This window comes from Lysobacter sp. Soil_C_59, from assembly GCF_057656415.1.
Map to the genome: position 1 here is coordinate 1 of NZ_JBDGKK010000010.1, position 115,343 is coordinate 115,343.

Sequence of the window (115,343 nt, forward strand, 5' to 3'; positions counted from 1 at the left end):
GGACATGGATGTCCCGCGCCCCGACTAAAGCCAGGATGGCGTCTGGAGGGGCGGAGCAATCCCCGGCCCGGCGGACGACGCCGTTACGCAGACGCAAGCCCGATGCTCTACAGGTTCTTTGGTGGCAGCGCGCGACAGTGGCAACCGCAGCGCAGCATCAGGCACTCTCGGCACATCGCCCTCGCACAGGCAACGTCCTTGGACCAGCAGGCAGCGGCACGCCCCACCACCACGCTGCGTGCGGTCAGCCGCTGGCAGATCGTCGGGCTTTCGATCAACGACGTGATCGGCAGCGGGATCTACCTGCTGCCCGCCGCCGCGGCGGCGCTGCTGGGGCCGGCGAGTCTGTGGGCCGTGCTGCTGGCCGGCTTCGCGGTCAGCCTGCTGGTGCTGTGCTATGCCCAGGCCGCGAGCTATTTCGACGGTCCGGGCGGCGGCTATCTCTATGCACGCGAAGCGTTCGGATCCTTCATCGGATTCGAAGTCGGCTGGATGCTGCTGCTCACGCGCCTGGCCACGGCCGCCGCGCTCAGCAACGGTCTGGCCGCAGCGGTCACCCACTACTGGCCCGCGGCCGCATCGGGGCTGCCGCGGATCGCGATCGTCACCGGTTCGCTTGGCCTGCTGGTGCTGATCAACGTGATTGGCGTGCGCGCGGCAGCCCGCACCGGCGTGGTCCTGGCGATCGGTAAGCTGCTGCCGCTGCTGCTGTTCGTCGCGATCGGCGCATTCCATGTCGACGCCGCACTGGCTTCGCCGGCCAACGCTCCCATCTCGACCAGGACCCTGGCCGAAGCGGCACTGCTGTTGCTGTTCGCCTACGCCGGTTTCGAAAACCTGCCGGCCGCCGCCGGCGAGTACCGCAATCCGCGACGCGATGTGCCATTCGCCCTGCTGACCATGATCGCCACCGTCACCCTGGTCTACGCCAGCGTGCAATGGGTGGCACTGGGCACGCTGCCCGGTCTTGCCAGCTCATCGACGCCGCTGGCGCAGGCGGCTGCCGGCTTCAGTGGTGAAACGCTGGCGCTGCTCATGACCGTCGGCGCGAGCATCTCCATCCTCGGCACCACCAGCAACACGGTGATGATGGCGCCGCGCTACCTGCTGGCGCTTGCCAGCGACGGCTACGGCCCGCGCTCGCTGGCCGCGATCCATCCGCGCCTGCACACGCCCGCGATCGCGGTAGTGGTGATCGGCCTGATCTCGCTCGCGCTGGCACTGTCGGGCTCGTTCGTGCAGCTGGCGCTGCTGTCGGTGGTGTCGCGGCTGTGCACCTATATCGGCACGGCCTGCTCGGTGCTGGTGCTGCGCAAACGCCACGGCCACCACGAAGGCGCCCTGCAACTGCCAGGCGGGCCGCTGATTCCGCTTGCTGCGATCGTCCTCAGTCTTGGCCTTCTTGTCAGTGCGAGCATTGCCAACCTGGTGGCTGCCGCGGTTGCGCTGCTGGTCGGCGCGGTGGTCTACAAGTTCCGCAGAGTGCCGGACAACGGATCTGGCGCCTGAGGCGACGGCATCTCCATCAACTGCAACTGCAGGTCGTAAAGGATCTCGGCGTCACCGGGCAGCCACTGCTCGTCTTCGTTGCCACGGTAGTGACGGTGGAACGCGCGCACGGCCGCCGCCGGGTCGCGCAGGTCGTAACCGATCAGGCGCAAGGCCACCCAAGGATCGAAGCCGGCCGGGACCGGGGCCAGCGGTGCTCGTGGCCACAGGCCATAGCCGGCCTCGGCCAGGCGCTGCCACGGAAACAGGACGCTGGGATCGCGCTTTCGCGTTGGCGCGATGTCGCTGTGGCCGATGATGAGATGGCGCGGAATATCCAGGCGCGCAGTGATGTTGCCCAGCAATTGCAGCAGCGTGTCGATCTGGGCGGTACTGAACGGCGCGATGCCGTCGTTGTCCAGCTCGATGCCGATCGAACTGGAGTTGAGGTCGGCCACGCCGCCCCAGCGCGATGCACCGGCATGCCAGGCGCGCGCGGACTCGGACACCAACTGGTACAGGCGACCGTCATTGCCGATCAGGTAGTGGGCGCTGACGCGACCGGTTGAGTTGCGTGTCTGCAGGGTCAGCAGTGCCGCCTCGGCCGATTCCATCTCGGTCTGGTGGATGATGATCATCTGCGCGCTGCGGACGTCGTGGTTGGGTGATGGATGCCACTCGGGCTGCTGCGGGACGCGCACGGCCGGCGGCGCGCTCGCACATGCGGCGATCGTCAGCGCAATGGCAATGGCCGCGGTGAATGACTTCATCAGGAACTCCAGCTCAGCTCAGTTCGACTGCTTGATTTCCACGACGTGATCATCGGCGTCGGGCTCGAGGAAGCGCAAGAGGGCCTGTGCTTCGGTCGCGATCTCGTCACGCGTGCCGGCATCGAAGCGCTCGAACATCCACACCTCGATGCTGGCGCGACCCTTGTCGCAGGCATGTGACCAGCCGGCGCGGATGAAGCCGTCGACCAGCACCGCGCGCGGGCGCCGGCCATTCGCCGTCTGGGTGAAGTGCTGGCTGTGCTGCGGCTCGATGATGCGGGCCCGGTCGTCATGGGACAGGAAGACGTTGTCGTACTCGGGCAGGAAGCGCACCGGCGCCGGCGTCTCCGCGCGCGGCCTGGCGGCATCGGGCAGATCGAACAGCTCACGACCGACCTCGTCGCGAAACACGCGCAGCTGTGGCCGCAGTGACTCGAGCACCGGCTTGATGCCACGCAGCGCCGACCAGCTGCGCAGGTCGGCTGAGCTGGCCGGGCCGATCGCGGCGATGCCGTCCAACAGCAGATCGGCCATGCCGGCAGTCGTCAGTGGCCGTTGCAGCCATTGTTCGACCGGCGCGAAGCGCGGCGGCCGCGAGTAGCCCCAGCGGTCGTCGCTGGGCACGATCGCCAACGGCACGCGCGTGCGCACCCAATGGCCGAGCCCGGTCTTGTCCGCCTCGGGAAAGTGCGCCAGCAAGGCGGCCCCGAGTTCCTGCGCGCTCATCGCCCGTTCGGCCATCAGCGCGCGTGCGAGTGGCTCGACCCGATCGGGATCGAAGCCGCCGCTGATCGACCGCCAGTGCGCGGTCTCCAGTTCGCGATCGATCACCTGTTGCAGCAACGGTCGGAACGCCAGGAAGTCGGCGCTGGCGACGGTGTGGATGGTCGAGCGCAGATAGCTTCCGCGCACGATCTCCCGGCGCCGCGCGGCCGCGTGCAGCTTGTCGCTGGTGAAACCGGTCAGGCGCGACCACAGCGCCACATGCGGATCGCGCGGCTCCTGCGACTGCAGTCCGCCGACGCGATGGAGCATGTCGGGGATGGCGAGGCGCTGGCGTTTGAGCAATCCCTGCCTCGCCAGCAGGGCACGATTGAGTGCGCGGTTACTCAGGGGCTGTATCGCCATCTGGTCGGTTCCATTGCCGGTGGCGGTGACGGGCCGGGGGATTGTTTCACAGGTGCCTTTCACGCCATCGGCACGTCCGTTCGACCACGGCCTGGTCGTGTCGCGGACGTGAATGCCCGTCGCTATCCTCCCGCGCTCGGAATACAGGGGCACAGGGAAGACGGAATGGATATCCTGATTGCCGCGCTGCACGACGCGGCCGCATCCGGGATGGTGATTGCGATGCTGCTGACAGGGGCAGTGACATCCCTGCTCGTGCTGATCGCGCCCCGCGGCGCGCGGTGGTTCGCGCTCGCCGCGACGACGCTGCTGGCGGTGGCCCACCTGTTCTTCGGCCATCGACTGGTGGGTGCACCGCTGGTGCCATACGGCGAGCTCGGCGACACCCATGAACGATGCACCGGTCATGCCGTCCGCGAGCCGCACGATGCTGTTCGCAATGGCAGGGGCTCAACGCGGCAAGTCGAGACCGCACGTTGAAGTGGACAGGCAGCATCGCCGCGGGCAGCGGCGATGCGCCGTCTGCAGGCGCTTGGCCAGCCTCTCGCCTCTCAGCCAATCCAGCGTCGGGCCGCGGCCTTGCCCGCGTACGACAGCAGGAACAGCGCGATGACGAGGATCAGCGCCGGCATGGCCAGGCTCATCGGTCCCATCAGGCTCCATGCCGGGGTCAGCGCGAACGAGCCGGCAATCTGCACCACCAGGGCAGCCAGCGACAGCTGGAACAGGACCACCGCCCAGCGCCGCTTCATCAGCAGACCGACCGCGCCGAACGCGCCTGCGAACACGGCCACGCCATAGGCGGCGTTGAGCCACGAAGGTGCTGCCTCGATGATCTGGCGCTGCTCGGCGGGCATCGCCGCCAGCTGCGCGGGAGTAGCGGTCATCTGCAGGTAGAACATGCACACGCCGATGAGGTTCCATACCAGCGCCAGCGTGGCGATGATCCAGAAACTGGTGGGACGCGACGACGCGACAACGGTGGTCATGCTTGTCTCTCCTCCCCAAGGGCGGATGCCCGGCGGCAAGACTACCCGGCCCCGGGGCGGCGTGTTGCCGCACTGCGACATGACCGCCCGGCTGCCCGGACGGTGCCGACGCTCAGCTCTTGCGGATGGCGTGGCCGCCGAACTCGTTGCGCATGGCCGCCAGCAACTTGTCGGCGAAGGAGTCGTCCTCGCGCGAGCGCAACCGCTCCAGCAGCGACAGCGTGATCACCGGTGCCGACACGTCCAGGTCGATGGCCTCGGCCACGGTCCAGCGCCCCTCGCCCGAGTCGGCGACGTAGGGCGCGATGCCGTCCAGCTTCGGGTTGCGCTCGAGCGCGCCGGCGCTGAGGTCGAGCAGCCACGAGCGGACCACGCTGCCATGGCGCCAGATCTGCGCCACCTGGCCCAGGTCGAGGCCGAAATCGCTCTTGCGCTGCATGATCGCGAAGCCTTCGGCATAGGCCTGCATCATTCCGTACTCGATGCCGTTGTGGACCATCTTGGCGAAGTGGCCGGCGCCGCTCGGGCCTACCCTGCCCCAGCCTGTATCTGGCGTCGGTGCCAGCGCGCTGAAGATCGGCCGCAAGTGTTCGACCGCCGCTTCGTCGCCGCCGATCATCAGGCTGTAGCCCTCGGCCAGGCCCCATACGCCACCGCTGGTGCCGCAGTCGATCCAGGCGATGCCATGTTCGGCCAGCCGCTGCGCGCGCCGCATCGAATCCTTGTAGTTGGAATTGCCGCCATCGATGATCGTGTCGCCAGCGCTGAGCTGCGGCAGCAGCTCATCGATGCTGCGATCGACCGGCTCGCCGGCGGGCACCATCAGCCACAGCGCGCGCGGCGACGGCAGCGCGGCGACAAGTTCCGCCTGCGACGCCACCGCTTCGATGCCGCGCGTGGCGGCCTGCTCGCGCGCAGGCGCGCCAGGATCGAAGCCGACGACGCGGTGGCCATTGCGCACCAGCCGTTCGGCCATGTTCGCGCCCATACGGCCCAATCCAATCATGCCAAGTTCCATGCAGCCTCCTCGCTTGTGGGGTCGCGCGGGCGACGCGACAGCATCGCGCAGGCCGCCGTGCAGGGGAAGCGTGCTGGTTCAGCTATCGCCGAACCCTCCGGGATCGAGCCCCTCGATCACCCAGGTCAGGTGCCGGCGCAGCGGCCGAAGCGCGACTGCATCGCCGGACCGCCAATGACCGCGGCGGCACTGGGTACGTAGCCTTCCAGTGGCACATACATGCCCTTGGCGTCCTCGAACACATACAGCGAGAAGTCGTCGCCGATGAACTCGACCTTGTAGCCCTCGGGGACAGCCGACGTCGGCGCGCCGCCAAAGCTCGTATAGGAGTCCATGCGCGCCGGCGTGCTCACGCTCTTGCCGCTGGCGCTGATCTGCAGGCCGTCGGCGGCGATTCGCACCTGTGGTGCGCCAGCGTTGCCGCAATCGGGCGAATAGGTGCCGCCGTACAGCTTCAGCGAGTCCGGACGCAGGTCCTGCGCGATCGCCGTCAGTGGCATGGTCGGCATTGCCGCGGTCGCCAGGACCATGGCGAGGCACATTCCGTGAGTGCGCATGGTTCCGCTCCGGTTCCTTGTCTCCGGAACAACGCGCCCCACCCCGCGTGCAGGCCAGAAGGACATGCCTGAAAGTAAGGTTGCCTACTGCAGCCGCGTTGGCGCTTCCAGGCCAGTCGACGGACGCGGCGGCGCGTCCTCCTCGTCACGGCTGCGACGCTCGTGCTCGAGTGCGGCCAGGTACTCCTCCAGCGTCTGCTCGTGCACGGCGGCTTCACGCGCGGCCGCGGTCAGCAGCGGCGGTGAGGCATGCAGTTCCAGCTCCTTGCCGGCCTGGGCCTGCACGGCGACCACATGCCGCAGCATCGCCAGCGCCATGGCCGCGCTGTCGCTGCTTGCAACCACCTGCCCGGCCAGCACCAGCAGCCACTGGTTGTCGCGCCAGCCGACGCCACCGACGGCATTGCCATCGCTGTCCAGCAGTTGGGCGTGGGGTTGCAACGACGCGCCAAGGCGGCGGATGGGGCGCTTGGGTTCGTTCTTCCTGCGCACCGCGCGCTTGACCTTGGAATTGCGTGACATGGAGTTCCTTGCTTTGGCCAGATGGCTGGTCAGCCAGGTGGCGGATGAGGCGGCCTGCATCAACATTCTAGGCCCAAGGGCGTGGATGCCGCGATGCGGCGCCGAGCCGAAACGACACGGCCCTGCCCGCCCCATTGTGCCCCTGCGGGCCCTGTGGTATCCGACTGCAACCCAACCGGTGGAACGACCATGGCGCGCATGATCCGGGCAGTCCTGTCGCTGTGCCTGCTCGCCCTTGCCTCTTGCGCCAGCCTGCCCGAGCGCCCGGTCCTGCCCGACGCCTTCGCTCCTGCGCCCGCCAGCCAGGGCGAACTCGCCGCGCGCGCCGGCCCCGCGGAGACGCGGCACCCCGGCCAGTCCGGCTTCCGCCTGCTCAGCAACGGCACCGAGGCGTATGCCCTGCGCATGTACAGCGCCCAGGTCGCCACCCGCAGCCTCGATATCCAGACCTACATCTGGCACGCGGACCTGACCGGGAAGATGCTCGCCCAGCGGGCTCTGGCCGCGGCCGACCGCGGCGTGCACGTGCGCATCCTCGTCGACGACATGGACGCGCGCGCCAAGAACGCCGGCTTCGCCGGACTCGACGCGCACGAGAACATCGAGGTCCGGATCTTCAATCCTTTCGTCAGCCGCAGCGGCACCGCCAACCGCATCGGCGAGATGGGCACGAGCTTCAACCGGCTCAACCATCGCATGCACAACAAGAGCTGGATCGCCGACAACCGCGTCGCCGTGGTCGGCGGGCGCAACCTCGGCGACGAGTACTTCAACGCCAGCGCCGAGAGCAACTTCGTCGACCTCGACCTGGCCATGGTCGGCCCGGTGGTGCGCCAGGTCAGCGGCAGTTTCGACCGCTACTGGAACGCGCCCAGCAACTACCCGATCGCCACCATCAGCCCCGATGCGGTGACCCCGGAGGCGCTGTCGAAACTGCGCGGCAACCTGCAGGGCACGCCGGCCGAACTGGCCGCCAGCCCCTATGCCAGGGTGCTGCGCGAGGACCCGGACGTGCAGCGCGTGCTCGTCGGTGGCACGCGCATGCACTGGACCGCGGAATGGACGTTCGCCAGCGACGACCCGATGAAGCTCACTCTCAAGGGCAGTGAAAGCGCGATGGATCGCTCGGCCGTCCTGGCCACGCTGACCCCGGCTATCCGTGCCGCGCAGCGCGAACTGCACCTGATCTCGCCGTACTTCGTGCCCGGCCCGGTCGCCACGCAGTCGCTGGTCACCTCGGCCATCGCCGGCACCGACGTGCGCGTGCTGACCAACTCGCTGGCTGCCACCGACGTCGCCGCCGTGCATGGCGGCTACTCGCGCTATCGCGAGGACCTGGTCGACGGTGGGGTGAAGGTGTGGGAACTCAAGCCGACCAGCGACGCCGCCTCGCGCTTCAGCCTGCGTGGCTCGTCCGGATCGAGCCTGCACACCAAGGCGGTGATCATGGACGGCCGCCAGGTGTTCGTGGGTTCCTACAACCTAGACCCGCGCTCGACCTCGATCAACACCGAGCAGGGCGTGCTGGTGACGCATCCGGCGCTGGCGCAGGAACTGGAACGCATCTTCGAGGAGCAGCTGCAGGGCAGCCGCGCATGGCGGGTCGAGCGCGTCGACGGCAAGTTGCAGTGGAGCGACGGCACGCAGACCTTCACGCGCGACCCGGAGGCCTCTGGCTTCCGCCGATTCCAGGCCTGGCTGATGAAGGTGCTGCCGCTGGAGTCGCAGCTCTAGCCGGCAGCGTCGACTTCGTCCACCGCGTAGTGGACGACCTCCTGCTCGAACTCGAGCAGGAAGCGGTCGTCTTCCGGGTAGTACTTCGCCCTGGTCACCTCGCTGCCGGCGAAGGCTTCGATCGCCGCCAGCGACTGCCAATGGGTCAGGATCAGGAAGTGCGCGAGCCTGCCGTCGATACGATGCATCAGGCTCACCGACAGGTTGCCCGGCGTGCCGCGGTAGTCGGGCACGGCACGCTCGCGGAGGAACGCCAGGTACTCATCGGCGTCCTCGCGCAGCGTGATGCCGTGCCACAGCCGCGCGATCATGTCAGCGCGGCAGCATCAGTTCGTTGAGCACAACGGCCAGCGCGCCCAGGCGTGAGGTGCTCCGGCGGGACGCGCCGCGACCCTGCTGGTGCTGGCTGCCGTCGCGCGGAGCGGACAGGCTGTTCTGCGAGGCCTGTGCTTCGTCGCCGTCCTGGGCCAGCGACAGTGCCAGTTCCGGGTTCTGGATGTACCCGTGCTGGAACAGCAAACCGGTGTAGATGTTCATGGCCAAGTCCTTGTTGCCTTGAGTGGAAGACAACGTTAGACCCGGGCGATTCGGCAAAAAAGCGATTGTTTGGCAAGTCTGTCTTGAATCTGGCTCAAGTCCAAGAAGAGGCGGCGCCCAGCTGCGCAGGCGCGCGTAAACCGTCCGCAGTACAGGCCGCGCGGACCAGACGTCTGGATTGCTTCGGCGCGGCAGACAGCCGCGCGTCGGTCATCCTTCGAGCGTGAAGCCGATCTTGATGGTGACCTGCCAGTGCGCGACCTTGCCGTCCTCGACATGACCGCGGGTTTCCAGCACCTGGAACCAGCCGATGTTCCGCACCGTGCCCGAGGCACGCTCGATCGCCTTGCGGATGGCGTCGTCGCAGCTGGTCTTCGACGAGCCGGTCAGCTCGAGGGACTTGTAGACGTGCTCACTCATGGCCTGGGTCTCCGTGGGGGAAGGACAACGCCGGGGAAGCAAAACGCCGAGCAGTGGAACCGCGATCCCCGCGCCGGTCAGACCACGGCGCGGGAGTCGCTGATCATAGCGCTGCCTGTCCTTGTCCCCGTTGATGCGCCTTCACAGCAGCGGCGCCATCACCTTCAGCTCGTCCAGCCGGTAGCCCTTCGCCATGGCACGCGTCTTGATCTGTTCCAGCAGCGCACGGTCCATTCCCGGCGTCCGCGACAGGACCCACAGGTGGTCGCGATCCGGGCCGCCGACCACCGCCCAGCGGTACTGCGGATCCAGGTCGATCACCCAGTAGTCGGCCCACACCATCGGCACCCAGGCCAGCCACTCCGGTGCGAAGCGCACCTCCAGTTGCCCCGGCTTTCCGCTGACCGGCCGCGCCACGCCCTCGGAGACATCGCGCTTGCCATCGCTGGTGCGGCAGGCATTGCGCACGCCGACGGTGCCGTCGGGTCGGGGCGTGTAGGTGGCGGTGATGTCGCCGACGCACTGGCGCTGCCAGAACATCGGCAGGTGCGCGATCTCGTGCCACTGGCCGCTGTAGCGTTGCAGGTCCAGCGCGGGCACCGGTGCGTTGGCCGTGGTGCTGGCGCGCGCCTGTGCCTGCACGGCGGGCGCGGTCAACGAAGCAATCGAAAGACTCGCTGCAAGAATCAGGCGCTGCATGGCCTCTCCTCGTGGTCAGGGAGGTGCAGGTTCCCGAGCGTGGTGTGGGCGAGGCGTGAGAATCGCGCGCAACGCGCGCGCAGCGTTCAGCTTTGCCAAGACGCCGCGACGGTCATAGCCACTGCAGCAGGAACCACGCCTCGACCGAAGTGTGCGGTGCCAGCAGCATCGGCTCGAGGTTGAAGGCATCCGGCGGCCCGCTCTGCGGTTCGACGCAGGTGGCGTGCGCAGCTGCGTCGTAGACCACCCAGTGCAGGCAGTCGGAGGTCATGCGGACGCGCGCCTCGCCGCGCTCCAGGAGCACCGGCAGATCGTTGATGAAGCAGTCGTCCCACGGCCCCGGCGTAGGCGCGATCAGCGGCCGCACAGCAATGCCGTCGGCGTCGCGCGGGTAGATCATGCGCGGCTCGAACTGCATGCGGTCGGGCTTGCGGAACCACGGATGCCAGCCGATCGTCGCCGGCATCGCAAGCTCGCCCGCGGTCACCGACAAGGTCAGCCTGATATGACGGTCGCCGACTTCGATGCGCTGGCGCGAGCTCCCGCCGAACGGCCAATGCTCGTCCTGCGGCAACACCAGCAAAAGCTCGGCGTGACCGGCGTCGTGCGAGTGCAGGTGCCACGGCATCGTGAAACCGACGCCATGGATCGCGTGCTCGCCCAGGTTCCGCGGCAGCTGGTATCGACGACTTTCGCTGGAAAAGCGACCGTTCCGCACTCGCCCGGCCCACGGCACCATCGGGTAGCAGCCCCATGCGATGGCGGCGCTGGTGCCTTCGCCGTGGCCAACCAGTTGCTCGACGCCATCGAGCCGGATCTGCGCGATGCGTCCGCCCGCTTCAGGCGCGATGTCGACCGCGAGCGCACCCGTACCGATCGTGGTGACCGGCCCCGTCGCCAGCGGAGCCATCGCGTCGGTGCGCGGATCACTCACCATACGGGTGGATGGTCCTGATCTTGCCGTGGTCGTCGTAATGGAGCTCGGTGACCTTGATCGAACGCAGGTGCGTCACGCCGCCCGACAGGATGGAGTCGTGATAGAACAGGTACGTGCGGCCCTGGAACGCGCAGATGGAATGGTGCGTCGTCCAGCCCACCACCGGCGTCAGGATCGTGCCTTGGTAGGTGAACGGACCGTACGGGCTGTCGCCCACCGCGTAGCACAGGAAGTGGGTGTCGCCGGTCGAGTATGAGAAGTAGTAGCGGCCCTGGTGCTTGTGCACCCACGACGCCTCGAAGAATCGCCGGTCGTGGTCTTCGGCGCGCAGCGGCTGGCCGGTCTCGTCGAGGATCAGCACCTCGCGCGGCACTTCGGCGAACTGCTTCATGTCGGCGCTCATGCGCGCGACGCGCGCGCCCAGCGCCGGCTCGCCATCGGCAGGCTCCACGTGCGACGCGCTATAGGCATTGTCGCGGTACTTCTGCAGTTGCCCGCCCCAGATGCCGCCGAAGTACATGTAGTGCTCGCCGTCGTCGTCGGCGAACACCGCCGGATCGATCGAGTAACTGCCTTCTATCGCCTCGGGCTCGGGCACGAACGGGCCTTCCGGCCGCGCGCCCGTCGCCACGCCGATCTGGAAGATGCCGTCGGCGCGCTTGGCCGGGAAGTACAGGTAGTACTTGCCGTCCTTGCTGGCCGCATCGGGGGCCCACATCTGCCGCTGTGCCCACGGCACGTCCTTGACGTGCAGCGCCACGCCGCAGTCGACGGCCTGGCCGGTCGGCGAGTCCATGCGCAGGACGTGGTAGTCCTCCATGCCGAAATGACCGCCGTCGTCGTCGAACGGCAGCCCGGCATCGATGTCGTGCGACGGATAGATGTAGAGCTTGCCGTCGAACACGTGCGCCGACGGATCGGCGGTGTAGATGTGGGTGACCAGAGGCTGCGAGATGGCCTTGGCAGCCAGCGCTTTCAGCTCGTCGGTGTCGATGTCGTCAGCCATGGCGATTGCCTTCGTGGTGGGGCGTGTGCGATCAGGTGGCGCTGCCGGCCTGCAGCCTGCGCGCACCCAGTTCCTGCTCGATGCGCGACTCCATCGACTTGTTGATCTGGTACAGGAACAGCAGCGCCACGCACAGCAGCAGCGGAATCGAGCAGTAGATGCTGACCGCCAGGCGGATGCCGTCGATGGTCTGCGCCGACTGGACCGGCTCGCCGGCCACGTAGCCGTAGTAGGCGAGCAGCCCGGCGACCAGCGCGCCGCCGACGCTCAGGCCGATCTTCAGGCCGCACAGCATCGCCGAGAAGATGATCGCGGTGGCGCGGCGGTAGTTGCGCCACTCCGAGTAGTCGGCGACGTCGGCGATCATCGCCCACAGCAGCGGAATGGTGATGCCGTAGAAGAAGCCGTGCAGGACCAGCGAGACGAACACCAGTCCCACGGCCGTCGGCGGGTAGAAGAAGAACGCCAGCAGGAACAGCGTGGAGACGAACAGCGCGCCACCGAACACGTCCCGCTTGCCGAAACGGTCGGCAAGGCGCTTGGAGAAACCGATGCCGATGATCATCGAGATGATGCCGGCGGCATTGAACATGCTGTACGCCGAAGTCGGCGCGTCCTTGGGCCACTGGAACTCGGTCAGGCCGATGCCGGTGAGCACGGCGTTCAGTCCGCCGATCAGGCGGTTGAAGCCGACGTCCTCGAGGAAGCGCCCCAGCGCGCCCGGATCCAGGTAGTACTGGAAGTAGTAGATGTACGAGCCACCCTTCAGCGCCAGGGTAACGAACACCAGGATGGTCAGCGCCAGCATCACGACCCACGGACGGTTGCGTGCCAGGTCGGCCAGGTCCTGCTTGATGCTCGACTTGTGCTCCGGCGCGGCGACGATGCGCTCGCGCGTGGTGAAGAAGGTGATCAGGAAGAAGACGGTACCGACCACGGCGAACAGCATCATGGTGTTGTGGAAACCGCGCACCTTGTCGCCGCTTCCCAGGATCAGCACCAGCGGCAGCAGCAGCACCTGGATCACGAACTGCGCCAGCATCACTGCCACGAAGCGGTACGACGACAGGCTGTTGCGCTGCGCCATGGAACCCGTGAGCACGCCACTGAGCGCGGAGTACGGCAGGTTGTTGGCGGCGTAGATCATCACCAGCAGGATGTAGGTCGCCAGCGCGTAGACCACCTTGCCCTGCTCGCCCAGGTCGGGCGTGCTGAAGGCCAGCAGCGAGAACACACCGAACGGGATCGCGGTCCACAGGATCCACGGGCGGAACTTGCCCCAGCGCGTGTTGGTGCGGTCGGCGGCGAAGCCGATGATCGGGGTGAACACGAACGCACCGAGCATGCCGCCGATGAAGATGATGGTTGCCGCCGTACCGGCCGGGATCCGGTAGACGTCGGTGTAGAAAAAGGCCAGGAAGGCGACCAGGGTCTGGAAGATCAGGTTCGCGGCGAGGTCGCCAAGGCTGTAGCCGACCTTTTCCCTGACGGAAAGAATTTCTGATGTGCCGTTCATTGACCACTGCTTGATGAGGTGGGAAAGCGTCCTGTACCGCGTCCCGGCACAGGCCCCGTATGGCGGCCCCAGTATGGCGCGGCCCGCACGCTGCCGAAGCACCGGGCGGGCCACGCGATGGTTCAACCACCGGTCAAACCAGTTCTTGCATCTGAATCAGAACGTTCCGCGAACACCCAGCAGCACGGTGTAACCCGGCTCGTAGTACTCGTAGGCAGCGTTGTCGTAGGCGAACGTGGTGCGCAGCGGTTCGCTGGTGATGTTGATCACGTTGAGGGTGATCTGCGGCTGCGAACGGATGTTGGCCAGGGTGTAGCTGGCCGACAGGTCGAGCTGGCCACGCGAATCGGTCAGCAGGCGGGCGGTCGGAATGCCGTTCTGGTTGGCGCCGGAGGAGATGATGTCGTCGGTCCAGGTGTAGGACAGGCGGACCTGGGCGACGTCATTTTCCCAATAAGCCGTTGCGTTCCACAGGTTCGGCGCGACACCGACCGCCACCGCCGGGACACCGGAGCCTTCCGAGCTCTGGTCGACCTTGGTGTAGTTGGCGGTGAAGCCCAGGCCTTCGACCCAGCGGTCGAGCGGCTGCACCCAGATCGCTTCGTAACCGGCGATCTTCAGCGTGCCGTCGGCATTGACCTGCTGCTGCACCTGCACCGTGGCGGCGGTCGGGCCACCACGCTGGTTCAGTGCGGCCTGCTGCGTCGGGTTCAGGTCTTCGTACGGAATGCCCAGCTCCGCGAACGGAATCGTGCGCGTACCCAGGACGGTGAAGCCCTCGATGTCCTTGCGGAAGTAGGTCAGGCCGACGAAGCCTTCGGCGCCGGTGTACCACTCGCCACCGATGTCGAAGTTGGTCGACAGGTACGGCTGCAGGTCCGGATTGCCCTGCGTGGCCTGCTGCGCCGACGGATCGCTGAAGTTGGTGTTCGGCAGCATGTCGCTCGGGTTCGGGCGGGTCAGCGTGCGCGAACCGGACATGCGCAGGACGACACTGTCGGTCGCATCCCAGGCAAGGTTCATCGACGGCAGCATTTCGTCGTAGCTGGACTGCAGCGTGCGCCACACGCGCGTCGTGCCGGTCTGGACCGGACCGCTGGTCACCTGGTCGGTGCTGACGTAGCGGACGCCGGCGTTGATGCGCAGCGGGCGGTTCCAGACTTCGGCTTCGCCGTTGGCTTCGACGTACGCGCCGAGGTTCTCCTCATCGATCTGGCCCGTGGTCGCGGCGGTGTTGGCCGAACCGGACTCCGGTGCGTTGTCACGCAGGGCGTAGTAGTTGGTGTCGTTCTTGAAGCGGTCGAAATCGACGGTGACGAAGCCGAACGGACCCGGGCGCAGGTACGAAGCCAGCTCCGGCTGCGGCACGCCCGCCAGCGGTCCGCCGATACAGGCCGGGCGCGGGTTGGGCACGCTGCCATCCGGGTTCAGGCCGCGGCACGCCGCGTCTTCCCAGGCAGCGCTGTTGTCGAAGCCCTGGATCCGGCGCGATGCCTCGTCGTAGGCGATGCCGACGCGGATGTTGCTCTTGTCCTCGCCGAACTGCAGGTCGGCACGGCCGCCCTTGGTTTCGACGACGCGCTTTTCGTTGTTGATGTTGACGCGGCCGCCGCTCCAGGTCCAACCGGCGTTGGGATCATTGAGATCCAGCGGCGTGGTCCAGGTCGGGATGTCGCCGCCGTTGTTGCTGTACTCGACCGTCGTGAACGGCGTGTTGACCAGCACCGTCGGCGATTCGCGGAACAGCCAGCTGCGGCTCATGTTGGCCTGGAAGTCGAGCTTCAGGTCATCGGCGAACCAGAACGTGCCGCCCGGGTTGATGTTCCAGAACTTCACGTCCTCGATGTACGGACGTGCTTCCAGGAAGAACTGGGCGTTGGTGAACGTGGCGCTGGTGACGACGTTGTTGCCGTCGACCTGCATGTTCAACGGAATGATGTTGCCGTTGCGACCGATCAGGTTGATGTCGATGCGGTCGTTGGTGCGGTGCGCCTCGGTGTACATCGTGTCGAGGTAGAAGTGCGCCGTGTCGGTCGGACGCCATTCCAGCGAGCCGACGAAGGCGTCGCGGTCGCGATCGCCGGACATGTGCACCGGGCGGCCGAGGCGCGGGATCAGCGCTTCGCTGATCTGGTCGATCGACAGGCCCGGGTTGTTGGCGAGCAGGAAATTGCGGTCGATCACCGTGCCCGGGGTCAGGCCGGCTCCGGCCGTGGTCGGAACGGTATCGGGGATGCGCCAGTTGCCGCCGCCGCCGGCGTTGCACGCTGCCGGCTGGTTGGTCGCGGGAGTACCGGCGGGCGGGGTCAGGCCGCACTGGGTGTAGGTCAGGCCAGGGTTGGTCCAGCCGACGCTCTCGAAACCTTCGACGCCGATCTTGCCCTGCACCGTCGACAGGCCGACCAGTGCACCGAAGGTGTTGTCGTCGTTGGTCCAGCTGCCGATCAGCGAACCGCGCGGGCTGTACTTCTCGCTGGTCTCGTTGTAATCGGCCTGCAGCTGGTAGGTCAGGTGCGTGCCGGGGCGGTCGAACGGCCGGACGCTGCGCATGTCGACCACGCCGGAAACGCCGCCTTCGAGCTGGCTCGCCAGCGGCGTCTTGCTGACCGACAGCTGGTTGAAGAACTCGGTCGGGAACAGGTTGAGGTCGACTTCGCGGTTCTGGTTCTGCGCGTTCAGGCCGATCGAGGCCGTGGCGATCGAGGAACCGTTGAGCGTGGTCTTGGTGAAGCTGCTGCCCAGGCCGCGGATGGCGATGTTGAGGCCTTCGCCATTGACGTCACGGGTGAGCTGCACGCCGGGAATGCGGTTGAGCGACTCGGCGATGTTGAGGTCCGGGAACTTGCCCATGTCCTCGGCGAACACCGTGTCGGTGACGTTGACGGCGTCGCGTTTTGCCTGGGTCGAATACTCCAGGCTCTTGCGGAAACCGGTGGCAACGACGCGGTCGAGATCGACGGCTTCCTGCGAGCCCGCCGGCGTCTGCGCCGGTGCGGCAGAGGTGTCTGCCTGCGCAACCTGGGTGGGTTGCGCCTGCTGCGTGGTTGCCTGTTCTTGAGCCTGTGCCAGCGCCGAACTGCTGGCCATGCCGAGCAGGGCAATGCCCAAGGCGCGCGACAAGGCCGTTCTTGCGATATGGATTTGCACCGTACTCCCCTCCCGTTTCTGGTGTCTGCGCCGGCGCGCGTTCGTTTTCGCTGCGCAGGCGAGGCTTAGGTTTTTGTTGGCTACATCAGCGGCGACGCTACAAATCCGTCTGAGGCGATCCGGGTCGGATGGTAGCGCTACCATTTTTGCCCCGCACGCTGCATAGCAACATGAGCGTTTTCAGCCCATGGGGCTGGGCAATTGGCTGACGCCCGATTGCGCAAGACGCAGAACCTATAGCGTTTTTCAGTTTGTGACCGCCGTCGAAGAGCAGTAGCCCGAGGCCCGATTCGTGTGCTAATGCTAGCGCTAACACTCGTCTGGACTGCGTCGGAAAACGCAGGGAAAACCGCGATGACACGATTCGCCAAACCCGCGCATGGCGCGTTGCACTGCAGCAATTTTCCTCGCGCCCGTCGCGCTGCGGCGACACTGGCGCAGGTCCGGACGGGGGTCGCATGAGCGAGGCAACCACGAGCGCAGGCTCCGCCGCGGCGCCGGTGGCGAAGGTCGGCATGTATCGCTGGCGCATCTGCGCGATGCTGCTGCTGGCCACGACCATCAACTACATCGACCGCCAGGTGCTCGGCGTGCTGGCGCCGTTCCTGCAGACCGAGATCGGCTGGAACGAGATCGAATACGGCTACATCGTCACCGCCTTCCAGGCTGCCTATGCGATCGGCCTGCTCTGCGCCGGCGCGATCATCGACCGCCTCGGCACCCGCGTGGGCTACGCGATCGCGATCAGCATCTGGAGCCTGGCGGCGATGAGCCACTCGCTCGCCGCCAGCGTGATTGGCTTTGCTGCCGCGCGCTTCGTGCTCGGCTTCGGCGAGGCCGGCAACTTCCCGGCCGCGATCAAGACCGTGGCCGAATGGTTCCCACGCAAGGAGCGGGCGCTGGCGACGGGCATCTTCAATTCCGGCTCCAACATCGGTGCGATCGTGGCGCCGATGATGGTGCCGGTGGTGGCCGCCACCTGGGGCTGGCAGGCGGCGTTCCTGGTCACCGGCGCGCTAAGCGCGACCTGGCTGGTGGCGTGGCTGGTGATCTATCGCACGCCGGAAGACCAGCCCAGGCTCAGTGCCGGCGAACTGGCCTACATCCGCAGCGATCCGCCGGAGCCTTCCGTGCGTGTCCCGTGGGCGCGCATCCTGCGCCATCGCCAGGCTTGGGCGTTTGTCGCCGCCAAGTTCATCACCGACCCGATCTGGTGGTTCTTCCTGTTCTGGCTGCCGAAGTTCCTGCACGCCGAGTACGGGCTGACCCTGCTCGGCCTGGGCCTGCCCCTGATCGTGATCTTCGTGCTCGCCGACGTCGGCAGCATCTTCGGCGGCTGGCTTGCCGGTCGCTTCATCCGCATGGGCTGGAGCGTCAATCGCGCGCGCAAGACCGCGATGGGCATCTGCGGCCTGGCCGTGGTGCCGATCGTGTTCGCCGCGAATGCCGACAACCTGTGGCTCGCGGTCGGCCTGATCGGCCTGGCAACGGCTGGCCACCAGGGCTGGTCGGCGAATGTGTTCACGCTGACATCCGACATGTTCCCGCGCCGCGCGGTCGCGTCGGTGGTCGGCATCGGCGGTTTCGCCGGCGCGGTCGGCGGCATGATGATCGCCACCTTCACCGGCTTCCTGCTGCAGACCACCGGCAGCTACGTTCCGGTGTTCCTGATGGCCGGATCGGCCTACCTGATCGCGCTGCTGGTGGTGCACCTGCTGGCGCCGCGCCTGGAGCCGGCACAACTGGACGGAGCAGGCGCATGAACGTCTTCAAGGGGGAAGGAAGGATGAAAGCACTCATGTTGGCCCTGCTCGCTGCCATGCCGCTGACACTGCAGGCGCAGGGCGCGCCACTCGCCGCCGGGCAGGCGAAGTTCCTGGGCAGCGTCCACAGCCCGACACAGCTGCGCGATTTTGCCGGCTACTGGAACAAGGTCACGCCGGAGAATGCCGGCAAGTGGGGTTCGGTCGAAGCCGTGCGCGACCAGATGGACTGGTCGGGCCTGGACGCGGCGTACCAGTTCGCGAAGAGCCACGGTTTCCCGTTCCACATGCACGTGATGGTCTGGGGCAACCAGCAGCCGGAATGGATGGAGAAGTTGCCGCCCGCGGAGCAGCGCGAGGAGATCGAGGAGTGGTTCGCCGCCGTCGCACAGCGCTATCCGGACCTGGACTACGTCGAGGTGGTCAACGAACCACTCAATGACCCGCCCAACAAGGACGACGAGGGCGGCGGCAACTACATCAATGCCCTCGGCGGCAGTGGCGCCACGGGCTGGGACTGGATCGTCGAGTCGTACCGCCTCGCGCGGAAAACCTTCCCGCGCTCGAAGTTGCTGATCAACGACTACAACATCACCAACAAGGACGAGAACACCCGCCGCTATCTCGAGATCATCGAGCTGCTGCGCAAGGACAACCTGGTCGATGGAATTGGCGTGCAAGGTCATGCCTTCGCGACCAAGCCCGACACGCCGATGTCGGTGCACCGCGCCAACCTCGATCGCCTCGCCGCGACCGGCCTGCCGATCTACGTCACCGAGCTCGACATCGATGGCGCGACCGACGCGCAGCAGCTCAAGGACTACCAGCGGATCTTCCCGGTGTTCTGGGAACATCCGGGGGTCAAGGGCATCACCCTGTGGGGCTTCCGTCCGGGCATGTGGCGTACCAAGGAGAAGGCCTACCTGGTGCGCAGGGACGGCAGCGAGCGACCGGCGCTGTCGTGGCTGCGTGGCTATGTTCGCGGCGTGACCGGGCCTGCCTCCTCCACGACCGCAACCGCGAAGTGATTGCAACGAAGAGTATCTGCACCATGAGCACCCCCAAAGCACTCGACCTGCACCCGGACCGCCTGTTCCCCGCCGAATCCGGCGCCCGCGCGATCGCGCGCCGCCTGTACGGCAAGGTCGCGCAACTGCCGATCATCAGCCCGCACGGCCACACCGATCCGTCGTGGTTCGCCGGCAACGAAGCCTTCGCCAACGCCACCGAGCTGCTGCTGATCCCGGACCATTACGTGTTCCGCATGCTCTACAGCCAGGGCATCGAGCTGGACGCGCTGGGAATTCCGCGTCGCGACGGTTCGCGTTCGTCCGTCGATCCGCGCTCGGCATGGCGTCTGTTTGCGTCCAACTTCCACCTGTTCCGCGGCACGCCGTCGTCGATGTGGCTCAACCACGTCTTCCACGAGGTCTTCGGCATGCGCGAGCGCCTGGATGCCGGCAACGCCGACCGCTACTACGACCACATCACTGCCGCGCTGCAGCAGCCGGAGTTCCGGCCGCGCGCGTTGTTCGACCGCTTCCGCATCGAGCTGCTGGCGACCACCGAATCACCGCTCGACCCGTTGCAGCACCACGCAGTAATCCGCGCCAGTGGCTGGCCGGGTCGCGTGGTCACGGCTTACCGGCCGGACCCGGTGGTCGATCCGGAGCATGAGGAATTCGCAGCATCGCTGGAGCGCTTCGGCGAGCTGACCGGCGAGAACGTCTACACCTGGGACGGCTACCTGCGTGCGCACCGCCAGCGCCGTGCCGCGTTCGCGGCGATGGGGGCGACTTCGACCGACCACGGCCACCCGACCGCCGCCACCGCCGACCTGCCTGCCGACGAAGCGCGCCGCCTGTTCGAGAAGGTGTCGCGCGGCGGTGCGAGCGCGGCCGAAGCCGAGCTGTTCCGCGCCCAGGTGCTGACCGAGATGGCGGCGATGAGCCTGGACGACGGCCTGGTGATGCAGATCCACCCGGGTTGCTTCCGCAACCACAATGCGCGCCTGTTCGAGCGCTTCGGCCGCGACAAGGGCGCGGACATGCCGATGCGCACCGACTACGTCAACGCGCTAAAGCCGCTGCTCGACCGCTTCGGCAACGAGCCGCGCCTGCGCGTGATCGTGTTCACCCTCGACGAGAGCACTTACGCGCGCGAACTGGCGCCGTTGGCGGGCCACTATCCGGCGCTGTTCCTCGGCCCGGCGTGGTGGTTCCATGACGCGCCCGAAGGCATGTGGCGTTTCCGCGAGCAGACCCTGAGCAGTGGCGGCTTCTACAACACGGTCGGCTTCAACGACGACACGCGTGCGTTCCTGTCGATTCCGGCACGCCACGACGTCGCCCGCCGCGTTGATTGCGCGTTCCTGGCCAAGCTGGTCAGCGAGCACCGCATGGACGAGGACGAAGCGGCCGAGCTTGCCGTCGACCTGGCCTATCGCCTGCCGAAGCAGGCCTACAAGCTGTGACCGTGGGAGCGAGCTTGCTCGCGATCTTTCGGAGCCGCGGCGGTGAAGGCCTGTCGCGAGCAAGCTCGCTCCTACGCAGAGCGCAGAGCGTCTGCGTCGTTGCAGCCGTGATCGCGGCCACGGTCGATGCTTCCGCCGGCGAGCGCATCTCGATCAACGGCGGTTGGCGTTTCCATCAAGGCGATCCGCCTGGCCTGTCGACGCGCCTGGACTACGACGTGCGGCCGAAGGTGACGGACAACCAGGATGGCAAGGCCGCTGATGCGCGTCCCGAGGAGGCCGAGCAACTCGCTGCACGCGCCGAGGGCGTGCTCAAGCCCTGGATCCTGCCCAGCGGCAACGCCTTCATCGGCGACCCGTCACGTCGTCATGTCCGGCCCGCGGGCGATCCCGGCGGTGATGTGGCGTATGTGCAGGCGAACTTCGACGATCGCGACTGGCAGCAGGTCACGCTGCCGCACGACTGGGCGATCGCCGGGCCGTTCCTGCGCGAAGGCCCTTACGGTGGCATGGGACGGCTGCCGAGTTGGGGCATCGGCTGGTACCGGCGCAAGCTGGATATTCCGGCCAGCGACCGCGGCCGCTCGGTCTTCCTCGATGTCGACGGCGCGATGTCGTACGCGACGGTGTGGCTCAACGGCCGTCTCGTCGGCGGATGGCCGTACGGGTACAACTCGTGGCGCGTCGACCTGACACCGTACCTGCGGCCCGGTGGTGACAACCAGCTGGCGATCCGCCTCGACAACCCACCGGATTCGGCGCGCTGGTATCCCGGTGGCGGGTTGTACCGGAATGTCTGGCTGACCAAGGTCGACCCGCTGCACCTGGCGCACTGGGGCACGCGCGTGACGACGCCTCAGGTGTCGGCCGACGCAGCAACGATCCGGCTCGATGCGACTCTCGACAACGATTCCGGACGCAGCACTGACGTCGAAGTTGCCACCGAAATCGTGGCGCTCGACGAGTCTGGCCAACGAACCGGTGATGTGGTCGCGCGCATCGCGCCGGCGCGAAGCAGTGTCGCCGCTCGTTCCAGTGCGACCGTCACCGGTGAGACCACCATCGCCCACCCGCGACTGTGGGGTCCACCGCCTTCACAGTGGCCGAACCGCTATGTCGCCATCACCACGGTGTCGCGCGAGGGCCACATGGTCGACCGTTACGAGACGCCATTCGGCATCCGTTCGGTGCGCTTCGACGCCAACGAAGGCCTGATCGTCAACGGCGAGCGCATCGTCATCCGCGGCGTCAACAACCATCACGATCTTGGCGCGCTGGGCGCCGCCTTCAACGTCCGCGCGGCCGAACGCCAACTCGAGATCATGCGCGAGATGGGCGCCAACGCCGTGCGCATGAGCCACAACCCGCCGGCACCGGAGTTGCTTGAGCTGACCGACCGCATGGGCTTGCTCGTGATCGACGAGGTGTTCGACTCGTGGGAACGCAAGAAGACGCCGCTCGACTTCCATCTGATCTTCCAGGACTGGCACGAGCCCGACCTGCGCGCGATGCTGCGCCGCGACCGCAATCATCCGTCGATCGTCGCCTGGAGCGTCGGCAACGAAGTCGGCGAGCAGTACACCGGCGAGGCGGGCGCGGCGATCGCCCGGCGCCTGCACGACATCGTCCGCGAGGAAGATCCGACCCGCCCGACCACCAATGCCATGAACTGGGCCAAGCCGGACATGCCACTGTCGGCCGTGCTCGATGTGATCGGCCTGAACTACCAGGGCGAAGGCATCCGCGACACGCCCGAGTTCGAAGGCACCGAACGCATCCGCACGCGGCCGCAGTACCCGGCCTTCCATGCGCGCTTTCCGGACAAGGCCATCGTCAGCACCGAGACCGCGTCGGCGCTGAGCAGCCGCGGCGTGTATCTGTTCCCGGTGACGAAGGAGTCCAGCGCTCCGGTCCGCGATGGCCGTGGCGGCGATTCGAAGATCCGCCAGGTCAGTGCGTTCGAACTGCACGCGGTCGATTTCGGCTCAAGCGCCGACAAGGTCTTCGCTTCGCTCGACCGTCATCCGTATGTGGCCGGCGAGTTCGTCTGGACCGGTTTCGATTACCTCGGCGAGCCGACGCCCTACTACGACTCGCGCAGCTCCTACTCCGGCATCGTCGACCTGGCCGGTTTCGCGAAGGACCGCTACTACCTCTACCAGGCGCGCTGGCGCCCGGAGCTGCCGATGGCGCACCTGCTGCCGCACTGGACGTGGCCGGGACGCGAGGGCCAGGTCACGCCGGTGCATGTGTTCACGTCCGGCGACGAAGCCGAGCTGTTCGTCAACGGCAAGTCGCAGGGCCGGCGGAAGAAGGGCCCGTACGAGTACCGCCTGCGCTGGGACGATGTGGTGTACCAGCCCGGCGAAGTGCGCGTGCAGGCCTACCGGAACGGCAAGCCCTGGGCCGAGGCGAGCACGCGCACGACCAGCGCGCCGGCGAAACTGGAGCTGCAGCCCGATCGCCAGCAGATCCGTGCCGACGGCAGCGACCTGTCGTTCGTGACATTGCGCATACTCGACCGCGATGGACAGCCCGTGCCCGATGCCGCTTCGCTGGTTGAGTTCAGCGTCGACGGGCCCGCCGAAATCGTCGCTACCGACAATGGAGATCCGACCGACATGACCCCGTTCCCGTCGCACCAGCGCAACGCGTTCAACGGCCTCGCGCTGGTGATCCTGCGCAGCAAGGCAGGCCAGGCCGGCACCGTCACGGTTCGGGCGCAGTCGGCAAACCTGCAAGCCGCGCAAACCACGGTGCAGGTGCGCTGATGCTTCGCAACCCGATCCTCGCCACATTCGTCGTCACGCTGCTGGTGACCGCAAGCGGGTGCGCACCGGCAGTCGATCCGACCGCCAAGCACGCCTACCCGACCGTCGGACGCATCACCGTGCACGACGACGCACTGCGTTCGATCGTCGCGCCTGACGCGCGCATCGAGCGGATCGCCGAGGGTTTCACCTGGTCCGAAGGCCCGCTGTGGATGGGCGACGGCCAGTACCTGCTGTTCAACGATGTGCCCGGCAACACGATGTATCGCTGGTCGGCGCGCGACGGGCTGTCGGTGTTCCTCAAGCCGTCGGGTTACGGCGGCACGGATGTGGAGGGGCTGCGCGAGGCCGGCGCGAATGGGCTGGATGTCGAACCGGAAGGCACGGTGTTGCTGGCCGACTCGGGTTCGCGCCTGGTCGCGCGCCTGGACCCTTCGAGCAAGCGCAAGACGACGCTTGCCGCTGCCTACCAGGGCAAGCGCCTCAACAGTCCCAACGACGTTGTCCGCCACAGCGGGGGCTCGGTGTACTTCACCGATCCCCCGTACGGACTGAAGGGCATCGACGAATCGCCGCTGAAGGAGCAGCCCGCCAACGGCGTCTACCGCCTCGACCGCGACGGCTCCGTGCACCTGATCGAAGGCGGCCTGCGCTTCCCGAACGGCGTCGCACTCTCGCCCGACGAACGTACGCTCTACGTCGCCAACTCCGACGAGAAGCACCCGGTGTGGATGGCGTACCGGCTGGACGATCGCGGCAACGCGCTCGACCGTCGCGTGCTGGCCGACGCATCGGACCTGGTCGCCGCGGGCGCCAGCGGTGCGCCGGACGGGCTATGCATCTCCAGTGACGGCCACCTGTTCGCCAGCGCACCCGGCGGCCTGCTGGTGATGGATGCCAATGGCAAGCGGCTGGGCCTGATCGAAACCGGAAGCCGCGTGTCAAACTGCGCCTTCGGCGACGACGGCCGCACGCTGTACCTGACCTCGCACACGTTTGTCGCGCGCGTGCGAGTGGCGGTCACCGGTCTGGGGTTCGGACACCCGACCGGTAACGGCGACTGACCGGAGCGACCGGCCGCGGCAGGTAGCCGGGGCTTCGTCCGCTATAATCGCCCCGTTGTCCACGTCTCTTTGAGGTGTTGCGCCATGCGCCAGTGATGCCGCCGTCGTTCTGACGGCCTGACCGCCTCCATCCCATCCGGGTGGATCGGCCCATGGCATACCTGGAGTCCGCATGACCTCGCCCTTGCTCGCGCTCGAGCGCGTCGCATTCGTCCTGCCCGATGGCAGGCCTCTTTTCACCGATCTCGATGTCCAGCTCGACCACCGCCGCACCGGCCTGGTTGGTCGCAATGGCGCGGGCAAGAGTGTGCTCGCACGCATCCTGGCCGGCGACCTTGTGCCGACCGCTGGGCAGTGCCTGCGTGCGGGATCGGTGCACTACCTGCCGCAGCAGATCGTGGCTGCCCATGGCGCCAGCGTCGCCGCCGTCGCCGGCGTGCAGCCGGTGCTGGACGCACTTGCACGAATCGAAGCCGGCAGCGTGGACGGGGCGGATTTCGACCTCGTCGCGGAGCGCTGGGACATGCGCGAACGCATCCATTCCGGACTCATCGAGTGCGGCCTCGGCGAGCTGCGGGCGGATTCTCCCGCCGCCTCGCTCAGCGGTGGCGAGCTGACCCGTGTCGCGCTGCTTGCAGCGCGGCTCGGCGAAGCCGATTACCTCGTCCTCGATGAGCCCAGCAACCACCTCGACCGGGAGCAGCGCGGCGCACTGCTGCACCAGCTGGGCCAATGGCCGCGCGGATTGCTGGTGGTGAGCCACGACCGCGAACTGCTGGAATCGATGGAGCGGATCCTCGAATTGACGCCGGGCGGATTGCGCGACTATGCCGGTGGCTACTCGCTGTACGCACAGGAGCGTGCAATGCAGCAGCAGCAAGCCGAACGTGAGCTGGCACGGGTAAAGGTCGAGCGCCGCCGTGGCGAAACCCGGATGCGCGAGCAGCGCGAGCGTCAGCAACGCCGCCAGTCGCGCGATTCCAGACAGGCGCGCGACGCCAATCAGGCGAGGATCCTGCTGGGCAACCTGAAGCAGTGGAGCCAGGCCAGCGCCGGCAAGTTGCAGCACCGGCATGCCGACCTTTCCGCAAAGCTCGCCGACGACGTGCAGCAAGCGGCCCGGCACGTCGAATCCGAAACGGGCGTGGCGTTGTTCGCGCCCATGCCGCCGGCGGCATCGCAACGCCGCGCGGTGCGCCTGGAACAGCTGCTGCTGCCGTTCGGGGCCGTGGCGGCCCATCCGCTCGATCTCGATATCGGCGGTTGCCAGCGAATCGGCCTGGTGGGAGCCAACGGCAGCGGCAAATCGACGCTGCTGAAGCTGCTGGCCGGCTCGGTGGCGCCGGCAGGCGGCCGCTGCGAGGTCAATGTGCCGACTGCTTACCTCGACCAGCAACTGGAAACGCTGGCCGCGGATGCGACACCGCTGCAGTCGCTATCGCAGGCCAATCCGTCCGCCGAGCAGGCCGAGCTGCGAACACGCCTGGCACTGCTGGGATTGCCGGCGGAGGCCGTGCTGACGCCGAACCATCGGCTCAGCGGCGGTCAGCGCCTCAAGGTCGCGCTGGCGTGCGCCGTGTATCGCACCCAGCCCGCCGAGCTGTTGTTGCTCGACGAGCCGACGAACCACCTCGACCTTGCATCGGTCGAAGCGCTGGAGCTCATGCTCCTGCGCTATCCCGGCGCGATGGTGGTGGTGTCGCACGACGAAGCGTTCCTGCAACGCCTGGCGCTGGATGCACGGCTCGAGGCGCGTCCACAGGGGTGGCAGTTGACGCTGCTCTAGGCGTCAGTCCGACAGGGCACGCCAGACCGCGGCTGGCGTGCCGTCTCCAAGCGTGGCATACGCCTCGCGCACCGCATCGACGAAACGCGCGTCGGCCGAGAGCGGCGCGAAGATCGAATCCAGTGCCAGGAAGCTTGCGACGTCGTCGTTTGCATCGCCCGTCGCGGCACGGCCGACTTCTGCCAGTACGTCTGCCATCGGATCGACCAGCGCCACGCCATTGCGCGCCTGGCGACGCACGAACTGCATCCACGCCGCGACGGGCAGGCACAGCAGGTCGATCGGGCGGCCTGCGGCGAGTGCATCGCTGATGGTGCCCAGCAGCCGCACCGGCAACTTCTGCGAGCCGTCCCAGGCGATCTGCAGTAGCCGGTGCTGGATCGCCGGATTGCGGAAGCGCGCGAGGATCGCCTCGACGTAGGCGCCGGCATTGAAGCCGGCAGGTGCCTTCACGTTCGGGACGATGCCATCGTGCATCAGCCGCTCGACGAAGCCGGCCAGCACCGGCGTGGCCATCGCCTGCGCCACGGTCTCGATGTCCATCAGCGCGCCGAGGTAGGCCAGCGCCGAATGCGGTGCGTTGAGCAGGCGCAGCTTGGCGCGGTCGTAGCCGGCGATGTCGCCGCTGAGGGTCACGCCAACCTTCTCGAACGCGGGCCTGCCGTTGCAGAAGCTGTCCTCGACCACCCACTGCGTGTAGGCCTCGCGCTGCACCGGCCAGGCGTCGCTGCAGCCCAGTTGTGCGGAGACGCGCTCGCGCAATGCGTCGTCGGTGGCCGGTGTGATGCTGTCGACCATCGAGCACGGGAAGGCCACTTCGGACTCAATCCAGCGCGCGAGCTCGCGGTCGAGCTTCCACGCGTACTGGACCACGGCGCGCGCGAGCTTTCGGCCGTTCTCGGGCAGGTTGTCGCAACTGAGGACCGTGAACGGCGGCAGGTGCAGCTTGCGCCGTGCCGAGAGTCCGGCGACGACGTAACCGATGGCGCCGTTCGGTGCATCCGGTGAAGCCAGGTCGTGGACGATCTCCGGATGGGTGAGGTCGAGATCGCCACCGTCCAGGCAATAGCCCTTCTCGGTGATGGTCAGCGTGACGATGCGCACCAGCGGATCGGCCAGGCGCTTGAGCACCTGCTCGCGCTGTTCGCGGGCAAAGAGCAGTTCGCGGATCGAACCGATCACGCGCAGCGACGGGTTCTGGCCGAGCAGGGCCAGCGCGTACAGGCCATCCTGCGGTTGTAGCGCGTCGCGCACGTCACGGCTGTTGAGGCTGACGCCGCAGATCGCCCAGTCCGGTTCGCTGGCGAGCACGTCGTCGACGTAGACGGCCTGGTGGGCGCGGTGGAACGCGCCGACACCGATGTGGACGATGCCGATACGGGTGCCGGCGCGGTCGTACGCAGGACGAATGATGTCGGGCGGCAGCGTCGCGAGTGCAGCCTGGTTCAAGCGGTTGGACATGATCTTCCTTCAGTGAAACCCACTACCCCGTCATCCCCGCGAAGGCGGGGATCCATGGACGTCGCCATTGCGTCGTTGACGTCCATGGGTTCCCGCCTTCGCGGGAACGACGGTAGTACTTACTTCGTCACGGTCAGCTTCGTCTTCGCGCGAATGTCCTCGCTCGACGCACCGACCTGCACTTCATAGCTGCCCGCATCGACCGCGTACGCCTTCGCGCCTTCATCGTAGTAGCGCAGGTCAACCGAGGGATCGAGCTTGAAGGTCAGCGTGCGCTCCTCGCCCGGCTGCAAGGTCACGCGCTGGAAGCCGCGCAACTCCTTTCGCGCACGCGGCTGCTTCGGATCGAGCGCGCGTGCGTACAGCTGCACGACCTCGTCGCCGGCGCGCTTGCCGCTGTTGCGGACCTTGACCGTCGCCGTCACCGGTTGCTTCGCACCGGCCTTGGCACGATCAAGGCGCAGGTCGGAGTAGGCAAACGTCGTGTACGACAGGCCGTGGCCGAACGGATACAGCGGCTCGCCATCGAAGTAGCGGTAGGTGCGGCCCTGCATCGAGTAGTCGTCGAATGCCGGCAGCTTCTCGTCGGCCTTGTAGAACGTGACCGGCAGGCGACCGGCGGGATTGGCGTCGCCGAACAGCACGTCCGCCACCGCATTGCCGCCGCGCTGGCCGGGATACCAGGCCATGACTATCGCTGGCAGGTTGTCCTTGGCCCAGTCCACCGCCAGCGCCGAACCCGCGGTCAGCACCATCACCACCGGCTTGCCGGTCGCGTGCAGCGCTTCGAGCAGCTTGCGCTGCGTCGCGGGCAGGCGCATGTCGGTGCGGTCGCCACCGGCGAAGCCCGGGTAGCTGACCGTCATCTCCTCGCCTTCGACGTCGCCGGTGAGGCCGCCAACGAAGATCACCACGTCGGACTCGCTCGCCACCTGCAAGGCTTCCTCGAACGGCGGTTTGGCGCCGGGCATGCGCCAGGCCAGGCGTACGCCCGCGTCACGCTCGCCGTCGTAGTACTCGAGCTTGAGGTCGTAGCTGCGGCCTGCCTGCAGCGTCACGGTGGTGCTGTCGGCGCGCAGGCGGTCGCTGTCCTTCCACTGGTCGAGCACGAGCTTGCCGTCGAGGTACAGGCGGAAGCCGTCGTTCGCCGATGCTTCGAGCTGGTAGCTGCCCGACACCGGCGGCAGCAGCTGGCCGCTCCAGCGGATGCTGAAGTTGTCCGACGGCACCGACTGACCGCCGTGCGCTTCGCCGCGCGCCATCAGGTTGTCGGTCGGCGAGCCGCGGTCCCAGCGAAAGCCGATCTGCGAATCGACGCGCACCAGCGCCGGCTTGCCGGACAGGTCGCGGCTGCGGAAGTACTCGCCGCGCAGGCCGCGCTCGCTCGAACCCTTTTCCGGGCGCAGGTATTGCGGCTCGATCAGCGGCGTCGCCGCCGGATCGTCGCGACCTTCCACCAGGTCGACGCCGCGCGCGTGCACCACCTGCGCGTTCGGCACGGCCTGGCGGATGCCCTGCAGGATCGTCACCGGCGCGGATGGCGTGCCGTAGTAGTTGCCGAGCAGCGCCATGGTGTCGTCGGCCGTAGGGCCGACCACCGCAATCCGCTTCGTGTCACGCGACAGCGGCAACACGCCGTCGTTCTTGAGCAGCACGATCGACTCCTGCGCGACCTTGCGCGACAGCGCGTCATGCGCGGGCGCCTGGTTGACCGAGTACGGGATGCCGGCCCAGCGCACCTTCTCCGGCGGGTCGAACATGCCCAGGCGCATCCGCGCAGTGAACAGTTGCGTCAGCGCGTGATCGATCTCGGCTTCGGTGATCAGCCCCTTCTTCACCGCCACCGGCAGCGACGGCGTGTAAGTGTCGCCGCAGTCGAGCTGGGTTCCGTTCTTGACCGCCAGCGCGGCTGCCTCTTCCGGCGTGGCGACGATCTTGTGGTGCTTCCAGATGTCGACGATGGCCCAGCAGTCGGAGACGACGTAGCCCTTGAACCCCCACTGGCCGCGCAGCGTGTCCTGCAGCAGGAACTTGCTGGCGCTGGCCGACTCGCCGTAGACGCGGTTGTAGGCGCCCATCACCGCGTCGACCTGGCCTTCCTTCACCAGCACCTCGAATGCGGGCAGGTAGGTCTCGTAGAGATCGCGCTGACTCGGCCTGGCGTCGAAGGTGTGGCGGTCGGCCTCAGGACCGCTGTGCACGGCGAAGTGCTTGGCGGTGGCGTCGAGCTTGCGGTACTTCGGGTCGTCGCCCTGCAGGCCCTTCACGAACGTCACGCCCATGCGCGCGGTGAGGTACGGATCCTCGCCGTAGGTTTCCTGGCCACGGCCCCAGCGCGGGTCGCGGAAGATGTTGATGTTGGGCGACCAGAACGTCAGGCCCTGGTAGCGGCCGTGCTGCCCCTGCCGGGCGAACTCGTGGTGCTTGGCACGCGCTTCGTCGCTGATGACGGTGGCGATCTGGCCCATCAACGGCACGTCGAACGTCGCCGCCATGCCGATCGCCTGCGGAAACACGGTCGCCGCGCCGGCACGGGCGACACCGTGCAGCGCCTCGTTCCACCAGTCGTACGCCGGCACGCCGAGGCGTTCGATCGCGGGCGCGCCGTTCTGCATCTGCGCGGCCTTTTCCTCGAGCGTCATGCGCGAGACGAGGTCGGCGGCGCGCGCTTCGAAGCTCTTGTCGAGATCGAGGTAGGCCGGCGTCGCGCACAGCGCCTGTGTGCTCGCGGCAAGGAGCACGGCAGCAATCACCGCGCGCAAGGTTGCAACCCCCACCTTTCCGGAAACGTCATCCCCGCGAAGGCGGGGATCCATGGACGTCGCTCGTGAAGCACCAACGTCCATGGATTGCCGCCTGCGCGGCAATGACGAGCAGGTTTCTTCCCGGCCAATGTCATTCATTATTTCGTCTCCGTACGCGCATAGGGCCCCACCACCGCGCCGACGAATCCGCCGGCAACGTCGGTGCTGAGGATGGTTCCGTCTTCGTTCTTGCGCAGCCACTGCCAACCCTTGCCGTCGGCATCGAAACCGAATGAGTAGGCACCGCTGTCGCCGGTGATCTTCAGTTTCAGCGTCTTCGCATTCGCAATCGCCTTCGTGGCGATCGTGCTGGCCTTGCCGTCGACGCTGCGCTGCAGGAACAGCTCAAGGCCCGCGCCGGCACGGCGCACGCCCAGGAAGTACCAGTAACGCTCGTTCTGGAACGCGACGATGCCCGCTTCCGTGCCCGCCTCGACCGGCACCGTCAGCTCGGTGCTCGATTCGAAGGCCAGGTGCTGCTGCCTTCGCGCCAGGAACGAGGGATTGCGCAACGTGCCCAGGCCTTCCACCAGCGGATGGATCGCCAGCTGGCCCGGCTTCGCAGCCAGGTCGGCCCAGGGCTGCTTCGGCACGCGCACGTGCATCCACGCGCGATCAAGCTTCGGTTTGTCGAACTCGTCGCGCCAGGTGAAGTTGCCGGTCATCGGGGCCTGCGACTTGCCGCGCTCCATGAAGGCAGGTCCCGGCAACACCTGCGGTATCGCCCGCCCGTGCTCGAGGATCACCGGCCAGCCGTCCTTCCACGTCACAGGCAACAGGTAGGTCTCGCGCCCGGTGTTGTAATGCGTACCACCGTAGTTGCGACTGGCGAGGAAAATCGCCCACCAGCTGCCATCGAGCCCTTCGACCAGGTCGGCGTGGCCGGCGTTGGTGATCGGGTTCGCACGCGCCGGGTCGAGGTCGCGCTGGGTCAGGATCGGGTTGCCCGCGTACGGCGCATACGGACCCCACACGTTGCGACTGCGCAGAACCACCTGCGAATGATCCGGCCCGGTGCCGCCTTCGGCGCAGACCAGGTAGTACCAGCCTTCGCGCTGGTAGATGTGCGGGCCTTCAATCCAGATCGGGTTCTTCGACGGATCGACGCCGCCGTCGATCAGCACCTTGCGCGGACCGACCGGCTTGCGCTGCGCCAGGTCGAATTCCTGCATCCAGATCGCGCGGTGGCCGTCGTAGCGCGGCTTGCCTTCCGGCTCGCCGTTGTTGAGGAGGTAGGCCTTGCCGTCGGCGTCGAAGAACAGCGACGGATCGATGCCATCGATGGTCGGCAGCCAGACCGGATCCGACCACGGGCCGGCCGGATCCTTCGCCGTCACCAGGAAGTTGCCGCCGTTATCGACCGCGGTGTTGACCACGAAGAAGGTGCCGTCGTGGTAGGCGATCGTCGGTGCGAACACGCCACGCGACATGCCCAGGCCATCGAAATCCAGCTGCGACGGCCGCTCGATCGCGTTGCCGATCTGCGTCCAGTGCACCAGGTCGCGGCTTTCAAACACCGGGATGCCCGGGTAGTAGGAGAAGCTGGAGTTGACCAGATAGTAGCGATCGCGCGCGCGGACCACCGCCGGATCGGGATGGAAACCGGCGGCCACCGGATTGCGGAAACTGCCTTCCGGCAACGGCTGCTCGAACGTGGCGTCGTGGCCGCGGTACTCGAACCAGTCGAACAGCACAGGCTCGCGGGCGTGCGCCGATGCAGCCGACAACGCCAGCAGCAACGGAACCATCTTCCTCGACAGCTTCGTCATCGTGATCACCAGTCCCACATCGAGCCGTCTTCCAGGCGCGCGATCGGCAGCTGCTTGGGCGAGTACGGGTAGCGCGCGGCAAGCTTCTCGTCGATGGTCACGCCGTGGCCCGGTGTGTCGCCGACGTGCAGGCGACCGTCGCGGAACACGTAGTCGTGCGGAAACACTTCGTTGGCCTCTTCGGAGTGGAACATGTACTCCTGGATGCCGAAGTTCGGCACCCAGGTGTCGAAGTGCAGCGCCGCGCCCATGCACACCGGCGACAGGTCGGTGGCGCCGTGGAAGCCGGTGCGCACCTGGTGCAGCCCGGCGAAGTCGGCCAGTCGGCGCAGGTGGGTGATGCCGCCACCATGGACAATCGTGGTGCGGATGTAGTCGACCAGCTGGTTCTCTATCAGGTGCTTGCAGTCCCAGATCGAGTTGAACACCTCACCCACCGCCAACGGCGTGACCGAGTGCTGGCGGATCAACTCGAACGACTTCTGGTTCTCGGCCGGGGTGGCGTCTTCCAGCCAGAACAGGCGGTAAGGCTCGACGTCGCGGGCCAGGCGCGCGGCCTCGATCGGGCTCAGGCGATGGTGCACGTCGTGCAGCAGCTCGACATCGTTGCCGTGGTCGGCGCGCAGGCGTTCGAACAGCTTCGGGACGACTTCCAGGTACTTCGGCGTCGACCACACGGTCTCGGCGGGCAGTTCGCTCTCGGCCGGCTCGTAGGGCTTGCCGGCGGTGGAAATTCCGTAGGCCTTCTTCACGCCCGGCACGCCGCACTGCGCGCGCACGGCGAGGAAGCCCTTCTCGCGGTACTTGCCGACTTCGTCGCTGGCCTCGCTGATGTCGCGGCCGTTGGCATGGGCATAGACCAGCGCGCCCTCGCGCGAGCGACCGCCCAGCAACTGGTACAGCGGCAGGCCGGCCATCTTGCCGAGGATGTCCCACAGCGCGACGTCGACCGCGGCAATGGCCGTCATCGTCACCGGGCCACGGCGCCAGTAAGCGCCGCGATAGAAGAACTGCCAGATGTCCTCGATGCGACCGGCGTCGCGGCCGATCAGGTTGGGCACCAGGTGATCCTGCAGGTACGACGCCACGGCCAGCTCGCGGCCGTTGAGCGTCGCATCGCCGAGGCCGACGACGCCCGAGCGGGTTTCGATGCGCAGGGTGACGAAGTTGCGTCCCGGGCAGGTAACGATGACGCGTGCGTCGACGATCTCGCGGTCGCGCGAGGAGCCGTGAGTTGTTGTTTCGGTGTGGGGGGGCGTGCTCATCTTCGAATCGCTCGGCTGGGTTCGTTTACTTGATCGGGGTTTCGAACGGACCGGCGGGCAAGCCGGCGCCGTCAAACAGGGTGCAAACCGGGCCGTCGGCCCAGCAGTAGCGCACGCGCGTGGCCTCCGCCGTCGCAGCGGCGCGCAGGGTCACGCTGTTGCCGCTGATGCGGGCATCGGCGTAGTGGCAGCTGTCCTTGTCCGCGCCGCACAGCTCGAAGCCAATCGGGCCATCGGCGCCGAAGGCGACCAGCCCGTCGCTGACATCGGCGAACGAGACCACCACGGCGTCGCCTTCGCGCTTCGCCGATGCCGGCACCGGCCCCGAAGGGGGTTGCTTGTCACCGTAGATCGCGTGGCGTGCGGCACGGGCCAGGCGGCGCCCGAGCTCCTGCTTGTTCGGCGGGTGGATGTCGTAGCGGTCGCCGATATCGATCGTCACCGCGAGGCCGCTGTGCGCATCCTCATCGACGACGTGGCGTTGTGCTTCGCGCAGTTCGGCCCAGCCGCTTTCGGCCGGTTGCGACTTCGGCATGCCGTAGCCCGCGAGCTGGATGATCAGCGTCGGCAGGTCGGCGCCGAAGCGCGAGCGCCAGTCCTTGCGCCACATGCGCAACAGGTCGCCATAGCGATCGGCTTCGAAGGTGTTCGACTCGCCCTGGTACCAGAGCATGCCGCGGAAACCGTACTTGCCAATCGGCGAGATCATGCCGTTGTAGAGCGTCGACAGTCCCGCTGCCGTCTGCCACGGCGCGCGTGGCGGCCAGTCGTAACCTGGTGCCGGACGATACTTCCACGCGCCGTCGAGCGGTACGGTGGTGCCGTCCTTGAAGCGGACCGCGTACGCCGAGGCGGGACCGCTCATGCCACCGGCGCGATAGGTGTCGAGCACGTTGATCGTGACCGAGTTGTCGCCAGCCTTCAGCAAGCCGGCGGGCAACGGATACTCGCGCCCGGAGCCCGGCCCATAGGTGCTGCCGACTCCATGGCCGTTGACCCAGGTCATGTCGACTTCATCGATCGAACCCAGCAGCAGCACCGCCTCCTGCGCGGCCTGCTGTTCGGTGAGCTTCACCGACGTGCGGAACCAGACCATGCCGTCGTACTCGGCAAGGTCCTTGACGCCCCATTCCTCCCACGGACCGAGCGCAGGCGGCGCGTTGCGCCAGCCGTCGGTCGCGGAGTAGCTGGCCGTCCACGGCTCATCGCCCGCCTTGAACTCCTTGCGACCGCGCCACCACTTGGCCCAGACGTCACCCCACTGCCCCACCGCGGCGACGGGATCATTCGCGTACGACGCCAGCACGTCGAGCTCGTCGTCGTACTGTCCCGAAGCGCGCAATGCCTCGCCGCTGGTCCAGGCCTGGATGCGCGAGCCGCCCCAGGCCGCGGTGACCAGGCCCATCGGCACGTTCACGGTCTTCTGCAATTCGCGCGCGTAGTAAAAACACGCCGCGGAGAAATCGGGCACGGTTTCCGGCGAGGCCTTGAGCCATTTCACTTGCGTAGCGAAATGCTCCAGCGGCGTGACGCTGCCGGTTTCGCCGACGGTGAGCATGCGGATGGAGTCATTGGCGGACCCGGCGATCTCGGCACGCGAGTCCAGCGTGCGATGCACCTGCAACACCATGTTCGACTGGCCCGAGCACAGCCAGACGTCGCCGACCATCACGTCGTCAACGGTCTGCTTCATGCCGCCCTGCGCGCTGACGTTGAGCTTGTACGGCCCGCCCGCCGCCATCGGCGGCAGGGTCGCCTGCCAGCGGCCGTTCTCGTCGGCACGCGCACTGGCCTGCTTGCGGGCAAGCGTCACCTTCACCGCCTGCCCCGGCCCCGTCTGTCCCCACACGCGGATCGGCGCGTTGCGCTGCAGGACCGCATGGTCCTGGAACATTTCGTGCAGCAGCGGTGCCGGCCTGCGCTCGGACACGGTCGCGCCGGGCTGGTCCTGCAACGGTTCGTGCGCGTTGCCGCCGGCGCATGCAGCGGACGTCGCCAGCAGCGCCAATGCCAGCAGCCCGGCACGCGGCAGACGCAATGGGTTGGATGCAGTTGTCATGCTGGCTCAGTGACCCGGCGCGAAAGGAAAGGAAAGTGCCTCGTAGTACTCGAGCGAATGCGCGGGAGCCGCCTGCCCTTCCGGCAGCGGCCGCTGCGAGAACGTCTGGAAGTAGGCGATGCTGGCGTCGCGCCACCACTGCGCTTCCTTGTGCTGGATCGACAGGAACGTGGCGACCTGGGCGTGGCGCTCGGCATCGATGCGGCCATCCAGTCCGTTCCAGGCCTGCTCCATCTGCTTCACGCTGTCGACGCCGTGGGTGTAGCGGAGGACCAGCTCATCCCACAGCGTGCGGCCGGACTGCGTGCGGTAGTCCCAGGGCACGTGGTGGAACCAGAGCAGGTACTTCTCCGGCACGCGCTTGATGTCGCCGAACTCGCGCGCCACCGGCGGCGCGTACTGGGCCACGGCATTGCTGCCGCTGGCGCTGCGGTCGAAGCCGATGCCGTCGCGGTTGGCGCGGTGGTAGTACACCGATGTCCAGTCGGCACGCGGGCCGCCCGACACCCACGGACCCGGACCGTAGTGGTGGCCGTTGCCCATCAGGTGATGCAGGCCGAGCGGCGTCATGTAGTCGACCACCGCTTCGCGCGAACCCATCATCATCTCGACGATCGGCTTCACTACGTCGGCGTCGTTGGAGAAGGTCATCCGCGTCCATTCCTCGGCGATCGGCCGGGCCTTGAGCGACGGATCCCAGGCCATGCGGCCGAAGACATACCAGTTGGCCTGGTCGAACTGCGATCCGCTCCAGTTGCGGTCCGAACCGATGTTGGCGACGCCGGCCATGCCGGTCAGCGCGTACTTGTGCAGCGAGCCGTCGACCACCTTCGCCACGGTCGAACCCTTGCCGCGACGATGCGTGTCGGCTTCAAGCGTCTCCTCGTACATCGGCCCCAGGTAGGCCAGGTGCGTGGCGAAACCCAGGTATTCCTTGGTGATCTGGAACTCCATCATCAGCGGTGTCTTCGGCATCGCGCCGAACAACGGATGGAACGGCTCGCGCGGCTGGAAGTCGATGGCGCCGTTCTTGACCTGGACGATGACGTTGTCGCGGAACTTGCCATCGAGCGGCACGAACTCGCTGTATGCCTGCTTGGCGCGGTCGTCCGGTTCCTCGTGCGAGTAGACGAACGCGCGCCACATCACTACGCCGCCGTGCGGCTTGACCGCGTCGGCAAGCATGTTGGCGCCATCAGCGTGGGTGCGGCCGTAGTCCTGCGGTCCCGGCTGTCCTTCCGAGTTGGCCTTGACCAGGAAACCGCCGAAATCCGGAATGACCTCGTAGACCTCGTCGGCCTTGTCGCGCCACCAGCGCTGCACCTGCGCATCGAGCGGGTCGGCGGTCTTGAGGCCGCCGACCTCGATCGGCGCACTGAAGCGCGCACTGAGGTACACGCGGATGCCGTAAGGCCGGAACACGCCGGCCAGCGCCGCCGCCTTCTCCAGGTACATCGGCGTAAGGCTCAGCGCATTGGCGTTGACGTTGTTGAGCACGGTGCCGTTGATGCCAAGCGAGGCGTTGGCGCGGGCGTAATCGGTGTAGCGCGGATCGAGGTAGTCGGGCAGCTTGTGCCAGTCCCAGATCGATTCGCCGGCATAGCCGCGTTCGACGTGGCGATCGAGGTTGTCCCAGTGGTTGAGCACGCGCAGTTGGACGTGCGGGGACTGGCGCAGGTCGAGCGCCGCCAGCGGCTGGGCGGTCTGGATCAGGCGCAGGAAGTGGAAGGCGCCATACAGCGCGCCGACATCTTCGTTGGCGGCAATGACCGTGGCCGGGTGGCCGTCGACGCTGACGCTGCGGATCAGGTAGCCCTCGCGGCCGAGGCCCCGCAGCTGCAGGCGAAGCCCGGCAATAAGCGGCGAGGATGCGGGCGTGCCGACGATGACGGCGCCGTCCGCACTGATCGAATCCGACAGCGCAGGCGCGGTGCCCAGCAGCCCGGACAGGCCGCGCAGCAGTTCGGCACGCGTTGCGGCCTGGGTCGGCGTCGCGTCGGGCGCCGCCAGCTGCGAGACGTGCGCGCGGTAAGCCGTGGCACTATCGGTCGACAACGGCTGGTAACGCAGCCACAGGTCGTAGCCGTCCTCGGCGTGTGCGGCCGGCGCGACCGACAGTGTCGCGACCAGGGCCACCATCGCTAACCGAGCAAGGCCCAGGCGCCGGAATGCCTGGCGCAGCAGGCGCCTCGCCCCGGAGATCGCGGTGGCGCTGTCGCTGCGTGGGGCGGTTGTCGGTACCATGTGCTTCGTTGTCATTCCCTGTCCGATGTCACTTTGGTGTGGATTAGAACGTCTGCGCCGACCTAAGCAGAGCTAAGGAAGGAACGTTGGAAAAGCCCAAGAAATCGGTTCGCCGCAAGGGTCGCGCAGTCACCATCGATGAGGTGGCGGCGCTCGCCAACGTTTCGCCGATGACCGTCTCGCGCGTCGTCAACGGCTACGGCAAGGTCCGCGAGTCCACCCGTGAACGCGTCACCCAGGCGGTGCGCGAGCTGGGCTACACGCCCAACCAGGCCGCCAGTTCGCTGGCCGCGGCGCAGGACACGCGCATCGCCCTGATCTACACCAACCCCAGCGCGGCCTACCTGCGCGAGTTGCTGGTGGGTGCATTGAACGGTGCGTCGCGAACAGCCGCGCAGCTGGTCATCGACACCTGGGAGAACTTCGACGCCGAGCAGCAGCGCCATGCCGCGCGTGCACTGGCCAAGACCGTGGCCGGCGCGATCCTGCCGCCGCCGCTGTGCGAGTCCAAGGCGATCGTGTCGGAACTGGTCAATGCCGGCGTTGCGGTGGTGGCGATCGCGTCGGGCCGCTTCAGCCAGGAAATCTCCAGCGTCCGCATAGACGACTTCCACGCCAGTCGCGAGATCACCGCGCACCTGATCGCGCTCGGCCATACCCGCATCGGCTACATCAAGGGCAACCCGAACCAGACGGCCAGCGCGCGCCGCTACGAAGGTTTCCAGGCCGCGATGAACGAAGCCGGCCTCCCGCTGGATTCGGCCCTCGTACAGCAGGGCTATTTCACCTACCGCTCCGGTCTCGACGCCACGGAAAAGCTGCTCGGGCTGCGCAAGCCGCCGACCGCGATCTTCGCCAGCAACGACGACATGGCCTCGGCGGTCATCTCGGTCGCGCACCGGCGCGGCCTCGACGTGCCGCGGGACTTGTCGGTGGTCGGCTTCGACGACACCTCGGCCGCGACCACGGTGTGGCCGGAACTCACCACCATCCACCAGCCCATCGCCTCGATGGCCGATTCGGCGATCGACATCCTGCTGCGCAACATCCGCCGCAAGGATCGCAACACGCGCGTGGTGGTCGACCACGTGCTTCCCCACCAGCTGGTGTCGCGCGATTCGGTCGCGCCGCCGGCCAAGCCGGGCGACGCGACCGGCCAGTAAGGCCCGCATGGCGGGCCTCATGGCGACGCGGAACGGAAGCGGTGGAACCGGAAGCATCCTCCGGCTCAGCCTTCCATCTGTTCCAGTTCCTTGCCCTTGGTCTCGTAGACGTAGCGCAGGACGAAGAACACCGAGATGATCGCGGCGACCGTGTAGATGCCGTACGCGCCGGCCAGGCCGATGCTGCCGAGCAGCATCGGGAAGGTCACGGTGATGGCGAAGTTGGACGTCCACTGCGCCGCACCGGCGACCGCCAGGCCCGAGCCGCGGATCTGGTTGGGGAACATCTCGCCCAGCATCACCCACATCACCGGGCCCCAGGACGCGTTGAAGAAGATCACGTAGACGTTGGCCGCGACCAGCGCCAGCGTGCCCATCGAATCCGACAACGCCAGCTTGTGGTTGGCGTCGATCGAACCGGTGGTGAAGGCCCACGTCATCAGCGCCAGCGACACCGCCATGCCGGCCGAGCCGACCCATAACAGCGGCTTGCGGCCGATGCGATCGATCAACAGCACCGTCACCAGGCAGGCGCCGATGCTCAGCGCACCCGACAGCACGTTGATCAGCAGCGCGTCGCTTTCGGAGAAGCCGACCGCCTGCCACAGCACCGCGCCGTAATAGAAGACGACGTTGATGCCGACCAGCTGCTGGAACGTGGCCAGGCCGATGCCGATCCAGACGATCGGGCGGATCTTGCCGGTGGCCTTGTTGATCAGGTCCGACAACTGCGGGCGGTGATGGTCGGCCGACAGCGATGCGTCGATCTCGGCCAGCTTGGTCCGCGCCTCCGCCGCGCCGTAAAGCCGAGTGAGTACCGCCAGTGCATCAGCCTGGCGCTTCTTCACGACCAGGTAGCGCGGGCTTTCCGGAATCGTCATCAGCAGCACCAGGAACAGCAGCGAGGGAATCGCCTGCACCCAGAACATCCAGCGCCATGCCGCCTGTCCCAGCCACAGTCCCTCGGTCGAGGCACCGGCGGCCTTGGCCAGCAGGTAGTTGCTGAGGAAGGCGCAGAACAGGCCGCCGATGATCGCGATCTGCTGCACCGTGGCCAGACGGCCGCGGTAGCGCGCCGATGCGACTTCGGCGATGTACGCCGGCGACATCACGCTGGCGGCACCGACGGCGAAACCGCCGAGCACGCGCGCGATGACGAACATCGTCGATGTGGCCGCCGCGCCGGCGCCAATGGCCGACAGCAGGAACAGCACCGCCGAGATGATCAGCACCGAACGTCGGCCCCAGCGATCGGCCAGGCGTCCTGCGAAGAACGCGCCGATCGCGCAGCCCAGCAGCATCGAGGCGACCTCGAATCCGAGACCGGCCTTGCTTGAACCGAATGCCTGTTGCAGTCCGTCGACGGTGCCGTTGATCACGCCACTGTCGAAGCCGAACAGGAAGCCACCGATGGTGGCCACGCAGCTGACCAGGATGATCAGGCGGGTGTTCTCGGCGTCGTGCTTGGACGTGGCGTTTTCGAGCGTGGCGCTGTTCATGGCCTACCCCTCATTGTTGATCCGGCCCCCTGTCACCGCGCGTGGCGCGGTGACCTTCCCTTCTTCCCTTCCCCCGTTGCCGGAACGGGGGAAGGCTTGTGCCGCTCAGCGCATCAGGTACTGATTGAGCAGGTTCTCGTAGCGCTCCTGCTTGCCGCTGATCTTCGCAGGCTCGGCCTTGCCTGCAAGTGCACTAAGGGCGGCGAGGTCCAGCTTGCCGGCGGCGAAGTCGTTGCCTGCCCCCTTGTCGAAGCTGGCGTAACGTTCGGCGCGCCACTGTTCCCACGGCGACCTGGTCAGCAGCGCGTGCGCCACTTCCAGGCCGCGTGCGAATGCATCCATGCCGCCGATGTGGGCCAGGAACAGGTCGTCGGCATCGGTCGACTCGCGGCGCACCTTGGCGTCGAAGTTGAGGCCGCCCGGCTGCAGGCCGCCCTGGCGCAGCACCACCAGCATCGCGCCGACGGTGTCGTACAGGTCGGTCGGGAACTGGTCGGTGTCCCAGCCGTTCTGGGCATTGCCGCGGTTGGCGTCGATGCTGCCGAGCATGCCGGCATCCGATGCAACCTGCAGGTCGTGCTCGAAGGTGTGGCCCGACAGCGTGGCGTGGTTGGCTTCGATGTTGAGCTTGAAGTCCTGGTCCAGGCCGTGCTCGCGCAGGAAGCCGACGACGGTGGCCGAGTCGAAGTCGTACTGGTGCTTCATCGGCTCCATCGGCTTGGGCTCGATGAGGAAATTGCCCTTGAAGCCCAGGCTGCGGCCATAGTCGCGCGCCATCGTCAGGAAGCGGCCGAAGTGCGCCAGCTCGCGCTTCATGTTGGTGTTGTGCAGCGAGGCGTAGCCTTCGCGGCCGCCCCAGAACACGTAGTTCTCGCCGCCCAGCTCGACCGTTGCTTCCAGCGCGGCCTTGACCTGCACGGCAGCGCGCGCGACCACGGCGAAGTCCGGGTTGGTGGAGGCACCGTTCATGTAGCGCGGATGGCTGAAGAGGTTGGCCGTGCCCCACAGCAGCTTCACGCCGGTCGCCTTCTGGCGTTCCTTGGCGATGGCGACCATGTGCTTGACGTTCTTCTCGTACTCGCCGATGTCTTCGGCGTCAGGCGCCAGGTCGATGTCGTGGAAGCAGTAGTACGGCACGCCGAGCTTGGTGAAGAACTCGAACGAGGCATCGGCCTTGGCTTCGGCACGCGCCAGCGGCGTGGAAGCGGCATCCCACGGATAGACGCGGGTGCCCGGGCCGAACGGGTCGTGGCCGGCATTGCAGAAGCTGTGCCAGTAGCACACCGCGAAACGCAGGTGCTCGGCCATCGTCTTGTCGCCGATGCGCTTGTTGGCGTCGTAGTGCTTGAACGCCAGCGGGTTGTCGGAATCGCGTCCCTCGAACGGGATGCGGCCAATGCCGGGGAAGTATTCGCGGGCGCCGATGAAGGGAGTCGTCATGGTGGCTGTCACTTTTTCGAGTGTGAGGATGTGGCGGGCCGCTGGCCCGGCTGGCGTCAGGGCTTGGGGTTGTTGGGATTGGCGTGGGACTGCATGGCCGCATCGAGGTGGCGGCGGAACTGGCGGTAATGCGAGCGATAAGCGGAGGCGGCGTTGCCGTCGGGACGTGCGACCGAAGCCGCGTCGGTGCCGACGTGGTCGCGCGCGATAGTCGCGATGTCGTCGCCACCGCCGTTGGCGCGGCCGTGCGCCCACAGCGCCTGCAGCGCGGCACCGAACGCGGCGCCTTCGCTCTGTTCCGGTACGGCGACGGGCAGCTCGAACACGTCGGCCACCATCTGCCGCCACGCAGCGCTCTGGCTGCCGCCGCCGGTGAGGCGGATGGCGTCGAACTGCAGGCCGGCCGCGGTGAGTGCGTCGTAGCCGTAGCGAAGGGCGTAGGTCGCGCCTTCCATCGCCGCGCGATAGACATTGCCGCGGGTGAGGTTGGTCGAATCCATGCCGTGCAGCAAACCGCGCGCATGCGGCAGGTCGGGCGTGCGCTCGCCGTTGAGGAACGGCAGCATCACCAGCCCACCCGCGCCGGGCGCCGTGTCGGCCATGACCGCATCGCCGTCGCGGCTGCTGAAGCCGAACATCCGCGCGACGCTTTCGGTGGCGACGGTGCAGTTCATCGTGCAGATCAGGGGCAGCCAGCCGCCGGTCGACGAGCAGAAGGCCGCCCAGCCGCCGGCGTCATCGACCACCGGATGATCGGCATGCGCGAACAGCGTGCCGGACGTGCCCAGGCTCATGCTGAGCACGCCGGAGGCGACGTTGCCGGTGCCAATCGCCGCCATCATGTTGTCGCCGCCGCCGGCAGCCACGCGCACGCCTTGCGGCAGGCCCAGTTCGTTGGCGATGGATGCTGCGATGGTGAAGCTGGCATCGGCCTCGACCAGCGGCGGCAGCAATGCCGACAGGTCGCGCTGTGCATCGGTCGCGGCGAGCATGCGCGAGGACCAGCGGCGCGTGCGCACGTCGAGCCAGCCGGTGCCGGAAGCGTCGCCGTACTCCATCCAGCGTTCGCCGGTCAGCCAGAAGTTGACGTAGTCGTGCGGCAGCATGATCGCCGCCAGGCGCGAGTAGACCTCGGGCCGGTGCTTGCGCGTCCACGGCAATTTGGAGGCGGTGTAGCCGGCAAGGATCGGATTGCCCGCCAGCGCGATGCAGCCTTTGGCCCCCCCGGCCGCGGCCATGATCTCGCCGCATTCCACCGTGGTGCTGGTGTCGCACCACAGCTTGGCCGGAGCGAGCACGTCGCCAGCGCCATCGACCGGCACGAAACCGTGCTGCTGCCCGGAAACACCGATCGCGCTCACGCGTGCGCGTTGCGCGTGTTCCATGCGCGCGAAGCAGGCTCGGATGGCATCGATCCACCACTGCGCATGCTGCTCGCGACTGCCGTCATCGCCGGCAATCAATTCAAGCGCCTGGCCGTGCGTGGCCACGACTTTGCGTGCCTGCGGATCGTAGGCAATCAGCTTGACGCTCTGGGTACCAACGTCGAGACCGACGAACAGGCTCATGCAGACCTTCCAGAAAAAAAGTTAGCGCTACCACTCTGGACGCATAAAAAAACATCACTGGTGATGCTGGCCAGCCGAGTCATAGGTCAAAGGGGGTCCCGGGACGGATGGTGGAACTCTACCCAGCGTTTCGGCAAATGGCTTGCTGCAATGCGGAATGCCTTTTGAGACAAGCACTTACGATGTGCCACAAGGCGCTCGGGGGCGCGTTCAGATGACGCGGCCGTCCTCGGTGGCGGAGGCGGCGACCAGGTCTTCCGGTCCATGTGCCGCCCTGGCCTGTCAGGTCACCGCTTTCCGGACCGCGAACGCTCGCGCCGGGTTGTCGACCAGGATCGTGCCGATCTGCACTTCGTCGAAGCCGCCCTCGCGCAGCGCCGGGATAAGCGTCGTGAAAAGTGGCAGATAGGGTTTGAACTCGCCGCCACGCGGCTGTCCGGCGTTGTACCAGCCTGCGTCCTGCGACACGAGCACGTGGTCGAGCAGGCCCTCGTCACGCATACGGCCGATCATCGCCAGATAGGCCGCCTCCTGTCCGGGACGGAAGCCATCGAACGAAACCCAGGCACCACGGCGCGCTGCCTCGACATGCTGGTTGCCCTGCACTTCGTTCTGCGCATGCACCCAGATCCAGGCCGAAGGCGCGACACCGGCGCTTTGCAGAATCTCGAGCTGCGCAAAGGCGCATCGCGCATTGCGGCCAGGCGGGACATCAGCCCAAGGACCCGTGTGCGAAGCGATCACGAGACCCGAATCGAGATGCGTCATTGCAGCGGCACGGAGCACCTTGCGTTCGATGTCGCTGAGTCGGTCGTCCTCGATTCCGAGCTTGATGAGGCCCGGACGGATGCCGGTATCACCAATACCTTCGCGCCATTCGACGATCCAGCGCCGGGCGAGCTGTTCGGGGGTTTCGGCCACCACGTAGGGCGGCACGAAGCGACCGCCGGCGGCGACATAGGCGCCGGTGACGGTGAGCATCTGCAGGCCGCTGGCTTGCGCCAGCCGCCGTATCAGCGCCGGATTGCGCCCGAGCGTCGTGGCGGTGCAGTCGACCAGCGTGCGGCAGCCCTGGCGGTGTATCTCGCGGAGATAGGGGAGGACCACCTCCACCACTTCATCCATGTCAGGCGCGATGGGCTTGGCCGTCTGCTCCGCGTAGGGACGCACGTCAGCGAACAGGTGCTCGTGCGCCAGCGTCATACCCAGGTCTGCGGCCGGAATGGGACCCGTCACCGTCATCACGGATGAGCCTGCCTTGCTGGCGGCGCCACCGATACCGGCGCAGCCGGGCAGGCCCCATGCGAGTGTCGACGCCGCCAAGGCGCCGATAAATTCCCTGCGTTGCATCGCGCGACATCCCTTCAGGACCGAGGCGTCGCGATCTTATCGCCATCGTTACCGCTCCGGCCCGCACGCGGCCGTCACGATCGCCCCGGTGGTGTTGCCTGCAACGGACCGCGCCCTACCGGAGCGGCCGCCGCTTCTTCGCGCCCACCGCTCTTCCAGGCTTGATGACGGACTGCAGTTCGCGGGCACCTTCCGCCATGTGCTGCCACAGGCGCGTCGCCACCGGGCCCAGCGGGATGTCGCGCCGGCGTGCAGCAACCAGGGTTTCGGTGACACCCGGAAAGTGGCGGCCGGTGATGTCCAGCAGGCGGCCCTCGCGCAACTCCTGCTCGATCATGAAATGCGGAAGGTGCCCCCAGGCCATGCCCTGCATGATCACTTCCTTCTTCATCGCGTGATCGGCCACGGTGCACTGGTGGGCGCCTTCGACGATCAGCGAGCTGTAATCGGGGGAATGGCGGGCGGTATCGCGGATGACGCACTGGGTGAGTTGGCGCATCTGCTCGTGCGTGATCGCGCCCGTCACCGGGAAGGACAGGAATCCGGGCGCCACCACGGGGACCAGGCGGATGGTCCCCAGCACCAGCGCATCCAGGCGTTCGTCCGAAGCATCGACGCGATGGATGATCAGGTCGGCCTCGTTGTCGAGCAGTCGCTCGATGGGGCCGGTGATCGCCTCGTAGTGCAGGTGCAGTCGTGTCCTGGGGCAGCTCGCGAAGAATCGCCCGAGCAACGCCAGCACTTCCGGTCGTGGGCACAGGTCGCCGATGACGATGCGCAACTGCGTTTCCTCGCCCATCGCCAGCTGCTGCGCATGGACGCGCAGCGACTGGGCTTCGCGCAAGAGCGACTGCACCTGCCGATGCAATGACGTGCCGGCCTCGGTGGGACGTACCCGATAGCCGCTGCGATCGAGCAAGGCGACACCGAGCTGGCGCTCGAGTCGCGCCACTGCACTGAACACCGCCGGATGCGAACGGTGTTGCGCGGCCGCCGCAGCCTGGAAGCTGCCTTCGCGGACGACCGCATCGAAGCACTGCAGGTCATGCAGCGTGAACGCGCTCATTGTCCATGAAACCTACAGATTGAGTAGATTCTTTGTAATATCAATACGGTGGCAGGGCAACTACCTTCTGGTTGCCGCAACAGTTTTGCGGTCCCTCCTCCACTCTTCTTCACGGTCATGAATTCAGCAACGCTCGTTCCGCAATCCGACCGACTCCACCCTTGTTCCGGCATCGCCACGCTCGGCGACGGCGCCCTCACCGCCTACCGCTTCGATGGCGACGTGGAACGGCCTGTGCTGATGTTGTCCAATTCCATCGCAACCAACCTGAGCATGTGGGACGCACTGGTGCCAGCGCTGACCCGCGACTTCCGCGTCCTGCGCTACGACATGCGCGGACACGGCGCCTCGAGCGTTGCGGAGGGGGCCTACTCGCCTGCCAGGCTCGGCCGCGACGTCGTCGAACTGCTCGATGCCCTCGGCCTGGACCGTGTGCATTTCCTCGGCCTGTCGCTCGGCGGCATCGTCGGCCAATGGCTGGGCATCCACGCCGGCGAACGCATCGATCGCCTGATCCTGAGCAACACCGCACCGTACCTGGGGCCGGCACCGCAATGGGACGAGGCCATCTCGGCGCTTGCGGACGCAAAGGACATGCATGCGACCGCGGACAACTTCCTGCACAACTGGTTTCCGGCCGACATGCTCGCCAAAGGCGGTCCTGTGGTCGAAGCGTTTCGTTCGATGGTGCTCGGCACGCACCCGCGTGGACTCGCCGGGGCATATGCGGCAGTGCGCGATACCGACATGCGTCGCACCTGTTCGCTGATCGAACGACCGACGCTGGTCATAGGCGGCGAACATGACGTGGTCACCACTGCCCGCCATGCCGAGCAGATCGCGGCCGCCATCCCGGGCGCCAGGCTCATCCAGCTGCCCACCGCGCACCTGCCGAACGTCGAACGGCCGGAAGACTACCTGTGGGCGGTCACCGGCTTCCTGCTCGGCGACTGAGCGACCACGCGGCGATCAGGCGTTGAACAGCTCCGACGCGTGCGCCGCGGCGCCAAGCAACCCCGAATTCGGATGCACGATGGCCAGGGACGGCACGTCGGCCAGCGCCGAGGAGAAGCGCCCCTTGCTTTCGAACCGTTCGCGGAATGACGACGCCTGCAACGCGGGCAGCAGCTTCGGCACCAGCCCGCCTGCGAGGAATACGCCATCCCATGCGCCGTGCGTGAGCACGAGGTCGCCGGCCATCGAGCCGAACGCGGCGCAAAAGACCTCGATGGCCTGCTGGCAGTTCGCGTCGCCTGCCGCCGCCCTGGCCGTGATCGCCGATGGCTCCGTCGTCTCCTGCGCGTGGCCATGGATCTTGCACACGGCGCTGTAGAGATTCACCAGGCCTGGTCCGGATACCAGGCGCTCGCACGAGACGCGACCGAACCGGCCGATGAGGCATTCCAGCAGGCGCAGGTCCGCCACCGTCACCGGCGCGAACCCGGCGTGACCGCCTTCGGTTTCCAGCGGATAGCACCGGCCGTTGCGCACCAGCAGTCCGCCCACGCCCAGGCCGGTGCCCGGACCGATCACGGCATAGGTGCGCGGCACGCGCGCATCGAACGGGCGCCAGGCCTGCGGCCCGATCGCGACCACGTCGTCGCGTTGCAGGCAGGTGATCGCCATGGCCTGGGCGGCGAAATCGTTGATCAGCGCGACATGGCCGATGCCGAGCGCGCGCTCGGTCTGTTCGCGTGAGATCACCCAGGGGTGGTTGGTGATGCGGACTTCGTCGTCGACGATGCGCCCCGCCACGGCGAAGACCGCGGTATCGACATGCTCACCCTGCATCTGCAGGTAACTGCCGGCTGCTTCGCTGAGCGAAGCAAACCCTGCCACCGGGAATTCACGGACGCTGCCCGCGATCAGTGCGCCACGACTGCCGGCCTCGGCCAGGCCGAAGCGCGCGTTGGTGCCGCCGACGTCGCTGACCAGCACGCGCGTCCCTGCCCGTCTTGCCAACGCGACAGCGTTGTTCATCTGCGCTCCGATGCCGCGACCGGCGGCGTGAACTGGACGGACTTCAGGTCGGTGCCGACGCTGATGGCCTCGATGACGAGCGTGTTGAGCCCTTCGAGCAGCGCCACTTCGCGCGATCGTCCGGTCGTGGCCTTCCCGACCACGACACCGTTGAGGGTGACGCGGGCCTTGCCGCGACTGCCCTGCAGTTGCAATCCATAACGGCCCGCAGTGGCGACCGTGAAGGTGTACTTCAACCACTCGCCCGGCTGCATGTCGGCGACGTGCATGCCGTCCGCGCCGTCGGCCAGGTCGACGCCGTCGTTGCGGTAGGTCCTGGAAGGATTCCAGCCGGTGTCGGGCTTGCCGCTTTCGTTAGCGGACGTGAGGTCGTGGTAGGCAACGCCGTTGCGGCCCATGTCGAAGTCGACCGCTGCGATCGTGCCGCCGTCCGCGCCGATGCGATGGTCCTTGAACGGCACGCTGCGATCGTCTCCCGGCGCGCGCAGCAGGGCATCGACGACATCCGGGTGAAAGGTGTTGTTCTCGTAGCGGATGTCGTGCGTGGCCAGCGTCATCAGCGCCGCTTCCGCCTCGGCCGGTGTCGGCTTGCCGCCTTCGCCGCGCCAGTACGCCAGCACCTTGCCGTAGCCGGGATTGGGCTGGATCTGCAACGGATTGTTGTAGCGGATCTTCTTCATCGGCCAGATCGCCCAACCGATGCCCTCGGCCTCGACCGTCGCCACGGTGCGGGTGAACCAGTCGTTGGAGTTCTCGCCGGTCTCGCCCAGCCAAAACGGCAGGTTCCAGCGTTCGCGCAGCGCCAACTGGTCCTTGAGGGTGTCGCGGCCCGTGCCGTTCCAGTACTTGTGGAAGCTGACCACCAGGTTGTCGTCCCAGGGGCTCGTATCCAGCACGCCGCGGTAGTTGTTGCCCCAGCAATTGCCTTCGATCACGACGATGTGGCGGCGGTCGACCTCGCGGATCGCCTGCGTCGTGCGCACCAGCAGGTCGCGCAGGGGCGCATTGCCGTTCTCGCTGCAGCCGTGCCTGTCGCCGGCGTCGGCGAAACCCCAGTTGGGCTCGTTGATGATGTCGTAGGCGGCAATCGCCGGCTCGTCCTTGTAACGCTCGGCCAGCTTTCGCCACAACGCGACCATCTTGTCGCGGTTGGCCGCGTCGTCCCACAGCGACGGCGTCGCCGGGTCGCGGTCGGAGATGTTGAGGTCGTTGCCCTGCCCGCCCGGCGCCGCGTGCAGGTCCAGTACCAGGTACATGCCGTTGGCCTTCACCCACGACAGCAGCTCGTCGGTGCGGCGGAACCCTTCCTCGCGCCAGGTCTGCTGGCCGCGCACCGGTTCCTCCGACACTGGCGGGGTGTACAGCTCGTAATGCATCGGCAGCCGCACGGAGTTGAAACCCCATGCCGCCAGCGCGTCGATGTCGGCCTTGGTGACGTGGTTGTCGCGCCAGGCCTGGTAGAACGCCTCGGTCTTGTCGAGGCCAATCAGGTCGCTGATGCGGGCGCGGATCGAACGCTGCGTGCCGTTGCCCTGCACTTCCAGCATGTAGCCTTCCTGCAGCATCCAGCCGCCCAGGCCAATGCCGCGCAGGAGCACGACGTTGCCCTGCTCGTCGACGATCTGCTTGCCCTGCGCGCGAAGGAAACCGCCCGCAGTGGCCGGAAATGCGCCCAACGCGAAGCAGGCAACGAGCGCCGCGGCCGCCATGCGGCCCGCCCCTGCCCTGGCCCGGCGGCGGTTGCCACCGGCCTCGCTCGTCGCGCGCATGTGCGCTGCCTCAGCCGGCGCTGACCGGAGCCGGCTCGCGCGGGCCCGGGCAGTACTGGTCGATGTAGGCCTGGTGCTGCGGCAACGCCTTGACGGTACTGTCGACGTTGCGGCGGATGTCGTCGAGGAACCGCTTCAGGTCCGGCTCGCTCATCACGTCGGCGGTCGGGTGGTACTGCTTCGGCATGACTCCCTGCCCCATCATCACCTGCACCCACGAGTTCTCGGCGAACAGTTCCTCTGCCTGGCGGAACACCTTGCCGGTCTCGCGGAACAGGTCGATGCGATGCTTCAGCGTCGCCGGGATCTCCATGTCCTGGATGTCGCGCCAGTACTGCGAGTCGCGGCGGTTGGTCAGGTGGTAGTGCATCACCACGAAGTCGCGCACGTGCTGCAGCTCGGAATCGAGCGTGGCGTTGTACTGGTCGATGTCGGGCTGGGCGACCACCTGCGGGAACATCCGCAGCAGGTGCACGATGCCGCGCTGGATCAAATGGATGGTGGTCGATTCCAGCGGCTCGATGAAGCTGCCGGCCAGGCCGAGCGCGATGCAGTTCTTCTCCCAGCTCTTCTTGCGCTGGCCGGGCTTGAAGCGGACCGGCCACGGGTCCTTGATGATCTCGCCTTCCACGCTCGACAGGAACTCGTGCCTGGCTTCGTCGTCACTCATGTGCTTGCTGGAGTAGACGATGCCGTTGCCGACGCGGTGCTGCAGCGGGATGCGCCACTGCCAGCCGGACTTGCCGGCGATGGCGCGCGTGTACGGCACCGCGTCGCGCACGGCCAGGGTCTGCGTGGCCAGGGCGCTGTCGTTGAACAGCCAGTGCGACCAGTCCTCGAAGCCGACGCCGAGCGCCTTGCCGATCAGCAGCGCGCGGAAACCGGTGCAGTCGATGAACAGATCGCCCTCGACGGTCGAACCGTCGGCGAGCTTGAGCGCGGTGATGAAGCCAGAGGCCTCGTCGGTCTCGACCTCGACGATCTTGCCCTCGATGCGACGCGCGCCATGGTCCTGGCTGAGCTTGCGCAGGAACCGCGCGTACAGGCTCGCATCCATGTGGTAGGCGTAGTTGATGCCGCCGCGCGGCAGGTGCGCGAACTTGTCCTCGAGCGCGGCCTTGAGCTCGACGCAGTAATCCTCGTAGCCGCTGGCGATGCCGAGCTTCTGCCCGCGCATCCAGAAATGCTGGAAGCCGGCGGACCAGTGGTCCTTGCCGCTGATGCCGAAGGAGTGGATGTAGCGATGGCCTTCGTCGAGCCAGTTCTCGAACGAGATGCCGAGCTTGATCGTGCCCTTCACCGCCGACATGTACTCCTGCTCCTTGATGTCGAGCAGGCGATGGAAGGTCACCAGCGTGGGGATGGTGGCCTCGCCGACGCCGACGGTGCCGATCTCCTCGGACTCGATCAGGGTGATGTCGAGCACCTTGCCCAGCGTCCGCGAGAGCGCCGCGGCCGCCATCCAGCCGGCGGTGCCGCCACCGGCGATGACCACGCGGCGGATCGGCTTGTTGCGGAGGTCGGGGCTGTCGTTCGTCATCTGGTATTCCTCAGCGGTTGAGTCGTTGCAACAGACGCGCGCGCAGACTGCGGGCCTGGGATTCATCGAGCGGCGAAAGCACGCGGCGCGCGCTCTCGGGGATGTGGTCGGCGGTCGCCTCGCCGGGCTGGAACACGTAGTGGCGGAACACGTCTTCCCAGTTGGCTCGCTGCGCCGGCGGCAGGTCGCGCACGGTCATGATCGCCAGCATCAGCGCGTTCATCGGCGTGTCCATCCACGCCGGCGTCTGCCGCCACCAGTAATTGACCAGCACGTTGAAGTCTTCCAGCGCTTCCATGTGGTGCCACCACAGGCTCGGGATCAGCACCGCGTCGCCGGGCTCGAGCACCGCCGTCAGCGCGTGCGCCTGCGCATCGCGGAAACGCGGGAAGCGCTCGTAGTCTGGCGCGGCGAAGTCGACCAGGCTGATCGGCTGGCCGGCCGGCGTGTGGTCAAGCGGACCGATGTAAAGGTTGGGCAGCTGGTCGGGCGGGAACAACGTCACCCGGCGGCGGCCGGCGACCACGCACGCGAGATTGTCCGGCACGTCCTGGTGCGCGGCGATGCGGGTGCGGTTGCCGATCCAGATGCTGGCCAGCGGCTCGGCGCCGGGGATCGTCAGGTCGTTGTGTTCGCGGAAGCCCGGCAGCCAGGTATCAATCGTGGTCGAGCCGATATAGATCGCTGGCGAGGCCTCCTGCTGCGCGTACTTCAACAACGTCTTCAGGGCGACACCGAGTGGCACGTGCTCCTGGCGAAAATTGAAGCCGCTGAGGTCGTCGTTGTAGAAGAAGCGTCCGCCGATTTCCGGCGGACCCACGGTGGCGACTACCGGCGGCCCATCGACGCGTTCGAAACCGCGCAGGTAGGCCACGGACGCTTCAGCCGGGCCGCGGCTGGCCTGCACCATCGGCCAGTTCGCTACCAGACCGCGCAGCACCAGCGGTTTGCCCGATTGCAGCAGCTCGGGCGGGATTGCACGCGGATCGACGTCCGCGAGCTCGGCGATGGGGCTAGTGCCCGGCAGCATGGCGGCGGTTCATCCGCGCGATGAGGTCGCGGAAGCGCGAGACCGACGCGACCACCATGTACACCGGCTCCAGATGACCGGCACGGTGCAGCTCGTCCAGGGCGGCGGCGTCGAGCGCGCGCAGCCGCTCCTCGTTGATCGTGTAGAAGCCGACCAGGCGATTGAGCGAACCGTCGTCGAGCTCGACGTCGAGCGTGAACGACTCGATCAGGTCATGCCGCAGCATCGCCGCCATGAAGGCCGGCGTGCCCTCCAGGCCATCGTGCAGCGTCATCAGCACCGAGGTGATGCGGTCGAGGTAGTCGGTGGTGCCGCCCTGGTCGCGGAACAGCATCTCGCCGCGGTCGTTGCGCACGCGCGGATGGTCGAGGTCGATGTGGACCATCAACTGCTCGCCGTCGCGACCGATCAGGAACGGCTGCCGCTCGATGGCGAGCGGCACGTAGGTCGCATCCCAGCGCCCGCCGTCAAGAAAGAGGTTGCTGCCCTGCTTGAAGCCGAACATGGCCACCGGCTGCAGCTCGCCCTGCGCGTCCTTGTGGAACACGATCGGGTAATGCGCCTGGACACTGCGGAACTCCGCCGGGAAGGTCACCGTGAACATGACATCGTCGCCCAGCGCAGCGTCATGGCCGGTATCGATGCGCAGGGACTTGTGGTCGATGTTGTTGAGCAGTACGTGGTTCGGCATGGCCCTGGTGTGTCCTGGCAAACGCGTGAGTACCTATCCTATGCGCGGCGGCTAGATCTTTGACATCCCGCGCGTCATGACGTGATCGAGCATTTCGCGATGCCCCGGCAGCGCGGCCAGCATCTTGCGGGTCAGCTCGGCCGCCTCGCGGAAGTAGCCTTCGGCCTGCGCGGGATCGTCCATGCGCCGCGTCGCCGGACGCTGCTCCGGGTGGAAACCCATGCCGTAGAGGATGTACTGGTAGCTGGCCGAGGGGAACACCTCCTCGATCCTGTACAGGTCATGGCGCGACGGCGGCTGGTGGCGCCACAACTGCAGCAGTTGCTTCAGGCGATCGGGGATCGACTCGGGCCGGCAGTTGTCGCGCCAGTAATCGCTGTCGGTGCGCCCGGTCAGCACGTAGTGCAGCTTGAGGAAGTCGACCACCCGCTCCCAGCGGTACTGGAACGAATCGTTGTAGCGCGCCGCGACGATGTCCATGTCGCTGCGCGTGGCAGGCAGCTGGTCGCTGAGCATGCCGGCCGCAAGTTCCACCAGCACCAGCGATGAGGCCTCAAGCGGCTCCATGAACCCGCTCGACAGGCCGATGGCGACGCAATTGCGGTGCCAGGATTTGGGCCGGTAGCCGGGGCGGATGGTGATCTTCGGCAGCGTGTAGATGTCCTGCTCGCGCCCGCCGGTGGCCTTGACGTACTTCAGCAGTTCGTCGGCCGCCGCCTCGTCGGTGGTATGCGTGCTCGAGTAGACGTGGCCGACGCCGCGGCGCGTCTGCAGGCCGATGTCCCAGACCCAGCCGCTGCTCTGCGCGGTGGAGATGGTCTGGCAGGCGATCTCCTGGCGCGGATCCGCGTACGGAACCTGCAGGGCGATCGCACGGTCGTTGAACAGCACGTGCTTCTGCGACTGGATCTCGATGCCGTAGTGCTGGCCGATCAACAGCGCGCGCATGCCGCTGCAGTCGATGAACAGATCACCCTCGATGGCGCCGTGGTCGCGCGTCTGCAGCGAGGCGATGTCGCCATTGTCGTGCGCGTTGACCCCGGTCATGTGGTCGCTGACATGGCGGACGCCAAGCCGCTCGACGCAGTGCTTGCGCATGAACACGCCGAGCTTGCCGGCGTCGAGGTGGTAGGCGTAGTTGGCCACCGCCGCCCACTCGGGCGTGGAGAACTGCTTGGGTGCCTTGCCGGCCTCGCACAGGTGCGGCTGGAAGCTGACCAGCTTGCCGAACGGCACCTGCGAATGCTTCATCCACCCGGCGACGACATTCGTCTCCAGGTAGCCCTGCGGCAGCACGAAGGGATGGTAGTAGTAGTCGTCGTCGCGATCGACGCGCCAGCGCGCGAACTTCGAGCCCTGCTTGAAGGCGGCATCGCACTCGCGGATGAAATCGGTCTCGGTCACGCCGGTGCGGCGCAACGTGTCGCGCATCGTCGGCCAGGTGCCTTCGCCAACGCCAATCGTGGCGACATCGGGCGATTCGATCAGGGTGACTTTCAGGCCGCCGGCGCTGGCCGCCTGGTGGTCGGCGGCCAATACCGCCGCGGTCAGCCAGCCCGCCGAGCCGCCGCCAAGGATCACAACGTGCTTCACAGCCTGACTCAAATCGTCCCCCTGGCCCCTTACAGCGAACGGGAGCCGCCAGCGTGCCGGCGGCTCCCGTGACTTGCAACCATCACAACATCAGAACTGGTACCGGAATCCGAGCATGTAACGCGGACCGTTCTGGGTGGCGAACAGCGTCTGCCGCTCATTCCGGCCGAACACCCGCACCGTCTCGTCGGTGAGGTTGATGCCTTCGAACTGCACCGACATCTGATCGTTGATCTGGTAGCCGATGCTGATGTCGAGCTGGCCGTAGTCATCGACGTAGTTCGGGTTCGGAATGCCCGAGCCGTCGAACACCGCCGACAGGAACTGGTCGCGCCAGTTGTAGGCCGTGCGGACCGACCAGTCGTACTTCTCGTAGAACAGCACCAGGTTGGCCGAATCGCTGAGGCCGACCAGGGCGAACTGGTTGGTGCCGGCGCTGGCGATCACGGCGTTGTCGTAGTTCAGGTCCGGACTGTCGACGATGGTGTAGTTGGCCGCGACGCCGAAGCCGGTCTCGCCGAACACGTGCTGGATGTTGAATTCCCAGCCGTCGAGCGTGGAGTCCTGCTTGTTGGCCGGCGTGGTGATCCTGAAGCTCGCCAGCGGGTCGCTGGACAGGCCGTTGATCGTGCCGGTGGCGTTGCCGTTGGCATCCGTGCCCGTCCTGGTCACGCCCGGCTGGCCGTTGAAGTTGCCCAGGATGTAGTTGCGTATGCACACCACGTCGGCCTGCGGGCAACCGTTGGCCAGTGCCGCGTTCCAGTAGCCGCCGCCGACCGGCGTATGCAGGTTGAACGGCGTCTCGCCGTCGCTGCCGCCCACGTCGATGATCTGCGAGGTACCGATGTAGTTCTCGATGTCCTTGCGGAAGTAGCCCACCGACACGTAGCTGGATTCGGCAAAGTACCACTCGAACGACAGGTCGAAGTTGTCCGACACCAGCGGCTTGAGCGACGGATCGCCTTGCGTGCCGGTGCCGCCGTCGACGCGCACGATCTGGTCGAGCGTGCGCCCGCCCTGGATGTCCGCCCAGCCCGGCCGGCCGATGGTCTGGCTGTAGCTGCCGCGCAGGATGATGCTGTCGGTGATGTCGAGGCTGGCGTCGAGGTTGGGCAGCCAGTAGTCGTACTCGCCACGCAGCGTCGCGAAGCCGGGCTCGCCGAAGTTCAGGTTCAGCTCGTTGGCCGCGCTCCAGGAGATGCCGGTGGCCGTCGGTACCAGTGCCGACGAGGTCACTTCGGTCTTCTCGTAGCGCACGCCGGCCGCCAGGTTCAGCGGCATCGACCAGTTGAACGTGGTCGTGTACTGCATGTAGCCGCCGGTGGACTTCTCTTCCGTGCGCAGGTCGCGGGTGAACGCGTCCGGTGCCCGGTACCACTCGGGATGGCCGGTCAGCTCGGCCGCCCGCGCGCGCAGTCGATCGAAATCGAACAGCAGGAAGCGGTCGGTGAAGGCCGGTGCGTTGTGCCCCGAGAAGCTTTCGAAGTATTCACCCATGTTGTCCGGGGTGAAGATGCTGTCGTCGTAGTCCGCCGCGGTGCCGACACCGCCCCACGTATCGCGCTGCATGAAGCCGAACGCGGTGCGGTTCTCGACGTCGGTGTAGGAAGCGCCGAAGTCCAGGCCGGAGTAGTCACCGAACTCGAAGCGACCCTTGAGCTGGGTCTGTTCGATCTCGGACTTGTTGTAGGCGTTGTTGAACACCGAGCCCGATACCAGCGCCTGCGACGGTTCCACCTGCGAGACGCCCGGCGGAAGCGCGATGGTCACCACCGGGAAGTCGCGGGTGAAGTCCGCCGTTGTGTCGCCACGCACGAACGCCGACATGCCCAGCACGCCCGCCGAGCCCCACGGGCTGTCCGGACGCGTTTCGGCCGAGGAGTTGTGGTAGTCCAGCGACAGGTCGAGGGCGTCGCTGATTTCCCAGTCGACGTTGAAGCCGAGCGACTTGTTCTCGTTGACGTTGGCCAGGCGCATGCCGCCCATCGAAACGTCGCTGGTCGCGGGATTGATGATTTCCTTGTAGATCAGCGGCGCCGCCACCGGGCCATCGGTCCAGGAGGACACCGACGGGCCGTAGTTGAACCATACCGACAGCTCATTGCGCTGCTGCTGGATCTTGTTCTCGGAATAGGTGTAATCCAGCGTCGTGGTGACGTTGTCTGCCGGCGCCCACTGCAGGGTCAGCTGGCCGTTGGTGCGCTGGCGTTGCACGCCGTTGACGCTGTAGTTGAGGTTCTGCGGAACCGAGTAGATGTCGGTCGGACCTGGGCGGTTGGTGATGTTCTCCGAACCCGGCGTGCCCGGCTGCGGAATCGTGCCCCAGTTGTTCTCGTCGCCACGGAACGGACGCCAGCCGTTGGGCACGCCGACCTGGCTGAAGCCGAAGTCGCGCTCCTGGTAGCTGCCGGTCAGGGCCACGCCGAAGGTGCCGTCGAAATAGCGCTGGCTGAAGATGCCGGAGATTTCCGGGGTGATGTCGTGGCCCTGCAGCGAATCGGGCAGGTTGCCGTTGGACGTGTCGTGCACGGCCTTCATGCCGACATTGATGACCGGCTCGGACTCCAGCGGCCGCGCGGTGCGGATGTTGATCGTCGCGCCGATGCCGCCGGGCGGGATGCTGGCACGGCTGGTCTTGTAGACCTCGACGCTGGAGATCGCTTCCGACGCCAGGTTGGCGAAGTCGAACGCGCGCGAGTTGGACACGCCGGCGCCATTGCCGTTGCTCGAGGCCGGCATCTGCCGCCCGTTGAGCATGACCAGGTTGTAGTCCGGACCAATGCCGCGCACGGTGACCCGCGCACCCTCGCCGAGCGAACGGTCGATCGACACGCCGCTGATTCGCTGCAGCGATTCGGCCAGGTTGGTGTCCGGGAACTTGCCGATGTCCTCGGCGACGATGCCGTCGACGACACCCTGCGAGTCGCGCTTGAGGTTCATCGACGAGGTCAGGCTTCCGCGGATGCCCTGGACCACGACGGTGTCGAGCGTCCGCGCGTCCTCGTCGACCGTTGCCGAGCGCTGCCCGGCTTCGGACGTGCTGGTGGTGTTGGTTGTTTGTTGTGCATACAGCGGCTGGCTCAACGCCAGCAGCAATGCGGACGTAAGTAGTGTGCGCTTGGGGGCGACACGCGACTGCTTCATCGAAACTCCTCCCCAGAATCCACGATCGAGATTGCAGGCGTCGCCACGCTGCCCGCATGTTCAGTGCGAGGGGATTTGACGTCGGATTGACAGCGCTGTCAACACACCCATGCAAAAGGGCTTCTCGTTACGGAATACCGCTGTTTTCAAGCGGTTTTTTCGTTGTGCAGTGCAGCGATACAGGCCGACAGGACTGCAGTTCGAAGCATCGGCGCATGAATGTTAGCGCTAGCATTTGTGCACTTGGTGCGCGCCCGCACATACGCACATACGCACGCACGCACACGCATGCACGCGCGAGCAGTCATGCACGGCATTTCACTCGAGCGTGGTACGAACGGTCGCGCGGTCGATCACCTGGTGGATCGCGCGATCCGTCAACGGCGCGACGGCGCCTGCGTCGATTCGCGCATCACCAGTGCGTGGTCGACGCGCAACATGCGCCCTGCTTCGGGCGACTTGATCCTGGCCAGCAGTTCCAGCGTTGCCAGCCGCCCCATCTCGGACGTGGGCTGGCGGATGGTGGTCAGTGACGGATAGATGTGGCGCGAGATCGGCGTGTCATCGAAGCCGCACACCGACAGGTCGCCGGGTACGTTCAATCCACGCTCGCGGGCGACCCGGATCACGCCGGCGGCCATGTCGTCGTTGGCGGCGAAGATCGCGGTAGGTGGCTTGCGCAGGTCGAGCAGCTCCTGTGCGCCGGCGCAACCGGATTCGAACGAGAACGCGCCCTGCACCACCAGTTCCGGATCGAATTCGATCCCGGCGTCCTGCAATCCCTTGCGATAGCCGTCGAAACGCCAACGGCAGGCGCCGTGCGCGGCGGCGCCCTTGATGTGGCCGATGCGGGTATGGCCGAGCTCGACCAGCTTGGCCATCAGTTCGAGCACCGCGGTCGTCTCGTCCATGGCGACGCCGATCCGGCCGGCGGCGTTCTTGGGCGCGATGCAGGCGAACGGCACGTCCATCTTCTCCAGCTCGTCGATGATCAGTTTGTCGTCGGTGAGTGGCGGGATCAGCAGCACGCCGTCGGGGCCGAAGTTGCGGAACAGGCCCTGGATGTCGGCCACGCGCTCGCGCCCCAGGCTGACCGCGGCCAGGAACAGGTTGTAGTTGCTGGCATGGCAGGCCTCGAGCATGCCGTTCTGCACTTCCATCATGTAGTTGCGCGACGGGTTGTTGTAGGCCAGCGCCACGCTGTACGAGCGCTGGCCGGCCAGGCTGCGCGCGGATGGATTGGGTTTGTACTGCAGCTCGGTCACGGCCTGCATGACGCGCTCGCGCATCTCTTCGCGCACGTTGGGCTCGTTGTTGAGCACGCGCGAGACAGTCTTCATCGACACGCCGGCAGCGGCGGCGACATCCTCGATTCGAATACGCATTGAGCGGCGGATGCTCCAGGGGGCGGAACGCGGCAGATGGTGCCAGAACCATGGCCGTCCGCGATGACAGGACCGGTCATGGGCTCCGAGCGGCCAGAGTATGCATCGCAAAGGCTTGCTGCGGCGCAGCAGCCAGGACCGGGCCGCCGGCGGCTAATCCACTACGGCTTTGCATATCCACGCGGCGGCTGGCCGCGAACGTTGACAAGGCGCATCGCCGGCTAGTATTGACAGCGCTGTCAATCGCTGGCGCCGCGACTGCCGGGCATGATCCCGGCCAGCCTTGCGCGGCCCGAACGTCCATGGGGAGCAGAACGTGCAGGCGAGAGTTTTCGTTGGAGCAAGTCTTTTGGCGATCGGTGCGGCACTGTTCCTGTATGGCGGCAACGGAGTTGCGGCCGACCAGGCCTCCGGGCAGGCGACGCTCCTGCAGGACTGGCCGCGTGTCGACAGCGCCATCGCCAGCGACGCGGCCATCGAGGCGCGCGCCCGGCAGATCCTCGCCGGCATGACTCTGGCCGAGAAGATCGGCCAGATGACCCAACCCGAGATCAAGGCGATCACGCCCGACGAGGTGCGCAGCTACCACATCGGCTCGGTCCTCAACGGCGGCGGCTCCTGGCCGGCCATGAACAAGCACGCCACCGTCGCCGACTGGCTGGCCCTGGCCGACAGCTACCACCAGGCGTCGATGAGCGCGCAGGTCAAGACGCCCATCCCGGTGATCTGGGGCACCGACGCGGTGCACGGCCACAACAACGTGGTCGGCGCGACGCTGTTCCCGCACAACATCGGCCTGGGCGCGGCGCGCGACCCGGCGCTCGTCGAGAAGATCGGCCGCGCCACCGCGCAGGCGACCCGCGCCACCGGCATCGACTGGGCCTTCGCGCCGACCCTGGCCGTCGCCCAGAACATGCGCTGGGGCCGCAGCTACGAGAGCTTCTCGTCCGACCCGGCGGTGGTTCACGCCTATGCCGCGTCCTACATCCGTGGCCTGCAGGGCGACCTGCGCGGCGACGGTACCGTGGTGGCCACGGCCAAGCACTTCATCGGCGACGGCGCCACCGACATGGGCCGCGACCAGGGCAATGCGCTGATCCCGCGCAGCGAGATGATCAACGTCCATGGCCAGGGCTACTACGGCGCGATCGGCGCCGGCGTGCAGACGGTGATGGCCTCGTTCAACAGCTGGGACGACGTCGACGGCGGCGTCGACTACGGCAAGATGCACGGCGCGCAGGCGCTGCTGACCGGCGCGCTCAAGGACAAGATCGGCTTCGACGGTTTCATCGTCTCCGACTGGAACGGCATCGCCCAGGTGCCCGGCTGCAGCAATGCCAGCTGCCCGCAGGCGATCATCGCCGGCATCGACATGGTGATGGTGCCCGAGGACTGGAAGGCGTTCATCGCCAACACCATCGCGCAGGTCGAGGACGGCACGATTCCGATGTCGCGCATCGACGATGCCGTCACCCGGATCCTGCGCGTGAAGTTGCGTGCCGGTTTGTTTGACCGCAAGCCGTCCGACGGCCGTTACGCCGGCAAGGCCGACGCGCTGGTGCATCGCGAACTCGCCCGCGAGGCGGTGCGCGAGTCGCTGGTGCTGCTCAAGAACGAGCGCAGGGCGCTGCCGCTCAAGGCCGGCCAGCGCGTGCTGGTGGTCGGCAAGAGCGCCGACAGTTACACCAACCAGACCGGTGGCTGGACGCTGACCTGGCAAGGCACCGACAACACCAGCGCCGACTACCTCAATGCCCAGACCGTGCTGGCCGGCCTGCGCGAGGCACTCGGCGCGGATCGCGTTAGCTTCGACCCGACCGGCACCGCCGCGGATCCGGGCAAGTTCGATGTCGTCGTCGCGGTGATCGGCGAAACGCCGTATGCCGAGACCAACGGCGACATCATCGGCTCGGACACGATGGCGCATAGCCGCCGCCATCCCGAGGACCTGGCGGTGCTGAAGGCAGCGGCTGCGCACGGCAAGCCTGTGGTGACCGTCTTCATGTCCGGTCGCCCGCTCTACAGCAACGACCTGATCAATCTGTCCGACGCTTTCGTCGCGGCATGGTTGCCGGGCTCGGAAGGCGGTGGCGTCGTCGACGCACTGCTGGCGTCGAAGCGCTTCGATTTCCGTGGCCGTCTGTCGTTTTCGTGGCCGGGCGTCCCCTGCCCTGCACCGGAAAACCGCCCCGATCCCAAGCGTCCGCCGCTGTTCGCGCGCGGCTACGGCTTGACCTATGCCAAGCCGGCATCGGTGCCGAAGCTGGATGAGTCCGACGTCGATGCCTGCGGCCCGGCGACGTCGCTGCCAATCTTCAACACCAACGACGCCGCGCCGTTCCAGCTGCAGGTCGAAGCCGGTGGCGCCTCGCAGGTGGTCGGTGCCTCGCTCAACGACACGGTGGAGTGGCCGAAGGCCAAGCCGGCGATCCGCGTTGCGACCACGCAGGTCAACACGCAGCAGGATGCCAAGTCGGTGACCTGGCTGGCGCCTGCGCGCCTGCTGGCCCGCAGCACCGGTGCCAACAACCTCAACGCCCTCGCCTTCGCCGGAGGTGGCCTGCAGTTCGACGTCGTCGTGCAGAAGGCACCGGCCTCGCCGGTGCTGGTGGGGATGACGTCGGGCAAGGTCTCGGGCAGCGTCGACATCGCGCCGCAGCTGATCGCGGCCGGCATCGGCAAGAAGGTGACGATCAACGTGCCGCTGAAATGCTTCGCTGACCAGAAGGTCGACATCGGTGGCGTCGACGTGCCCTTCAGCGTCCAGGCAAAGGCGCCGTTCTCGGCTGCGTTCACCCGCGTGGCGGTGGTCGCCGGCGCGGCGAAGCAAGCCAATGCGATCGACTGTGGCGCGGCGCCGTAACCGGCCGCAGGCCCGCGCCGCCGCGGCGGCGCTGGCCCTGCTGGCGATGCTGGGCAGCTCGCAGCCCGCCATCGCCGCCGAACCGGTCGCGTGGCCGCAGGGGCGGCAGGCCGCGGTCAGCCTGGGCTACGACGACGCGCTCGACTCGCACCTGGACATCGCCATCCCGGCGTTGGACAAGCACGGATTCAAGGCCACGTTCTTCCTGGTGATGGCCAACAAGCCGGTCGCCGCGCGCCTGGCCGACTGGCGCGCAGCCGCGGCCAATGGCCATGAACTTGGCAACCACACGCTGTTCCACCAGTGCTCGCGTTCGGCCCCGGGCCACGAGTGGGTCGAGCCGCAACGCGACCTCGACACAACCACGGCACAGCAGATGAAGGACCAGGTGCTGCTGGCCAACACCATGCTCAATGCCATCGACGGCAAGACCGTCCGCACGATGGCGTTGCCTTGCAACGAGTCCGTCGCCCGGGGCCAGAACTACCTGGCGCTGGTCGCCGATGCCTTCGTCGGCGTCCGCATCGGCGGCAATGCCGTCACCGCCGACGTCGCCGGCATGGACCCTTCGGCCGTCACGGTAATCTCCACCGACGGCATGTCCGGCAAGGACATGATCGCGCTGGTGAAGGAGGCAAGGCGCAGGCACGGCCTGGTGAGCTTCACCTTCCACGGCGTCGGTGGCGATTACCTGACCACCTCGGCCAAAGCACACGAAGAGCTGCTCGATTACCTGGCCAGGCACCGCGATGTGTACTGGGTCGATACTTTCGCCAACATCATGACCCACGTCAGGCAGCAGCAGGCGGCGGTCAGCAAAGCACCGGGCGCCCACTGAGGCCCATCCTTTCATCAGCGGAGCCCACATGAACCAACGCCAGCTGTCCACCCCCGTCACCATCGCGATGATCAGCCTGATCTTCTTCGCGTGGGGCGGCATGACCAGCCTCAACGATGTGCTGATACCGCATCTCAAAGCCGTGTTCGCGATGAATTACGCGCAGACGATGCTGATCCAGTTCACCTTCTTCGGCGCCTACTTCCTGATGTCGTTGCCCTCGGGCGCGATCGTGTCGCGCATCGGCTACAAGTCGAGCATCGTCGTCGGCCTGCTGACGGCGGCGGTGGGCGCGGCGATGTTCTATCCGGCGGCACGCCTGCCTTCGTATGCGGTCTTCCTGGCGGCCCTGTTCGTGCTGGCCAGCGGCATCACCTTGTTGCAGGTCGCCGCCAATCCGTACATCAGCCTGCTCGGCAACCCGGCCACGTCGGCCAGCCGCCTCAACCTGGCGCAGGCGCTGAACTCGCTGGGCACGACGGTGTTCCCGTTCTTCATCGGCCCGCTGATCCTGTCCGGCGCGGTGCTCGGCGCGGACCAGCTGGCGGCGATGGCGCCGGAAGCGGTGGCCGCGTACAAGACCACGCAGGCACAATCGGTGCAGGTGCCGTATCTGCTGCTGGCGGGCGGTCTGCTGGCGATGGCGGCATTGGTACTGCTGCTGCGCATCCCGTCGTTGCGCGAGGCCACCGACGCCGGCGACAAGCTGCACCACCACACCTATCGCGAGACGCTGCAGCATCCGCACCTGCGCTGGGGCGTGCTGGCGATCTTCCTGTACGTAGGCGCCGAGGTCTCGATCGGCAGCTTCCTGATCAACTACATGGCGCAGCCCGACATCGGCGGGCTGAGTGAAGCCACCGCCAGCCGCTACCTGGTCTACTACTGGGGCGGTGCCATGGTCGGTCGCTTCATCGGTGCGGCGCTGATGACCGTGATCGATGCGCGCAAGCTGCTGGCGCTGTTCGCGGTCGTGGCCGCGGCGTTGCTGGCGACGACGATGGGCACGCAGGGCAACATCGCGATGTGGAGCGTGCTCGCGATCGGGTTGTTCAACTCGATCATGTTCCCGACGATCTTCGCGTCTGCGATTGAAGGTATGGGCCCGTTGACCGGCAAGGCTTCGAGCCTGCTTGTGATGGCGATCGTAGGCGGTGCGCTGGTGCCGATGCTGCAGGGCGCACTGGCCGACAGCATCGGCATCCAGGCGGCGTTCGCGGTGCCGCTGGTCTGCTATGCGTACATCGCGTGGTATGGCATGCGCGGGTCGCGCGTGGTCGAGAACCTGGGGGCGGCGGAAGGTGCGGCTTTGGCGCATCCTCGACACTGATTTTCTTGGGTGCTCGGCGGTAATAGCAAAGGCCCCGTTCGGGGCCTTTTGTTTTGCGTGGGGTCAGTGGGGGGAGGAGGTGGGGTGTATTCCGCGAACCTCCGCTTCGCTCCGTTTATTGTTCGCGAAATACACCCCACCCCCTCCTTCCGGAAGCTGCGGTTGTTTCATTGACCTTCGCGTTTGGGGTCGGTGCGCTGGCCGTGTGACACGGCTGATTGGGTCGGACTCGGGCTGTGCCGTCACAGGGCGGTGTCCGCGCCCTCGCTCGGTTGCGAGTTTGGTCGCGGACGCCCGCGAAGGGCCGAGGTGGTTTCAGATGCAGAAGCAACGCCCTTGGGTTCCCGCCTTCGCGGGAAAGACGGGCTAACGGGGGCAACGACACTGGGTTCCCGCCTTCGCGGGGATGACGGGTTTAGGACGAAGACCGGGCAATGAAATTCCGGAGCGTCGTTCGACGGGCCGGGGATTGATCCGCAGCGGGACATGGATGTCCCGCGCCCCGCATCAGACAGGATGTCTGACTAAGGGGCGGAGCAATCCCCGGCCCGGCGGACGACGCCGCTCCGCAGACGGAAGCCCGGAAGCCCGGAAGCCCGGGAGCCCGGGAGCCCGGAAGTCTCGGCCTCTCAGGCCATCTCGCGGCTGGGCGATTCCACCACGCGTTGCCTTACGAGCCAACGGAATGCCGGGCCGGTCAGCAGCGTCGACAGCACGGCCAGCGTCACCAGTGCTGCGAACGCATGCTCTGACAGCAGGCCTTTGTCGCGCAGGATCGTGGCAGCCACGATCTCCATCAGGCCTTTGCACTGCAGCAGCGCGCCGACGGCCAAGGCCTCACGCCGTTGCAACTGCGGCGCCGGCGGACAGATCAGTACCGCTGCCAGCTTGGCGGTCACGGCCAGCACCAGCAGCACGACCGAAGCCTGCAGCGATGCCCAGCCGAGCACGTCGCCGTCGATCTTCATGCCACTGTGGCCGAAGAACAGCGGCGCCAACGCGAGCAGCGCGAACTGGCCGATGCGCTCGACCGGCAGTTGCTTCGACCACGCCTGCGGGACCATCGCGCCGGCGAAATACGCGCCCAGCAATTCATGCAAGCCCAGCTGCGAGGTCGACCAGGAACCCGCGGCCAGCAACACCGACAGAGCGACCCATACCAGCCAGCGCGGCGGCGACAGGTGCAGGCGCTTTGCCGCGGTGCCGATCAACGCCAGCGCCACGAGCAGCAGCAGCGCGAGAACCTGCATGCCCGAGATGCCGTCCAGCAGCGAGCCGCCGTTGGCAGCCAGCAATACCGCCGCCAGCCCGATCCACAGCACGGCGTCATCGATCACCGCGATGCTCAACGCCAGCTGTGAAAGACGACGATGCAAGGGACCGAGTTCGCGAACGATGCCGATCAGAACCGGCAGCGCGCTGACCGCAACGCACAGCCCGATCGCGATCGAGCCCAGCCATTCACCGCCAGCGGACGCCGCCCAGCCGGGCAACCGGGTGAAATAGAAATGGGCGGCAAGGGTGCCGACGCAGAACGGCAGCAGCAGTGCGACCGCCGCGCTGGCGAGGAAGCGACGCTTGCGCGGGCGCGCCTGCGAGGCCGCGCCCGGGTTGGACGGGAGGTGTGCCTCCTGCCGGGTTTCCAGTCCCGCCGCGAACGCCAGCAGAAGCACGCCAGCCCAACCGATGTCCTGGCCGATCGCGGAGGGCACGCCCCAGGAAGCGGGAACGACGCCAGTTGCCGCGAGCGTCAACCCGATGATGATCGGGATTACCGCGATGGGAATGGATCGGCCCAGCGCCCGCCACACGCACCAGGCGAGGACGACGAATACCAGGGTATCGAGAACGGCTGCGAGCAATGACGGCATGAGGCCGATCATAGCCATCCGCGGCGGCCCTGGGCCACCACTTTCACCTCACCCGGTGCAGTGGCGATCGGCCGTGTCCAGCGCCTCGTCGATGATGGCCAGGCCCTCGCGCAGGGTCCGCTCGTCGATGATCAGCGGCGGCGCGATGTGCAGGCGGTTGCCGACCACGAACGGCCACAGGCCGCGCTGCTTGCAGGCGGCCGCGAAGGCGACCATCGGTGCGTTGTCCGCGCCGGTGGCGTTGAACGGCACCATCGGTTCCCGCGTATCGCGATTGCGCACCAGCTCGATCGCCCAGAACACCCCCAGCCCGCGCACGTCGCCGACGCTCGGGTGCTTGTTCTGCATCGCCTGCAACGCCGGAGCGATCACCTCGTCGCCCAGGCGCCGGGCGTGGTCGATGATGCCCTCGTCCTTGTAGATCCCGATGCAGGCCACGGCCGCGGCGCAGGCCAGCGGATGGCCCGCGTACGTCAGCCCGCCGGGATAAGCGCGCGATTCGAAGCTGGCGGCGATGGCGTCGCTCATGATCACGCCACCGAGCGGCACGTAGCCGGAGTTGACGCCTTTGGCGAACGTGATCAGGTCCGGCACGACGTTCCAGCGATTCACCGCGAACCATTCGCCGCAGCGACCGAAGCCGACCATGACCTCGTCGGCGATCAGCATGATGCCGTGCTTGTCGCACAGCGCGCGCACGCCCTGCAGGTAGCCATCGGGCGGCACCAGGACGCCGCTGGAACCGATCACCGGTTCGAGCACGATCGCGGCGATGCCCTGCCCGCCTTCGACCATGATCGTGTCGGCCAGGTGCGCCAGCGCGCGTTCGCATTCCTCGTGCGCGGTGGTCGCATGAAATGCGGAGCGGTACGGATACGGCCCCCAGAAGCGGGCGAAGCCGGGCGCGCCCGGTTCGGATGCCCAGCGACGCGGATCGCCGGTGGCGGTGATCGCGCCGGCGGTGGCGCCGTGGTAGCTGCGGTAAGCGGTCAGCACCTTGTGGCGACCGGTATGCAGGCGCGCCATGCGGATCGCGTTCTCGATCGCTTCGGCGCCGCCGTTGGTGAAGAAGACCCGGTTCAGATCGCCCGGCGCGACTTCGGCGATCAGCCGCGCCGCTTCGCTGGTGGCCGGGTTGGCGTGGTACGGCGCGACCGTGCACAGCACGTCGGCCTGCGCCTTGATCGCCGCGACAAGTTTCGGGTGCTGATGGCCGACGTTGACGTTGACCAGCTGGCTGGAGAAGTCGAGCCAGCGCCTTCCGCTTTCGTCATGGAAGTGGACACCGGAAGCACCGGTGACGACGAGCGGATCGAGCGCGCCATGCGCCGACCAGGAATGCAGTACATGCAGCCGGTCATCGCGGGCAGCGGCGGATTTCGCAGCTACAGGCGGCGCCGCGCCCGCACCGGACACGGCATCAGGGGAGACGTCACGCATTGGCTTTGCGCCCTCAGGGGATGAAGGTCTGTTCCGGGTCGTCGAACGACTTGAACTCTAGCGCATTGCCCGATGGGTCGAAGAGAAACATCGTCACGTGCTGGCCTGGCTTGCCCTTCAGCCGCAGGTGCGGTTCCTCGGCAAAGGCGATGCCGGCGTCTTTCAGGCGTCGGGCCAGCGTCTCCCACGACCCACGGTCCAGGTTCATGCCGAAATGCGGTACCGGGACCGCTTCGCCGTCGAACCGGCTGTCCAGCACAGGCTGGCTGTCGCCACCGAGATGGGCCACCAGGTGGTGGCCGAAGAAATCGAAGTCCTGGTAGTTGACGTCGCTCCTTCCCTGCGCGCAGCCGATCACGCCGCCATAGAAACCGCGCGCCTCATCGAGGTCGCGGACCGGGAAAGCCAGGTGGAACTGGGAGATCGGCCTCGCCTGGTTCATGACACCGCGCCTGGACGGATCGTGCACGTTGCGAAGATGTTCTGCCAGAACAGGTTCCATGCGGTGATGCTGCATTCGTAACCGTCGGCCAGGTCCGACAGCGCTTCGGGCTCGAGCCGGATGTAGTCGTCGATGGCTTGTCGCGTCAGCTCGCCATGGATGATGTCCTGCTCCCCGGTGTGGATGGTCCAGAACTCCCAGTCGATGCGGTCGGCGTTCTCGAGCATGTACGGATGCGTCCTGAGATGTTCGAACAGGACCGACAGATAGGTCTGGCACAAACATTCGCCGCCCATCCCGCGCAAGCCGACGCCGAATGCGGAGCTGCGCCCGGACAGCTGTCGCGTCAGGCTGTCGAGGTTCTTCCGGTTGGCCGGAATGCATCGCTCCAGCTGCGCCGGCTCGACCCCCATGGTCGCCAGGAAGCGGTCGTAGATGGCCGGATGCGCCTTGTACGGATCGCCTTCGCCCAGTTCCTCGGCAAGGATCTGGCTGAGCAGGCTGCGCAGGCCACCGAACGGCAGCTTTGCCAGCAACACGGCCAGGTCGCTGATGTAGTCGATGGTGAAGAAGCGGTACTGCACGCAGACCTGGCGCAGGTCCTCAATAGAAAGCTGCGGCAGGACTTTCATCTTCCGCGCCGCCAGCGCTTCCGTCGCTTCCTTCGCCGCGTCGGCAAACTGCCAGAAGCTCTGCCGGTCCCACTCACCGGATGGCATCGCGCCGGATTGCAGTGGTACCGGCTCGATCAGTGATGGTGCTGCCTGCACGCCTGGGCTCTTCAGCAATGTCATTCGTCCAACCCTGGAGAGTTCTGGCCGAGCATAGCCGCGGAAAGCGGTGTCGCATTTCACGTTGCGTAGACCAGCAGTTCGCAGTTTCGATCGACGGTTCACTGAATGTTTGATCTGCGTTCGCTTCAAGCAATCTCAGGCGCATTCATCATCTGGATTCGGTGCTCCGCGATTCACAGTTCGTTTTGAATCAGCGAAACGCGCCGTGCAGCTTTCGTTCACGGCGTGGCGTGCCATATAAGGCGTTCGCAAGGATGGGCGCACGAACGACGATGCAAGCGACGCGCGATGCCAACGACCGGACCACCGTGAACCTGCTCTGGACGGGAGGGTGGGACTCGACGTTTCGCCTGTTGCAGCTGTTGTTGAAGCATCGCGTTCCGGTGGTTCCCTACTACCTGGAAGACCCGACGCGGGCATCGACGCAGATCGAACTGCAGACCATGGTCCGCATCGGCGACCACCTGCGCGCGAACTATCCGCATACCCGCGAGCTGCTCCGGCCGATCCGGATCGGCTCGGTCCGCGATGTCATCGAGGACGACGAGATCAATGCCGCGCTGCGGGAAATCCGTCGGCGCATGTTCATAGGCAGCCAGTACGCGTGGCTGCCATCCTTCTGCAAGCACAACGCGATCGACGAGATGGAACTGGGTGTGCACGTCGACGACAAGGTGCAGGCGCTGGTGCGGCCTTACGCGCTGGAGTCTGATCATCCTGACGGTTACCGCAGCATCCGCGTCGACCCCCGCCATGCGCACACGGCCGAATTCCGCCTGTTCCGCTATTTCAGCTTCCCGCTGTTCCATATCGACAAGCTTGGCATCGACCGGCAGGCAACGGCCGAAGGCTGGAGCGGAATCATGGACATGACCTGGTTCTGCCACAGGCCCGTGCATGGCAAGCCCTGCGGCATCTGCGCGCCGTGCCTCTACACGATCGAAGAAGGGCTGGCGCGCCGCGTGCCGGCGTCGCGACGGATCGTGTCGTTCTTCTACCGGCACCTCGCACTGCCACTGAAGGCACCGCTGCGGCGCTTGCGGATGTCATTGCGCGCGGGACGAGCAGGCGGGCGCCCTCCCGCGCCGGGCGTAGGCCGCCCGTGAACCATCAGGGCGAGGTCGCGCTCGCCTTCGGCAGCTGCGCGAGGGTCTTCGTGGCCACCGTGTCGAGATTGACCGATGCGCCCTTCTTGGCCCGCACGGAACCGCGGTAGAGCGCGCGCCACAACACCCGGATGTCAGCCGGCTGCAGCACTTCCACCAGCAGCCCGCCTTCGACCATCGTCTTGGTGTCCAGCTTCACCGCCGGTACGCCGTTGGCGCCCTGGGTGACGATCTGCGAACAACCACCGGCCTTGCATTCGACGGCGGCCTCATTGGCGCTGGCAAGCCCGGTGTCGCGGACCAGCGTTTCCTGGGTGTCGCGCACGCCGACGCGGTAAGCCACGGCGATGTCGGCCTGGCGCAAGTCGCTCGTGCGCCGGTAACCCTTGGCCGCGAGCGCCTTGTCCAAGGCCGCCTGCAGCCTCGCGCGCAGCTTCGGGTCCTGCACGCGCTTGTCAAATTCCGCGGCCAGCTGGGGCGGCATGTCGACCCAGGCGTAGCGGCTTCCCGGCATCGAGGTCGCCGGCTTGGACACCTGCACCTGGGCGTCGGGCTCGCTCGCGTGCAACGCCGGTGCCGCCGGTACGAGGAAGAGCGCCAGAGCACAGCAAAGCAGGCACGACTGCAGACGATTCATGGGCGGCGCTCCGGCGGGATGTGATGCCAGGGATGTGGCGATCGAGTCAATCGTCGGGTCAGCGCATGTGAAACAGACGTGATGGGACATGCACGCTCTGTCACGTTCACGACACCATCACCGGCGCGGGCGACGCTACTCCCCGGGGACGGACACCGTCGTTGCATCCACGGCAGAGGCTGGCATCGCATGAACCCTTCACTGAGAAGCCTGTTCCTTGTCGTGCTGGTCATCGCCGTCAGTGGTTGCGGCGAACAGTGCAGGAACGAGCCAGTCACCATCGTGCCCTCGCCCTCCGGCGCAGCCCGTGCCGTCGTGTTCCATCGCAATTGCGGTCCAACCACCGAGTTCAATACGCAGCTCGCCGTCCTGCCGCGCAGCGCCGAGCAACCCAACATCCCCGGCAACGCGCTGATCCTCGGCGGTGACGTGCCGTTGAAGGTGCGCTGGGATTCGGAGACGACGCTGACCGTGTCCGGGCTCGGTACCGCGCGCGTGTTCAAGCAGAACCAGGCGGCGGCAGACGTAGCGATCACCTACGAGAAGTAGGACTGCCCCGTCCATGAATCTGCTATCGATCGTCCTGCTCGGCCTGGCCATGGCCACCGATGCATTCGCTGCCGCGCTGGGCAAAGGCGCCGGGATGCTCAAGGCGCGGTGGCCCGAAGCGCTGCGGGTCGGTCTGATTTTCGGCGTGGTCGAGGGTCTCACGCCCCTCGTTGGCTGGCTGCTCGGCACGGCGGCCTCGCGCCATATCGAGCAGTGGGATCACTGGATCGCCTTTGGCCTGCTCGGCGCGCTGGGGCTGCACATGATCTACAAGGCCATCACCGACGAGGACGAAGTCGAAGGATCCGTCCCCCGACCAGGCAAGGCCGGATTGTGGTCGCTCGCCCTGACCGGGCTGGCGACGAGCATCGATGCGATGGCCGTGGGCGTCGGCCTTGCCTTCGTCGACGTGAACATCGTCGTCGTCTCGGCCGTCATCGCGCTGTGCACGTTCGTCATGGTCACGCTGGGGATCATGGCGGGCCGCGTGCTGGGCACCCTGATCGGCAAGCGTGCCGAGATGGCCGGTGGCGTGATCCTGATCCTGGTGGGCGCGACGATCCTGTACGAGCACCTGCATGCGGCGCCGACCTGATCGCGGGCCGCGCAACCGAGGTCTGATCAGGGCCGGACGCGAACGCCGTAACCCGACTTCATTTCTTCCAGGTCGAGGTTGCCGTCGCTGTTGCGGTCGAGCCAGCCAAAGCGCATTTCCAGGGCGCGGCGCAGTTCGTTGTCGTCCAGTGCGCCGTCGCTGTCCAGGTCGGCGATGATCAGCCGGTCGGCGATGGTCGGCACGCCCGGCACCGGCGGCCCCAGGATCTCCTGCAGCTCGCTGGGCGAGATGAGCGAGTCGTGGTCGCTGTCGGCAGTCTCGAAGGCGACGTCGCTGTCGTACTCGTACTTGCTCAGTACGCCGTCGCGATTGGCGTCGAGGTAGGCGAACCTGGCCTCCGCACCTTGCGGGAGCGCCTGCGTTGCGGTCCCCGGCGCATCGCAAAGGCCCGGCCCTGCGATCGCCAGGCCGAGCGTGAGTACGGACAAGCGCAGCAGGCTGGCGGCGGTCATGACGGTTTCCCCGGAGTGATGAGCACAAGCTCATGCAACGGCGGGGCGGCCGCGAAGCGGACAGCCGGCAGGTGCATTGTTGCGCCCGGGGCAACACCGGGTGGACGCGGCCGGGCCTACCGCTTGCACTGGCGCCCGCCTACCGTGTCCGCGGGAGGAGGCGCACGGTTCGAATCATCGGCGTGCGCGATTTCGGGATATGAATTCGTCGCAGTCGACTGCCGGACCACCTTGCGACAGCCCCGGCACGCCCGCGTCCCTCGATGCGTCCACCGCCAGCTGTCTCGAATCGGCACGCCACTGGGCCACTCGGGCCGTGCAAGCCGGTGACGGTGCGCTGCCTGCCTGGCTGCGATGCGCCACAGACGCGTTCCGCGCGCTGCGCACCGACGACCCCTCGCGCGCCGGTGCGGCAGCGACGCTGGCCACACAGGCTGCCGACGAAGTGCTTTCGCGCTTGCTGCAGCAGCATCCGGAAGGATGGTCGCCCGGCCTGATGCAAGTGGACGATGTCCGGGTGCACATCGAGTTTCGCCAGGTATCGCCGTGGCTGCAGCCGCCGGTGCGCATAAGGCTCGCCCGCGACGTGCCGATGGATGCGTTCGGCGGCGAACGCTTCGCTCGCCCGGGTTTCGGTGTGCCCGTGGCGGCGCTGTCTCCCCGCCATGACGACGAGCCCTACGGCCGGTTGCAACCTCTCTCGGGCGCGTTTCGAAACCTCACCGCCTGGATAGAACCCGACCCGGAGCATGACGATGCGCCGCCGCGCCTGGTCTTTGCCGACCCGGACAGGGTCACGGCCATTGGCGCCGGTGCCCATCGACGCCAGCTCGCCAGCGATACCTCGGCCGCCTATGCCTGGGCCATGCGGATCTCGAAGCTGGCGCGCACCGGGCTGTGGGGGCTGCTCGGCGGAGAAGCCATCGAGCACCGGGCGGGGCTGTACCTGCTGGAGGACTACGACCCGGACAAGCAGCCGCTGGTGATGATCCATGGCCTGGGCAGCATCCCGCTGATCTGGGCGCATCTTTCCAACGCCGTATGGGGCATGGACGAGCTTCGTGCCCGTTACCAGATCTGGCAGGTGATCTACCCGACCGACGAGCCGCTACTGGTGACCCGCTCGCGGATCGCGGGCTACCTGGACGCCGCGTGGCAGCTGCTCGATCCCGACGGTGATGCACGCGCGCGTTCGGGCGTGGTGCTGGTCGGCCACAGCCTGGGCGGCGTCATCTCGCGGCTGCTGTGCGTCGACAGCGGCGATGCGTTGTGGAATGCCGCCTTCCTGGTTCCAGCCGGTTCCCTCAATGCCAGCGCCCAGGACCTGGAAGTCATCAGGCGGCTGTTCTCCTTCCGCTCCTACCCTGGCATCGCGCGCGCCATATTCCTGGCCGCGCCGCACCGCGGCAGTCCCAGTGCGGCGACTGCGCTGGGACAGGTCACCCGCGCGCTGGTCGGTCGGCGCACGGCCGAAGTGCACGCACTGCAGCGCATTGCCCTGGCCAATCCCGACGCGATCCGGCCGGAAGTGCTTCATACCTTCCAGCAAGGCTGGATCAACAGCATCGCCACGCTGCAGTCCGACCAGCCAATCAGGCGCGCGACCGAATCGCTGCTTCCCCGGGCCGGCATCAGCTGGCACACGATTGCCGGCGTACAGCCCGGTCGCCGGCAGCAGACCGACGGCGTGGTGCCGCTCGACAGCGCGCAGATTCCCGGCGCCGCCTCCTGCCTTGTGGTCGAGGACGGGCATCGCCTGCATGACAACCCGCACGTAGTCGCAGAAGTCGTGCGAATCCTTCGCCTGTGATGGGTAGACCGGAGAAACCAATGTGGCCCTGGCTTGCCATTGCATTCGTGCTGTTGCTCGCCATCGCTGGCGCCAGCGTGCTGCTCGTCAACCATCTCGCGCCGCCGGCGACCGGCCGACCCAGCCACACCCTGCCCCTGCAGGCGGCGCAGACCGACATCGACCGCGAACTGTCGCCTCTGCTGGCGGCCCATCCCGGCAATACCGGCACGGTCGTGCTGACCGATGGCGTCGATGCCTTCGCCGCTCGCGCGGTTTCGGCGCGCAAAGCCGGGCGCAGCCTCGACCTGCAGTACTTCATCTGGCACAACGACCTGTCCGGACGAATGCTCGCAAGCGAGGTCCACGCTGCCGCGCAGCGCGGCGTGCGCGTGCGCATCCTGCTCGACGACATGAATGCCGCAGGCCTGGATCCCCACCTGCTGGCCATGGATGCCCATCCCGGCATCGAGCTGCGGGTCTACAACCCGTTCCGCAACCGCAAAGGGGCCGGGCGCGCCTTCGAACTTCTGCGGCGACTGTTCAGCATGAACCACCGCATGCACAACAAGGCATGGATCGCCGACGGCCGCGTTGCCATCATCGGCGGACGCAACATCGGCGAGCGTTACTTCGGCGCCGCCTCGGAGGTCAACTTCCGCGATCTCGACCTGCTGCTGCTCGGGCCGGCGGCCGGGCAGGCAAGCACGCTCTTTGACCGCTACTGGAACAGCGCCGCCGCGGTGCCGATCGCCACACTTGGTGCACGGGCGCCGGAGGCATTGCGCAACCTGCTGGACGATGTCCATCGCGATGCCCGCAGCGAACGCGCCAGGCGCTACCTCGATCGCGTTGCCGACTCGCAGCTGGTGCGCGACTACTACCAGCATGCGCTCAGTCCGCACTGGAGCGCGGGCATCGAGGTCTTTGCCGACCCGCCGATCAAGTGGAAGCGCGACGACCGCGAGCAATGGCTGGTGGGACGACTGGTGCCGATGATCTCCGCGGCACGCAGCAAGGTGATGGTGATCTCGCCCTACTTCGTTCCCGGCAATGAGGGTGTCGACATGCTAGCTGCCCTGACCGCGCGCGGCGTCAGCGTCGGCGTCGTCACCAACTCGCTGGCGGCCACGGATGTCTATCCCGTTCACAGCGGCTATGCGGGCTACCGCGATCGACTGCTGCAGCAAGGCGTCCACCTCTACGAACTGCGCGCACAGGCGCATGCGAAGGAACTGCCGCGCGTGGTCCGCCAGGGCGTCAGCCTGCACACCAAGGCGCTCGTGCTCGACGATGCCCGTGGCTTCGTCGGATCCTTCAACGTCGATCCGCGCTCGAAGAACCTCAACACCGAAATGGGCGTGCTGTTCGATGATCCGGTCATCGCGGCACAGGTTCGCGACGAGTATCTGCGCCTGGCCTCCCCCGCCATGAGCTACTGGGTGTATCGAAACCGGCACGGGGAGCTTCGCTGGCTCGACCGCACGCAGCCGGTTGCGGTGGAGGTCGAGCACGAGCCCGACGCGGACTGGTGGATGCGGGCCATCGCATGGGGCTCGGGCTGGTTGCCGATCGAGTCGCAGCTTTAGCGCCTGTCGAATTCCGTCCCGGTCGTTCGTCCTCATCTTCAAGGGCGGGCAAGCGGCCGCCTCCCACCTGCCTCCCGGAGCGATTCAATGACCCCGATCATCACCGCCTTTGAACGCTCGCCCGACGGCGGCAAGGGACTGGCGCGCGATACGCGCGTGCGCTGGGCTTTCGAGGAGGTCGGCCAGCCTTACGAGGTCCGCCCGGTCTCGATGCAGGCGATGAAGGAACCGGAGCATCTGGCGCTGCATCCTTTCGGCCAGATTCCGACTTACGAGGAAGGCGATCTTGTCCTGTTCGAGACCGGGTCGATCGTGCTTCACATCGCGCAGCGGCATACGGGCCTGCTGCCGGACGATGGCGATGCCCGGGCGCGCGCGATCACCTGGATGTTCGCCGCGATCAACACCGTAGAGCCGCCGATCCTGGAACTGACCAACGCGAAGCTGCTGGAACGCGACAAACCCTGGAGCAGCGAACGCCTGCCGCTGGTCGAGGCACGCGTCCGTGACCGCCTGGGACCGCTTTCCCATCGACTGGGCAACGCCGACTGGCTCGATGGCGCCTTCAGCGCGGGCGACCTGATGATGGTGTCGGTGCTGATCCGGCTGAAGCGGTCGGGCATCGTCGACGAGTACCCGAACCTGTCCGCGTATGTGGCGCGCGGCGAAGCGCGACCGGCTTACCAGCGCGCGTACGCAGCGCAGGCCGCAGCGTTTTTGCTGGATGCTCGCCCGTCGGGCTGACCGTTCGTCGCGAGCTTCGAAAATGACGCTCGCAAAGACGCTGACCCGGATCTGCAAACTACAAATCCCGCGAGACTTCGTCAGTCCGGTTCAGCGCGACAACGTTGCATGACTGTGCATCGTCGGGTAACGGCAAACGGATCTGATGTGCCGTGCATCACCAGTTTTGAAGTGCTATCAGTGGGCGCCCCAAGCGCGACAGCTATTCCGCCGAGACCGTGGCTGGCTGAACCAGTGCAGAGCGCGGGGAAGGTCTCGGCGTCCCTCAGAAAGGACCCGAACTTCGTCAACTTCGACGAGGGTTTCGGCTATGGATGCGCTTCCTGCTTCAGGTTGTTCCCGTTCAGTGGAACTGCGTCGGCGCCAGCCGCGCCGCAAACTCCTCTACCTGATGGTGCTGTTCGCGCTGGCGTCCACCGCGTTGCAGGCGCAGCAGTCGATCGACTCTGCCACCACGACCGTCAAACTGCAGGAGCTTGCGCCCGATGCGGGTGCCGGCTACGTGGTTCCGTCGTCGAGCACCATCGATGTCACCGCCGGCAACGCCATCGAGGGCGATTCATCGCGAGGCTGGACACTGTCTAACGCGGGAACCATCCGCGGCGCCTCTGGCGTGGTGTTTGCCGGAACAGGCAACACGCTGACCAACACTGGGACCATCACGGGCACCGGTGGCACGGCGATCTCCTTCAGCGGTGGCGGCGACACGCTGATCCTCGACTCCGGCTCTATCATCGCAGGCAACGTGGTCGGCAGCGGCAGCGGCAACAGCGTGCGACTGCAAGGCTCGGGGAGCGAAGACAGCAACTTCACCGGCTTCGATACCCTCTTCGTCACCGGCAACTGGACGCTGAGCGGGATAACGACCGGCCTGAGCGGGGGCACCGTGGTGCAGGCCGGCAGCCGCCTGCAACTTGGCATTGATCCTACCTTTCAGTACGGCTCCAACGGACGGCTGAGATCGACGGTGACAGTCGGCCAGGGCGGGACCTTGTACCTGGATGGCACCAATGTTCTGGGCTTCGCCGGCTCACGCGTCACCGGGATCACACTGACCGAGGCCACGCTTACGCATGCCGCGACGGGCGACAACGGATGGGGCATCGCCTTCATCCTCGATGGCGCCAGGATCGAGACGACGTCGACCGGGCAGTACTCCTTCGGCGGCGATGGTCGCGGCGACGACATCAACAACACCAGCGTGCGGACCCTGGCGTCAAGCAAGGAGTCCGTCATCGCCGGCAAGGTGACGCTGCGCGAAGGCGGCGGCGGCCCCGGTGCCGGTCGGAACTTCATCAATTTCACGGTCGACGATGGAATCGCGCCCAACGACCTGCTGGTGACGGCAAACATCAACGAGGTTTCCGGCAATCATGGCATCGCCAAGCTTGGCCTGGGGACGATGACGCTCAGCGGATCCAACACATTCACCGGCGACAACACGATCGGCGCGGGGACACTCCAGATCGGCAATGGCGGTACCAGTGGCGCGCTCCTTGGCAACATCAGCAATGCCGGCACACTGGTGGTCAACCGCACCGATGCCTCGGCATTGCCTGGTGCGATAAGTGGCACAGGCACGATCGATAAGAAGGGCAGCGGCACCCTGACGCTGTCGGGTGCCAATACCTACACGGGCGCAACGATCATCGACGCCGGCACGGTGAAAGCAGGATCGGCCAGCGCGATTCCCGCCGACAACGCCTTGTCGTTCGCAGGTCCCGGTGGAGCGCTGGACCTGAACGGCTTCAACCTCAGCCTGGCCCGGCTCGATGCCGCGCTCCCGAACGCGGGCGCGGTGACCCTGGGCAACAGCAGCCTGACCTTCACCGGCGCGGGCCTGGGTGCAGGCGTCACGCCGACCTTCATCGGCGCGTTCTCCGGCGCCGGACCGCTGATCAAGAACGGAACGCATACGCAGCGATGGGGCATCTCGGCCAGCACCACGGTCAATGCAAACGTGAACGCCGGCGTGCTCGATCTGTTCTCCGCCGGCAACGGATCCGGGTTCGTGCTTTCAGGAGCCATCGTCAACAACGCCGAGCTGCATATCAGCGACCCGGGCGCTGCGACGCCTTTCACCGCCCCGTTCCTGCTCGAAAGCGACGTCAGCGGAACCGGTCGCGTCGTCGAGAGCATCCTCGGCGGCGACGGTTCGCGGGTGATCATGACCGGAACGCTGCGCCACAGCGGCGGGACGGTCGTCGACAACGGCACGCTGCAGATCGGCAACGGCGGCGCCACCGGCACGCTCGCCAGCGACGTGGCGCTCAGCAGCGCAGGCAGCACGCTGACCTACCTTCGTTCCGACGGGCAGACCTGGAACGCCATCATCAGCGGCCCCGGTTCGCTGTCCGTCCAGGGCGGCGTGCTGACACTGTCGGGCAACAGCACCTACACCGGACTAACCAGCCTTGGCGCGGGCAGCACGCTGGTGATCACCGCACCGGAGCGGATCAGCGCCAGCTCGGCCATCTCCGGCGACAGCGGCACCCTGCGGCTGGATGGTTCGATGACCTTGCCCAACGCGATCACGAGCACGGCGGCGCAAGGTCTGATCATCGATACCTTTGGCACCGACGACATTCTGACCGGGCCGGTCAGCGGTCTCGGGCGCCTGCGCAAGCATGGCGCTGGCACGCTCACCTTGACCACGGACAAGGCCCAGCTGGCGTTCCCCGTGATCATCCATGCCGGCACGTTTGAAGTCGGCAGCGGCGGCGACATCAATGGCACCAACGTCCAGGACGGTGCCACGCTCGCATTCAACCGCAGCGATTCGTAGACCTACGGCGGCGTGATCAGCGACGCGCCGGCCGACAGCGTCGCCGGTTTCCCGGCGCAGGCCGGTGCGATGGTCAAGTCCGGCATAGGCACCCTCATCCTGACCGCCGACAGCTCCTTCACCAATGGCACCACGATCAGCGCCGGCTCCCTCCAGCTGGGCAACAACACCGCCAACGGCAGCGTGATCGGCAACATCGTCGACAACGGCTCGCTGGTGTTCAATCGCAGCGATGCGGTCACGTTCGCTGGAAACATCAGCGGTGTCGGCTCGCTGTCACACGTCGGCAGCGGCGACCTGACGCTCACCGGCAGCAATCTCTACACGGGTGGCACCACGATCAACACCGCTCGCGTGCTCTACGTGGGTGACGGCGGCGCCACCGGCAGCATCGTCGGCGACATCGTCAACAATGGCACCTTGACCGCCAATCGCAGTGGCTCGCTGGCGCTCAACGGTGTGATCAGCGGCGCGGGCACGCTGATCAAACGCGGCAGTGGCGATTTGCTGCTCGGCGGTGCCAACACGTTCACCGGCACGACCCGGGTGAAACAGGGGGTCCTGGCCGCCACACAGAACAGCAATTTCGGTGCGTCGAGCAACCCGCTGTTGTTCGATGGCGGCACGCTGCGCTGGCAGCAGCCCTTCTTCATCGACCACGCGGTGGAACTGCTGGCAAATGCCACCTTCGACAGCAACGGCGTGTTGGCGGAACTGCGCGCGCCCATCACCGGCGCCGGCGGGCTGACCAAGGTCGGTGCCGGCACGCTCGTGCTCAGCCGCGACAACCTCTACAACGGCCCCACCGTGAACAGTGCCGGCACCTTGCAGCTGGGCGATGGCGGCACGACGGGTCGCATCCTGGGCAACATCAGCAATGAAGGCCTGCTGGTGGTCAACCGCAGCGATGACTTCCTGTTCAATCGCCAGATCAATGGCGGCGGCAGCGTGGTCAAGCTCGGCGGCGGCACGGTGACGCTGACGTCCGACCAGACCTATACCGGCAGCACCACGATAAGTACTGGCAGCCTTCGACTCGGCGGTGGCACTGCCACCGGCAGCATCGCCGGCAGCATCGTCGACAATGCCGCGCTGACCTTCAACCACGGCAGCAACGCCCACACGCATGCCGGCACGATCAGCGGCACGGGCACGCTCGACAAGCAGGGCACCGGCACGCTGACGCTTTCCGGCGACAACGCCTACACCGGCCTGACGACGGTGAGCGCCGGCCGGCTCAACGTCGGCGGCTCGGTCGACGGCAACGTCCAGGTGGGCAGCGGCGCCACGCTCGGCGGCAACGGTACCGCTGGCGGCATCGGGACCACCGTCTCGATCGGCAGCGGCGGCCGGCTGTCGCCGGGCACCAGTCCCGGCACCCTGCACGTAGGCGGCTCGCTGTTCCTGGATGCCGGTTCGCAGCTCGACTACGAACTGGGGCTGCCGGGCACCGTGGGCGGCGCGCAGAACGATCTGGTGCAGGTGGCCGGCAACCTCACCCTCGACGGCACGCTCAACCTGTTCAACATGGGCGGGATGTCGCCGGGCATCTACAGGCTGTTCGAATACGCCGGCACGCTGGTCGACCAGGGACTGGTGATCGGTGCATCGTTGCCGGCGCGTTTCGTCCCGGGCGATTTCGCCATCGACATGTCGGTGGCGGGCGTAGTGAACCTGCTGGCACAGTCGGGCGGCTTCGCGATGCAGCTGTGGGATGGCAGCAACACCTCGCCCAACACGACCATCGATGGCGGCACAGGCACCTGGGGCAACGTACCCACCACCTGGACCGGCGTGGACGGCCTGGTGAACGCGCCCTGGCAGAGCGGCTTCGCGGTGTTCCAGGGTACGCCCGGCGTGGTGACCCTGGGTGAAAACATCGCGCTGCAGGGCATGCAGTTGCGCAGCACCGGCTACGTGATCGAAGGCGGCGGCTTCGCGCTGCAGGGGGAGCCGGAAACGATCGTCAATGTCGACACGCTCGCCACCGCCACGCTCAACGCGCCGCTGGTCGACGGCGCCGGCGGGCCCGCGCGCATGGTCAAGAAAGGCACGGGCCTGCTCGTGCTCGGTGGTGCCAGCACCTATTCCGGCGGCACCGCGATCGACAATGGCGCGGTCCAGATTGCCTCAGACGGCAATCTCGGCGCCGCCACCGGCGCGCTGTCGCTCGACTCGGGCATGCTGATCACGACCGGCAGTTTCAGCAGCGCCCGCGCAGTCAACCTCGGCGCCGGCGGCGGCAGCATTGCCACCGATGGCAGCAGCACGCTGACGCTCACCGGTGCGATCGCCGGGCCCGGTGTATTGAGCAAGGTCGGCACCGGCACGCTGGTGCTGAGTGGCACCAACAGCCATGGCGGCATGTTCCTGGGCAACGGCGTGCTGCAGGCCAGCAGCGATTCCAACCTCGGCGCGACCAGCGGCACGTTGGCATTGGGCGGCGGCGTGTTCCAGCTCGGCGCCGGTTTCGACCCCAACCCGGGACGATCGGTGATCCTGGGCGAACTGGGCGGCACGATCGACACCCAGGGCTTCAGTTCCACCTTTGCCCAGACCATCGGCGGCGCGGGCGCGTTGCGCAAGACTGGTACCGGCACCTTGATACTGGCCGGCGACAACGACTACCTGGGCGTTACCACCATCGCCGCCGGCACGCTGCAGCTGGGCAATGGCGGCAACACGGGCAGCGTCCATGGCAACGTCGTCAACCAGTCGACGCTCGTGGTGAATCGCAGCGACACCTTCACGCTCGCCAGCCTGGTCAGCGGCAGCGGCTCGCTGACCCAGGCCGGCAGTGGAACGCTGGTGCTGGATGCCGACCACACCTACACCGGCGTGACGACCATCACCGCCGGAACGCTGCAGCTCGGCGCCGGTGGCGACCATGGCAGCGTGCCTGGCGACATTGTCGACAACAGCGCGCTCGTGTTCAATCACGGCAGCGACCGCACGTTCACCGGCACCATCAGCGGCAGCGGCACACTCACCAAGCAAGGCAGCAACACGCTGACCCTGACAGCGGCAAACAGTTATCTGGGCGCCACGATCATTGCCGAAGGCGTCCTGCAACTTGGCAATGGCGGCGCCGGCGGAGCGATCGCAGGTGCCGTCAGCAACGCCGGCGAACTCGCGTTCGACCGCAGCGACGAGGTTGCGTTCGGACAGACCATCGGCGGCGCGGGCCGCGTGCGCCAGCGCGGCACCGGTACTGTCACGCTCGGTGGCGCCAATACCTACAGCGGCGGCACATTCTTCGATGCGGGCGCGCTTGCGGCCGGCGCCGACAGCGCCCTGGGCGACGCCTCCGGTCCGCTGTCCTTCAATGGCGGCGCACTCCTGCTGACTTCAGCCTTCGACAGCGCGCGCAGCGTTGCACTCGCAGGCATCGGCGGAACCATCGACGCGCCACATCGCAACCTGTTCTCCGGTGCGATCAATGGCACCGGCGCACTGACCAAGGCCGGCAGCGGCATCCTCGTTCTCACCGGTACGGCAACGCATGGCGGCGGTACGACCATTGCCGCTGGCACGCTGCAGCTGGGCGATGGCGGTACGTCCGGCAGCCTGCTCGGCGACGTGCTCAATCAGGGCATGCTCACCGTCGATCGCAGCGACGTGTACGAGCTGGATGGCATTGTCAGCGGCCGCGGCTCGCTGACCCAGGCCGGCAGCGGCACGCTGGTGCTGGGCACCGACCACACCTATGGCGGCGGTACAACCATATCGGCGGGAACCCTTCAGCTCGGCACCGGTGGCAATGGCGGCAGCGTGGTCGGCGACATCGTCGACAACGGCGCGCTGGTGTTCGACCACGCCGGCAATCGCAGCTTTGCCGGCACGATCAGTGGCAGCGGCACGCTGACCAAGCACGGCAGCAACACGCTGACCCTGACCGGCAACAACACGTTTGCCGGGCTCACCACCATTGCCGGCGGCATCGTGCAGCTCGGCGCCGGTGGTGGCAGCGGCGCCATCACCGGCGCGGTGCTCAACAACGGGGCCCTGGTGTTCAACCGCAGCGGCCAGCTGACGCTCGCCGGTGCCATCGGCGGCACCGGCGGTGTCCACCAGATCGGCCCGGGCACGGTCACGCTGACCGGCCCCAACAGCTACAGCGGTGGCACGTTCATCCATGCCGGCGTGCTCAGCATCGGCGCGGATCCCAACCTCGGCAATGCGACGTCGGCAGTCACGCTCAATGGCGGCACGCTGCAACTGACGTCCGGGTTCGACAGCGCGCGCCCGGTGCGGATCGACGGCAACGGCGGCACGTTCGATGTGGCCACGCGCAACAAGCTGTCCGGACCGGTCGATGGCATCGGCGCGTTGACCAAGACCGGCGCCGGCGTGTTGATCGTCAATACCGACGCCAGCTACAGCGGTGGGACGCATGTCGCCGCCGGGACGTTCGTCGTCGGCGACAGCCAGCACCTGCACTCGAGGCTGTCCGGTGCCGGCGCGGTCAGCGTCGACGCCGGCGCTTCGCTGGGAGGCTACGGCACGGTGGTTGGCAACATCGACAACCGCGGCACGCTGGGCGTCGGCAATGCACTGGCCGCGCTGGCGACGGAACCCGATGCCGAGTTCAACATCATCGGCCGATTGGCCAACAGCGGCGCGATCACGCTGGTCAACGGCACCGCCGCGGACCGGCTCAACGTCTCAGGTGCCTACGTGGCCAGCGGTGGCACGCTGCAACTAGAAACAGTGCTCGATGCGGGCGGCGCAATCGCGCAGACCGACCGGCTGGTCACAGGCAGCGTCGAAGCGGGCGGTGGCGCCACCGGCATCGTCGTGCATGCGCTGGCCGGCGCGGGTGCGTTCACGACGGGCGACGGCATTGAGCTGGTCGATGTGATCGACTCCGCGCATTCTGCCGCCGGTGCCTTCTCGCTGGCGCAGCGAGTCGTGTCCGGTGCGCACGAGTACCTGCTGTTCCATGGCGGTGTCGACAACCCGGCCGACGGCGACTGGTACCTGCGCAATGTAGCGCCGGAGATCGAGCCGCCACCGGATCCGAGCGTGGTGATCCCCATCTTCCGACCGGAGGTCGGCGCCTACCTGGGCAATCGCCAGGCCGCCGCCGCTTCGCTGGTGCATACGTTGCATGAGCGCATGGGCGAAGCGCAGTACGCCGAAACGGCAAGCGACAAGGACGGATTCCTCGGCTCGGTCTGGCTGCGCGCACGCGCCGGCAACATCGACTCGGGCGCCGCCGATGACGCCATCGACCTCGAAGGCAGTCGCACACTCCTCCAGGCCGGCGCCGATATGGCGCAGTGGCGGGTTTTCGGAGATGGCGACCGCCTCCACCTCGGCGGCATGCTGGGGTATGCGCGTTCGGACGCAGGCGCCAGCGCCGACTTCAATCCGGCACGGGCCCGGGGCAACACCGAAGGCACACTGGTCGGCGCGTACGCCACCTGGTTCGCCAATGACGACAAGCGCCTGGGATCGTACCTGGATGCATGGGCGCAGTACGGCTGGTTCGACAACCGGATCCGCGGAGATCGCCTGCCGCAGGTGAAGTACGACTCCGAGACCTGGGCGGTGTCGCTCGAGTACGGTTACGCGCTGCCGCTGGGCACGCGTCTGGTGATCGAACCGCAGCTGCAGATCGTCTACAGCGACTACGGCGCCGATCGCATCGTCGAGGACAACGGCACGAGGGTGCGCACGGTCGATGACCGCCAGACCATGGGACGCCTGGGCGTGCGCCTGTATCAGCCCCGTGAGTTCAGCGCGGATCTGCAGCCGTTCGTCGAGATCGGCTGGTGGCATGGCGACGGCACCGTGTTGTCGTTCAACGCGGTGGCAGCGGCCGACGCAGTGCCGGACGACCGCTACGTGTTCAACATCGGCCTGCAGGGCATCCTCGCCGATGGCTGGAACGCGTGGTCGCAATTCGGCACCGAATGGGGCGGCAACGACTACAAGCAGATCAGCGGGCAGGTGGGCATCAAGTTCAGCTGGTAGCGCTGGTCGCCCGGGCGTCGCGCCCGGGCGAGCGTTGCATCAATGCGGCCCCAGGCGCGGCCCTTCCGGTTGTGGCGGCGGCGAGGTCGTGCGCAGCAGGCTTTCCAGGTTGCGCACGCCGCGCATCGACGAGACTTCGCGCAGCAGATCCTGGAACTCCTCTTCGGCCACCGCGCCCTTGAGCTGCACCCAGCCGTCGTGCACGTGCACTTCCACGTCGTGCGGGTGGCCCACGAAGCGCCCCAGCCGGGCGCGGATGCGATCGTGCAGCCTGTCGTCGTCGAGGGGCTCGGTGGACAGGCTGGCGCGTCCGCGTGCGGCCACGCCCTTGAGGCGATGGGCCGCGCGTTTGGCCTTGCCACGCACGTAGTGCCCGGCGTCGTTGCCCAGCGACGCGCTGCGGTCGCGGATCAGCGCGCGGCGGCGGCGGCCGGTGTTGGGATCCATCAGGTACATCGCCAGCGCACCGGCGGCGAAGGCCAGCGCAACGCCGTACAGCGTCTTCAGCGTGCTGGGCGTGGATGATTCATGCATGGGGCGTCTCCGGACTCGGTTTCACGTGAGGGGTGATGCTGCCAAACCCGCCGCAAACGAAGCGCGAAGAAACACCCCTGTTTGCTTAACGCGGAGCACCGGCCGGGCGCGACAGGGCGGCCTTGGCGGCCCCGGACGGCATGCGGGATGGTTTGCGGGCCGGCATATGCATTACCATCGCGTCACGAAGGGGAGTAGCTCCCGAATGCTGTCACCGTCACTACGGGATTCGTCCCCGGTGCAGCGGCAGGTCGCCTGAGGCGGCCTGCGAGCAAGACCTTCGCCGTCCCACGGCGAAGGTGCGTCCATTGGATACGCAGTCGTCGTGGCACACATGCCCTTCCGACGAGCTCCCAATGGACGTATTACTGAACCCCGAAATCTGGATTGCACTGGCCACGCTGACCGCGCTCGAGCTGGTCCTCGGCATCGACAACATCATCTTCATCTCCATCCTGGCCGGCAAACTGCCGCCGGAGCAGCGCAACAAGGCCCGCCGGCTGGGCATCACCCTGGCCGCGGTGACACGACTGGGCCTGCTGCTGGCCATCGCCTGGATCGTCAGCCTGACCGCACCGCTGTTCTCGGTGCTGGGCAACGAGTTCTCCTGGCGCGACCTCATCCTCATCGGCGGCGGCCTGTTCCTGATCGGCAAGGCCACCCATGAGATCCACCAGAAACTGGAAGGCGCCAGCGAGCACGTCAGCGTGGGCGCGGCGACAGCCACCTTCGCAAGCATCATCGCCCAGATCATGGTGCTCGACATCGTGTTCTCGCTGGACTCGATCATCACCGCCGTGGGCATGGTCGACGAACGCTGGGTGATGGTCACCGCGATCCTGATCTCGATCGTGTTCATGCTGATGTTCGCCCGTCCGATCGGCGATTTCGTCGAGCGCCATCCGACCGTGAAGATCCTGGCGCTGAGCTTCCTGATCATGATCGGCCTGGTGCTGATCGCCGATGGTTTCGGCCAGCACATCTCGAAGGGCTACATCTACGCGGCGATGGCCTTCTCGGTGTTCGTGGAGATGATCAACCTGTGGATCCGCAAGCGCGAACAATCCAAGGTCGCGCCGGTGAAGCTGCACGAGCGGTTCACGGACGACGCGCCGTCGGCGTGATGTCGTGATCCGGAGCGGCCGGCCTGCGGGCCGGCCGCTTTCAAACGTTCGGCCTGGTAGCGCCAGGCGACATCATCAATCCCACTGCGAACAACGCACAGCAGACCGCAGCGAACCACGGCAAACCGTGCGCGGAGATTTCCAGCGCCAGCCCCGCGCCCAGCGGTCCCAGCAATGCGCCCGCGCCCCAGGCCACTGACATCGCACCGTACACCGCAACCAGTTCGCCGCCATGGAACTGCGCGCCGACCTCGGTGACGATCAGCGTATAGATGCCGACGAAAGCACCGCCCCAGACGAACAGCAATCCGTAGGCGAGCGGCGCGTTGTCCATCACCGCTGGCCACAGGCAGGCGCCTGCGGCCGACAGCACGCTCAGCAGCAGGATCAGCGGCCGCCGCGGGAAACGGTCGCCGAGCCAGCCGATCGGTAACTGCAGAACGATCGCGCCCACCATCAGCGTCGAGATCAGCAGGCTCGCCGAGGACGGCGACCAGCCCTGTTGCACGGCATAGATCGGCAGCATCGACAGGCCGGCGGCCTCCAGCGCGGCATTGAGTGCGGTGCCGGCCATGGCCAGTGGTGCTGCGGCGGCCAGTGCCAGCAGGCCGCGGGAGTCGCCACTTTCGGCGACTGCGCGCGGGCGTGCGCGACCGGCGGCGAGGACTCCAAGGGCGACCAGCGGCAGCACGCCGCCCACTGCATACGTCACCCAGCTGTGCGTGCCCAGCACGCTGAGGATCGCCGGTCCGATCGCGAATCCCGCCGACAGGCTCGCGGTGTAGACGGCAATGTTGGTCGAACGACGGGCCTCTTCACTGGACGAGCTGACCCAGGTTTCAGTGAGCACCAACACTGTCTCTGAGCCGACGCCAAGCAGGAACCTCAGCACGAACCAGGCGCCGATCCACGGCAGCAGCCAGAACAACGGCAGCGTCAGCGCGACGACGAGCAGGCCGAGCACCAGCAGTGGCCAACTGCCCCAACGGGTGATGAGCCCGGGCAACCGCGGCGCCATCGCAAGCACGCCCAGCGCATACATTGCCGCGTTGGCACCGATCACCGACTCGGTGATGCCGCGCTCGTGCAAAGCCAGCGAGATCAGCGGCGCGCTCAGGCCATAGGCCAGGCCGAACACCGCAGCGGCGGCGTGCACGGGCAGCAGGGCCACGACGCCGCTGCGCGTCGTGGCGGACATCAGGCCGCTTCCCTGTCGCCGGCGGCGATGCCGTAGCTGACGCGCTGGCTGGAATGGCGGTTGCGGTGGTGGATGATCACGCGCAGCAAGCGCGCGTAGTCCAGCACCAGCCCCGGCGTCCAGGCCATTGTCGCACCGCGTCGGCGCAGCATGGCCGCGGTCCAGACATTCGCGTCGCATAGCAAGCTGAGGAAGGTGAGCATGGGCCGGGAACTGGCGACCGTGCCTTCCAGCGCCGACTCGATCGCCAACGCAGTCACCGACGAACAGCTGCGACTGGTGAGGTTGTAAGTGGCATCGACGCGGTAGTTCGCCCAGAACTGCTCCAGCGCACCGGCGTTGTAGAACTTGAAGTGGACCTGCTTGTCCGCCTCGCACCATTGGGCAACCTCGAACGCATGATCGGGTTGCCACCTGCCGGCGATGTCGTTCTCGGGTCCGGCGCGCAACAACGCGGCGAAATCATCGGGCGAACGCTCGATCTCCACCGCGGGGTAATGGCTGATGTACAGGCCGGGCAGCCGCTCCAGCGCCGAGTGCCCGGTGGAGATCACACCTTTCGCATCGACAGCGGCTATGTAGCGGTCTACCAATAGTCGCCTCTGCGGATTGTCGGCCGATCCCACCGGTGTCCACACGTACAACGTCATGGGCGCATCGTGCACGGCCGGCCGGCTGTCGATGACCACCTCCGCCGCGGTGGCGTTGTACCAGCTTCGTGCAGAAAAGATGGGCAGCGAAGTGATCGATCTGCCTGCCGGCAACTTGCGGATCTGCAACGCCAGGAGGATCGCGCTCCAGCCCGATGCCACCAGGATCACGCCCAACACCATCGGCACGGTGTAGTGGTGGTGCAGTGGCCAGTTGCTGCCGACAGCGACAGCCGCGAGCAGCTCGGCCAGACCGGCGGCCACTGCGATGTGCCAGTAATGGAAGCGCACCACCCAGGCCGAGGCAATGCGCAGCGCTCCGTCGGCCAGGAATGCAGTGGCGAACAGCAGCCGGTCGGGGAGGCCATTGTCCAGTTTCAGGGGCAGCGCGATCATCACGCCGAGCAGCAACAGGACCAGCCCGCGCAGGTACAACAGCTGTCGGACCCGCGGTGGCTTTCCCGTGGCTCGCAACACTGCCGCCAGGCCCTGCAGCACCAGGAACAGGCCGAGGGCACTGACCGCGTAGAACAGCACGCCGTCGCTGGCATCGAGCACCAGCCACACCGCCAATGCGATCCCCAGCAGGCCATACAGGCATAGCAACCACCAGCGTTGGCGGATCGAATCAGCTCCCATCAACAGCATCGCCAATCGCACCATACGTTCCGGCACCTCATCCAGTCGTCGAAGGGTCTGCTACCTGTATCGCCTTCAGCGTCGAATGGAACTACCGCCCGCGTTGGCATGCCGTGAGGGTAGGACTGCAGGAATGAGTGCGCACTAGGAAACTGCGGTGGAAAGCTTTGCGGTCGGCGTCTCCAGGCGCAGCACGAGATAACGCATAAATAACTGGGTGATGGGCCCCACGCACAACGCGAACACGACCGTGCCCAGGCCAGCGGTGCCGCCCAGCATCATGCCCATCGCGAGCACCACGATCTCGATGCCGGTACGCACTCGCTGGATCGACCAGCCCGTGCGGCGCGCGAACCCGGTCATCAAACCATCGCGCGGCCCGGGGCCGAGTTGCGCACCCACGTAGAGCGCCGTGGCGAGTGCACACACCACCACGCCACCGAGCAGGCAGACCCAGCGCATCGGCAACGACTCGGGCGTACCCAGCAACCACAGGTTGACGTCGGTGAATGGGCCCAGCAGCAGCGTGTTGGCGACGGTTCCCAGCCCGGGCATCTGCCGCAGCGGGATCCACAGCAGCAACACCGCTATCGCCACGAGGATCATGATCACGCCCAGCGACAGCGGCAGATGTCGCGCCGCGCCCTGGTGGAAGACGACCCACGGCGAGCCACCGAGCCCGCTTCCCATCAACAGCGCGTTGGATACGCCGTACAGGTACAGGCCCGCCAGCAGGCGCACCAGACGCTCAGGCAGGCGGCCCGCCCGTAGCTGGGCGAGCGGGCCGAGATTGGCCAGTCCAAGGGGGGAGGTAGTCGGGCTCATGGGGCCAGTATCTGGACGATTGGCACTTCCACGTAGAGCCACTTTCGCCATAGTGGCCTCATGAACCGGTCCCTGACCCCCGAGCACCTGGCCACCTTGATTGGCCAGTTCCCGCGCAAGCCGGCCTATCGCGGGCTGCGCCAGACCCTGCAGGAACTGATCGGCGACGGCCGCATTCCCCTGGGCACGCGCCTGCCCAGCGAGCGTGCGGTGTCGCAGGCCCTCGCGGTCTCGCGCAACACCGTCACCCGCGCCTATGTGGACCTGGTCGCCGCGGGTTTCGCGACCACGCGCCAGGGTGCGGGCACGTTCGCTGCCGTTCCCGACGACCGCCGGCGCGCGCACGAACACTCGCTGCGTTCGCTCGCCGGCGCGCATGCGCTCGAAGGCGCCATCGATCTCAACTGCGCCGCCACGGCCGCGATTACGGGTATTTCCTCCGCCTACGAACGCGCACTCGAAAGGTTGCCCAGCCATCTGGGAAGCGACGGCCACCGTCCCACCGGCCTGCCGATGCTGCGTGCGCTGATCGCGCAGATGTACGCGCGGCGCGGATTGCCGACCGAGCCCGAACAGATCATGGTCACCTCCGGCGCGTTGGCTGGCACGGCCGTCGTCGCGCGCGCACTGTCGCGGCCAGGCGACCGGGTGATGGTCGAATCGCCGGTCTACCCGAACGTCATCGAAACACTGCGCCTGGGAGGCGCGCGCCTGGTCGCGTCACCGATGGGCGATGCGCTGGGCGGGGACGGCTGGGACCTGGAGGGCATCGAGGCCACGCTGCGGCAGACCCGGCCGCACCTGGCGTACACGATCCCCGACTTCCAGAATCCCACCGGCTTCCTGATGCGCGACGACCAGCGCGCGCGATACGCCGCCGCGCTGCATGCCACGCGCACGACCGCGGTCGTCGACGAATCGCTGCAGGCCATCGCACTGGGCGACGTTCGCATGCCCCTGCCCTTCGCCGCGCACGCGCCAGGCGCCATCACGATCGGCAGCGTGTCCAAGCTGCTGTGGAGCGGATTGCGCGTCGGATGGATCCGCGCCCCGCATGACCTGATGGATCGGCTCATCAAGGCACGATTGCAGTTCGACCTGGGCACGGCGCTTTTCGACCAGCTGGTGGTCACCGAACTGCTCGAAGACGACGACGTCATCGCAACGCGACGTGCGCAGCTGCGCCAGCGTCGCGATGTGCTCGCCGGCGCCATCAGCGAACGACTGCCGGACTGGCGCTTCCGGTTGCCCGAAGGCGGCATGACACTCTGGCTGCAGTTGCCCCACGGCAGCGCCACGCAGTTGGCTGCGAACCTTGAGGCGGTCGGCGTGCATGTCCCGCCCGGCCCGATGTTCAGCGTCGAAGGCGGCGCGGACCAGTGGCTGCGCATTCCTTACGTCCGACCTGAAGAGGAACTCGTCGAGGCGGTGCGGCGCATCGCCGATGTCTGGTCGCGGGCCCCGACCCGGGCTTCGGGTCGCCGCGAAGGCTCGCGGCTGGTCATACTGTAGGACGTGCTTCGCGGGACCTTGCCATGAATCCGCAATCAGGCCATCCGGCATGAGCAACCCTTCGAGTCCGACGCGCGTCGCCCTGATCGGTTACGGCTATGCCGCGCGAACCTTCCACGCGCCGCTGATCCAGGCCGTGCCCGGCCTGTCATTGGCGCTGATTGCCTCGAGCCGGCCCGACCAGGTCCGGGCCGATCTCCCCGGCATCGCGGTTGAAGGCGATCCGATGCGGGCGATCGTCGACCCGGGCGTGGACCTGGTCGTGATCGCCACACCCAATGACACGCACTTCCCGCTTGCGCAAGCCGCGCTTCGTGCAGGCAAGCATGTCGTCGTCGACAAACCGATGACGCCGAGCCTGCCGGAAGCACATGAGCTGAGCGCGACGGCGCAGGCGCATGGACGACTCCTTTCGGTATTCCACAACCGCCGCTGGGACAGTGACTTTCTTTCGGTGCGACAGGCGCTGGGCGAAGGCCTCATCGGCGAAGTGCGCCATTTCGAATCGCGCATCGAGCGCTTCCGTCCGCAGGTGCGTGATCGGTGGCGCGAGCGTCCGGGGCCCGCGGCGGGGTTGTGGTGGGATCTTGGCCCGCATCTGGTGGACCAGGCGCTGACCCTGTTCGGATCGCCCGACAGCGTGCAGGCGAACTTCGCGATGCAACGCAGCGGTGCGACAACGGACGACTGGGCGCACGTCGTGCTGGGTTTCGGCCCGATCAGGGCGATCCTGCACGTGGGGATGCTTGCCGCGATCCCCGGACCGCGCTTCACCGTGCATGGCACACGGGGAACCATGATCAAGGCACGCCCGGACGGTCAGGAGCAGCAACTGCTGGCGGGTCTGCGGCCTGGCGACCCGCAGTGGGGAGCCGATCGCGACCCGCTGCAATGGCAAAGCGATGACGGTCCGCCCCAGATACGGCCAGCCGTGTCCGGCGATCAGTCCAGGTTCTATGCGGAACTCGCGCAAGCGATCGAAGGTGAAGGCCCCAATCCTGTCTCGCCGGATGAGGCCATCCGGGTCATGGCCGTCATGCAGGCGGCGATAGACTCGGCAGCGGATGGACGTGCCGTTTCGCCGGAGCGTTGACGTACCCCATCACGATGTCCCTGAAGGAGTCTGCAATGACTGCGTACGCTGCCAGCGAGACGGGCCTGCTTGTCATCGACCCGTACAACGACTTCATGAGCGAAGGCGGCAAGCTCTATGAGGCGACGAAGGAAACCGCAATCGCGTCGGGGTTCTACGACAATCTGCCACGCGTCATTGCCGCCATCCGCTCGGCGTCGATCCGGGTCTTCATTGTCCCCCACCGACGCTGGCGCCCGGGCGACTACGACAGCTGGTTGCAGCTCAACCATTCCCAGGAAGGTGTGCGGAAGACGCAGCTGTTCGCAGAAGGCAGCTGGGGAGGCGAGTTCCATCCGCAGTTCGGTCCCCAGCCAGGCGACATCGTCGTGCACCAGCATTGGGGCCAAAGCGGTTTCGCCAACACCGACCTCGACGCCCAGCTCAAGCTGCATGGGATACGCAAGATCATCCTGGTCGGCATGGTGGCCAATACCTGCGTCGAATCCACGGCACGGTTCGGAATGGAGCTGGGCTACCACGTGACGCTGGTGAAGGACGCGACCGCGGCGTTCAGCGCGGCCGGCATGGACGCCGCCCACTCGGTGAACGCACCGACCTACGCCCATGCCATCGTCACCACCGACCAACTGCTCGAAGCCTTGCCAAGCCCCGGTTGATACCGAGCCACAGACGACGGCATGAAGCGAAGGCGCCTTGCAGCACATCAGTTCAGTTGCAGCATCACCACCGACTTCGGTGGCAGCACGACCTGCAGGTTGCCTTCGTCCAGCTTCGCCCCGGTGAACGCCACCGGCTTGACCTCGTTCGGCTGCTCGAAGCTGTTATGCGCGGTGATCGATGGCGCGGTCAGCACCCTGCCAGAGACCGACTTCGCATCAATGCCGCGAATGCCGGCAGTCACCTGCGCGGGTTTGTTCGGATCAAGGTTGGTAAGGGCCACGTAGACCTTGCCGTCCTTGCCGCGCACGGCCGAGCCATGGACTGACGGCACCGAGTATTCGCCCAGACGATACAACGGAGCCTTCAGTTCCAGGGGCAACCGGGTGGCATCCATGTACGGCTTGTACATTTCGAAGGCGTGGTAGGTCGGCGTCAGCAGCATCTTGTCCTCACGGGTGAGGATCATCGCCTGCAGCACGTTGACCATCTGCGCGATGTTCGCCATCTTCACCCGGTCGGCATGGTCGCTGAAGATGTCGAAGTGCAGCGAGGCCACCAACGCGTCACGCAGCGTGTTCTGCTGGTGCAGGAAGCCCGGGTTGACTCCCGGCAGGCCGGTGTACCAGGTGCCCCATTCGTCGACGAACAGCGCGACCTTCTTCTCCGGGTCGTACTTGTCCATGATTTCGATGTGGCGGCGAATCAGCTCGTCGATGTGCAGCGCACGCGACAGCGTATCGATCCATTCGTCTTCGCCGAACTCCACCGACGAACGCCGGGGCGGCCAACTGCCGGGGACCGTGTAGTAGTGAACCGACAACGCGTCGGTGTGGTTGCGCGCCTCGCGCATGAACACTTCGGTCCAGTGATAGTCGTCGCCGTTGGCACCGGCGGCGACCTTCATGATCTTCTGCCCGGCCGGCGCCTTGACGAAGGTCTGGTAGCGGCGGTGCAGGTCGGCCGCGTACTCGGCGCGCATGTTGCCGCCGCAACCCCACAGCTCGTTGCCCACGCCGAAGTACGGCACCTGCCATGGCTTGTCGCGGCCGTTCGCACGGCGTTCCTGCGCCAGCGTCGACCGGGTGTCGGAGGTCATGTACTCCACCCACTCGGCCATTTCCTGCGGCGTGCCGTTGCCGACGTTGCCCGACACATAGGCCTGCGTGCCGATCAGCTCGGCAAAGTCCATGAACTCGTGCGTGCCGAAGGCGTTGGTCTCCTCGACGCCGCCCCAGTGATTGTTGACCTTGACCGGGCGTTTTGCGCGGGGACCGATGCCTTCGCGCCAGTGGTATTCGTCGGCGAAGCAGCCACCGGGCCAGCGCACCACCGGCACTTCAAGTTTGCGCAGCGCAGCGACAACGTCGTCGCGGTAGCCCCTGGTGTTGGCAATGCGGGAGTTCTCGCCCACCCAGATGCCGCCGTAGACACCGGAACCCAGGTGTTCGGCGAACTGACCGAAGATGTTGCGGCTCACGGGCGGCCCGGGCTGGTCGACGCGCAGCGTGGCCTGGACCGTGTTCGCCTCCTGCGCCATGGCGCCGAAGCTCAGCGACAGGACAGCAACCATCACCAGCCGGCACAGGCCACGCTTCAGCGGAATGTCCTTCGACATGCATTACCTCGCGGTCAGTGGGATGCCCTTGCAGCGAGGCAACTGGCCCCGGGCCGTCGCTGCAGGATTGCCAACCGAGTATAGACTTCGTCCGAATGTCGGGGAGCCAATCGGCGAAGCAGTCGACCATGGTCGCCCCGCATGCCACACGCCGCGCTCCTGGAGGAAGACAGTGCACGTTGATTTCCGTCCGCTACCGACCCTCGCCGGCTTCGCGCTGGCGACTGCGCTGCTTTGGATGGCTGTCGAACCGGCGAACGCACGGGATGATGCGAAGGCGGCGGTCACTCGGCCCGGGGCGAACCCGCTCATCCGCGACAAGTTCACCGCCGATCCTGCTCCGCTTGTCGTTGGCGACCGGCTGTATCTGTATGTCGGCCACGACGAGGCCCAGCGCGACGAGATGTTCAACATGCGCGAATGGCTGGTTTATTCGACCACCGACATGAAGACATGGACCGACCACGGCCCGATCATGAAAGTCGCCGATTTCAAATGGGCGAAGGCCGATGCCTGGGCTTCGCAGGCGATCGAGAAGGATGGCAGGTTCTGGTTCTATGCCGCGGTCGAGCACGACGAGACCCATCCGGGCAAGGCCATCGCGGTCGCTGTGGCCGACAGCCCCACAGGTCCTTTCGTCGATGCGAAGGGCTCCGCGCTCATCACCAACGAGATGACGCCCAAGGGGACGCACAGCTGGGAAGACATCGACCCGACGGTGTTCACCGACGATGACGGAACCACCTGGATCGCCTGGGGCAATCGACAGTGCTACATCGCCAGGCTCAAGCCCAACATGATCGAGATCGATGGCCCGATCACCGAGATCACACCACCCCACTTCGAGGAAGGTCCGTGGCTGCACAAGCGTGGCGCGCTGTATTACCTGACCTACGCCTCGCTCGACCGCTCCACCCACCGCGACGAGAAGGTGTCCTACGCTACCGCTCCGTCGATCCAGGGGCCGTGGACCTACCGTGGCGAACTGAGCGGCTCGGGCAAGTACAGCTTCACCATCCATCCCGGCATCGCCCGGTTCAAGGGCAACTGGTATCTGTTCCTGCACAACGCCGCGCTGGCCATCGGTGACCAGAATGGTTCGATCGGCAGGCGTGCGGTGACGGTCGAGTATCTGCAATACAACGCAGACGGGAGCCTCAAGCCGGTGGTGCAGACGGAGGCCGGCATATCCGTTCCGCCTCCGCGGTAGGCCACGTCAAGCGCGACCGCCCCCACTCGACATTCACTGGAACGCCAACGTGAGCACACGCAATGCATCGCGCGTTCTCCGGTCACTGAGGTTGCTGTAGAGCATCACGTCCTGCGAGCGGATCGTCGGCAGCGACAGCAGCCCGCTGACGTCGACCGTACCTGGCGGCGCCGCACGTCGCGCCAGCAGCGCCACCGCGAGGCCGGCGACCGCGGCAGCCCCCAGGATCGCGGCACCCTTGCCGACGAAGACTTCGCGCCATTCGACGCCGGCCCGGTCGAGCGCGCGTACCGCCTCCATTCGGACACGGCACGATTCGCCTTGCGTCGCCAGCGGCACTGGCTGGCCGGCACGCGGTTCCCAGCCGGCCGCTGCGAACCATGAGAAGGATTCAGCGAACACGATCTTGCCCCGCTTGCCGCGATCCTCAGGGCGCAGCACCAGCACCGCGTCGAGGTCCCCGCGTTCCTGGGCTTGCATGAGCTCGTTGGTGCCGGCGATGCGGATCTCGACCAGCAGGTTCGGGTCGTGCTCACGCATCCGCCGAAGCAGGAGCGGGAGTTCGCTGCCCACCAGTTGCTGGTTGATGCCGATCGCCAGGCGACGCTGTTCGGTCTCGAAGGCGGCGGCCGCGCGGTCATGGGACGACACCAGCTCGCGTGCAACACCGACAAAAGCCAGTCCCTCCGCCGAGAGGCGAACATGCCGCGGCGTGCGTTCCAGCAGGCGGCGGCCGAGTTGATCCTCCAGCCGCCGCAGCTTCAGGCTGACTGCGGACTGGGTGGTGCCCAGCACGTCTGCCGCCCGGGTGAAGCTCTGCAGGTCGGACGCCAGCAGGAAGGCCCTCACCGCATCCACGTCCATCGCTTTCATCTGGTGTCATTCGATTCTGAAATGCCAGATATCTTTGTAGATGCGTTCTTCATATCACGCAAGCGGCCTACGATTGGGCCCGTCAACTCATCTACGAGGCCTCACCGCCATGAAAACCCTGACCGGAGCCTTTGTCGCAATGCTGGCAGGGCTGGCCGCGCGCGACGCGCCAGCGCCGGCACCTGCCTTCCCGCTGCAAGGCACCTGGACCCTCGTCGCCGCGGACAAGATCCTGGCGGGTGGCGAGACCGTGCGGGACTACGGTGAGAGGCCCAGGGGCAGGCTCGTCGTCGATGCCGAAGGGCGGTATTCGCTGCAGATCTTCAAGTCCGAACGACTGCGCTTTGCCAGCGACAGCAAGGCCGATGGCAGCGCCGAGGAACTGAAGTCCGCAGTCATGGGCAGCAGCACCCACTACGGCACCATGGCGATCGATGGCCGGGCGGCGGTGCTGGTTTTCTCGATCGAAGGCTCATCCTTTCCGAACTGGGAAGGCACGACCCAGAAGCGCCAGTACACCTTTGACGGCAGCGAGCTACGTTACAAGGTGCCGCCACGGCCGGACGGCAGCATCCCGGTGTCTGTGTGGCACCGGCTCGACTGAGCCCGACCTTCTCGTCCGGGGGCAATCGCGCCCCCGATTCACGCATCAGGCAATGGAGGCAACATGCCGCACTTCGTAGTCGACTGTTCCCGGGCAATCCTGGAGATCCTGGATGAAGAAACGATCATCGCCCGGCTGCATCGAGTGGTTAACGCTTCGGGACTGTTCGAGGAATCGGACATCAAGGTCCGGGTGAACCCCTTCGAGATCAGCTCCGTCGGCGGTCGTGGGGAGGACTTCATCCACACCTTCGCCTGGATCATGGAGGGGCGCACGGTCGAGCAACGCGCCGCCTTGTCGAAGGCCATCGTCACCGAGCTGGCCGCGATGTTTCCCCAGTTGCCGCGCATCGCCGCGAATGTCGCCGAGTTCGAGAAGGCGACCTATTTCAATCGCGCGATGATGTGACTTACTGCCGGCCTGACCTCCTCCGGCCGCAATGCCCGTTGTCGACCAGAAGTGGGCATTCACGGCTGGGCGCTGGAGGCGAACATGAAGGGGTCGATGTGGCGGGTTGCCGCCTTGTTCCTGCTCTGGTCGTCGCAGGTTGTGGCCGCGCCGGGCGGGCCCGTCCTGATCGACGTCGAGCGGTTCGCCGAGCTGCCGGCAGGGGTTCGCCAACCGGAAGGGCTGACCGTGGATCCGGCCAGCGGCGAGTTCTTCGTCGGCACGTTCGATGCGCGCGAGCCGGCGTCCGCGCGCAACAACCAGGTGCTGCGGTACTCCGCTCAGGGCAAGGTGGTCGCTCAGCGAAGCTTCGGTGCGACTCCGCTCACCGGCCTGGCGTTCCGTGATGGACAGGTCTACGTGCTCAACTTCGGCGCATCGAAGTTGCAGCGCATTGCGGCCAACTTCGGCGCGAGCACACCGATCGAGGACGTGGCCACGTTCACTGCGCTTTCGCCCGCGGCGCCCACCGAACGCAGTATCGACAATCCCGACGGCAGCCATGACCGGATCACTTACGGGGCATCCGGCCTGCCCGCCATCAACGGCATGGTGTTCGATCGCGCCGGCAACCTGTACGTCTCCGATTCGTTCCAGGGCGCGATCTACCGGATCGCCAACGCCACGAAGTGCGCGCCGTGCCAGGTCGAGGTGTTCTCGCGTGATGCGCTGCTTGGCACGACGGGCGCGCTGCCGTTTGGCGCCAACGGCCTGGCGTTCAGCGCCGACGAGCGGATCCTCTACATCAACAACGCAGGCGACGGCCGCGTACTGCGCATGACCATGCCTGCAGGGCCGGTGACCGTGCTGGCGGAAGGCATGTATGGCGCCGACGGACTCCTCTTCCACCACGGGCTGCTGTGGGTGGCCACCAACCAGATCGACAACATCGTCGCGCTGGACGAGAAGGGACGCGTGCGCGCGCGTGCCGGCAGATTCGAGGGCATCGACGCCGATGGAGCACCACGCGGCCTGTTGTTTCCAGCCGCCAGTGCCGTGCAGGGTGACTGGATGCTGGGGATCAACCTCTCCCTTCCCATCACCGCGGCCGAAGGCGATGAATGGGAAGAGGACGTCACGCGCTGGACGATAGCGCGCTTCCGCATTCCGGCCACCATGAAGTAGGTCGCAACGAAGGACTGCTACGCGGCGCGGCTGGTGCGCGAAACGATATCGAGCGCGACCGCTTCGGCGGTGCGGATGCCATCGACGCCGGCCGACAGGATGCCGCCCGCATAGCCGGCGCCCTCGCCTGCTGGAAACAGGCCGCGCGTGTTCAGGCTGTGGCCGTCTTCGCCGCGCGTGATCCGCACCGGCGAGGACGTGCGCGTTTCCACGCCGGTCAGTATCGCGTCGTGCATTGCGAAACCGCGTATCTGCTTCTCGAACGCCGGCAGCGCTTCGCGGATCGCATCGATTGCATACTCGGGCAGCGACGGCGCGAGATCTCCCAGCCGCACGCCGGGCTTGTACGAGGGCAGCACCGTGCCGAACTCACTCGACGCTTTACCCTTCAGGAAATCGCCCACCAGCTGGCCGGGCGCTTCGTACTCACCGCCACCGAGCTCGAACGCCCGCGCTTCCCAGTGCCGCTGCAGTTCGATGCCGGCCAGCGGCCCCTCGCCGTAGCGGGCGTAGTCTTCCGGTGTGATGCCACACACGATCGCCGCATTGGCGTTGCGCTCGTTGCGCGAGTACTGGCTCATGCCATTGGTGACCACGCGGCCAGGCTCGCTGGCTGCGGCGACCACCGTGCCGCCCGGGCACATGCAGAAGCTGTACACCGAACGGCCGTTGCGGCAGTGGTGCACGAGCTTGTAGTCGGCCGCGCCGAGCAGCGGATGCCCGGCCTGCGGGCCGAAGCGGGCGGTATCAATGAGCGATTGCGGATGCTCGATGCGGAAGCCGATCGAGAATGGCTTGGCTTCGACGAAGACGCCACGCGCATGCACCATCGCGAACGTGTCGCGGGCGCTGTGGCCCAGCGCCAGCACGACGTGGTCGGCTCGCAGTTGCTCGCCGCCCTGCAGCGTCACGCCGCGCACGTGGCGCGTACCGGCGCTGTCGGTCTCGATCAGCAGATCGTCGACGCGCTGGCTGAAGCGGATTTCCCCGCCGAGGGATTCGATCGTCGCGCGCATCTCCTCGACCATGGACACCAGGCGGAAGGTGCCGATGTGCGGCTTGCTGACGTAGGCGATCTCTTCCGGTGCGCCGGCCTTGACGAACTCGTCGATGACCTTGCGCCCGTAGTGCTTGGGGTCGCTGATCTGGCTCCACAGCTTGCCGTCGGAGAACGTGCCCGCCCCGCCTTCGCCGAACTGCACATTGGATTCGGGGTTCAGCACCTTCTTGCGCCAAAGACCCCAGGTGTCCTTGGTGCGCTCGCGCACGGCCTTGCCGCGCTCCAGCACGATCGGGCGGAAGCCCATCTGCGCGAGCACGAGGGCCGCAAACAGGCCGCACGGTCCCATGCCGATGACGAGCGGGCGCAGCGACAGGTTCGCCTGCGCGTGCGCCACGAACTTGTAGTTCGTGTCCGGAGTGCGCATCACCTTGCTTCTGTCACCGGCGCGCGCGAACTGCGCAGTCTCGGCATCCAGCTCCAGCCGACGAAGGATGTCGGCCTCACGCGGGGTGTCCACGTCGACCGAGTAGATCAGCACGATCGCGCCGCGCCGGCGCGCGTCGTAGCTGCGCTTGGCGACGGTGTAGCCGGTCAGCTCGTCGTCGGCGATGCCCAGTCGCGTGAGGATCGCTTCGCGCAGAGCCGCCTCGGAGTGGTCCAGCGGCAGGTTGATGTCGGTCAGTCTGAGCATGAGGTGCATCCGATGGCGGGCTCATTGCCGTAGCTTGGGGGCCGAGCCACGCGCATTGGCCGGATGAAGCACACGATGCCCGACAAATCATCCCGGGGGCATCAGGCGAATTTTAGGCCGCGCGACCCATATCCGCCATGGGTTGTGGTTTCAGCCAGTCGGTGCTTCCTGGGTGGAGGGCGGGTGCGAGGCAGATGACGCGGCTCCGACGACTTCTTCGCCAAGGCCTAACGATGACGTCCGAATACTGACTGCCCCCTCAGTCCGGGATCGCATGCAGCATGGGTCAAGTTGGCGTCGGTTGTGCCGGTTGGTCGATATCACGCCAGCACGCCCGGCTATTCGGCGATGGCGACAGCATGCTCGCACGGTATGCCACGCGGTTCCCGGTGGTGGAGGTCAACTCGTCGTTCTACCGCCCGCACCAGGGCAAGACCTACGCGCGCTGGGCAGCATCGGTTCCGCCCCACTTCCGCTTCTCGGTCAAGATCCCGCGGACGATCTCCCACGAACTGGCGCTGCGTGGCAGCGGCTCCACGCTCGATCGCTTCCTGGGCGAAGCCGGCGAACTGGACGAGAAGCTCGGCGGCTTCCTGCTCCAGCTGCCACCGAGCCTGGCGCTGGACATGCGCACGGCGTCATCGTTCTTCCGCGTGTTCCGGGCCCGCAGTGCCGCGCCACTGGTGGTTGAACCGCGCCATGCCAGCTGGTTCGACGAGAAGGTCGAGCCCATGTTCGATCGGTTCGAAGTGAGCCGCGTGGCCGCCGATCCTGCCCGCGTCGAGGCCGCGGACCGGCCGAACCCCGGAGCCGGCTTGCCGTACTGGCGCCAGCACGGATCGCCGCGCATGTACTACAGCGACTACCCGGAACGAGCGCTGCGCACGCTGGCGCACGAGGTAGCCAGCTACGCACGCGGCCCGATCGCCCCGTGGGTCATCTTCGACAACACTGCGCACGACTTCGCGATTGCCAATGCGGCGCGTTTGCAGGAACTGGTGGCAGCGCCGGCAAGGTCCAGGAAACGAGCGCGTGCCTGAGGGTCCGTCCATCCTCATCCTGAAGGAGGCCGCGGCGAAGTTCCGCGGCAAGACCGTGCGCAAGGCCACGGGCAACAGCAAGCTCGACCTCACCCGCATGGAAGGCCGGCGCGTGGTTGCCCTGAGGACCTTCGGCAAGCAGTTCCTGATCGAGTTCCGCAGTTTCAGCCTGCGCATGCACATGCTGATGTTCGGCTCGTACCGGATCGACGAAGCCAAGCCCGCGACGCCGCGGATGTCGCTGCAGTTCGACAACGGCGTGTTCAACGTCTACTCGTCGTCGCTCAAGTACATCGAAGGCCACCTGGACGAGACCTACGACTGGCGCGCGGATGTCATGAGCCCGGACTGGGACCCGAAACTGGCGCGCAAGAAGCTCAAAGCGCAGCCAGCCACCCTGGTGTGCGATGCGTTGCTGGACCAGGAGGTGTTCGCCGGCGTCGGCAACATCATCAAGAACGAAGTTCTGTTCCGCATCCGCGTTCATCCGTTGACCGAAGTTGGTGCGCTGCCGCCGCGCAAGCTCACCGAGATGATCACCCAGGCGCGCCAGTACAGCTTCGATTTCCTGGAGTGGAAGAAGCAGTTCGTCCTGCGCAAGCACTGGCTGGTGCACAACAAGGGCGTGTGCCCGGACTGCGGCGCGCGCCTGGTCAGGGCGCACCTTGGCACGCGCAAGCGTCGGACGTTCTTCTGCGAGAACTGCCAGGTGCGCTATCCGCAGGAGACCGCGAAGCGCGCACCTCGCAAGACCGCCGCCGCAAAGAAGGCCAAGGCGCGCGCCGCGCCTAAACCAGCGGCGGGTCCTTCTCGCGAACGAAGTGGCGGTGCGCCGCAAGTGCCGCGATGAACTCCTCGACGACGCGCGAATCGGCGTCCTCCTCGAGCAGCAGTCCGGTATCACTGTCGTCGCGAAGCACGCCCGCGCTCTCGGCGAACCCGACCGCTTCGCCCACTACTGCAATCGGCTTGCAATGGCGGTACTGGTCCTTGAGGAACTCCGCTGCGCGCCCGTCCTTCATCAACGTCTCGACGTGGGCGGCGCCGCCAGGAATGACCACGGCGTCGAACAGCACCGCCGGCTCGTTCTCCAGCGAGGACTCCGCTTCCAGGGCTTCGCCCTTCGAACCTTCCAGCGGCCCGATGCGAGGCCCAACGAGTCGCACGACTGCGCCCGCCTCGAGCAGGGCATCGCGGAACCGCGCCACTTGCCCGGCATCGACACCCGGCGCGACCAGGATGGCGACTTTGCGACTACGAACGCCGACCTGTCCGGGCCGGGCGGTCAGCGACAATGTCGGCGACTGCTCGATCTCCGGCGTCGGCGGCTCGATCGCACGCGGCATCGGATCGGGCAACGGCATCCCGAGGCCGTCGGCGACCTTGCCCGCCAGCTCCTCCGACACGTTGCGCAGCATCGACACTACACGCCGCCTGACTGCGGGTACCGACACCTTGGACAGCTCGAATCGGAATGCCGCCGCGATGTGGGCCTGCTCGGCAGGCGTCTGGCTGTTGAAGAACAAGGCAGCCTGGTTGAAGTGCTCGGCGAACTTCTCCGGCTTGCCGCGGACCTCATCGGCCTGGATCGGCTCGGGGAACGATACGAAACCCGCGCTGCCGGCCTGGTACGGACAGCCGCCCGCCAGCGAGTTGGGCTCATAGGCCACCTTGCCGCGATGAATCCCCTGGCGATGCATGCCATCGCGCTGGTTGTTGTGCACCGGGCTTATCGGTGCGTTGATCGGGATCTCGTGGAAGTTCGGTCCACCCAGGCGCGTCAGTTGAGTGTCCACGTACGAGTGGATCCGTCCAGCCAGCAGGGGATCATTGCTGAAGTCGATGCCAGGCACCACGTGCGCGGTGCAGAAAGCGACCTGTTCGGTTTCCGCGAAGAAGTTGTCCGGATTGCGATCCAGCACCAGGCGGCCGACCGGCTGCACCGGCACGAGTTCCTCGGGAATGATCTTGGTGGCATCGAGCACGTCGAATGAGAACGCGTCGGCCTGTTCTTCCGAGAACAGCTGCACGCCGAGCTCCCATTCCGGGAAGTCGCCGGCTTCGATGGCTTCCCACAGGTCGCGCCGATGGAAATCCGGATCGGCTCCCGACACCTTGACCGCCTCGTCCCAAACCTGCGAGTGCGTGCCCTGTTTCGGATTCCAGTGGAACTTCACGAAGGTCGAATCGCCGTCGTCGTTGACGAAACGGAACGTGTGGACGCCAAACCCCTGCATGGTGCGGAAGCTGCGCGGAATCGCCCGGTCCGACATCACCCACAGCAGCATGTGGGTGGATTCGGGCATCAGCGACACGAAGTCCCAGAAGGTGTCGTGCGCCGAGGCCGCCTGTGGCATGCCGTGGTGAGGCTCGGGCTTCACGGCGTGCACCAGGTCGGGGAACTTCATGGCGTCCTGGATGAAGAAGACCGGGATGTTGTTGCCCACCAGGTCCCAGTTGCCTTCGTCGGTGTAGAACTTCACCGCGAAGCCGCGAACGTCGCGCGCCGTGTCCTTGGATCCGCGCTCGCCGGCCACCGTCGAGAACCGCACGAAGACCGGTGTCCGCTTGCCCACGTCCTGGAACAGCGAAGCGCGCGTGACGTCGACCAGCGGCTCGTAGCATTCGAAGAAGCCATGCGCGCCCGAACCGCGTGCGTGCACGATCCGCTCAGGGATGCGCTCATGGTCGAAGTGCGTGATCTTTTCCCGAAGGATGAAGTCCTTCAGCAGCGCCGGTCCGCGCACTCCCGCCTTCAGCGAGTTCTGGTTGTCCGCTACCGGGACGCCCTGGTTGGTGGTCAGGACCTGGCCGCTCGCATCGATCCTCACGCGATCCAAGGACGCTACGGTCGGATTGGCGCCTGGCGCAGGAGGCGATCCGGCCTTCGCGTTTGCCTGGTTTTCCGACACGGTGCTCGCGCCGGCCAGTTCCGAAGGCGGCGTGACCACCGTGCCCTCCGGCGGATCCAGTGCGCCCTCGCGCGTGTACTCGGCGGCCTTGTTCTCGTTGAACGGCATCAGCGACGCGATGTCTTCGACTTCACGTGCCTGCTCCGCCATCGGCCTGACTGGCGCCGGCACCTTGCCCTTGGTCCGGCCCGAACGGGATGTGTCTTTTCGCGTAGCCATTGTGGCGGTCCATGACAGAGGCAGGCGAAAACAGTAGAGGCGCCGCTATGACAGACCCGTGATTTGAAGGGCGCGTAACTGAACGTCGAGAGTTGGACGAGCACGAATGACCGCTGCCCGCCCAACCGTGACTACGACTTGTGCGCGTGGCGCGGCTCAGCGCCCGTCGCGATCGGCGTCGCCGGGCAGTGCACGCTCGACGTTATGCCAGGCGTCCTTGACCGCGGCCTTGGCGTCGTTCCATGTCAGGCGCGAATCGCCTTTGATGGCGTTCCATTGCCGTTCCAGCTTCGGCTCGGCTTCGTCCCACTGTTGATCCGGGTAGTGGGTACGCGCGGCAGTTCCGAAGCGGTAGGCCGGGCGATAGTCGTCGAACGAAGCGCCGGACACCCGGTACGGCGCCTGGTCGAACTGCGCGCCGTAGTACTGATCGGCCTCGCTGAACGCACGATGCGTGCGGTCGCTGCGCTCCCACGCATCCCTGACTGGCCCTTGAGCGGTCTCCCAGTCGAGCCTGGAGCTTCCCCTCGCTTCGTTCCAGCGCTGCCGCAGGTCGTCCTCGAGCGATTCGTCCCAAGCCCGATCGCTCAGCTGCGAGCGTGTCGTCGCGCCAAGGGCGAATGCCGGGCCATAGTCACTCTGGTAGTCGTACTGCGGGTCGTAATAGGGGCGCGTCTTGTACTGCGTGCTCCAATACTCGTTCTCCAGCGTGGGATCGAGCTGCTCGGCAACGGCCTTGCCCGCCAGCGCACCGGCGATCGCGCCGACGCCACCACCGATCAACATGCCGATGGGGCCACCGATTGCGCCAATGACCGCGCCACCGACGGCGCCGCCTACACCGCCCACGCCTACGCCGACCGGATGCGATCCGGGAGTACCGCTGATGGGATCGCGATTGAGGTCCTTGTCACGCTGCGTGTTCATGCGCTTGCTCCGACTGGGGAGCGACGACTGCTGTCCGCCGGCAGTGAGCACGCTGTGGGCAACCCCCCGTGAAAGAGAACGAGTGCTGAACAAGCCCGGCTTATCTTTTCCCCCTTGAGGGGCGGATCGGTCTGTCGGGGCGTCGGGTGACGCCACCTACACTCTCCGTCCGCTATCCATGCACGGAGTCGAGCCCCGGCCCACCCAGCGTTCTCGCTGCAGGTTCCGGCTTGCCCTCCCCTGCGAGCGTCGGCGCCATGACCCACTGGATACGCGAACACATGCTGGCCACCATCGTCCTGACCGTAGTAGCAACCCTGGCCGCGGTCATCATCTTCACCAACCTCACCGGCTCGGAGAAGCGGGTGCAGCGGGTCGTGCAGCACCGTTACGCCGTGAGCGACCCGCAGTTTCGTCGGGAGATGGGCGTGATGCTGGGCCCCACGGTGGTCCCCGGCAACCGGATCGTCCACCTGCGCGATGGTGACCAGATCTTTCCGGCGATGTTGCGCGCGATCGAGAACGCGCGCGAAACCATCACCTTCGAAACCTACATCTACTGGTCCGGCGACGTCGGCCGGGAGTTCAGCGACGCACTCGCCCGGCGCGCACGGGCGGGCGTCAAGGTCAACGTGACGCTGGACTGGCTGGGCAGCGCCAAGATGGACGAGGCCAGCGTCGAGAAGATGAAGAAGGCCGGAGTGCACGTGGAGCGGTACCGCCCGCTCAGCTGGTACAGCCTGGACCGAATCAACCACCGCACCCACCGCAAGATCCTGGTGATCGACGGACGCACCGCATTTACCGGCGGAGTCGGCATTGCCGACCAGTGGCAGGGTCACGCGCAGGACCCGAAGCATTGGCGCGACAGCCATTTCCAGATCGACGGCCCGGCCGCGGCACAGATGCAGGCGGCCTTCAGCGACAACTGGATCAAGATGACCGGGCACGTGCTCAACGGCGCGCCCTATTACCCGGAGGTGGACCGCGACGGCGACGTGGATGCGCAGGTCTTCGTCAGCTCACCAGCCGGTGGCAGCGAAAGCATGCACCTGATGTACCTGCTGTCGATTGCGGCCGCCACGCAGTCAATCGACCTGGCTGCCGCGTACTTCGTTCCCGACGAACTGACCCAGCGTGCCTTGATCCAGGCCCGGGACCGTGGCGTGCGTGTTCGCATCCTGGTGCCAGGCCCGCACATTGATTCAGATGCGGTCCGCCTAGCGTCCAAGGCGCAATGGGGCGTCCTCCTCAGTCGCGGCGTGCAGATCTGGGAATACCAGCCCACCATGATGCATGTGAAGTTGCTGATCATCGACACGCACCTGGTGTCGGTGGGATCGACCAACTTCGACGGCCGCTCGTTCCAGCTCAACGACGAGGCGAGCCTCAACGTCTATGACCCGGCATTCGCCAAGGAAATGACCGGTGTGTTCGAGGACGACCTGGCGCACTCGACACCCTATACCCTCGAGCAATGGACCCATCGCCCGTGGAAGGAGAAGCTTCTGGAGAAGTTCGTGATTCCGCTGCGGTCGCAGTTGTAGCTCGCGATCGACCTGCCGATCAGCCTGCGCGAACCGGCGCGTTCACCTCAGCCCTGCGCTTGCGAACGACCACTGGAACGCTTCGCCGACGCCTCCAGCGACGCCAGCAGACTGACGAGAACGGAGATGGCGATCGGCTTCACCAGATGGTGATCGAACCCCGCCGCAAACGCGCGCTCGCGGTCGGCGGGCTGGCCCCAGCCGGTCAATGCGATCAGCGGCACATTCACGCCCCGGCCCCTGAGGGCGCGGGCAACGTCGTAGCCCGTCATGCGCGGCATGCCGATATCCAGAATCACGACATCCGGATCAACGCTGTCGAACTGGTCCATGGCGTCGACACCGTTGTCTACGACATGCACTTCGGCGCCCGACAGACGCAGCACTTCGGCAAGGCTGTCGCCGGCATCGATATCGTCATCGGCAAGCAGCAGGCGAAGACCGAGGCGGATGGGCGCCCCGCCCTGCCCCGAGCTGGCCAGTGCGTCCCCGGCATTGCCGGACAACGGCAATCGAAGGGTGAAGATGCTGCCCTTGCCCGGACCACCGCTGGCTCCATCCAGCGAGCCCCCATGCAGGGCCGCCAGGCGGCGGGACAGTGCGAGACCAATCCCGAGTCCCTCCTGGTGGGATGAGCGGGCTTGGCCTCCGCGGGTGAACATCTCGAACAGGTGCGGGATTTCCGAAGTCTCCATGCCCATGCCGTCGTCGCTCACGCAAAGCAGCAACGTGCCTCCGTCCACGAGACCGCGCAGCACGATGTCGCCGCCAGTCTCGGAGTACTTCGCGGCATTGTTCAGCAGGTTCGTCAGGATCTGCGCCAGGCGTACGCGATCGCCGTTGAGTACCAGCGGGGACGGCGGCAGTTCGATCAACAACCGATTCCGGCCGGCGTCGATTTCCGGTCGCACCGCTTCCACCGCGCTCTCCACCACCGCGCTGAGCTCGACCGGCTCGGATTGCAACGACACGTGGCCGCGCGTGATGCGGGACACATCCATCAGGTCGTCGACGAGCCGCACCAGATGGTCGACCTGTCGCTCCAGGACCGCATGGATATGCACGTGCGGGCTGTCGGCGCTGGTGGTGTGGCGCAGGATCTGGATCCCGTTGCGCAGCGGCGCGAGCGGATTGCGCAGCTCGTGGGACAGCGTCGCCAGGAACTCGTCCTTTGCGCGATCCGTCTCCGCCAGGCGCTCGGCGTGTTCGCGCACGATCTGCTCGGCGGCCTGGCGATCGGTGACATCGCGGGTCGTTCCCGCCACGGCGACGACGTCGCCGGCCGCATCCAGGACGGGCGCGAAGATGTAGTCGTAGATGCGGCGTCCGTTGGTGCCGGTGAAGGGGATCTCGCCACGGATCGGTGCCTTGGTGGCGATCACCTGCGCCAGTTCGCGATCGTGCATGTCGGCGTGCCACTGCTCATAGCCCAGCTCCATCCACACTTTTCCGCGCACGTCCTCGACACCCCAGACCTTGCGCAGCGAGTCGTTGGCGTAGATGGCGCGCAGGTCGGTGCCGAAGATGTAGACGAAGTCCGGCGTGTTGTTGAGCGCGGTCTCGTAGATGCGGCGCTGGTGCTCGGACTGCGCAGCCAGGCGGTCACGGTCCTGCTCGACGCGACGCGCGTCAAGGACGGCGATTGATTCGTGACCGCGCCCGGTCACCACGCCGTCGGCATCATGGCGCTCGATCTGGTGGAGGATGAATTCCACCTCCCCGGCGTCATCGAGGATCGGGCTGTTGATCGAAGACCGGTAGCGCTCGACGAACTGGCCGGTGGAAGGATCAACCTCCCCGAGTGGCTGCCTATGGTGGTCGATCGAACGGGAGCGGATCACGCGCTCGAACGAAGCGATCAGCGTCGCCACGCTTCCCGCTGCCTGCGGCGAATCGGGAAACGATTCGAAGTACGGGCGACCCAAAGCATTGCCCGGGTCAGCCGAGACGGCTCGCGGTGTCCGCGTGATGGCGACCACCGGAAAGCCAGGGACCGCCCGCAGCAGGGCCGAGTCGCCCTGCAGGCTCTCGAATACGCGGTTCAGATCGCGCGTGTCCATGGGGGGCTGGTCGAGTCGTCGGCTGACTAGGCTACAACAGCATTTCCCCTGCTGCGGGCTTCTGCAAGTGCTCAGCGCGACTTCTGCGACATTCCGGCGAGTTCGGCCAGCAGGCGCCTGTGGTGCGCGATGAACCGGTTTTCCATCCATGCGAGCTCTGCAGCGGAGTACTTCGACCTGAGGTCATAGAAGTACTCGGTGTCGGCAAACATGATCCCGCCAATCCGGGCGCCGATCCTGAGCACGTGGTCGACCCCGTCAATGTCTTTCGCGAAAACCGTCCCTTCTTCCAGCAGCACTTCGTTTTGCACGGTCAATCCTCATGTCCCCGGAACAGGCAACCAGCCGGACGTTGCCTTGGTGGCGCGCCGCAGTCTGAGATTGTGCGGACGCGTGCCAAGGGTGCGTGAACACCTGAACCACGGGTACCGGTCTATTGATCGCCCTTGAGCACCGGATAAGGATTGATCGCTGTGCCTTTCCACCACTGCCGTTCCGGGCCGAGCTCGAAGATGGCGAAATGCAGGTGCGGCGCGGACGGGTCGGCGTTACCGGTGCTGCCAACGTAGCCGATCACGTCGCCGCGCCGGATCGCCCCATGCTCGTTCAGTCCTTCTGCGTAGCGATCCAGGTGCGCGTAGTAGTAGGCATAGCGGCCGCTGGGTTCGAACTGGTAGATGGTGAGGCCACCTGGAACACTGGTGAACAGCTTCTCGACCGTGCCGTCGGCCACCGCGAGCACCGGGGTCCCGCGCGGAGCCATGATGTCTATTGCTTCGTGCACGCGGCCGGCCGCCCGGGCGTCGCTGAAAGTGTCATGCAGTTCCGCGGCAGCAACCCCTTGCACGGGGACAATGAGCCCGCTGCCGGCATCGCCAGTCCTGGCCTGCGTCGTCGCGGCAGGTCGAGGCGCGGGACTGGCTGGCACGGTATCGGACGGCCCTTCGGCCTTTGTCGGTGTCGATGCCGGTGCTGCTGCGCCGGTTGCCGCCAGGGCTCTGACGGGCGTCCCGGCGGGCGCCGGCAAGGGAGATCCGGCGGCCGCTTGCGCCGGTCGCCCGTGCCAGTACCGGTACAGACCCACGTTCGCACCTGCCAGCACGATCAGAAGAAACACCAGAACGGTTCGCGGCATCTGCAGCTCCATCGGATCAGCGCCTCATTGCTGCAACAGCGCAGGCGTTCCTGGCGCCACCGCATTCGCCAGCGCAGCAGCATTCCAGTTGGTCATGCGGATGCAACCGTGCGATTCGGTCTTTCCCACCATGCCGGGCTCCGGCGTGCCGTGAATGCCATAGTGGTCCTTGCTGAGGTCCACCCACACCACGCCGACCGGATTGTTCGGACCGGGCGCGATCTTGGCACCCTTATGCGCCGGATCGGCATCCCAGAACAGTTCCGGGTTGTACTGGAAATGCGGATCGCGGGCGACGCCCTTGATCGTCCATTTGCCGATCGGCAACGGGTCGTGCTCGCTGCCTGTGGACGCAGGATAACGCGCGTACACGCGCCCTTGCCCGTCCATGAGCAGCACCGATGCATCCGACTTGTCGACCACCACCGAGGCCGCTTTTGCCGGCGCGGACGCCTGTACGTTCGGCACCCACAATGCCGTGCCTTCGCGGGCGAGATCCGCGTCGGGATTGAGCGCCTTCAGCAGCGCCGGACTGGAATGGAAGCGCTCGCCCAACGCTTCGGCCAGCGAGGCGAAACCCAGTCTCGGCAGCGCCGCCTTGGCCATCATGTCGTCCGGGAGCGCGCTGTAGGGACCGGCGACGTCCTCGGCCGTGAGGCGGTACTCCACCAGTACTGGCACGGTGTCGGTGTTGAGCGCCTGCCACGTGGCCTCATCGAGAGCACCACTGGCTTCCAGGTTGCGGCTGCGCTGGAACGCCGCGATCGCGCGCTCGGTATTGCTGCCCCATCTCGCGTCGATTTCACCCGGGACGAACTGCATGCGATCGAGCAGGATCTGCACGCGCAGCCAGGCAGGAGCATTGGCGTCGTCCTTGGGATCGCCTTGAATCGGGGATGGCTCCTGGGCGCGCAGCAGCGCTGGGGCCTGCGAGGGCGCGTTCTGTGCGAAAGAGAACAAGGGCACGATGAGAGCAGACAGCACCGCGGATCGCAGGATGGATTTCATGGGAGACCAGACGGAGGGACTGGCCTGCATGCTGCGTGGCGGCTCTCGCCGGTGATGTGAAAACAGTGCGCCCAGACTGTCCGACGGCTGAAGCTCGGGCGTCACGGCCGCATCACGCTGCGGATGATCGGCGGATTGGTCAGTCAGATCTTCCGACGCATGGACGCTTGGCTGCAGCCTCCACTCACCCCACTGTGGCCACCATTCATCACTCCCCGTGCCGCGGGAACCGGCGACCAATGGATGATGTCACCACGCATCGCGGGAGCTGATCATGAAGTGCTGCACTATCCACCTGTTCGCTATTGCGACGGGGCGAGCCATAGAGGCCACCGCTACCACTCTCTTGCGGATGGCGGCAGGCCGGAGGACTGCCGAGGAAGCAATGTGCGCCGCTCGCGCGGGCTCATGAGGCATTGGGTATGCTGCCAAGGCCGGCGACGGGGTCGGCGACTGGACGCAGCCCTGCCGATGGCACAGCTCGCTGGAGAAGAGCAGCAAGAAGCGCCACCGGTGGCGAAGCCCGGGTTCGCAATCGGCCGCCGGGGCATCGCCATTCTGGCAGCGTGGACGCTGGTCGCGATGCTGTTCGCCGGGCAGGCCTGGTTTGCCGCACAGGTTCGCGGTGAACCGTTGGCTTGGGCACGTGCCAGTCTCATCTGGCTCGTCTGGGCCGCGGTCTGGGCCGCCCTGACACCGGTCGCGCTGAGGCTCGAGGCGCGGTTCCCGCTCCAGCGACCACGCGTCCTTCCAGCGCTTGCGGTGCACGGCGCCGCTTCAGTGATCTGCGCCCTGGTCAACCTGGCGCTCTTCGCGCTGGCGGCGCCAATCATCGGTGCGACCCAGGTCGAACCCACCTGGCTGGGCACCTTCAGCCGGCTGCTTGGCACGACGCTTCTGCTGAACCTACCGGTGTATTGGCTGATCGTCGCCGCGGCACATACAGAGCGCCTCGTGCGGACCGCCCGGGAAAGGGATCGTCGGCAGCTTCGCCTCGAAGCACAGCTGGCCGATGCACGCCTGCAGGCATTGCGCGCCCAGCTGCAGCCACACTTCCTTTTCAACGCCCTCAACACGATCTCGGTGCTGATGCACGAGAACGTCGACTCAGCCAATCGCATCCTCCTGCAGCTAAGCACGTTGCTGCGCCGCTCGCTGGACAGCACCGACGCGCATGAGGTGACGCTGGGCGAGGAGATCGGTTTACTAGAGAGCTATCTCGAGATCGAGCAGGCCCGCTTCGGCGGACGTCTGAGCTACCGGATCCTCATTCCTGACCAGCTTCTCGCAGCACGGGTTCCGAACCTGATCCTCCAGCCCCTGGTCGAGAACGCGCTGCGCCATGGACTGGCCACTCGTTCCGGACCGGGGCGAGTGGAGATCAAAGCGGACCGACAGGGCGACCTCCTTCTGCTGTGCGTTGTCGACGACGGCCGGGGCCTGCCCCCGGCGAGAACCGAACGCGTCGGCTTGGCGAACACCAGGGCGCGGTTGCGCCTGCTGTATGCGGACAGGCAACGCCTGGACGTGCGAAATTCCGATGACGGCGGCGTCATCGCCCGGATCGAACTGCCTTGGCGCACTGCCCCATGACCATCCGTGCACTGATCGTCGACGATGAACCGGTCGCCCGCCGCGGGATACTGCGGCTGCTGCGGCAGGAGCCGGACATCGAGGTCGTCGAGGAGTGCGGTGACGGAGAAGCTGCAATCTCGGCGATCAGCACGCTTTCGCCCGACCTCGTCTTCCTCGATGTGCAGATGCCGGAACTCGACGGGTTCGCCGTCATTGAAGCCATCGGGGAGAACCGCATGCCTGCGGTCGTGTTCGTGACCGCATTCGATCAACACGCCGTGCGAGCGTTCGATGCGCAGGCAATCGACTACGTGCTCAAGCCGATCGATCCGGAACGCTTTCGCCGCGCGCTGCAGCGCGCCCGCACCCATCTGGCCCATCCCGATGACGGCTTCGTCCGCCGCGTTTCGGAGGCCTTGAAGTCGATCGATCGGGGAGAACAGCAGCGCTACCCTACGCGCCTGGCAATCCGCTCTGGTGGTCGCGTCCGTTTGCTCGACATCGACGAGGTCGACCGCATCGTCGCCGCAGGAAACTACGCCGAGATCCACACTGGCTCGAAACAGCACCTGCTGCGCGAGACGATGGCCAGCCTCGAGTCACGCCTGGACCCGCAACGCTTCATCCGGGTGTCGCGGGCGGCAATCGTCAGCATTGCCCAGATTCGCGAAGTGCAGCCATTGTTCAATGGCGACTTCGTCGTTCTGCTGAAGAATGGCGCACAGGTGAACGGCAGCCGGCGCTATCGGTCGGCGCTCGACGGGTTGCTTCGTTGAGCATTGTCGTCTGCTCAGGGCACTTGCCTGCGCGAAGAACGCTTCTGCGCCGATTGACGACCCTCTCCCGTCACTGCGCAGCGTCCACTCCTCCCGCAGCCGCGTCCGCCTGACACCAAGGGGACGCGAGCGGCCGCGCGTTTATCCATCATCCGCAGCACGCACTTCTGCGTATCGGAGATGGCCATGAACAAGTGCAGCATCCTGCTGTCCGCGGTAGCAACAATCGTCGTTCTCTCGGGCGGAATCCTGCCGGGAGCCAATGCGTACGACGGCGTTCGCGCCGAGTCTGTGGAGCTCAACAAATCGATCACCCGCAAGGTGTACGAAGAAGGGCTCAGTCAGGGCCGATTCGAAGTGCCATACAGTGCGGACTTCGTTGGCCACGGGGGCAGGACAACCTTCACCCATGCCAATGGCATGGCCGAAGCCAGGGGATGGCGAGAAGCATTTCCGGACCTGAAGGTCACGGTCGACAAGCAGGTTGCCGAGCAGGATCTGGTGGCGGTGCGCTGGACCGCGCGCGGGACCAACACGGGCACCGGCAATGGCATTCCGGCCACCGGTCGCGCAGTGCAGATCACGGGTACGACGCTGTTCCGGATGGCCGACGGACGCATCGCTGAAGAATGGACATGCGCCGATTCGTTCGGTTTGATGAAGCAACTCGGCATGATGGCGACACCGGCGACCAACGTACGCTCTCCGGCTGGTGCGCCCTGACCCGAGCCCACGCTGACCCGCGCATCCGACGAGTTGATCTGCGTCGGATGCGATCCTGGCCAGTCGGGTGATGTTGGCGTTTGTGCGTCAGAGGCCGCAACACAGGCATCACTCCGACGCGCACTTCACTAGCGGGCGTGCCGAGCGCGCTTTCCATCGTTGCGTTGGGTAGTCGCGCGACTTTGCGCGAACTCCGGGAAGGTATCCTCTATCGAATCCGCATCCGGCAAGATGTAGAACACCCCGCCCTTCTCGAACGTCGAACGGATGATCTGCTCGTAAAACTCGGGCGCGACATTGATGCAGCCGTGAGTGATGCGGTTGTCGTCCGGCGTAGGCGATGCAAGGCGTTCGACGCGTTTCTCGGCCGGGACGCCCGTAGCGGTGGGGTGGATGGAAACCGCGGAATCGTAGTCCACCCACAGTACGCGCCCTGCGTCGATTGACGGACCGAAACCGCCCACATAGCGACCAGCGGGCGTAGTGCGATCCCGGCCGGGAATCTCGCGAAGCGCCAGACCGGCGACGCCGGGGGCGGTATGGTCGCCGGTCGCCGAGCCAAAGAGCCCAGGTGCCGCGCCGCGAAGCCGGCCGTCACCACCGAAAACCAGGATCTGTGCGGCGGCCTTGTCTATGACCGCGAAGG

89 protein-coding genes (1 of these 89 running past the window's edge) are annotated in these 115,343 nt (G+C 66.6%); 36 read left to right on the forward strand and 53 right to left on the reverse strand.

Translation table 11 applies throughout. The features are described 5' to 3' along the window. Positions 1-198 precede the first annotated feature (198 nt). Positions 199-1,509, forward strand: a complete 1,311-nt coding sequence (locus tag AC3A3Q_RS16145) for an APC family permease (protein ID WP_487587195.1) — start codon at positions 199-201, stop codon at positions 1,507-1,509. On the opposite strand, the gene AC3A3Q_RS16150 is transcribed toward AC3A3Q_RS16145, so the two are convergent. Then, positions 1,467-2,258, reverse strand: a complete 792-nt coding sequence (locus AC3A3Q_RS16150) for an N-acetylmuramoyl-L-alanine amidase (RefSeq protein ID WP_487587196.1) — start codon at positions 2,256-2,258, stop codon at positions 1,467-1,469. The genes AC3A3Q_RS16145 and AC3A3Q_RS16150 overlap by 43 nt on opposite strands. 18 nt (positions 2,259-2,276) lie before the next feature. Further along, the gene (locus tag AC3A3Q_RS16155) at positions 2,277-3,386 is read right to left on the reverse strand and encodes a winged helix DNA-binding domain-containing protein (protein WP_487587197.1); all 1,110 of its coding nucleotides are present in this window, start codon (positions 3,384-3,386) and stop codon (positions 2,277-2,279) included. A 165-nt stretch (positions 3,387-3,551) separates the two neighbouring features. On the opposite strand from AC3A3Q_RS16155, the gene AC3A3Q_RS16160 reads away from it, so the two are divergent. Then, on the forward strand, positions 3,552-3,866 hold the full coding sequence (locus AC3A3Q_RS16160; RefSeq protein WP_487587198.1) for a hypothetical protein: 315 nt from the start codon (positions 3,552-3,554) through the stop codon (positions 3,864-3,866). A gap of 71 nt (positions 3,867-3,937) precedes the next feature. On the opposite strand, the gene AC3A3Q_RS16165 is transcribed toward AC3A3Q_RS16160, so the two are convergent. The 4 genes from AC3A3Q_RS16165 to AC3A3Q_RS16180 all read right to left on the reverse strand — a co-directional run bounded on the left by AC3A3Q_RS16165 (position 3,938) and on the right by AC3A3Q_RS16180 (position 6,472). Continuing rightward, the gene (locus AC3A3Q_RS16165; RefSeq protein ID WP_487587199.1) at positions 3,938-4,375 is read right to left on the reverse strand and encodes a hypothetical protein; all 438 of its coding nucleotides are present in this window, start codon (positions 4,373-4,375) and stop codon (positions 3,938-3,940) included. 112 nt (positions 4,376-4,487) lie between these two features. After that, on the reverse strand, positions 4,488-5,393 hold the full coding sequence (gene gnd / locus AC3A3Q_RS16170) for a phosphogluconate dehydrogenase (NAD(+)-dependent, decarboxylating) (RefSeq protein WP_487587200.1): 906 nt from the start codon (positions 5,391-5,393) through the stop codon (positions 4,488-4,490). 125 nt (positions 5,394-5,518) lie between these two features. After that, a complete protein-coding gene (locus AC3A3Q_RS16175) occupies positions 5,519-5,950 on the reverse strand; it encodes a hypothetical protein (RefSeq protein ID WP_487587201.1) in 432 nt (143 codons plus the stop codon). 84 nt (positions 5,951-6,034) lie between these two features. Next, entirely contained in the window at positions 6,035-6,472 is a 438-nt protein-coding gene (locus tag AC3A3Q_RS16180; RefSeq protein ID WP_487587202.1) for a hypothetical protein, read from the reverse strand. Between the two features lie 198 nt (positions 6,473-6,670). Here AC3A3Q_RS16180 and AC3A3Q_RS16185 point away from each other — a divergent pair, with 198 nt between their 5' ends. Beyond that, entirely contained in the window at positions 6,671-8,206 is a 1,536-nt protein-coding gene (locus tag AC3A3Q_RS16185; RefSeq protein WP_487587203.1) for a phospholipase D family protein, read from the forward strand. Here AC3A3Q_RS16185 and AC3A3Q_RS16190 read toward each other — a convergent pair. The 8 genes from AC3A3Q_RS16190 to AC3A3Q_RS16225 all read right to left on the reverse strand — a co-directional run bounded on the left by AC3A3Q_RS16190 (position 8,203) and on the right by AC3A3Q_RS16225 (position 16,468). Continuing rightward, positions 8,203-8,517: an antibiotic biosynthesis monooxygenase gene (locus tag AC3A3Q_RS16190; protein ID WP_487587204.1), complete on the reverse strand. Its 315-nt coding sequence runs from the start codon at positions 8,515-8,517 to the stop codon at positions 8,203-8,205. The genes AC3A3Q_RS16185 and AC3A3Q_RS16190 overlap by 4 nt on opposite strands. A 1-nt stretch (position 8,518) precedes the next feature. Beyond that, positions 8,519-8,743 carry a hypothetical protein gene (locus tag AC3A3Q_RS16195; protein ID WP_487587205.1) on the reverse strand — a complete coding sequence of 75 codons (225 nt, stop codon included), beginning with the start codon at positions 8,741-8,743 and terminating at the stop codon, positions 8,519-8,521. A gap of 210 nt (positions 8,744-8,953) precedes the next feature. Then, positions 8,954-9,163: a dodecin gene (locus AC3A3Q_RS16200; RefSeq protein WP_158732594.1), complete on the reverse strand. Its 210-nt coding sequence runs from the start codon at positions 9,161-9,163 to the stop codon at positions 8,954-8,956. A 141-nt stretch (positions 9,164-9,304) separates the two neighbouring features. Continuing rightward, positions 9,305-9,862 (reverse strand): lipocalin family protein, encoded by a 558-nt coding sequence (locus AC3A3Q_RS16205; RefSeq protein WP_487587206.1) that lies wholly within the window; start codon positions 9,860-9,862, stop codon positions 9,305-9,307. 112 nt (positions 9,863-9,974) lie between these two features. Next, positions 9,975-10,799: an aldose epimerase family protein gene (locus AC3A3Q_RS16210; RefSeq protein WP_487587207.1), complete on the reverse strand. Its 825-nt coding sequence runs from the start codon at positions 10,797-10,799 to the stop codon at positions 9,975-9,977. After that, complete coding sequence (locus tag AC3A3Q_RS16215; RefSeq protein ID WP_487587208.1) at positions 10,789-11,805, reverse strand: glycoside hydrolase family 43 protein; 1,017 nt, start codon at positions 11,803-11,805, stop codon at positions 10,789-10,791. The genes AC3A3Q_RS16210 and AC3A3Q_RS16215 overlap by 11 nt, the downstream gene beginning before the upstream one ends. A 31-nt stretch (positions 11,806-11,836) precedes the next feature. Continuing rightward, the gene (locus AC3A3Q_RS16220; protein ID WP_487587209.1) at positions 11,837-13,321 is read right to left on the reverse strand and encodes an MFS transporter; all 1,485 of its coding nucleotides are present in this window, start codon (positions 13,319-13,321) and stop codon (positions 11,837-11,839) included. A 156-nt stretch (positions 13,322-13,477) separates the two neighbouring features. Beyond that, positions 13,478-16,468, reverse strand: a complete 2,991-nt coding sequence (locus AC3A3Q_RS16225; protein WP_487587210.1) for a TonB-dependent receptor — start codon at positions 16,466-16,468, stop codon at positions 13,478-13,480. 458 nt (positions 16,469-16,926) lie between these two features. Between AC3A3Q_RS16225 and AC3A3Q_RS16230 the strand changes: the two genes are divergently transcribed. The 6 genes from AC3A3Q_RS16230 to AC3A3Q_RS16255 all read left to right on the forward strand — a co-directional run bounded on the left by AC3A3Q_RS16230 (position 16,927) and on the right by AC3A3Q_RS16255 (position 26,325). Next, a complete protein-coding gene (locus AC3A3Q_RS16230; protein WP_487587211.1) occupies positions 16,927-18,231 on the forward strand; it encodes an MFS transporter in 1,305 nt (434 codons plus the stop codon). Between the two features lie 23 nt (positions 18,232-18,254). After that, positions 18,255-19,259, forward strand: coding sequence for an endo-1,4-beta-xylanase (locus AC3A3Q_RS16235; RefSeq protein ID WP_487587212.1), 1,005 nt, complete (start codon positions 18,255-18,257; stop codon positions 19,257-19,259). A gap of 23 nt (positions 19,260-19,282) precedes the next feature. Beyond that, the gene (gene uxaC / locus AC3A3Q_RS16240; RefSeq protein ID WP_487587213.1) at positions 19,283-20,704 is read left to right on the forward strand and encodes a glucuronate isomerase; all 1,422 of its coding nucleotides are present in this window, start codon (positions 19,283-19,285) and stop codon (positions 20,702-20,704) included. Positions 20,705-20,814: 110 nt separating this feature from the next. Continuing rightward, positions 20,815-23,475 carry a beta-galactosidase GalB gene (galB, locus tag AC3A3Q_RS16245; RefSeq protein WP_487587276.1) on the forward strand — a complete coding sequence of 887 codons (2,661 nt, stop codon included), beginning with the start codon at positions 20,815-20,817 and terminating at the stop codon, positions 23,473-23,475. After that, positions 23,475-24,539 carry an SMP-30/gluconolactonase/LRE family protein gene (locus AC3A3Q_RS16250; protein WP_487587214.1) on the forward strand — a complete coding sequence of 355 codons (1,065 nt, stop codon included), beginning with the start codon at positions 23,475-23,477 and terminating at the stop codon, positions 24,537-24,539. The genes galB and AC3A3Q_RS16250 overlap by 1 nt, the downstream gene beginning before the upstream one ends. Positions 24,540-24,711: 172 nt before the next feature. Beyond that, on the forward strand, positions 24,712-26,325 hold the full coding sequence (locus tag AC3A3Q_RS16255; RefSeq protein WP_487587215.1) for an ABC-F family ATP-binding cassette domain-containing protein: 1,614 nt from the start codon (positions 24,712-24,714) through the stop codon (positions 26,323-26,325). A gap of 3 nt (positions 26,326-26,328) precedes the next feature. Here the strand turns inward: AC3A3Q_RS16255 and AC3A3Q_RS16260 are convergent, their stop codons facing one another. From AC3A3Q_RS16260 to AC3A3Q_RS16285, 6 genes are all read right to left on the reverse strand, one after another. After that, positions 26,329-27,786: a mannitol dehydrogenase family protein gene (locus AC3A3Q_RS16260; RefSeq protein ID WP_487587216.1), complete on the reverse strand. Its 1,458-nt coding sequence runs from the start codon at positions 27,784-27,786 to the stop codon at positions 26,329-26,331. A 119-nt stretch (positions 27,787-27,905) separates the two neighbouring features. Then, positions 27,906-30,527 carry a glycoside hydrolase family 3 protein gene (locus AC3A3Q_RS16265; RefSeq protein WP_487587277.1) on the reverse strand — a complete coding sequence of 874 codons (2,622 nt, stop codon included), beginning with the start codon at positions 30,525-30,527 and terminating at the stop codon, positions 27,906-27,908. Between the two features lie 161 nt (positions 30,528-30,688). Beyond that, positions 30,689-32,359, reverse strand: coding sequence for a glycoside hydrolase family 43 protein (locus AC3A3Q_RS16270; protein WP_487587217.1), 1,671 nt, complete (start codon positions 32,357-32,359; stop codon positions 30,689-30,691). Between the two features lie 5 nt (positions 32,360-32,364). Beyond that, on the reverse strand, positions 32,365-33,624 hold the full coding sequence (gene manD, locus AC3A3Q_RS16275) for a D-mannonate dehydratase ManD (protein ID WP_487587218.1): 1,260 nt from the start codon (positions 33,622-33,624) through the stop codon (positions 32,365-32,367). 25 nt (positions 33,625-33,649) lie between these two features. After that, positions 33,650-35,683, reverse strand: coding sequence for a sialate O-acetylesterase (locus tag AC3A3Q_RS16280; RefSeq protein WP_487587219.1), 2,034 nt, complete (start codon positions 35,681-35,683; stop codon positions 33,650-33,652). Between the two features lie 6 nt (positions 35,684-35,689). After that, positions 35,690-37,822 carry an alpha-glucuronidase family glycosyl hydrolase gene (locus tag AC3A3Q_RS16285; protein ID WP_487587278.1) on the reverse strand — a complete coding sequence of 711 codons (2,133 nt, stop codon included), beginning with the start codon at positions 37,820-37,822 and terminating at the stop codon, positions 35,690-35,692. 191 nt (positions 37,823-38,013) lie between these two features. Between AC3A3Q_RS16285 and AC3A3Q_RS16290 the strand changes: the two genes are divergently transcribed. After that, positions 38,014-39,090, forward strand: a complete 1,077-nt coding sequence (locus AC3A3Q_RS16290) for a LacI family DNA-binding transcriptional regulator (RefSeq protein ID WP_487587220.1) — start codon at positions 38,014-38,016, stop codon at positions 39,088-39,090. A 65-nt stretch (positions 39,091-39,155) separates the two neighbouring features. Here the strand turns inward: AC3A3Q_RS16290 and AC3A3Q_RS16295 are convergent, their stop codons facing one another. The 5 genes from AC3A3Q_RS16295 to AC3A3Q_RS16315 all read right to left on the reverse strand — a co-directional run bounded on the left by AC3A3Q_RS16295 (position 39,156) and on the right by AC3A3Q_RS16315 (position 46,013). Further along, complete coding sequence (locus AC3A3Q_RS16295; RefSeq protein WP_487587221.1) at positions 39,156-40,589, reverse strand: sugar porter family MFS transporter; 1,434 nt, start codon at positions 40,587-40,589, stop codon at positions 39,156-39,158. Between the two features lie 105 nt (positions 40,590-40,694). Beyond that, positions 40,695-42,029 (reverse strand): xylose isomerase, encoded by a 1,335-nt coding sequence (xylA, locus tag AC3A3Q_RS16300; protein ID WP_487587222.1) that lies wholly within the window; start codon positions 42,027-42,029, stop codon positions 40,695-40,697. Between the two features lie 56 nt (positions 42,030-42,085). Next, positions 42,086-43,597, reverse strand: coding sequence for a xylulokinase (gene xylB, locus AC3A3Q_RS16305; RefSeq protein ID WP_487587223.1), 1,512 nt, complete (start codon positions 43,595-43,597; stop codon positions 42,086-42,088). Between the two features lie 282 nt (positions 43,598-43,879). Next, the gene (locus tag AC3A3Q_RS16310) at positions 43,880-44,947 is read right to left on the reverse strand and encodes a phosphotriesterase family protein (RefSeq protein WP_487587224.1); all 1,068 of its coding nucleotides are present in this window, start codon (positions 44,945-44,947) and stop codon (positions 43,880-43,882) included. A 115-nt stretch (positions 44,948-45,062) separates the two neighbouring features. Then, complete coding sequence (locus AC3A3Q_RS16315) at positions 45,063-46,013, reverse strand: LysR family transcriptional regulator (protein ID WP_487587225.1); 951 nt, start codon at positions 46,011-46,013, stop codon at positions 45,063-45,065. A 117-nt stretch (positions 46,014-46,130) separates the two neighbouring features. On the opposite strand from AC3A3Q_RS16315, the gene AC3A3Q_RS16320 reads away from it, so the two are divergent. Next, complete coding sequence (locus AC3A3Q_RS16320; RefSeq protein ID WP_487587226.1) at positions 46,131-46,967, forward strand: alpha/beta fold hydrolase; 837 nt, start codon at positions 46,131-46,133, stop codon at positions 46,965-46,967. Between the two features lie 15 nt (positions 46,968-46,982). Here the strand turns inward: AC3A3Q_RS16320 and glk are convergent, their stop codons facing one another. From glk to AC3A3Q_RS16360, 8 genes are all read right to left on the reverse strand, one after another. Beyond that, a complete protein-coding gene (glk, locus tag AC3A3Q_RS16325; RefSeq protein WP_487587227.1) occupies positions 46,983-47,993 on the reverse strand; it encodes a glucokinase in 1,011 nt (336 codons plus the stop codon). Next, positions 47,990-49,762, reverse strand: coding sequence for a cellulase family glycosylhydrolase (locus AC3A3Q_RS16330; RefSeq protein WP_487587228.1), 1,773 nt, complete (start codon positions 49,760-49,762; stop codon positions 47,990-47,992). The genes glk and AC3A3Q_RS16330 overlap by 4 nt, the downstream gene beginning before the upstream one ends. Before the next feature lie 10 nt (positions 49,763-49,772). Continuing rightward, positions 49,773-51,302, reverse strand: a complete 1,530-nt coding sequence (locus AC3A3Q_RS16335; protein ID WP_487587229.1) for a tryptophan halogenase family protein — start codon at positions 51,300-51,302, stop codon at positions 49,773-49,775. Positions 51,303-51,312: 10 nt separating this feature from the next. Further along, positions 51,313-52,332, reverse strand: coding sequence for a cupin-like domain-containing protein (locus AC3A3Q_RS16340; protein ID WP_487587230.1), 1,020 nt, complete (start codon positions 52,330-52,332; stop codon positions 51,313-51,315). Continuing rightward, positions 52,316-53,023: a SapC family protein gene (locus AC3A3Q_RS16345; protein ID WP_487587231.1), complete on the reverse strand. Its 708-nt coding sequence runs from the start codon at positions 53,021-53,023 to the stop codon at positions 52,316-52,318. The genes AC3A3Q_RS16340 and AC3A3Q_RS16345 overlap by 17 nt, the downstream gene beginning before the upstream one ends. Before the next feature lie 51 nt (positions 53,024-53,074). Next, complete coding sequence (locus tag AC3A3Q_RS16350; RefSeq protein ID WP_487587232.1) at positions 53,075-54,616, reverse strand: tryptophan halogenase family protein; 1,542 nt, start codon at positions 54,614-54,616, stop codon at positions 53,075-53,077. A 90-nt stretch (positions 54,617-54,706) separates the two neighbouring features. Continuing rightward, positions 54,707-57,760, reverse strand: a complete 3,054-nt coding sequence (locus tag AC3A3Q_RS16355) for a TonB-dependent receptor (RefSeq protein WP_487587233.1) — start codon at positions 57,758-57,760, stop codon at positions 54,707-54,709. A 377-nt stretch (positions 57,761-58,137) separates the two neighbouring features. Next, positions 58,138-59,145, reverse strand: a complete 1,008-nt coding sequence (locus tag AC3A3Q_RS16360) for a LacI family DNA-binding transcriptional regulator (RefSeq protein WP_487587234.1) — start codon at positions 59,143-59,145, stop codon at positions 58,138-58,140. A 349-nt stretch (positions 59,146-59,494) separates the two neighbouring features. Here AC3A3Q_RS16360 and AC3A3Q_RS16365 point away from each other — a divergent pair, with 349 nt between their 5' ends. Genes AC3A3Q_RS16365 through AC3A3Q_RS16375 form a run of 3 tightly spaced genes read left to right on the forward strand, consistent with a single transcriptional unit; the run spans position 59,495 to position 64,176 of the window. Next, the gene (locus AC3A3Q_RS16365; RefSeq protein ID WP_487587235.1) at positions 59,495-62,008 is read left to right on the forward strand and encodes a glycoside hydrolase family 3 protein; all 2,514 of its coding nucleotides are present in this window, start codon (positions 59,495-59,497) and stop codon (positions 62,006-62,008) included. Next, on the forward strand, positions 61,980-62,846 hold the full coding sequence (locus AC3A3Q_RS16370) for a polysaccharide deacetylase family protein (protein ID WP_487587236.1): 867 nt from the start codon (positions 61,980-61,982) through the stop codon (positions 62,844-62,846). The genes AC3A3Q_RS16365 and AC3A3Q_RS16370 overlap by 29 nt, the downstream gene beginning before the upstream one ends. A 28-nt stretch (positions 62,847-62,874) precedes the next feature. Beyond that, positions 62,875-64,176, forward strand: coding sequence for a sugar MFS transporter (locus AC3A3Q_RS16375; RefSeq protein WP_487587237.1), 1,302 nt, complete (start codon positions 62,875-62,877; stop codon positions 64,174-64,176). A gap of 629 nt (positions 64,177-64,805) precedes the next feature. On the opposite strand, the gene AC3A3Q_RS16380 is transcribed toward AC3A3Q_RS16375, so the two are convergent. From AC3A3Q_RS16380 to AC3A3Q_RS16395, 4 genes are read right to left on the reverse strand one after another with little or no spacing between them, the layout of a single operon-like run. Further along, positions 64,806-66,047: a cation:proton antiporter gene (locus AC3A3Q_RS16380; protein WP_487587238.1), complete on the reverse strand. Its 1,242-nt coding sequence runs from the start codon at positions 66,045-66,047 to the stop codon at positions 64,806-64,808. 48 nt (positions 66,048-66,095) lie between these two features. Continuing rightward, the gene (locus tag AC3A3Q_RS16385) at positions 66,096-67,487 is read right to left on the reverse strand and encodes an aminotransferase class III-fold pyridoxal phosphate-dependent enzyme (RefSeq protein WP_487587239.1); all 1,392 of its coding nucleotides are present in this window, start codon (positions 67,485-67,487) and stop codon (positions 66,096-66,098) included. 13 nt (positions 67,488-67,500) lie between these two features. Beyond that, complete coding sequence (locus tag AC3A3Q_RS16390; protein WP_487587240.1) at positions 67,501-67,929, reverse strand: VOC family protein; 429 nt, start codon at positions 67,927-67,929, stop codon at positions 67,501-67,503. After that, on the reverse strand, positions 67,926-68,723 hold the full coding sequence (locus AC3A3Q_RS16395) for an iron-containing redox enzyme family protein (RefSeq protein WP_487587241.1): 798 nt from the start codon (positions 68,721-68,723) through the stop codon (positions 67,926-67,928). Before AC3A3Q_RS16395 ends, AC3A3Q_RS16390 begins: the two co-directional genes overlap by 4 nt. A gap of 272 nt (positions 68,724-68,995) precedes the next feature. On the opposite strand from AC3A3Q_RS16395, the gene AC3A3Q_RS16400 reads away from it, so the two are divergent. Next, complete coding sequence (locus tag AC3A3Q_RS16400; protein WP_487587242.1) at positions 68,996-69,829, forward strand: hypothetical protein; 834 nt, start codon at positions 68,996-68,998, stop codon at positions 69,827-69,829. Positions 69,830-69,833: 4 nt separating this feature from the next. Here the strand turns inward: AC3A3Q_RS16400 and AC3A3Q_RS16405 are convergent, their stop codons facing one another. Then, complete coding sequence (locus tag AC3A3Q_RS16405) at positions 69,834-70,466, reverse strand: DUF4136 domain-containing protein (protein WP_487587243.1); 633 nt, start codon at positions 70,464-70,466, stop codon at positions 69,834-69,836. Positions 70,467-70,655: 189 nt separating this feature from the next. Between AC3A3Q_RS16405 and AC3A3Q_RS16410 the strand changes: the two genes are divergently transcribed. Continuing rightward, entirely contained in the window at positions 70,656-71,015 is a 360-nt protein-coding gene (locus tag AC3A3Q_RS16410; RefSeq protein ID WP_487587244.1) for a hypothetical protein, read from the forward strand. 13 nt (positions 71,016-71,028) lie between these two features. Continuing rightward, positions 71,029-71,610 carry a manganese efflux pump MntP gene (locus tag AC3A3Q_RS16415; RefSeq protein ID WP_487587245.1) on the forward strand — a complete coding sequence of 194 codons (582 nt, stop codon included), beginning with the start codon at positions 71,029-71,031 and terminating at the stop codon, positions 71,608-71,610. Between the two features lie 26 nt (positions 71,611-71,636). On the opposite strand, the gene AC3A3Q_RS16420 is transcribed toward AC3A3Q_RS16415, so the two are convergent. Then, positions 71,637-72,083 carry an EF-hand domain-containing protein gene (locus AC3A3Q_RS16420; RefSeq protein ID WP_487587246.1) on the reverse strand — a complete coding sequence of 149 codons (447 nt, stop codon included), beginning with the start codon at positions 72,081-72,083 and terminating at the stop codon, positions 71,637-71,639. A gap of 316 nt (positions 72,084-72,399) precedes the next feature. Between AC3A3Q_RS16420 and AC3A3Q_RS16425 the strand changes: the two genes are divergently transcribed. The 5 genes from AC3A3Q_RS16425 to AC3A3Q_RS16445 all read left to right on the forward strand — a co-directional run bounded on the left by AC3A3Q_RS16425 (position 72,400) and on the right by AC3A3Q_RS16445 (position 84,969). Next, positions 72,400-73,893, forward strand: coding sequence for a lipase family alpha/beta hydrolase (locus AC3A3Q_RS16425; protein WP_487587247.1), 1,494 nt, complete (start codon positions 72,400-72,402; stop codon positions 73,891-73,893). Positions 73,894-73,913: 20 nt separating this feature from the next. Further along, entirely contained in the window at positions 73,914-75,461 is a 1,548-nt protein-coding gene (locus tag AC3A3Q_RS16430) for a phospholipase D family protein (protein ID WP_487587248.1), read from the forward strand. Positions 75,462-75,548: 87 nt separating this feature from the next. Beyond that, positions 75,549-76,205 (forward strand): glutathione S-transferase family protein, encoded by a 657-nt coding sequence (locus AC3A3Q_RS16435; protein WP_487587249.1) that lies wholly within the window; start codon positions 75,549-75,551, stop codon positions 76,203-76,205. A 346-nt stretch (positions 76,206-76,551) separates the two neighbouring features. Next, positions 76,552-78,990, forward strand: a complete 2,439-nt coding sequence (locus AC3A3Q_RS16440) for a beta strand repeat-containing protein (protein WP_487587250.1) — start codon at positions 76,552-76,554, stop codon at positions 78,988-78,990. A gap of 12 nt (positions 78,991-79,002) precedes the next feature. After that, complete coding sequence (locus tag AC3A3Q_RS16445) at positions 79,003-84,969, forward strand: autotransporter-associated beta strand repeat-containing protein (protein ID WP_487587251.1); 5,967 nt, start codon at positions 79,003-79,005, stop codon at positions 84,967-84,969. A gap of 39 nt (positions 84,970-85,008) precedes the next feature. On the opposite strand, the gene AC3A3Q_RS16450 is transcribed toward AC3A3Q_RS16445, so the two are convergent. Continuing rightward, entirely contained in the window at positions 85,009-85,503 is a 495-nt protein-coding gene (locus AC3A3Q_RS16450) for a BON domain-containing protein (protein ID WP_487587252.1), read from the reverse strand. A gap of 356 nt (positions 85,504-85,859) precedes the next feature. On the opposite strand from AC3A3Q_RS16450, the gene AC3A3Q_RS16455 reads away from it, so the two are divergent. Next, the gene (locus AC3A3Q_RS16455; RefSeq protein ID WP_200607148.1) at positions 85,860-86,627 is read left to right on the forward strand and encodes a TerC family protein; all 768 of its coding nucleotides are present in this window, start codon (positions 85,860-85,862) and stop codon (positions 86,625-86,627) included. Between the two features lie 40 nt (positions 86,628-86,667). On the opposite strand, the gene AC3A3Q_RS16460 is transcribed toward AC3A3Q_RS16455, so the two are convergent. From AC3A3Q_RS16460 to yczE, 3 genes are all read right to left on the reverse strand, one after another. Further along, entirely contained in the window at positions 86,668-87,825 is a 1,158-nt protein-coding gene (locus tag AC3A3Q_RS16460) for an MFS transporter (protein ID WP_487587253.1), read from the reverse strand. Further along, positions 87,825-89,135, reverse strand: a complete 1,311-nt coding sequence (locus AC3A3Q_RS16465) for a hypothetical protein (RefSeq protein ID WP_487587254.1) — start codon at positions 89,133-89,135, stop codon at positions 87,825-87,827. Before AC3A3Q_RS16465 ends, AC3A3Q_RS16460 begins: the two co-directional genes overlap by 1 nt. Before the next feature lie 123 nt (positions 89,136-89,258). Then, positions 89,259-89,939 (reverse strand): membrane protein YczE, encoded by a 681-nt coding sequence (yczE, locus tag AC3A3Q_RS16470; protein WP_487587255.1) that lies wholly within the window; start codon positions 89,937-89,939, stop codon positions 89,259-89,261. A 60-nt stretch (positions 89,940-89,999) separates the two neighbouring features. Here yczE and yczR point away from each other — a divergent pair, with 60 nt between their 5' ends. The 3 genes from yczR to AC3A3Q_RS16485 are packed head-to-tail and all read left to right on the forward strand — an operon-like array spanning position 90,000 to position 93,203. Beyond that, a complete protein-coding gene (yczR, locus tag AC3A3Q_RS16475) occupies positions 90,000-91,451 on the forward strand; it encodes a MocR-like transcription factor YczR (protein WP_487587256.1) in 1,452 nt (483 codons plus the stop codon). 49 nt (positions 91,452-91,500) lie between these two features. Continuing rightward, positions 91,501-92,544, forward strand: coding sequence for an oxidoreductase (locus tag AC3A3Q_RS16480; protein ID WP_487587257.1), 1,044 nt, complete (start codon positions 91,501-91,503; stop codon positions 92,542-92,544). A gap of 35 nt (positions 92,545-92,579) precedes the next feature. Further along, positions 92,580-93,203, forward strand: coding sequence for a cysteine hydrolase family protein (locus AC3A3Q_RS16485; protein ID WP_487587258.1), 624 nt, complete (start codon positions 92,580-92,582; stop codon positions 93,201-93,203). A 47-nt stretch (positions 93,204-93,250) separates the two neighbouring features. Here AC3A3Q_RS16485 and AC3A3Q_RS16490 read toward each other — a convergent pair whose 3' ends face one another. Next, complete coding sequence (locus tag AC3A3Q_RS16490) at positions 93,251-94,777, reverse strand: alpha-N-arabinofuranosidase (RefSeq protein ID WP_487587279.1); 1,527 nt, start codon at positions 94,775-94,777, stop codon at positions 93,251-93,253. A 217-nt stretch (positions 94,778-94,994) separates the two neighbouring features. Between AC3A3Q_RS16490 and AC3A3Q_RS16495 the strand changes: the two genes are divergently transcribed. Continuing rightward, positions 94,995-96,032 carry a glycoside hydrolase family 43 protein gene (locus AC3A3Q_RS16495; RefSeq protein WP_487587259.1) on the forward strand — a complete coding sequence of 346 codons (1,038 nt, stop codon included), beginning with the start codon at positions 94,995-94,997 and terminating at the stop codon, positions 96,030-96,032. 33 nt (positions 96,033-96,065) lie between these two features. Here the strand turns inward: AC3A3Q_RS16495 and AC3A3Q_RS16500 are convergent, their stop codons facing one another. Continuing rightward, the gene (locus tag AC3A3Q_RS16500) at positions 96,066-96,905 is read right to left on the reverse strand and encodes a LysR family transcriptional regulator (protein WP_487587260.1); all 840 of its coding nucleotides are present in this window, start codon (positions 96,903-96,905) and stop codon (positions 96,066-96,068) included. A gap of 109 nt (positions 96,906-97,014) precedes the next feature. On the opposite strand from AC3A3Q_RS16500, the gene AC3A3Q_RS16505 reads away from it, so the two are divergent. The 3 genes from AC3A3Q_RS16505 (at position 97,015) to AC3A3Q_RS16515 (ending at position 99,081) form a co-directional block, all read left to right on the forward strand. Continuing rightward, positions 97,015-97,509, forward strand: coding sequence for a lipocalin-like domain-containing protein (locus tag AC3A3Q_RS16505; protein ID WP_487587261.1), 495 nt, complete (start codon positions 97,015-97,017; stop codon positions 97,507-97,509). 63 nt (positions 97,510-97,572) lie between these two features. Next, complete coding sequence (locus tag AC3A3Q_RS16510) at positions 97,573-97,917, forward strand: 5-carboxymethyl-2-hydroxymuconate Delta-isomerase (protein WP_487587262.1); 345 nt, start codon at positions 97,573-97,575, stop codon at positions 97,915-97,917. A gap of 84 nt (positions 97,918-98,001) precedes the next feature. Then, positions 98,002-99,081: an SMP-30/gluconolactonase/LRE family protein gene (locus tag AC3A3Q_RS16515; RefSeq protein WP_487587263.1), complete on the forward strand. Its 1,080-nt coding sequence runs from the start codon at positions 98,002-98,004 to the stop codon at positions 99,079-99,081. Positions 99,082-99,098: 17 nt separating this feature from the next. Here the strand turns inward: AC3A3Q_RS16515 and AC3A3Q_RS16520 are convergent, their stop codons facing one another. Further along, positions 99,099-100,775: an NAD(P)/FAD-dependent oxidoreductase gene (locus tag AC3A3Q_RS16520; protein WP_487587264.1), complete on the reverse strand. Its 1,677-nt coding sequence runs from the start codon at positions 100,773-100,775 to the stop codon at positions 99,099-99,101. A gap of 281 nt (positions 100,776-101,056) precedes the next feature. On the opposite strand from AC3A3Q_RS16520, the gene AC3A3Q_RS16525 reads away from it, so the two are divergent. Further along, positions 101,057-101,815: a DUF72 domain-containing protein gene (locus AC3A3Q_RS16525; RefSeq protein ID WP_487587265.1), complete on the forward strand. Its 759-nt coding sequence runs from the start codon at positions 101,057-101,059 to the stop codon at positions 101,813-101,815. Further along, the gene (locus AC3A3Q_RS16530; RefSeq protein WP_487587266.1) at positions 101,808-102,665 is read left to right on the forward strand and encodes a DNA-formamidopyrimidine glycosylase family protein; all 858 of its coding nucleotides are present in this window, start codon (positions 101,808-101,810) and stop codon (positions 102,663-102,665) included. The genes AC3A3Q_RS16525 and AC3A3Q_RS16530 overlap by 8 nt, the downstream gene beginning before the upstream one ends. On the opposite strand, the gene AC3A3Q_RS16535 is transcribed toward AC3A3Q_RS16530, so the two are convergent. Next, the gene (locus AC3A3Q_RS16535; protein ID WP_487587267.1) at positions 102,604-104,946 is read right to left on the reverse strand and encodes a catalase; all 2,343 of its coding nucleotides are present in this window, start codon (positions 104,944-104,946) and stop codon (positions 102,604-102,606) included. The two genes, AC3A3Q_RS16530 and AC3A3Q_RS16535, sit on opposite strands and share 62 nt — an antisense overlap. 156 nt (positions 104,947-105,102) lie before the next feature. Further along, positions 105,103-105,873, reverse strand: a complete 771-nt coding sequence (locus AC3A3Q_RS16540; RefSeq protein ID WP_487587268.1) for a hypothetical protein — start codon at positions 105,871-105,873, stop codon at positions 105,103-105,105. A 281-nt stretch (positions 105,874-106,154) separates the two neighbouring features. On the opposite strand from AC3A3Q_RS16540, the gene AC3A3Q_RS16545 reads away from it, so the two are divergent. Then, positions 106,155-107,420, forward strand: coding sequence for a phospholipase D-like domain-containing protein (locus AC3A3Q_RS16545; RefSeq protein WP_487587280.1), 1,266 nt, complete (start codon positions 106,155-106,157; stop codon positions 107,418-107,420). A 47-nt stretch (positions 107,421-107,467) separates the two neighbouring features. Here AC3A3Q_RS16545 and AC3A3Q_RS16550 read toward each other — a convergent pair whose 3' ends face one another. The 4 genes from AC3A3Q_RS16550 to AC3A3Q_RS16565 form a co-directional block, all read right to left on the reverse strand. After that, on the reverse strand, positions 107,468-109,480 hold the full coding sequence (locus AC3A3Q_RS16550; protein ID WP_487587269.1) for a hybrid sensor histidine kinase/response regulator: 2,013 nt from the start codon (positions 109,478-109,480) through the stop codon (positions 107,468-107,470). A gap of 71 nt (positions 109,481-109,551) precedes the next feature. Next, the gene (locus tag AC3A3Q_RS16555; protein WP_487587270.1) at positions 109,552-109,791 is read right to left on the reverse strand and encodes a hypothetical protein; all 240 of its coding nucleotides are present in this window, start codon (positions 109,789-109,791) and stop codon (positions 109,552-109,554) included. 122 nt (positions 109,792-109,913) lie between these two features. Beyond that, complete coding sequence (locus tag AC3A3Q_RS16560; RefSeq protein WP_487587281.1) at positions 109,914-110,600, reverse strand: M23 family metallopeptidase; 687 nt, start codon at positions 110,598-110,600, stop codon at positions 109,914-109,916. 39 nt (positions 110,601-110,639) lie between these two features. Then, positions 110,640-111,653: a L,D-transpeptidase family protein gene (locus tag AC3A3Q_RS16565; protein ID WP_487587282.1), complete on the reverse strand. Its 1,014-nt coding sequence runs from the start codon at positions 111,651-111,653 to the stop codon at positions 110,640-110,642. A 441-nt stretch (positions 111,654-112,094) separates the two neighbouring features. Here AC3A3Q_RS16565 and AC3A3Q_RS16570 point away from each other — a divergent pair, with 441 nt between their 5' ends. The 3 genes from AC3A3Q_RS16570 (at position 112,095) to AC3A3Q_RS16580 (ending at position 114,697) form a co-directional block, all read left to right on the forward strand. Then, positions 112,095-113,216 carry a sensor histidine kinase gene (locus tag AC3A3Q_RS16570; RefSeq protein WP_487587271.1) on the forward strand — a complete coding sequence of 374 codons (1,122 nt, stop codon included), beginning with the start codon at positions 112,095-112,097 and terminating at the stop codon, positions 113,214-113,216. Continuing rightward, complete coding sequence (locus AC3A3Q_RS16575) at positions 113,213-113,974, forward strand: LytR/AlgR family response regulator transcription factor (protein ID WP_487587272.1); 762 nt, start codon at positions 113,213-113,215, stop codon at positions 113,972-113,974. Before AC3A3Q_RS16570 ends, AC3A3Q_RS16575 begins: the two co-directional genes overlap by 4 nt. Positions 113,975-114,160: 186 nt before the next feature. Next, positions 114,161-114,697 (forward strand): ester cyclase, encoded by a 537-nt coding sequence (locus tag AC3A3Q_RS16580; RefSeq protein WP_487587273.1) that lies wholly within the window; start codon positions 114,161-114,163, stop codon positions 114,695-114,697. 128 nt (positions 114,698-114,825) lie between these two features. On the opposite strand, the gene AC3A3Q_RS16585 is transcribed toward AC3A3Q_RS16580, so the two are convergent. After that, a protein-coding gene (locus AC3A3Q_RS16585; RefSeq protein WP_487587283.1) for a hypothetical protein crosses the window boundary here: on the reverse strand, positions 114,826-115,343 show its 3' portion. 160 nt of this gene lie beyond the right edge of the window; only the last 518 of its 678 coding nucleotides appear in the window; its start codon lies beyond the right edge, outside the window — the gene reads right to left on this strand; its stop codon occupies positions 114,826-114,828.

Coding starts and splice junctions, on each gene's coding strand:
- AC3A3Q_RS16150 (WP_487587196.1), bottom strand. CDS start 2,258: ATGAAGTCATTCACCGCGGCCATTGCCATTGCGCTGACGATCGCCGCA.
- AC3A3Q_RS16155 (WP_487587197.1), bottom strand. CDS start 3,386: ATGGCGATACAGCCCCTGAGTAACCGCGCACTCAATCGTGCCCTGCTG.
- AC3A3Q_RS16160 (WP_487587198.1), top strand. CDS start 3,552: ATGGATATCCTGATTGCCGCGCTGCACGACGCGGCCGCATCCGGGATG.
- AC3A3Q_RS16165 (WP_487587199.1), bottom strand. CDS start 4,375: ATGACCACCGTTGTCGCGTCGTCGCGTCCCACCAGTTTCTGGATCATC.
- gnd (WP_487587200.1), bottom strand. CDS start 5,393: ATGGAACTTGGCATGATTGGATTGGGCCGTATGGGCGCGAACATGGCC.
- AC3A3Q_RS16175 (WP_487587201.1), bottom strand. CDS start 5,950: ATGCGCACTCACGGAATGTGCCTCGCCATGGTCCTGGCGACCGCGGCA.
- AC3A3Q_RS16180 (WP_487587202.1), bottom strand. CDS start 6,472: ATGTCACGCAATTCCAAGGTCAAGCGCGCGGTGCGCAGGAAGAACGAA.
- AC3A3Q_RS16185 (WP_487587203.1), top strand. CDS start 6,671: ATGATCCGGGCAGTCCTGTCGCTGTGCCTGCTCGCCCTTGCCTCTTGC.
- AC3A3Q_RS16190 (WP_487587204.1), bottom strand. CDS start 8,517: ATGATCGCGCGGCTGTGGCACGGCATCACGCTGCGCGAGGACGCCGAT.
- AC3A3Q_RS16195 (WP_487587205.1), bottom strand. CDS start 8,743: ATGAACATCTACACCGGTTTGCTGTTCCAGCACGGGTACATCCAGAAC.
- AC3A3Q_RS16200 (WP_158732594.1), bottom strand. CDS start 9,163: ATGAGTGAGCACGTCTACAAGTCCCTCGAGCTGACCGGCTCGTCGAAG.
- AC3A3Q_RS16205 (WP_487587206.1), bottom strand. CDS start 9,862: ATGCAGCGCCTGATTCTTGCAGCGAGTCTTTCGATTGCTTCGTTGACC.
- AC3A3Q_RS16210 (WP_487587207.1), bottom strand. CDS start 10,799: ATGGTGAGTGATCCGCGCACCGACGCGATGGCTCCGCTGGCGACGGGG.
- AC3A3Q_RS16215 (WP_487587208.1), bottom strand. CDS start 11,805: ATGGCTGACGACATCGACACCGACGAGCTGAAAGCGCTGGCTGCCAAG.
- AC3A3Q_RS16220 (WP_487587209.1), bottom strand. CDS start 13,321: ATGAACGGCACATCAGAAATTCTTTCCGTCAGGGAAAAGGTCGGCTAC.
- AC3A3Q_RS16230 (WP_487587211.1), top strand. CDS start 16,927: ATGAGCGAGGCAACCACGAGCGCAGGCTCCGCCGCGGCGCCGGTGGCG.
- AC3A3Q_RS16235 (WP_487587212.1), top strand. CDS start 18,255: ATGAAAGCACTCATGTTGGCCCTGCTCGCTGCCATGCCGCTGACACTG.
- uxaC (WP_487587213.1), top strand. CDS start 19,283: ATGAGCACCCCCAAAGCACTCGACCTGCACCCGGACCGCCTGTTCCCC.
- AC3A3Q_RS16250 (WP_487587214.1), top strand. CDS start 23,475: ATGCTTCGCAACCCGATCCTCGCCACATTCGTCGTCACGCTGCTGGTG.
- AC3A3Q_RS16255 (WP_487587215.1), top strand. CDS start 24,712: ATGACCTCGCCCTTGCTCGCGCTCGAGCGCGTCGCATTCGTCCTGCCC.
- AC3A3Q_RS16260 (WP_487587216.1), bottom strand. CDS start 27,786: ATGTCCAACCGCTTGAACCAGGCTGCACTCGCGACGCTGCCGCCCGAC.
- AC3A3Q_RS16270 (WP_487587217.1), bottom strand. CDS start 32,359: ATGACGAAGCTGTCGAGGAAGATGGTTCCGTTGCTGCTGGCGTTGTCG.
- manD (WP_487587218.1), bottom strand. CDS start 33,624: ATGAGCACGCCCCCCCACACCGAAACAACAACTCACGGCTCCTCGCGC.
- AC3A3Q_RS16280 (WP_487587219.1), bottom strand. CDS start 35,683: ATGACAACTGCATCCAACCCATTGCGTCTGCCGCGTGCCGGGCTGCTG.
- AC3A3Q_RS16285 (WP_487587278.1), bottom strand. CDS start 37,822: ATGGTGGCCCTGGTCGCGACACTGTCGGTCGCGCCGGCCGCACACGCC.
- AC3A3Q_RS16295 (WP_487587221.1), bottom strand. CDS start 40,589: ATGAACAGCGCCACGCTCGAAAACGCCACGTCCAAGCACGACGCCGAG.
- xylA (WP_487587222.1), bottom strand. CDS start 42,029: ATGACGACTCCCTTCATCGGCGCCCGCGAATACTTCCCCGGCATTGGC.
- xylB (WP_487587223.1), bottom strand. CDS start 43,597: ATGAGCCTGTTCGTCGGTCTCGACGTTGGTACCCAGAGCGTCAAGCTG.
- AC3A3Q_RS16310 (WP_487587224.1), bottom strand. CDS start 44,947: ATGCAACGCAGGGAATTTATCGGCGCCTTGGCGGCGTCGACACTCGCA.
- AC3A3Q_RS16315 (WP_487587225.1), bottom strand. CDS start 46,013: ATGAGCGCGTTCACGCTGCATGACCTGCAGTGCTTCGATGCGGTCGTC.
- AC3A3Q_RS16320 (WP_487587226.1), top strand. CDS start 46,131: ATGAATTCAGCAACGCTCGTTCCGCAATCCGACCGACTCCACCCTTGT.
- glk (WP_487587227.1), bottom strand. CDS start 47,993: ATGAACAACGCTGTCGCGTTGGCAAGACGGGCAGGGACGCGCGTGCTG.
- AC3A3Q_RS16330 (WP_487587228.1), bottom strand. CDS start 49,762: ATGCGCGCGACGAGCGAGGCCGGTGGCAACCGCCGCCGGGCCAGGGCA.
- AC3A3Q_RS16335 (WP_487587229.1), bottom strand. CDS start 51,302: ATGACGAACGACAGCCCCGACCTCCGCAACAAGCCGATCCGCCGCGTG.
- AC3A3Q_RS16340 (WP_487587230.1), bottom strand. CDS start 52,332: ATGCTGCCGGGCACTAGCCCCATCGCCGAGCTCGCGGACGTCGATCCG.
- AC3A3Q_RS16345 (WP_487587231.1), bottom strand. CDS start 53,023: ATGCCGAACCACGTACTGCTCAACAACATCGACCACAAGTCCCTGCGC.
- AC3A3Q_RS16355 (WP_487587233.1), bottom strand. CDS start 57,760: ATGAAGCAGTCGCGTGTCGCCCCCAAGCGCACACTACTTACGTCCGCA.
- AC3A3Q_RS16360 (WP_487587234.1), bottom strand. CDS start 59,145: ATGCGTATTCGAATCGAGGATGTCGCCGCCGCTGCCGGCGTGTCGATG.
- AC3A3Q_RS16370 (WP_487587236.1), top strand. CDS start 61,980: ATGCGATCGACTGTGGCGCGGCGCCGTAACCGGCCGCAGGCCCGCGCC.
- AC3A3Q_RS16375 (WP_487587237.1), top strand. CDS start 62,875: ATGAACCAACGCCAGCTGTCCACCCCCGTCACCATCGCGATGATCAGC.
- AC3A3Q_RS16380 (WP_487587238.1), bottom strand. CDS start 66,047: ATGCCGTCATTGCTCGCAGCCGTTCTCGATACCCTGGTATTCGTCGTC.
- AC3A3Q_RS16385 (WP_487587239.1), bottom strand. CDS start 67,487: ATGCGTGACGTCTCCCCTGATGCCGTGTCCGGTGCGGGCGCGGCGCCG.
- AC3A3Q_RS16390 (WP_487587240.1), bottom strand. CDS start 67,929: ATGAACCAGGCGAGGCCGATCTCCCAGTTCCACCTGGCTTTCCCGGTC.
- AC3A3Q_RS16395 (WP_487587241.1), bottom strand. CDS start 68,723: ATGACATTGCTGAAGAGCCCAGGCGTGCAGGCAGCACCATCACTGATC.
- AC3A3Q_RS16400 (WP_487587242.1), top strand. CDS start 68,996: ATGCAAGCGACGCGCGATGCCAACGACCGGACCACCGTGAACCTGCTC.
- AC3A3Q_RS16405 (WP_487587243.1), bottom strand. CDS start 70,466: ATGAATCGTCTGCAGTCGTGCCTGCTTTGCTGTGCTCTGGCGCTCTTC.
- AC3A3Q_RS16410 (WP_487587244.1), top strand. CDS start 70,656: ATGAACCCTTCACTGAGAAGCCTGTTCCTTGTCGTGCTGGTCATCGCC.
- AC3A3Q_RS16415 (WP_487587245.1), top strand. CDS start 71,029: ATGAATCTGCTATCGATCGTCCTGCTCGGCCTGGCCATGGCCACCGAT.
- AC3A3Q_RS16420 (WP_487587246.1), bottom strand. CDS start 72,083: ATGACCGCCGCCAGCCTGCTGCGCTTGTCCGTACTCACGCTCGGCCTG.
- AC3A3Q_RS16430 (WP_487587248.1), top strand. CDS start 73,914: ATGTGGCCCTGGCTTGCCATTGCATTCGTGCTGTTGCTCGCCATCGCT.
- AC3A3Q_RS16435 (WP_487587249.1), top strand. CDS start 75,549: ATGACCCCGATCATCACCGCCTTTGAACGCTCGCCCGACGGCGGCAAG.
- AC3A3Q_RS16450 (WP_487587252.1), bottom strand. CDS start 85,503: ATGCATGAATCATCCACGCCCAGCACGCTGAAGACGCTGTACGGCGTT.
- AC3A3Q_RS16455 (WP_200607148.1), top strand. CDS start 85,860: ATGGACGTATTACTGAACCCCGAAATCTGGATTGCACTGGCCACGCTG.
- AC3A3Q_RS16460 (WP_487587253.1), bottom strand. CDS start 87,825: ATGTCCGCCACGACGCGCAGCGGCGTCGTGGCCCTGCTGCCCGTGCAC.
- yczE (WP_487587255.1), bottom strand. CDS start 89,939: ATGAGCCCGACTACCTCCCCCCTTGGACTGGCCAATCTCGGCCCGCTC.
- yczR (WP_487587256.1), top strand. CDS start 90,000: ATGAACCGGTCCCTGACCCCCGAGCACCTGGCCACCTTGATTGGCCAG.
- AC3A3Q_RS16480 (WP_487587257.1), top strand. CDS start 91,501: ATGAGCAACCCTTCGAGTCCGACGCGCGTCGCCCTGATCGGTTACGGC.
- AC3A3Q_RS16485 (WP_487587258.1), top strand. CDS start 92,580: ATGACTGCGTACGCTGCCAGCGAGACGGGCCTGCTTGTCATCGACCCG.
- AC3A3Q_RS16490 (WP_487587279.1), bottom strand. CDS start 94,777: ATGGTTGCTGTCCTGTCGCTGAGCTTCGGCGCCATGGCGCAGGAGGCG.
- AC3A3Q_RS16500 (WP_487587260.1), bottom strand. CDS start 96,905: ATGAAAGCGATGGACGTGGATGCGGTGAGGGCCTTCCTGCTGGCGTCC.
- AC3A3Q_RS16505 (WP_487587261.1), top strand. CDS start 97,015: ATGAAAACCCTGACCGGAGCCTTTGTCGCAATGCTGGCAGGGCTGGCC.
- AC3A3Q_RS16510 (WP_487587262.1), top strand. CDS start 97,573: ATGCCGCACTTCGTAGTCGACTGTTCCCGGGCAATCCTGGAGATCCTG.
- AC3A3Q_RS16515 (WP_487587263.1), top strand. CDS start 98,002: ATGAAGGGGTCGATGTGGCGGGTTGCCGCCTTGTTCCTGCTCTGGTCG.
- AC3A3Q_RS16520 (WP_487587264.1), bottom strand. CDS start 100,775: ATGCTCAGACTGACCGACATCAACCTGCCGCTGGACCACTCCGAGGCG.
- AC3A3Q_RS16525 (WP_487587265.1), top strand. CDS start 101,057: ATGGGTCAAGTTGGCGTCGGTTGTGCCGGTTGGTCGATATCACGCCAG.
- AC3A3Q_RS16535 (WP_487587267.1), bottom strand. CDS start 104,946: ATGGCTACGCGAAAAGACACATCCCGTTCGGGCCGGACCAAGGGCAAG.
- AC3A3Q_RS16540 (WP_487587268.1), bottom strand. CDS start 105,873: ATGAACACGCAGCGTGACAAGGACCTCAATCGCGATCCCATCAGCGGT.
- AC3A3Q_RS16545 (WP_487587280.1), top strand. CDS start 106,155: ATGCTGGCCACCATCGTCCTGACCGTAGTAGCAACCCTGGCCGCGGTC.
- AC3A3Q_RS16550 (WP_487587269.1), bottom strand. CDS start 109,480: ATGGACACGCGCGATCTGAACCGCGTATTCGAGAGCCTGCAGGGCGAC.
- AC3A3Q_RS16565 (WP_487587282.1), bottom strand. CDS start 111,653: ATGCAGGCCAGTCCCTCCGTCTGGTCTCCCATGAAATCCATCCTGCGA.
- AC3A3Q_RS16570 (WP_487587271.1), top strand. CDS start 112,095: ATGGCACAGCTCGCTGGAGAAGAGCAGCAAGAAGCGCCACCGGTGGCG.
- AC3A3Q_RS16575 (WP_487587272.1), top strand. CDS start 113,213: ATGACCATCCGTGCACTGATCGTCGACGATGAACCGGTCGCCCGCCGC.
- AC3A3Q_RS16580 (WP_487587273.1), top strand. CDS start 114,161: ATGAACAAGTGCAGCATCCTGCTGTCCGCGGTAGCAACAATCGTCGTT.